This is a genomic window from Epilithonimonas tenax DSM 16811, from assembly GCF_000428485.1.
Taxonomy (GTDB): Bacteria; Bacteroidota; Bacteroidia; order Flavobacteriales; family Weeksellaceae; genus Epilithonimonas; species Epilithonimonas tenax.
Map to the genome: position 1 here is coordinate 57672 of NZ_AUAA01000003.1, position 115343 is coordinate 173014.

Sequence of the window (115343 nt, forward strand, 5' to 3'; positions counted from 1 at the left end):
AAGTCTATCGGCAACTATGAAAAAGCCGGCTTTGACCGGATAGAAAGTGCACCGCCGAAGGAAAATCCCGATCATATTTTCGGATTAATGCCCATTATCAGATCCGACCAATATGATACGCTGGAAATAATCAAATGTCTGGTTGACAATTCTGAATACGAAGAATATAAGGCTGATTATGGCAAAAGCATCATTTGTGCAACTGCAAGAATAGATGGCTGGAGCGTGGGAATAGTTGCCAACCAAAGAAAACTGGTGAAAAGCGGAAAAGGCGAGATGCAGTTTGGAGGCGTGATCTATTCTGACTCTGCTGATAAAGCAACCCGATTTATCGCCAATTGTAATCAGAGAAAAATACCGTTGGTCTTCTTGCAAGACGTGACAGGTTTTATGGTGGGTTCCAAATCTGAACAAGGAGGCATCATCAAAGATGGCGCAAAAATGGTAAATGCAGTAGCCAACTCCGTGGTTCCGAAATTCACAGTGATTACTGGCAATTCTTATGGCGCAGGAAATTATGCGATGTGCGGAAAAGCATATGATCCGCGACTGATTGTCGCCTGGCCTTGGGCAGAACTCGCTGTAATGGGCGGTTCGCAGGCGGGAAAAGTGCTTCTTCAGATACAGGAATCTGCTCTTAAAAAACAAGGGAAAGAGATCACAGAAGAAGATAGAAAAGAACTCCTGGACAGAATCTTGAAAGATTACACCAGACAAACCCAACCAACTTATGCGGCGGCAAGACTGTGGACAGATGCGATCATCAATCCTGTGGATACCAGAAAATGGATCAGTATGGGAATAGAAGCAGCGAATCATTCTCCGATCACAGAAAAATTCAATCTGGGTGTGATACAGGTGTAAAATTTATATTACTTTTGTAAAAACACGAACAGATGAAAAAATTTTTGACTCTGGCTGCCGGATTTCTGGCAACCATTGCTTTTGCGCAATGTACTATTGCCGGAAACACTTCAATGAATGTTAATGAATCAGGCTTTTTCTCAGTAGATCCCAAAGCACAGTGTGAAGAATGTTACTTTTGGAAATCATCAGTTGAGAAAAATCTTAAAATTGACTTGGAAAATAAAACTCAACAAATAACCGTCAAAGCGACTGGCGTTGGAAAAACTACACTTTCGGTCTCAGTCTTGACCAATCAAGGACCATTGCAATGTGAGCAAGTAATCAATGTCGTAGATCCAAAACAAACTATTGCAGAACATAACTGTGGAATACTGATTGATGATTTTAAGGATGTAAAAGTTACAGAAACAATCATTTCATTTTTTCCAAACGAAAATTCAAACGATTATCTTTACAGATGGACAGTGACTTACGCAAATGGAGAGAGCCAAGAATCTACGGAGAAAATCCCTCAGTTCTTTTTCTCTGACATCAATTACATCAAGATGGTAAAATTAAAAATCACAAGCAAAAGTCCAATATGCTCAATTACCCTTACCAAAAAGTTTGAACAAACTTATTGGAAACACAGCAGGCAACAGCTAGGCAAAATGGAACAAAAAGCTTATTACCAAGGAAACTACAGTGATTATACAAAAAGTGATCAAGGCCGCAATAACCCGAAATGATAATCCGTTATTTTTTCTTCCAAAATTAAACTTCCTCTTTTGGAAGTTTTTTTATGCCATTAAGTCAACACAAATTTAAACAAAATTAAAATATTATTTAACTTTATTAAAATAATTATTACATTTGTAAAACAAAATTAAAGAAATGAAACTTCCGATCATATGTCCGAGCTGCGATCATACATTGAATGTGAGCCAAATGAAATGTCCGTCTTGTGAGACACAGGTGAACGGAAACTATGAGCTGCCTGTTCTTCTGAAACTGAGCCGGGATGATCAGGACTTCATCCTCAACTTTTTCCTTTCCAGCGGCAGCATCAAGGAAATGGCGAAACAGGCAGAACTCTCCTACCCAACAATGAGGAACAAGATGGATGATCTTATACAAAAAGTAAAAAAACTTCAAAACTAAAAACGATGAACTGGAAAACTATTTTGAATCCGTTTGAGAAATTTGATGAGAAGTATGTTCTTTTGTGGGTATTATATTTTTCATCATTAATATTTTTGCCTGCAACTTTACGAGAATGGTAAACGACAGCGTCTTCCATCTTTCATTGTTGGAAGAGAATGAGACGATCTGGGATATTGTTAGAATCAATTTTCTAAGTTATATTTTCGCCATCTCCGTTTTGTTTGTTCTTGCAAAATTCATCAATAGCAAAACGCGTATCATCGACATCATAAATACTGTTTTGATATCGGCAATTCCACTTATCATCATAGCAGTAGCACGGCGCTGCCTTTTCTAAAAGATGCCACACAAAGGATCACCGAAAGTGCGGGTGATCCAAAACAAATAGACCCGCTAAGTCTCATCGTAGTCACAGTTTTTGGATTTGCAACCCTACCATTGATGATTTATAGTTGCGTCCTCTTTTACAACGGATTCCAGACGGCTACCAACGTGAAAAAATGGCAACAAATAGTACTCTTTGTCATCGTCTCATTTGTGCAAATCATCATAAGTCAAACTATGCTGTAAATACAATTTACCTATATGAAATCGTTGCTAAATTTATAAATATAACACAAATCATTGCAGGCGATTGCATCTGACCTAAACAAAACAATAAAAAATCACATATGAAAACCAAATTATTATTGGTGCTGATTCTATTAGCACAGACTTTCTACGCACAAGATTTAACAGGTTCCTGGAAAGGCGATATCGACCTGGGCGGGATGCAACTGCCTCTCATCCTCCATATTAAAAAAGAAAACAACGCTTACACTTCATCTGCAAGAAGTCCGAAACAAGGCGACAAACTTATCACGGTAGATAAAACCGACTTCACTAATAATGAGCTGATCTTTGAAATGAATGAACTGGGAGCTTCTTATAAAGGCACATATAAATCCGATAATTTTGAAGGGACATTTACCCAAAGAGAACGGTCATTCCCGCTGAATTTTTTTAGAAACAAGGGCGAGCCCGATCCGAAAAATGAGAAAATAAAAGACATCGGAAACCGCGAAATCAACACTGCGAAACTGGATGATTTTTTCAAGTACATCACTCAGCATAAACAGAGCATAGGCAGTATTTCTATCTTCCGAAAAGGGAAGGAAGTTTACAAAAAAGACTTCGGGCAAGAGTAGTTATCTGATGTGAAATGGGATGCTGACACCCGTTATCAGATTGGTTCTATCAGCAAGTTGTTCACAGCGGTAATGCTGATGCAACAAGTAGAAAAAGGAAAACTGAACATCGCTGACGAGCTTTCCAAATATTATCCTGAAGTTCCAAATGCAGACAAAATCACTTTGGAATCTATGCTAAATCACACCAGCGGACTGGGCGATTACGTTGGAGAACACTACCATTGGCTTTTCAAAAAACCGGTTGGAAATAAAGCGATTCTTGACACCATCAAAGCGCAGGGTGTAGAATTTTTACCTGGTGAAAAAACAAGATATTCTAATTCTGGCTATTACCTGTTGAGCAGAATCTTGGAAAAAGTAGCTAAGAAACCTTACAATGTCCTTTTGAAAGAAAATATCACAGGCAAAGCCGGGATGAAAAACACATTTTCTGTGCTTGACCATCCGACAAACGTTTTCAAATCTTATGAGAATAACGGTGGGAACTAGAAAGAAATAGAGGATTTTGATTTCCATAATTGCATCGGTTTGGGTGATATTGTTTCTACAACTTATGATCTTAATCTTTTCATCAATGCATTATTCAGAAATAAATTTGTGAACAAAGAAACACTTGACAGGATGATGCCAAAACCGGGATCAAAATTGGAATTTGGTCTGGGATTGATGGCTGTTCCTTTTTACAACAAGGTTTCTTTTGGTCACGGTGGCGATACGGCTGGCAACCATTCCGTAACGTCCTATAGTGCGAAAGAAGATTATTCTGTTACTATGCTGATCAATGGTGAAGAATAACCTCATAATGCTTTGGCCGTCGGTATCCTTAATATTATTTATGATCAGAATTCTGCCTATCCAAAGTTTGAAAACCACACAGAAAATACCGCTTCTGATGGAAAACTAAAGAAATACACCAGCGATTATAGTTCTTCTGATATTCCTCTTGGGTTGAAAATTTTTGTAAAAGATGACCATCTTTTTGCACAGGGAAAAGGACAGCCGGAGTTTCCGCTGGAACTGGTGGAGAAAGGTCAGTTCAAATTTGAACAAGCTGGGATCAAAATCAATTTCTTTCCGGATAAGAATCAGATGCAGCTTCTGCAAAACGGCAAAACGTATCACTTCACGAAGAATTAAAATAAAAAAACGAGGCTTTTCCCATAGGATCAGCCTCGTTCCGATTAAAAACACAATTATGATGAAATTTATTTTTTGATCGCCTTGATCATCTTATTTTGACCTTCGATGGTTGTTCTTACAAAGTAAATCCCCGACGAAAATTTACCAAGATTGATGCTATTAAAATGATGATTTTGCTCCATCAATTGTCCTGTTACGCTGTAAACTGAGATCTGACTCACGTTTTTGTCAGAAGAAATCGTCAGAACATCTTTGACCGGATTAGGATAATATTGAACAGAGATTTTTTTAGCATCTGTGACACCCAGAAAACTGATGTCCCATCTCGTGCGCCACAATATCTATATCAAAACGTACACCTTCCGGACCGCCCGTTCTTGGTGTGCTGAAAGCTGCTCCTTTGGATTTAGCATCATTATTACCAGACGGATTTCTGCATACATTGCCCACATCTCCAGCACTACCCGTTCCGCCAGCTCTTCCGAAAAGATGACCAATATCATAAGAGTCATTACCAATGACAGATGTAAGCGTGCGCTGTAACTCCAGATTCCAGGCTCCGCCGATCCCTACATTTGCATTAGAATAAGGATCTGTTGCAGGAATGGTGTAAATAAGCTGAGGAAGATCCAACACATTCATATGAATTGCAAAATCTTTTTCGAAGACCCCATTGACTCTTGTCATCGTCGCATTAATGGCAGCAAAGGCCTGAGCTACGCCTCCAAAATACTGGAAATATTCTCCAATGACAGAAATCGCCAATCTGTAAGTTCTGTATTTCTGATCGCTCGCTTTGCTGAAGTCCGTTGCGGAGTTAGAAAAATCAGACCCAGCTGATAATTTATCCAGCTGATTTTGCTTTTGTAGAGATTCGGAAGTGGAGCAGGAAAATGCACGTTCACCTTTCTGGTTTCCTGGTTTAGAGAAAACACCGTAGACTGTTTTTTCTTGGTTTAATGGTTCTATGAATTCATACTGGCCATTTTTGAACATCATAGACTGCAAATCGTATGGCGACACACTGAACCTGACATAGGTTGTAGGATCTCCAACTTTTGTACCTACATAAGAACCCAGCTGATAACGATCTGCTAAGGATTTCTCGACCACCGGCAAACTATAAATTTCAAATTTTTCTATCCGCCCATCTAAAGTTGCAAAATCGATAATGACTGGCTTACTGTTTTTGCCAATAATCTGAGCTGCCGCAAGTTGGACTCTGAAGGTATCAAGATCAAGAGAATAGAAAGTGAGCGCTTTTGTTTCTTTTGTTTGCATACCTGTCATCAGAGCCGGACTCCACTGAGCGAAAGCCAATATCATCCCTGCGCATAACGAAAAAACTATAAAAATGTTCTTCATATTTATTATAAAAATTACAACAATCATCACGAATAAAACGAAGCCTTTCGGTAAGATCAGCCTCGCTTTCATTAAAAAAAATATGATGAATGAAATTTATTTCTTGATCACCTTGGTCATTTCTGTTGTTCCTTCTACGATGGTTTTCACGAAGTAAATACCTGTAGAAAGCTTCGCAAGATTGATGACATTTGTATTGTTTACCTGCCGAATCATTTGACCGCCAACACTATAAACCGAAATATGGCTTACTTTTTTTCCAGAATACACGGTAAGAATATCATTCACAGGATTAGGATAAACCCTGATTTTTATTTTGCTGGCCACCTCACCTACCGCCATCGTAGCTGTAGTAAATTCATCTGCGCCAATATCTGGGGTGGCAGCACTTCTTGCGGCATCATCTATATCAACCGTCACACCTGCTAAAGAAATACCTTTGTTATCAATAGCTGAGTTATCAGATGTTTGAGAAAGATGAAGATCTGCTTTGGAGGTAAAAACGGGAAGCGCTTTCAAAGAATTGACATTACCGCCCAAAATACTCTTAATTCCTGTAAGATCTGTAAATGCTGGTGGACCTCCTGGCGTTTGTCCTAAATTGGGTCCGGAACTGTAATACATATTGTAATCTATATTAGAAAAGTAGGAAGCTACAGGCGGCGCTGCTATCGAATACGCCGGGATTGAACTGTCTGATAAATTGACAACAAAAATATTATTTCTTAGATCAATTGCGCCAGCAGTGGAAACCCCCGAAGTAACACTGAAAGCAATTGGAAGGCCTTTGTTTGTACCGTCATTCTGGGTTTCTGTCAAATACACAGAGTTATTATAAACTTTGTAGCCAGAACCTCCGTTGATCAAAATACCTCCTGTGTAATTTGCTGATGAAGTGTTGGCCGCATAACTTGATATTTTTGAAATGAAGTTATTGGAAACTATTGTATTAGAAGCATTACCAGCACCTAGTATGATAGCTTCGGCGCCATAACCCACTGTCGTTGCTGTTCTTGTTCCTACCAGATTACTGATATCATTTTGACTGATCACCGTACCAGCAGTTACTGAACTGGACCCTAAATTGATCCCCACAGTAGAACCATTGAACCCGTTGCTGAATAAGGTCGATATCTTGTTTCTCAGGATCTTATTAGCTGAAGGCGCGTTACCAAATCCTGCATTGGTGAAAATCTGGATTCCGGTTACACTGCCTCCCGCAGCATTATTGACGCCGATGTTATCAATGATATTGTCACTAACTGTAGTGTTCATTGTTGCTACTGCAAGCCAAATACCTCTTTTGGATTCGTTAACGGTAGTTTCGAAGTTTCCTATTTTGTTACTCGTAACGGATACGCCATCTGTTCCGCCTACATAAATCCCCATAGCCCTGTTACAGTTATCTCCACTTGTGGAAAGGTCGTTTTTTGTAATGACAGAACCAGATCCGTTTCCTATGGCCGACACCGCTAGCAGATAAATCCCATTAAAAGATTTCTGAATAGAGTTATTTTCTATTCTGATATTACTGAAATAACCCGCCATCGCTGCGCCTGCAGTGTTGCTAACTATGATCCCGTAACCAGAAGTTTTGACACCATTGATAATCGTGGTATTTTTTACAGTCACATTGGTCAATGGATTTGCAACGTCTGAAGAACCCATTGCAACCACCTGAGCCCCAGACACATTTCCATTTACAAGACTGAGGTTGCTGCTACCTGTCCCATTATTACTTCCATCGATTGTCATATTGCTTCCCAAGATTCTGAAAACCGGACCTGCTGCAGCGCCGGTGATAGTCGCAGTCACGTTTGGTGCAGGTTTTAATAATAGCGATGTATAGTTTGATGTTCCTGTACTTCTGTTAAGGGTTGCCGTAGCAGTTTCAGAAGTATTTGCCGTGATGATGACATTAATAACCCCCTGATGCGTTCCTGCATTGATGGCGTCAAAAGCTCCTTTTACCGTGGTGTAAGTTGCTGTCTGCGTACCGGAGGTGGCCGTTACATCAACTTGTGCGAAGGCTGTAACACCCAACAGAATGGATAGAATTGATAAATATTTTTTCATTTTAGTTAGTTATATTAGTCGTTAAAATTGGACAGTGAAAAACCTGGCCATCAAAAAGATGGGACCTGAACAATAGCTGGTAAATCACTATGATTTGTTTTTGAAAGTGATTATTTCTTGATGACTTTGGAACTTTCCGTTTTCCCTTCCACATCAGTTTTTATCACATAAACACCCGCAGGCAGTAGACTCATATCAATTGTATCTGTATCCTGAGAGGTTTTCACCAATTGCCCAGCAGCATTATAAACAAAAATGGAGTTCACTTTTTTGCCAGAAGACACCGTCAAAACATCTTTCACAGGATTTGGATAGAACTGGGTTTTGCTGAGAGACACTTCTCCTGTTGCCAAAGCCTCTTTTACTACAATAGAGTAATCTTCCACCTGTCCATTGGTATATGTACCACAAGCTCCAGTTGGCCAGAACATTGCAAAGGTAGAAGGTGAATTAACTTTTAGAATTCTCAGTCTTGTACTGCCTACAACGGCATCAGCAGGCACTTTTATACTAAGTTCTGCAAATTGCGTATCCATACCGGTACTTCCTTTTACAAAACCAATTCTGTAGATTTCGTTTTCGTTATCCAGAATTCCGTTTCTATTCCAATCGATAAAAGCTGTGAAAGTACTGGCCTTGAAAGATCCGTACGTATTACCTTTGACTGTGATCTTGTACTCTTTTCCTCTTTCCAGGTTGGCTACCTTTGAAAGAAAACTTTCATAAGAAGCGGTAGAATTCGGGTCTGTTGTATTGGATATATCTGCAAATGTAACTGAGGTGATAGGCTCTGACGCTGTAGCGGAAACGCCGCAGTAAGAAGAGGTACTAAGATTATTTGGAAGGACTCTTATTTTCGTACTTCCTTTGAGACCACCTCCGGACCAGTCATTATAACTCAACGTCCAATTACCTTCCACAGGCTGAAGAGGAACCAAACCTGCCGGCGCAAAAAGTTTGGAATCACTGTTAAACTCGATAGTCAGTTCTCCGTTTTCATCCGCATACATCTCTTCATCTTTATTCAGCTCCCAGGCACCAGAAGCAGGATTTGCGACATTAATTTTTACCTGACCGTATGGCGTAAGGTTTTTAACCGCAATTCTGGAACCATAATCGAAATCCAGCATTTTAAATTCAGCAGGACTAGCGGTGCCGGTGATTACATTCTTAGGATCTTTGATCACGGTATAATTTCCTGAAGCTGTACCGCCTGAACCATCTACTGCATTTAAAGTATAATATCCTAATGGCGAAACATTTGTCCAGCCATTGAATTGGAATGTCATATTTCCTGTAGCATCTGTCGTAGATGATAAAGATCTAAGACCACCTTGTGGATCAACAGAGGTCAACTTTATTGTTGAGTTAGCGGCAAAACCACTTCCTGTTACTTTTACCCCATAAGCCCAATACCAATATTCTAAAATGCTGTTTTCAGCAGCAGGATGACTTGGCACTGTAGTGTCAATAGAAATAGTCTGTGCAGGTAGTATGGCTGATAAAAGAAGGGATGCAAAAAAGGCGATTTTTAATTTCATATTTTTGATTTTTAATTATAATCAAATGTAACTATGAAATGATTTTAAAGAAAATTATTACTGTTTAGAATCAATGAATTTACACGATTATAAACACGCTTTTACGAACACAATCACCTGAAAACCAATAAATTGAAAAGACAAACAGACCAAACCTAATGTTTTACAGACTTGAGTGTATTTATCTTTTTTAATATATAAAACAAGCTACTAACCGCCAATATAATTATTAAAACAACAAACAAATAGTACATTTTTTGATTATATTGAAATTCATCATTCTGTGTTTCTACATTTTTACGAAGCAGATCCGAGAAAGATTTTTTCTCTACTTCATCATTAGTTAACAGATTTTTTTCCAGCTTTTGGTTGTAAAAATAGTATTGCGGCGCATTATTCTGGTTGAGATAATTTTGACTCAGCGCATCATAAACTTCTGTTAGGAGTCCAACATTTCCCGTATTTCCAATTACTTGTTCTGTACGCCTTAAGACCTCATTCGCTTTGACAAAATCTTTTCTGTTGTCATAAGTAATAGCCAAACCAACTTTTGCATAATTGGAAACTTCCGACATTTTATACCGATCCGATGCCTTGATGACTTCCATGAAAAGAAATTCTGCGGCATCAGCCTTCCCGATATCAATCAGAGAATATCCTTTTTGGATCTTGGTAATATTCTTATTGAGGAGGCTGCTGCGGTCATTGTATTTGTTGTACTCATAGATCGCTTTATCAAAATAAGTGATCGCAAATTCAGGATCAAGATTATCCTTATAAATCAACGCTTTAACAAAATAGATATTGGCACTCATCTGGTCCAAAGATCCATCTTTCAGAAAATTAATGATAGTTTCTGCCCTGTTGAGGTAATTGATTGCTTTTTTATTCAGCTTCAGTATATAATATTGATTTCCGATGAATCCCAAAGTATTGACCATCATGAGGGAATCCTGCGATCTCTGAGAAATATCCAAAGCTTCGAATCCGGCTTTAAGCGCAGCAGAAGATAAATGCTTTACAGAGTAGGCGCTTCCTTTTGCCAGCAGTAACTTACTTTGCAGCTTGTCATCATCGATCTTCGGCTCCAGTTTTTTGACCATGACCAGCGCAGAATCAGGATCAATAAAGGCCATCCTGTCCACTTCCGAAATCTGCTTTTCAAATTTGGGTTCGGACTGAGAGAAACCAAAGATTGCCCATACCAAAAACAAGAGATACAAAACTTTTTTCATATCATCCGTTTTTAAGTTCATCGATAAACTGCGACGGGCTTTTCCCGGTCACATTTTTAAAAATAGTCGTAAATGTCGTGCGTGATGCAAAGCCCGCTTCCTCTGCTAGATAACTGGTTTTATACTGCAGATATTCCGGGTTTTGAGTTAATTTATCAACGATGTAATTGACTCGTAACTCATTAAGATAATTATTAAAATTCTTGCCTTTGTGCTTATTGATGATCTCCGAAAGATACTTGGAATTGGTATTCATCCTTTTTGCCAGAACGACCAAAGAAAGATGAGGATCTCTTACATTGGGGCTTATCTCAAAGGCTTCCAGATTGGCAAGAATTAGATTTTCAGTCTTTTCCGGAATCGTAAACACGTGACTCGCCTGAAAATCTTTTAATTGATCACTTAACTTCTGCTCATATTCTTTAGAAATGTTTTCTTTCTCAAATTCTACCGTTGCAACATGGGCTCTGTTTCTCATGATAAAATAATAAACAAGACTGATTATCAAAGACAAAACGGCCAATACAGCTGATAGAAACAAGATCTTTTTATGAACTTCTTTCTGTTGGTGGATTTTCGAATTTTCTTTTTGATCAATCAGATTTATGATATTAACGCGCGCCTCTTGTTTGTCGGCAATCGTTGATTTTAATAATTTGATATATTCTTTCCTGGATCTGAAACAGTCAGCAGCATCGCTTCCACACTCGTTTTGCGACCAATCTCTGTAGAGCTCTGTATAAAAAACGCCATCCCTGTACTGCGGAAATTGATTTTTTAATTGATAAAGATCCGACGCTGTGAAAGTGCCATTTTTGATTTGGGATCTCAAACCGATCAGTTCTGACAGAAACTGAAAATAAGGAGGCTCAGCATCTTGAGAACTATCCGCTTTGCTATGGTTTAAAACTAAGTTAAAGAACTGCAAACGTGACCTGTAGAAGGCGTCAAGTTTTGTCTCACCATTGGTACTTTTTTTAACTTTCACCAAAGCTTCTTTGTATTTGCCTTGGTGATAGTACTTCAAAATCTCTAGCTCATTTTTCCAGGATGCAACACATTTTTTTTCTTCCTGATTTTTCAATGATGCCGCCAGCTCGTCAATATCAGTCATGACTTCATTGTACTCATCCAGAAAACCAAGTTCCAGATAAAGTTTCCCAATCAGATATTCATTTTTTGTCTTCAGGAAATCGTTGTCAATGTTTACGGAAATCCGGTCGGCTGATATCAGTTTTACAACCGCATCATTGTATCTTCTTTGATTAAAGTAAATTTCGGACTGCAAAAGCAGGGCGTTATAAACATCTTCTGTCGTTCCAAAACTCTGGTTCGACACTATGTATTGTGCTGTCTTGATGGCTTTGTCTGGGTCAGAATACATCAGTGCTTTTATGTCCCTTGTCAGATTTTGTGCATCGTTGACTTGTGCATTTACATGGACTGCAAATACGAGAGACAACAGCAAAGAAAAAATTCTGACCATCATTTTTTGAAAAATCAAAGACAAGGTTTAAAGATAAAAAATTCTTAGCTCAATCCGATTTAAAATATAAAAACCACGATCAATTTTCCAATACTTTCCCAATGATCGTTTTCCGGTGTTGGATTCCCCAATCGGCAAGATTCTCTATCACTTTCTTCAAGGTATAGCCATATGCTGTCAATTCATATTCTACGCTTACGGGTTGCGTTTTCAGTACGGTTCTTTCTACTAACTTATTGATTTCCAAATCCTTCAATTCGCTACTCAGCATTTTGGCAGATATACCTACTATTTCCTTCTGCAGATCAGAAAACCTGAGTTTATCATAGCATAAAGCTGCGATGATATGAATCTTCCAACGACCTTTCAAAACATCCATGGTATCTTGCACGGCCATCATATTGGTCCTACAGCATTTTATTTTCATAAGTATTTTTTTTGAATTTGCTCAAAGTAGTGAGATAGATATCATATGGTAATAAATGATGGACAAAAATTACATAATCACCTGTTTTACAAATCAGTAACTTTTTGGTAATAATAACTTTTTGTAACCTTATTACAAAAGTAAACTTTTCTTAAGTAACTTTGTATTATCAATTTAAAAAAATATAAAAAAATGAGCTTAATAGATGACCTTAACTGGCGTTATGCAACAAAAAAAATGAACGGAGAAACTGTTCCTCAAGATAAAGTAGATTACATTTTGGAAGCTGCGAGGCTTGCACCTTCTTCTTCCGGTTTACAACCTTACAGATTGTTTGTCATTAGCAATAAGGAGTTGCTGGAAAAAATTCAGCCTATTGCCTTTAACCAGATTCAGATTACAGGAGGTTCTCACCTTTTGGTTTGGGCGGCTTGGGACGGCTATTCTCACAACAGCATTTCTGAGGTTTTCGAAAAAACAACCGCAGAAAGAGGAATCCCTAAAGAAGCGATGGACGATTACAAGGCCAGACTTTGGGGAATGTACGAGCCGCTTGGAAATGAGTGGCACGCCACCCACGCTGCAAAACAGGCGTACATCTCTTTCGGCTTAGCCATCGCCGCTGCAGCTGAACAAAAAGTAGACGCAACACCTATGGAAGGTTTTGACAGTAAAGCTCTGGATGAACTTTTGGGCCTCAATGAAAAAGGATTAAAAAGCGTTGTGATTCTACCGTTAGGTTACAGAGACACCAGCGGAGATTGGCTTGTAAATCTGAAAAAATACAGAACACCAAACGAGGAATTCATCACAGAAATCAAATAAATTAAAAAGCGTCCTGATCATTTCAGGACGCTTTTTGTATGCTTTAAGGTTTAAATCTAAGCTCTAATTTCTATTCTAATACCCTAACAGTTTTAAGACATCTTCCGCCCGTTGTTCTTCCCGGAAAAGCTCGTAAGTGAAATTTCCATCTTCATCTTTATCAATCAAAATATGTTTGGGCTGAGGCATGAGACAGTGGTGAACACCACCATAACCGCCAATCGTTTCCTGATAAGCGCCCGTATGGAAAAACCCGATGTACAAAGATTTGGTCTCATTGAAAACTGGCAGATAAATCGCATTCGTATGCTGTTCAGAATTATAGTAATCATCTGAATCACAAGTCAATCCACCTAGAAAAACCCTTTCATAGGAATCTTCCCAACGGTTAAGCGGCAACATAATAAAGTGACGGGAAATAGCCCACGTATCTGGCAAAGTCGTCATAAAAGAAGAGTCGATCATATTCCATTTCTCTCTGTCGTTTTGACGTTTCTGAGAAATAATTTTATAAAGATGACCACCACTTTCGCCTACGGTAAAGCTTCCGAATTCTGTATAAATATTTGGTTCCTCTACACCTTCTTCCTCACAGAATTTCTTGATCTGAGACACAATCTCATTGACCATATACTGGTAATCATAATCAAAATTAAGCGAAGTCTTGATAGGAAAACCACCACCAATATTAAGAGAATCTACTTCCGGTGCAATTTTTTTCAGTCTGGCATAGACTCGGAGACATTTGTACAATTCATTCCAATAATATGCTGTGTCTTTGATTCCGGTATTGATGAAAAAGTGAAGCATTTTCAGCCTCGCATTCGGATGTTCCGCAATTTTCTGGCTGTAATATGGTATGATATCCTTGTATCCGATTCCTAATCTGGAGGTATAAAACTCGAATTTCGGCTCTTCCTCTGCGGCAATCCTGATTCCAATGTCAAAAGTTCTGTCGATGCTTTCCGTCAGCTTATCCAGTTCTCTGTAATTGTCCAAAATCGGCGTGATATTTTCGAAACCGCTGTTGATGAGGTCAGAAATCTTGACCAGATAATCGTCGGTTTTAAAACCATTACATATTACTTCGATATCTTTACTTACTTTTCCTTTGTCATAAAGGGATTTCACGATGTCCATGTCGTAAGCGGAAGAGGTTTCCAGACTGATGTCATTTTTCAAAGCCTCTTCTACAACGAAGGCAAAATGGCTGGACTTCGTACAGTAGCAGTATCTGTAAGATTTTTGGTAATCGTTCTTTTCAAAAGCTTCCTTGAACCAGAATTTTGCTCTTTCTATATTCTGAGAAATTTTTGGGAGATAATTGAACTTCAAAGGGGTTCCGAATTTTTCCACAACTTCCATGAGATTAATATCATGGAATTTCAGCGTATTCTCTTCTACATTGAATTCTTCTGTAGGAAAATAAAGCGTTTGGTCAATTAGTTCAGAATATTTTATTTTCATTTCCGGCTAAAAAAAGTTAATTGTTTTACGGTACAAAAATGATGAAATAAACTGAATTTCTACGTTAATAATTCTATAAAAAACAATGACTTTTTTTAACAAAAAAATCAAAAAACTGACTTTATTACTTTTCATTTAATTTGTCTGTTAAATTAATTAATTTTGTCTTTACTATAAATACAAAATGAGACCAACTATAAATATATATTGCGACGAAAGTTGTCATTTGGAAAATGATGGTGAATCTATTATGTCTTTAGGCGCTGTATATTGCCCTCTTGAAAAAAAAGAAGAAATTTTTGAACGTCTATATAGTTTTAAAGAAAAACACAATTTAATTCCAAAATACAAAAAAAACAAAAAAGAAAATAGAACATATTATGAGCTTAAATGGAATAAAGTCTCAAAATCAAAAATAGAATATTACAAAGATGTAATAAATTATTTTTTTGATAATGATGATTTACAGTTTAGGATTTTGGTGGTTTCAAATAAGGACAAAGTAGATTATGAAACATTCAAACATACGCACGACACCTTTTATTATAAAATGTATTTTGGAATGTTAAAAGCAATATTAAATCCAGAATTTTCACATCATATTTACATCGACATCAAAGACACTAGAAGTAAAGAAAAAGTACATAAGCTAGAAGCTATTCTCAGAAATGACAAATACGATTATTCGAAAGAAATTATAAAAAAAGTTCAACAAGTTCGGTCTCACGAAGTAGAAATATTACAATTAACGGATTTATTAACAGGAGCACTTTCATATGTCAACCGGAAACTTTCTCAAAGCAAGCCTAAAAATGAATTAGTGGAATTAATTAGAAAAAGGTCCAAATATTCACTTACAAAATCTACTCTTTTAAAAGAAGGAAAGTTTAACATTTTTATTTGGGAACCGCAAAAGCCTTATTTTATATGAGTTTGAATTTTCCTGAATTAATTCTGTTTGAAGATTTTAACGGTAACTTCAAATCGTATTTTGATGTTGTCTATAATGTATTTCATTCTAATTTCATAGCCCACCAACCGATTTATAACGGATTAAAAGTTTCTGCACAAAAACACCCAGAAGTTGATGGGATTCATCGAACATTCTATCACATTACTCACGTAGGAGATATTGAAAATGATAGAAGTCCGGACTTCCGAAGAATGGAAAGGATTAGATTTCCAAAATTTTGCATTGATAATTATGCAAACAAGGATTTTTTTATTTGGGAAAAGACCATTGGAAGAGATAACAGAAGTCATATCTTAAATGAAAGTGAACAATATCTAGTCGTACTAAATGAACGAATAGGTTTTTATCTATTCTGGACAGCGTTTTATATTGAAGAGAATCATACTTTGAGAAAAAAAATAAAGGAATACGAAGCCTATTTAAAAGCCAAAACCGCTTAGTTATAACTAAACGGTTTCTAAACTCCTTTAACACTTCTAATTTTTCAATATGGTTACTGAGCTTCTGCAAAGATAAAAATTATTTTACAAAAAAAGTGCTACAATTCTATTTTCCTACAAAAAATAGCAAATCACCCTCTTTATATTTAATTGAAACTTCCTCATTTTCTGCAATATTCCGCGTTCCAATTCTTTCTCCAAGAATCAAATCTTCATTATACAAAGGCCATTTCAATCCTTTGGTTTCAATGTTTTTAGCAATTGGAAACGGCATCAGTGATATCATTTTGTCCTTCACATCAGAAATTGCGAATTCTTTCGTAATAAAATAATATGACGAATAATTATCAAAAAATCTAAGATTCAATTTATCTTTAAAGAAAAAAGCCACGCTCAAGTTTCCCAGAAAATGATCTTGTTCTCCTCCACTTGCGCCGTAAACATCGATATTATCAAAGCCTTTTTCAAAAATTAATTCCAAAGCTTTGTGGAAATCAGTTTTATTCTGGTCGGGCGTTTCGAAAATTTCAAAGCTGTCACGCTGAGGCTCTCGAAGCGTTTCCAAATTAAACGAATCGAAATCTCCTGAAATAAAATCCAGTTTTTCTAATGGAAAATTCAATTCCTTCAAATAATGAAAAGCGCCGTCGGTACAAGCAATCAACTCATAATCTGACAGATTAGGGAATTCTTTTGGCGGTTCACCATTGATGAAAAGCAAGGCTCTATTTTTCACTATCCTTTTTATGTTTCGTCTTGAAGAAAAAGCCTTTTTCAGTTTCCTTAGTCGGTTTAGAAATTGTACAAGAACTTAAAAATACAGCTCCGATTATGATTAAAATTACTTTCTTCATCTAAGTTCTATCATTAGGATTCCAATATTCCTCAGATTCATTATTCAATTTTGAAACATATCTTGCCAACACAAAAAGATAATCCGACAAACGATTCAAATATTTGATTAATTCCGGTCGCACTTCTTCAGATTGATTCAGGAAAACCAAACTGCGTTCTGCGCGTCTGCAAACCGTTCTCGCGACGTGAAGAAAAGTCGATGCTTTTCCACCGCCAGGCAAAATGAAATACTGCAAGGGTTCCACTTTCTCTTCCATCGCATCCATCCAAGTTTCCAATTCTTCGATTTCTTTGTCGGAAATTACGAGTGGTAATCTGGCTTTTCCATTAGCCAAAAATAGTTTATCAATCGGTGTCGAAGCTTCGGAACCTACTGTAAAAAGGTCAAACTGGATTTTTTTGAGTTGATTAATGACATTTTCATCATCAATGTGAGATTTTGCAACGCCAATGTTCGCATTCAGCTCATCGATGTTGCCGTAAGATTCCACTCTTGCACTGGCTTTGGAGATTCTGCTTCCGCCATAAAGTCCGGTTTCGCCTTTGTCGCCGGTTTTTGTATATATCTTCATTTCCTTCTTTTACGAAAGTTTAAAAATAAGATTTTGATTCGAAAATAATGTCATCATTACATTTTATATTTTTCTTAAATTGCTGTAATGAAAAGTGGAAGGCTAAGTTTGTACAAAAGCAGAAATAGGATGGACATTACATCTGATAAATACATATAAATAAAAAAGATGCAGATAAAAAAGCCATTTCAAAAAACCACCAATCTCATTCACATTTATCAGCAGTTGCGACGCTTCATCAAACCCTACCGAATGATGATATTCGTGACTTTGCTCCTGACTTTCATCGGTGCATTATTTGCTCAGGTCAATCCGTTGGTTTTGAAATACACGGTGGACGAAGTGACCAAACTGACGCAACTTCCCGATCCTATGAAAGAAGGAATCCACGTTCTGACTTTAATTTCAATCATCCTTTTAGGAAAAGAATTGGCTAATATCTTTATTCAGTTTGGACAAAAATTTTATGGTGAAAAGATTAGAATCAATGTCAGTTCAGAACTCGCACAGGAAGCCATCAACAAAATATTAACTTACCGAATCGCCTATTATAACGACGAAAACCACGAATCTGGTAAACTTCAAATCCGAATCGACCGAGGAATCGAAAGCCTCACAAAATTGGTTCAGAATTTTTTTATTGATATTCTTCCGCTTTTCTCCACTGCGATTATTGCATTGATTGTGATGTATATGCAGAATATTTATGTCGGATTGGTTTCTACGATGGTCATTCCGATTTATTTTTATGTCACTTCGAGGCAGGCAAAAAAATTAGGAAACGTAAGACGAACACTCAGAAATCAACGTGAACAGAAAACGTCCGGACTCTTAAATTTGATTAATTCTATAATGGTCATCAAAAGTTTTGTCCGAGAAAAATTTGAAGGCAGCAAACAGTACAATCTTCAGATGAAACTGATGGAAAGTCAACTTTACACAAGACGAACCAGTTTTATTTATGACGGTTTGAAGACTTTTATAGAGCAATTTGGTGTCGTTTTGATTATCCTTTTGACGGTTTATCTCGTGCTTGACCAGCAGATGACGATTGGTGCGATTATGCTTCACATTATGTTGTTCAACAATGTTTCTGCGCCTATTCGCCAGCTTCACAGGATTTATGATGATATGAATGACGCCTTTATTTATGCCGAAGGTTATTTTGAAATCCTGAATGCTGACGAAGAAACTGAACCAAACGGAACCATCAACAATATCCCAATCAAAGGAAATTTCGAAATCAAAAATGTGGATTTCACTTATCCAAACGGAATGAAAGCACTTCACAACGTTTCCCTAAAAATCGAAAATGGAAAAACAACTGCGTTGGTTGGACTCAGTGGCGCAGGAAAATCGACGATTATCAATTTACTTTGTAAATTTTATGAACCAGATTCCGGCGAAATCCTTTTGGATGGCAATAATCTGAATGATTTTGATAATGATTATCTGCGTGATGATCTTGGATTGGTGCTTCAAAAGAATCACATTTTCAAAGGAAGCATCGAAGATAATATCCGTTACGGAAATCTCCACGCTACTTTTGACGAAATAAAAGAAGCGGCTACAAAAGCTTATCTCCACGAGCAGATTATGGATTTGCCGGAAGCTTACAACCACGACGCCACACAACTTTCCGGCGGGCAACAACAAAGAATTGCCATCGCCAGATTGTTCCTGAAAAATCCGCCCATTATTTTCCTTGATGAACCAACTGCAAGCCTAGACGCCATCGCCACGGAACAAATTAAAAATTCTCTTGATGCAATAAAACAAGGAAGAACGGTTGTGATAATTTCGCATTCCTTGTCGCAGATTTTGGATTCGGATATGATTTATGTGATGAAAAAAGGCGCAGTTGTGGAAAATGGAACACATGAAGAGCTTTATGAAAAAGACGGAACTTATCGGGAAATCTTCGATGCATCTGCAAGAAGTCTGAATCTTGATAGATTGGTAAAAACTTATAAAGATGAATGAGATTTGTAACGAAAACACTTCAACGGAGTTTATATTGAGCGAAGTCGAAATGCTCAGTGTGACACCGCTAATAATTACTTTTGTCAGTCTGAGGCTCTCGAAGACTCTAAACTGTGTCAGTCTGAGCGGAGTCGAAGACCTTTCAAATAATAGACAATGAATGAAGACCATTACATTAAAAAAATAGACCGCGTCACCTCGATTCTCGTGCAATTGCAAAGCAAGCCCGTTGTCCGGGCGCAAGATTTGGCGGATAAATTCGAAGTCAGCGTACGAACGATTTACAGAGATATAAAAACTTTGGAAAATGCGGGCATTCCGATTTTTGGAGAAGCTGGTTCCGGCTATTCTTTGGTGGATGGCTACAAACTTCCGCCTGTGATGTTTACGAAAGAGGAAGTTCTCAGTTTCATCACAGCAGAAAAACTGATGCAGAATTTTTCGCACGAAAGTCTTGGTTCTCATTACAATTCGGCGATGGAAAAAGTAAAATCTGTCCTTCGAAATTCGGAGAAAAATCTGGTGACCGATATTGAAAATCAAATCAATATCTATTCTTATCAGCCAGAAAAAACGGATTCGATTAAAAATATTATTCCTACCATTCTGGAAAGTATTTCTGAAAAAACACAGCTGAAAATCAATTATGAAAGTGCAAAAAACGAAGCTTCAGAACGAATTATTGAAGCGGTCGGGATTTTTTACGAATTCAATTATTGGTATGTGATGGCGTTTTGTACGATGCGGAAAGATTACCGACAATTCCGTGTGGACCGGATTTTGAAAATTATTAAAACCGAAAATCCTTTTCAACAAGAATATGGAAAAGTCACTGATTACAAGCAAAAATCGAATACAGAAAAAGTTCAGGTCAAGCTTTTGGTCGAGAAAAAAATAATGCCTCACATAATGCATTCGATGAAGTATTATGGCTGGATTGCCGATGAAGAAACGGAAAAAGGAATGCTCATCACCTTCGAAACGAGCTGGATTGATGAGGGTTTTCCACGCTGGTTGATTACCTTTGCGGATGATGCGACGATTCTTGAACCTGAATATCTCAAAGATACGATGGCTAATTTAATTCAAAATATTTCTAATAAACTAACATAAAAAACTCTGCCAAAGTTCCAAACTTTGACAAAGTTAAATTTTTAATCTTTTTACTTTATTCTTGTGTCTTTCTTATCTTTCTCTTTCCCAGAAAAACGGTGGTTCGATTCCCAAAGCTCTCAGGTAAACGTAACCTTGACCACGATGATGGATCTCATTATCCACGAAATAAAGAATATTCTGATAAATCGGAAATTCATATTGTCCAAATAAATTGAAAGTTTCCTGAAAACGTTCTTCAGAAATCTGACTGAAATATTCATTTATTACTTCTGTTTGTTCGTCCCATTTCTGCAAAATTTCTTGTTTTGTAGTTGGATTGAACGCTTCATCAAATTCGCTAATTGTTCCGTCAACAACGGATTTCAAAGCTGGTCCGGCGATAGCAATCATTTCCAGAACCAATTTGGAAAAAGGTCTCATTCCACCGATTGAAAATTCGAATAAATCTTTTTCAGGAAAAGCTTCAATGACTCTTCTAGTCAGATTTCTGTGGCCTTGCCAATGGATTAAAAGTTGTTGTGAGTTGAGGACTGTGGCTGTTGCATTCATAATAGTTTGTTTTATTTGATACAAATGTACAGCGAGGTTGTGACAGGAGTTTGTCAGGAGGGGATTTGATTTTGTTGATTATGAAATATTTTTATTTCAAAGTACCGTTAAAAAATTCATTTAATGCCTGAAATACCTTTTTAACGTCAGCATTCGGAAAAAAACCTGCACTGTTAATACAATTAATTTCTACAATTTTCCAACCAATATCTGTAAGACAAATATCCATAACAAAAGCTTCCGCCACATTGAAAATCGAAATCATTCGCTCAGCAAATTCGATACCTTCTTTTTCGACATTTTCCTCAAAAGGAATATCTTTTAGAATTTTATAATAAACAGCTTCAATTACCTTTCCTCCAACAATCCATAAGCGCGCTTCTTTAATTATATCTCTTGGTATTGAGATTTGAACGAGAGATTTCGAATCTAATAATGGATTGTTAGGATTTTGTAGACTATTTTCCACAAAATTCTCCCACTTTATCTTAGTAAATATACTTCCGGTAAAAAGCTTCGCAAATTTATATGGCTTGATAAATTTTTGTTCCTTGTCTTGCCAATCTAGTATCGCCGAAAGCTCTTTAACTTCTGTGTGATAATTTAATAGATTCTCTTTATAAAATTTTGAATTAATCTCGAATAAATGATTTCCGCCATAAAAAGAACCAAAATTCCAATTTGGGTTTTCCTTACCTAACATTGCAAGTTTAACTGACCCGTAAACAAAAACATCATTTCTATTTTCCGAAATTTCAATTTTTGTAATAGATGAATTCAAATTTATTTTTTCAAATGGAATTTTTAATTCATCCAAAATTGGATAAATTCTATCAAAATCAGGGTCTTTGTGAATATTTGATTGGATTAGTACGTACATTTTATCTTAAGATTGATTAGAGAAAATTCTAAAAGTTATATCTTCTCAAACCTAAAATTCTCTCCAAGATAAGCCTGTCTTACTTCTGGGTCATTTGCCAAATCTTCAGGAATACCTTCTTTCAGAATTTTCCCTTCGAACATAATATACGTTTTGTTGGTAATCGCCAAAGTCTGCTGAACGTTGTGGTCGGTAATCAAAATCCCGATATTTTTCTCTACGAGGGACCTTACAATCTTCTGAATATCCTCCACCGCAATCGGGTCAACACCAGCAAAGGGCTCATCCAAAAGGATAAAATTCGGACTTGTCGCCAAGCAACGTGCAATTTCCGTACGACGTCTTTCACCTCCGGAAAGCAAATCGCCACGGTTTTTACGAACGTGTTCCAGGTGGAATTCCTCAATCAGTTCGTCGCATTTTTTCTGCTGTTCTTTTTTGGAAAGCTTCGTCAATTGCAAAACGCCCAGAATATTATCTTCCACAGACAGCTTCCGGAAAACCGACGCTTCCTGAGCCAGATAACCAATGCCTTTCTGAGCACGCCTGTACATTGCATCCTTCGTAATATTTTGATTATCAAGAAAAACGTTCCCTAAAGTCGGTTTCACCAATCCAACAATCATATAAAAAGACGTTGTTTTCCCCGCTCCATTGGGTCCCAAAAGTCCGACGATTTCGCCCTGCTTAACTTCCAATGAGACGCCTTTCACCACTTTTTTTGGTCCGTATTCCTTGATTAAATTTTCTCCTCGTAAAATCATAAAACAAAGATATAGAAATTTTTATCTTCTGATGACAACAATTTTGGGCGTGCCCCTCACCAGCGCTGAGGCCACCGCTCGGGTCGGGCTTTCCGTTACAAGTCCTCACTCGTTGCCTCGCTCCGGGCTTTCCACTGCACCCGAGGCTTTAGCCGAACTGTACGAAGTAAATCCCTCACGCGCTTCGCCTCGATTCAACATTCAACATTTTTACATTGTACATTTTACATTGTACATTATACATTCTACGTTTAACATTGTACATTTGTGAAAAATTTCCAAAAATGCTGATAGAAAGCCTTCAAAACGAAAAAATCAAAAGACTGACCAGACTTCTCACCAAAAATCAGGAAAGAAGAAAAGCCGGCGTTTTCATCGTAGAAGGACAACAGGAAAACGAGCGTGCCTTGGAATTCGGAAATCTGCCGGAAGAATATTACATCTGCGAAGATATCTTCAAAGGGAAATTGCCTTCAACAAAAATCCATTACGTTTCGGAAAAATTGTACGAGAAAATCGCTTATCGAGGTACAACAGAAGGAATTATTGGGATTTACAAATTGGAACAAAGGACTTTAGAAGATTTCAAACCTAAAAAAGATTCAGCAATCATCATTTTAGAAAGTGTTGAGAAACCAGGAAATCTGGGTGCTATTTTGAGAAGTTGCGAAGCTTTCGGTATCAACGCCTTGATTGTCACCGACCCAAAGACAGATTTTTACAATCCCAATGTGATCCGCTCAAGTGTTGGGTGTCTTTTTGGAATGAATATTTTCCAAGCATCCAATGACGAAACTATGGAATTTCTGAAAATCAACCACTATCAGATCTTCACCACTTTTATGAGCGAGGATGCAAAAAACATTCAGGAGAAAAATTTGAAAAGTAAATCGGCCGTTTTATTCGGAACAGAGCATTCCGGTTTGAGTGATTTTTGGAAACAGAAAGGAGAAAACGTTTTAATTCCAATGGCAGGAACCATTGACTCTCTAAACTTGAGCAATGCAGCAGCAATTACATGTTACGAAATCCTGAGGCAGAAATTGGCGCAATAAAAAAAACCGTCTCTCGAAAGAAACGGTTTTAAATTCTTAACAGGGTTAAGATTATTTTTTAGCAGCAGCAGAATCAACTTTAGCAGCAGCTCCTTCTACTTTAGCAGCAGCAGAATCAACTTTTACAGCAGCAGAATCAACTTTAGCAGCAGCAGAATCAACTGTCAAAGCAGCAGAATCAACAGCAGTAGAATCAGCAGAAGTAGTTTCTACGTTTTCAGTTTTTTTACAAGCAACAAGAGTTACAGCAGCGATAGCAGCTACGAATAATGACTTTTTCATAATAATTACATTTAAATTGTTAGTTAATAGATATGTTCTCCTTTGAACGGTGCAAAACTACATCAATAAATAAATTTTGTATTTGAATATTAATTGTAATATATTTGTAAAATACGATTTACAAATTAATAATACTGTAAATCAGCAAATTAAGCATAAATAGAATTTTGACCGACATAGAATTTTTATATTTCCAAAACTTAAAAAGAGCTGTTCAGGAAAAATACCTTGAATCTCATTCTCCGTCATTTGATGATATTTCAAAATGGCGCGGTATTGATATCATTTATTTTCAGGAAGACCTTAGACAAAAAGCAAAAGGAAATATCAGCGAAAAAACGTTTTATACCTATTTCAAAAACAATGCGCACGAAAAGATCCCGCGAATCGATATGCTCAATATCCTTTCTGTCTATGTGGGATTCAATTCCTGGTCCGAGTTCCGCAAGAAAAATCCCATAGCAGAGGAGAAAAAAACCGTTGTAACACCCGATATTTCTGTGCCGAATGATGTATTTCCTGTACAGGCAACAGCATTAATAGAGCCCAAAAAACAGCGCATACATGTTGAAAACCAGCCATCTACTGCCACAGAAAAACCCAAATCTACCAATAACCAACATATTTTCTTAAAAAAATATCTATGGTTGGGCATTTCATTGTTACTGTTTGCAACCGTTCTTGTCTTGGTGTTTTATGACAACCTATTCTATAAGAAATATACGTACGCTTTCACAGATGCAGACAGAAATTCCTCTATCAAAGGAGAATTAGATGTCAAAATCATTCGGGAAAATGAATCTCCCATCCTCTTCAAAGTAAAACCAAACTCGCCATTTGTTTACGAAACCAAAAGCAAGAAGCTTAAAATGGTGATTTCCTCGCCATTTTACAAAACGGATGTCGTTACGAGAGATCTCACAAACGCGCCCGAATCAGAAAATATAGAACTGAAACCAAACGACTACGCGATACAACTTTTCTACTATTCCAAATCGATCAAGGATTTCAAGAAAAAAACCTATCAGCTCAACCGTTTGATCAGTGACAAAGCCCTTATTTATCAGGTAGTTGACAGTGATATCTACGGGATAGAAACGATGGATAAGCAAAAATACATCTCGCTGGTTACGCTTCCGACAACTTCTCTTGAGAATTTGGAAGTGATTGATTCACAAATGGAAAACGGAAAAATAGTCATGATTAAATTCAGAATTACAGACGATGAAAAATCAAAATAAATTTTACTGGTGGATAACAGCTTTATCTGTAATCATCTCAGCATTTATCTCCTGCAACAAAAAGTATGAAGGACCAGATAACTCGTTGGAAACGATAAGAAATGCGAACAACAAAGTCACTTATACAAAATCCAGTCTGGACAGTGTACAGGCTATCAATCTGATTACCTCGCAAAAAGTACAAGATCTGTTGGATCTTTCTACGCTGTACACCTCCGGAAACAAGGACACGGAAATAGATTCTGTAATCTACACCCAAATGCAGGCACATTTTTTAACAAAGGATTCTAACAATTTAAAGCCTTTGCTAAAAGAGATGGACAGTTTAAAAGTGAGGTTTGCGAAAGTCAATAACTTGAAAACATCAAAATCAATTATTGAAAAAGACACTTTGGACTTCGCCAATTTTGATGTCGAATATTACGATAAGAAAAAGACGTATATCACGACGGTCAATCGCAAGGCGCAATATATGCTGAAAGCTTCGCCGGTGAAATTCCAGAAGGAGTTCAAATTCTACTTCAATAATTTCTACAAACAAGAAACCGACAGTACAAAAACAACAAAACCCGCTCGTTAGCGGGTTTTGTTTTAATCAGATCTGGGATCTAATTATTTTTTGATTTCTTCTTTAACAGCTTTTTCGTCAGCTTTAGCAGAATCAGCAGTAGCTTTTACAGAATCAACAGTTGCAGTAGCAGTAGAGTCGATTGCAGCAACAGCAGAATCAGCAGTAGCGTCAACAGAATCAACAGCAGCAGCTTCTACTTTATCAGTTTTTTTACAAGCTACAAGAGAGATAGCAGCGATAGCAGCTACGAATAATGACTTTTTCATGTTCTTAAAATTTAAATTAATTATTATTATATTATTGTTGTCTTAATTATTGAGTTATAATGACAAGACAAAATTAGCACCGTCTGACAAAAATCATTAAAAAATAGCTTGTAATAAGCTTGTAAAAACAATTTACAAATAGAGCATATTGATTATCAACTGTTTTCATTAAAATCGATCCTTTGATTCGGCGTCAGCAATACATCCATTTGGACATCTTTTTGATAAACATCAGCGATGACTTCGTGTGGAGGAAAAAAGTTTAATCCTATTTTTTTCTTAATCATCAAATTCTCCGAAAAGAATTGGTCATAGAAGCCCTTCCCATAGCCTACCCTATTTCCGGAGGCATCACAATATAACAAAGGTGTCAAAACACAGTCCAGATGCACATCTGACGCGATATTCGACATTGGCTCTTTGATTCCCCAACGATTAACTTCAAACCTAGAATCGGGGAAAATCTCAACAGAAATTATTGTTTCGCCTGTGATTTTCGGGACAAAAACCCTGATTTCCTTTTCAAAAAAATAGTCAATGAAAATCTGAGTATGGATTTCATTAAACCTTTCTATCGACAAAAAAACATTAACTTTTTGATTTTCAATAGGATTAAATTGTAAAATAAAATTTTTAAGCAATTTATCTGATAAAAATATGACCTCATCTTGCGATAAGGCCATTCTTTTTGCTTGATAAATCGTTCGTAGTTCTTTTTTTGTGAGACTTAAAATCATATTAAAAACCTCTTTAATCTTCAAGAATTTTATACAACTTGTCAGATAATCTCACTCTGAAGGGAAGCTCAAAAGTAATTTGGTCTTCAGCTTTTGCAGTTTCAACAGAATGTCCATCAACAAACATTTCATTAATAACAATCTCTTTCTCTCCAGTTGTTGGCCCGGAAATTAAAACTTTATCATTAACCGAAAGTTCATTTGAAAGTAAAAACTGAGCAATTCTTGACTTGGTATAATAATGTTCAGCCTTTCCAATAAGGGTTTTCTTGACTTTTATCTTCTGACGAATATCTCTTGCTTTCGCCAAAGGTTTATCTGTCAACTCACCAGAATTTTTAAACTTCAGAGCTTCTGACTTCCCTTTTCGGAAAACTTTATTGCCAACTTGCAATCCTTTTCTTAATTCTAATTGCGTTTCCAAAGGCAAATGAATGGTTTCCAGACATTCTGAAGAACAGGTATTTTCCATCACAGCTTTACAGTCATCACATTGGATAAACAACAAGTGACAAGCATCATTCGCACAATTGGTATGATTGTCACAAGGTTTGCCACACTGGTGGCATTGCGCAATGATATCGTCTGTAATTCGCTCGCCCAATCTGTGGTCAAACACAAAATTCTTCCCTACGAATTTACTTTTAACACCTTCATCTTTTACCTGACGCGCATACTCAATGATTCCGCCCTCCAATTGGTAAACATTTTTAAAACCTTGGTGTTTAAAATAGGCACTCGCCTTCTCACAACGGATTCCGCCAGTACAATACATCAAAAGGTTTTTATCTTCTTTATAATCCTGCAATTGCGCATTGATAATCGGTAAACTTTCCCGGAAATTTTCCACATCTGGCGTAATCGCTCCTTCAAAATGACCGACTTCACTTTCATAATGATTCCTGAAATCCACCACAATTGTATCTGGATTTGCCAACAAGTCATTGAATTCCTGCGCTTTCAGATGGATTCCTTTGTTGGTCACATCAAAAGTTTCGTCATTCAAACCATCCGCAACAATCTTGTTTCGAACTTTAATGGTCAACTTCAAAAACGAGTGATTATCCTGCTCCACAGCCACATTCAAGCGGATGCCTTTCATAAAATCATAAGCTTCCAAAGTTTCGCGGAAAGCCTCAAATTGATCTGCAGGAACACTCATCTGAGCGTTGATTCCTTCGTGCGCCACATAGATTCGCCCGAGCGCATCCAAGGCGTTCCAGGCTATAAACAAGTCGTCGCGAAATTTCTTGGGATTTTCAATTTTGGCATACGCATAGAAAGACAATGTAAGGCGTTCCTTACCAGCTTCATCAATAAGTCTGGCTCTTTCTTCTGCGCTTAAGGTGTTGTACAGTTGCATGCTATAAACGTTTTAAGTGAGAACAATAATGGCGCAAAGATAAGAAATTTGGACAACAGTTTTCGGTTGACAGTTATCAGTATTTGGGCGTGCCCCTCGCCAACACCAATGGCCACCGCTCGGGTCGGGCTATCCGTTACAATCTTTTTTGTGGAAGACGTTTCTCCAATCGATTGAAACTTTTCCCATCCACAAAAAAGGATTTCCACTACTATCCCTCACGCATGACGATTCTTCGTTAATACCATTTTTCTTTATTATATTTACAACTCTAAAATCTTAAAAATGAAGAAAGTTTTCTTATCTGTTGTTCTGATGACAGCAGTTTTCTCACAAAACACATTTGCTCAAGAAATTACACTCGATAAAATCTACTCTGGCTATTACCGCGGCAAAGGAATCGCAGGTATTGCATCCCTAAATGATGGCGAAAACTACGCGACCATAGAGAAAGACGGCATCGCAAAATACAATTACAAAACATCTCAGAAATCCGGAAATATCGTAGACGGGAAATTTGAATCGTATATATTCTCTTCCGATGAATCAAAAATTTTGCTGCAAAAAGAAAGTCAGGACATTTACAGACATTCGTTTTTGGGGAAATTTGATGTGAAGGATTTGAAATCAAATAAAGTAACGCCACTTAACAACGGCAACTGGATCCAGGAACCAAAATTTTCTCCGGACGGGAGCAAAGTCGCTTTCATAGTTGACAATAATTTGTTTTATCAGGATTTGACTGCAGGGAAAATCACGCAAATTACAAACGACGGAAAGAAAAATTCTATTATCAACGGACTTGGCGATTGGGTTTATGAGGAAGAATTTGGTCATGCAGACTATTACCAATGGAACAAAGCGGGCGACGCCATCGTTTTCGTAAAATTCGATGAGTCAAAAGTTCCGGAAATTTACATCCCTATCTACGGACAATCCCTTTACCCAACGGAAATGCGATACAAATATCCGAAAGCCGGCGAAACCAACTCGACGGTTTCTGCGCAGCTTTATCAATTAGTTTCAGGTAAAACCACGCCGCTGAATATCACAGGTGTTGAGAACCACTACATTCCTCAAATCTGGCAGACCAATGATGCAAATGAAATCGTCATCGCCACCAGCAACAGACACCACAGCCAGGTTGATCTCATCAAAGTAGATACAAAATCCGGAAATCTAACCAAATTATTCTCGGAAAAAGATAATGCGTGGATAGAAACCGACAATCTGACTTTGGAATTTTTGGATGACAACTCTTTCCTTTGGGCTTCCGAACGTGATGGTTACAGACAATTGTATTGGTACGACAAATCTGGCAAACTGAAAAAACAAGTCGCAAAAGGCAATTGGGAAATCACGGATTATTACGGTTACAACCCGAAAACCAAAGACGCTTACATCCAGACCACAGAAAAAGGAAGTCTTAATAAAGTAGTTTCCAAACTGAATATCAACTCAGGAAAGACCACTTTGATTTCTTACCCTGAAGGAAATAACTCGGCAAGTTTCAGCAAGACTTTTAATTATTTTATTAATACAAATTCTACCGCAGCTTCTCCTCATAAATATGTATTGAAAGATGCAGACGGCAAAGAGATCAAAGAACTTCAGAATAATAACGAATTACTTTCCAAACTTCAGAAAGACAGCTTTGTCACCAAAGAATTCATCACAATCCCAAATTCTGTGGGTGATCAACTGAACGCATGGATCATCAAACCAAAAAACTTTGACCCGAATAAAAAATACCCTTTATTTATGTTCCAATATTCTGGTCCGGGTTCTCAGCAGGTTTCCAATTCCTGGGATGGCGGCAACGCAATCTGGTTTGAGATGCTGGCGCAGAAAGGTTACGTCGTAGCTTGTGTGGACGGAAGAGGAACAGGTTTCAAAGGTTCAAAATTCAAAAAAGTGATTTACAAACAATTGGGCAAATACGAAATCGAAGACCAAATCACCGCAGCTCAATGGCTGGGAAATCAATCCTATATTGACAAATCCAGAATCGGAATTTTCGGATGGAGTTTTGGCGGTTATATGAGTGCTTTGGCGATGACAAAAGGTGCGGATGTTTTCAAATTGGGAATCGCTGTGGCACCGGTCACCAACTGGCGATATTATGACAGTGTTTACACAGAAAAATTCCTGCAAACACCACAGGAAAACCCAGAAGGTTATGACCAGAACTCACCAACAACTTTTGCAAAACTGTTGAAAGGCAAATTCCTACTGATCCACGGAACTGCTGATGACAACGTACATTTCCAGAACTCGATGGAATTTTCAGAAGCATTAATCCAAAACAAAAAACAATTTGATTTTATGGCTTATCCAGACAAGAATCATGGCATTTTTGGAGGACAAACCAGACCTCAGCTTTATGAGAAAATGACGCATTTTATTTTGGAGAATCTTTAATATCAATTCGGTTAAAATGATGAAATCCTTTCAAATTCATTTTGGAAGGATTTTTTTTACAGGATTAAGAGTTTACTTAAAAATGATGCAAAAATAAAATTTTCAAAACAATTTTCTTTTCCCCAAACCTAAAGGGCGGAAAAACACCTTGGGAATTTTGGCAAAATCACGCCGTTTTAGTGCCTGAGAAATAATTTTGATGACATTAACACAGGGTCTAAGATTCATTTTAAAATCCTATTTTTACAATTCAAGAAAATAAAAACTACAACTTCGAATCTCCAATTAAAATGAAAAAAATCACTATTCTCTTTCTCGTACTGACTTATACCTTGCTGACGTCACAAACAAAAGCCCTCACAGAAGATGGAAGAGAGGTCATCCTTTTGGAAAATAAAACCTGGCGGTTTGTGAATGAAACTGATGAAAGAACATTGGACGTTATAGAAACTAACGAAGCTCCTTTCTCCAAAACCAACACGTCCAGTTTTCTTCTGAGAAGCAAAAAGGTAGATGCCGGAATCTATCTTGATCCTAAAAAATGGAAAACCATTAAAATGGCTGTATTGCCGACAGCAGAATACACGTTTCAAAGCTTGATCAATCCTAATATAATGACTTTGGGATGCCTGATGTCGGAAAATGCGCCAGTACAAACTTTGAAAAACCTTCGGGATCTTATGTTGGCTTCTATCCAGTCAAGAGCAGATTATTTCAAACTGAACAAATCTGAATACCGTACCGTGAACGGCATGAAAGTTTTATTTATCGATTACTCCTTAAACACGTCAGGAATGGATTTTCATTATATCGGAAATTACTATTTGACAGAAGATGGCTATTGCAATTTGGTAGCGTTTACCTACGAAAAGGAATTCGAAAAAAGCAAATCGGAAATGCTGAATTTCATTAATGGTTTGGTAAAAACAGAAAAATCAAAAGTAGTTGAAACGATAGAGTACACATCGCCACCTCCACCGGTGGAAGCAAAGAAAAAATAACAGACCAACCTTTTAAACTACTTAAAAGGTTTTTTTTTATTCATTTTAAAATTATATTTTTACGAGCAAAGAAAATAAAAGTTGTGAAATCGCCTATAGCGGTGGCATACGACTTACCCGAAAAATAAATATCTACGTATGAAAAAGCATCCTAAAGGTCTACCCTATCTATTTTTCACAGAAATGTGGGAACGTTTTGGTTATTATTTGATTTTGGGAATTTTTGTCCTTTATGTTATAGAACCAAACGGCGACAAAGGCGGTCTTGGATTGCCGGACAAGATGGCGGATGATGTTTTCGGAACATATATAGCGCTGACTTATTTGACACCTTTCCTTGGTGGTTTTCTTGCAGAACGTCTTTTAGGTTATATCAAATCTATCTATCTCGGCGGGATATTGATGGCTGCCGGTTATATTGGATTGGGATTATTCAAAGAGCTGCCCTTGTTCTACGGCTCTTTGGGATTGATCATCATCGGGAACGGCTTTTTCAAACCGACGATTTCCACGATTTTAGGAAATCTCTACTCAGAAGAACCTTACAAAAAAAACAAAGATACTGGATATAACATCTTCTATATGGGAATCAATATTGGGGCGTTCATCTGCAACATTATTGCCGCCTATATGAGAAACCGATTTGGCTGGGGCGAAGCTTTCATGGCTGCCGGAATCGGGATGTTGATTGGCTTGGTGATATTCAGTTTTGGACTGAAACATATCCGTCACGCTTGCGAAATGAAAGCAGCAAAAGAAGGCGACAGTAAGATTTCTGACGTTCTCTTAAAAGTATTTTTGCCAGCGTTGATCGTGGGTGCAATTGGCTGGATTCTTCCTGGCAATATATTCGGAAGTGACAGTACAGATGCATTTATCTTTGCCTGCGTGCCGGTGATTTATTTTTACGTTTCACTTTACTTCAAAGCGCATCAGGATGAGAAAAGGTCTATTGGCGCATTGCTGATGATATTTTTGGTTTGTATGTTTTTCTGGGCGATTTTCAAACAGAACGGAACAGCCTTGACACGTTGGGCCAATTATTATACCGACAGAAGTATTCCTGAGAAACTGGTAGAACCAATGCGTGGCATCTATATGCTGGATGGGAAAGACGGAACGACCGGAAAATCATTTGAAGATAAGGAAGTGGCGGTTTACGATGACCAATTCCGTTCTCAGAAAAATGAATCTGGTGAAACGATGAAAGTATCCGGAAAAGATGTCTATTTTAAAAACATCGATCCTGAAGAACGCGCTCAGTTGGCTACAGATCCCAAGCAGGAAGTCTACTTATTCAATACTGAACTTTTCCAATCTGTGAATCCGTTTTGGGTCATTGTGCTCACACCTGTCATCGTGGCATTCTGGGCATTATTCCGAAAACGTGGCAAAGAGCCTACGACGCCAACGAAAATTATGATAGGACTTTTCATCACCGCTTTGTCTTGTCTTGTGATGGTAGGTGCTGTGTTTGCCGGGCAAAACGGCGCCGTTAAAGTATCACCGCTCTGGTTGGTTGCCAGTTATGGCGTTGTGACGATTGGAGAACTTTGCCTTTCGCCGATGGGATTATCTGTGGTTTCAAAATTGTCACCAACAAGATTAACTGCGTTGATGATGGGTGGGTTTTTCCTCGCCAACTCTGTTGGGAACAAGCTTTCCGGAATCCTTGCCAGCACTTGGTACAACTATGAAAATAAAGAATATTACTTCCTTGTGAACTTCGCCCTGCTGATCTTCGCTTTTGTTTTAGGAATTTTTATGTTGAAGTTTTTGAATAAAGTGATGAAGGAGAATGGTGTGGATTAATTTATTCCATTAAATGAAAGAGAGAATAATTCTTGTTTTTGGCATTTTACTTTTTATAATTGTATTATATAATTATTCAAACTTTGACAATAAAGGACTTGCCTACATCTCTGTATTTGTGTGCTTTGCAACAATCTGTTTTTCGATTGCAAAAATAGTCAGTGCAAAAGAAGACAAAGAAAATTATTACTCAGTTGAAAAAGAAATTGATAGATTAGAAAATATTGATGGCATCTTCCAATACAAAAAAGATGGCTTTTACATTAATCGAAAAGAAAATGCCGAATTTATAAAATGGAGTGATATTTTGGAAGTCAATGCTTTTACTATTCCCGTTTTACATAGAACAAAGCATAATGGACTAGAAATCATTACAGAAGCAAAGAACTACGAATTCAATAGTCAGCAAACAGAAGGTTTTGAAAAATTAGGGAATCAACTGTTTGAAAATTTGCCCGATTGGAAACTTGATTCCCCGGCCATTAAGATAAATAATTTTGGACTCAAGAAAACTAATCTAAAAGGAATTGATTTAGTTTTTACTTTGATATTTTCTGAAAAGCCCATCTCGCCGTTCCATCTGCAATGTAGATGATACCGCATTTTTGGTAACCTAGTTTTTCCAGCACTTTTTGCATCGGGATATTGCTTTCATGGGTATCGATTCTGATGTTTGGGAATTGCGAAAAACACCACTCAAAGCAGAATTGTGCAACGCCTCGCGCTTTTCCGCTGGATGCCAATCTGTGGATGACACCGTATTTTTCATCATTCAACCAAGTTCCGTTTTCAATCACTTTATAAGTAGGATCGTCGCCGATGATGAAATCAAATGCCGCAACGATCTCATCATTTTCAAGTATCAAAAAATTAACACCCTTCTCTATACTTTGTAAAATCAAGGCTTTGGAAGGATAACCATTGGTCCATTGGGTGCTGTTTCCACTGTCTCGCATCAGCTGTCTGGCTGTGTCTATACAGTTCATTATTTGATTGATATCTTCCGGATTTGATTTTCTGACGTCCATAATTTTGAGCTAATAGGGTACAATTGTGTTAATCGTCTGCAATTTACCTTTCCCGTTTATGAAAAAAAACTATATTTGTTACCTTTAAGAAAATTTAACAATTAAAATATGGATACAGCGGTACAAGCTAAACAAAAGCACCCGAAAGGTCTTTGGGTTTTATTCGGCACGGAAATGTGGGAGCGTTTTAATTTTTACGGAATGAGAGCATTACTGACGCTCTTTATGGTAAATTCTCTCCTCATTAAAGAGGCAGATGCGGCAATTATTTACGGTGGGTTTTTAGCTTTGTGTTATTTGACGCCACTTTTGGGCGGTTTCATCGCTGATAAATATATTGGAAACAGAAATGCAATTTTGGCAGGTGGAAGTTTGATGGCGATTGGACAATTGTTGCTATTCTTCAGCGCCTCCACATTTTCTACAAACCTAGGCGGTGCAAAAGGACTGATGTGGTTTGCACTTTTCGTCATCATCTTCGGGAACGGATTCTTCAAACCGAATATTTCTTCTATGGTGGGAAGTCTCTATCCAAAACAGGAAAAATCTAAACTTGATTCTGCTTTTACGATTTTCTATATGGGAATCAACATCGGAGCGTTCTTGGGACAATTCATCTGTCCTTATTTGGGAGATGTGAAAGATGCTAGCGGCGTGAGAGATATTTTCGCATTCAAATGGGGTTTCTTAGCCGCTTCTATCGCTATGATGGTAGGAACGGTGACTTTCTTTATCCTTAAAAACAAATATGTTGTAACGCCGGAAGGCCGACCAATTGGTGGTTTACCAAAAAACAACACGAGCGAGGATTTTGAAGAAGGCGAAACACAAACTGCAAAATTCTCTGGACAGAATATGGGAATCGCAGCCTTGTTATTTGTTGCCCTTTTCTTCGTCTTCCGATATATTTTGGTCAGCGAATTTGGTTTTAGCTCTGTGGGAATGGGACAGTTGATCAAAGGATTAATTTATCCATTCATCTACGCGGCCGGGATTTCATTGGCATTCCTGATTATGAGTTCTGCAGAGAATAAAATAGAGAGACAAAGGATTTGGGTAATCTATATCGTCTCATTCTTTATCATCTTCTTCTGGGCAGCTTTTGAGCAGGCAGGATCATCATTGACATTCATTGCGGATAACCAAACCGACAGAAATATATTTGGCTGGAATATGCCACCATCTATGGTTCAGATTTTCAATGGGTTATTCGTGGTTGCTTTGGCTTTACCATTCAGTTTGCTTTGGGACAAATTGAGAGCACAAGGCAAAGAGCCAGTTTCACCAATGAAACAAGCGATTGGTTTGGCATTGATTGCTTTATCTTATTTCATCATCGCTTACAACGTCAAAGATCTTGGAAACACAGGACTGTTGGCTATCAAATGGCTGATGTTGTTGTATCTGATCCAGACAATGGGTGAACTTTGTTTATCACCTATTGGATTATCTCTGGTTGGAAAATTGGCTCCGAAAAGATTTGCCTCTTTATTATATGGAGTGTTCTTCATTTCTAATGCTGCAGGTTATGCATTGGCTGGTTCACTGGGAGCAATTATTCCTGCAACAGGAGACAAATTTGTAAAAGCTGAAAAACTAGGTGTTAATCTTCAGGACGTTTTGGACAAAAAAGTAACCTTGACACCTCAGCAAGTGGCTTTATTCGAAAAAGAGCAACTGCCAATCGCCAACACCACTTTCGCTGGTGTTGAGATCCACAACCTGTTCGAATTCTTTATGGTATTCGTCGTACTTTGTGGTATTGCAGCAGTAATACTAGCGATCTTATCTCCAAGATTAAAGAAAATGATGCACGGATTGAGTTAAAATCCGAAGAACATAAAAATTTAAAACCACCGAATATTCGGTGGTTTTTTGTTAAATTCGTATCATAAAAATATAAAATGAACCTTAGCCTCGAACAAATACAGAATTTTAAAGGAAAATACCCAAAACAGATTTGGTCACTCTTTTTCTCAGAAATGTGGGAACGATTCTGCTTCTACGGAATGCGCGGAATGCTGGTTTTCTTTATGATTTCTCAATTAAAATTCGGGGACGAACAAGCTAATTTACAGTACGGCGCCACGCAGGCATTCGTTTATGCTTTTACTTTTGTGGGAGGCTTGTTTGCGGATAAAATTCTGGGATTTAGAAAATCTCTTTTTTGGGGCGGTATTTTGATGATTGTTGGCAGTTTGATTCTAGCCACAAATCCACACGACTATTTCTTCCTCGGCATTGCATTCACCGTTGTGGGCACAGGATTTTTCAAACCCAACATTTCCACGATGGTTGGGAAATTATACAAAGCTAATGACACAAGAACAGATGCAGGATTCTCTTTGTTTTACGCAGGAATCAATCTGGGTGCACTACTTGGCGGTTATCTTTGTATTGCAATCGGAAAGGGCGAAATGATGTCCAGCTTAATTCCAGAAGGTAAAAGATGGAATGTGGCTTTCGGCTTGGCAGCAATCGTAATGGTCATCAGCTTGATCAATTTCATTTTCACCCAGAGAAGCCTGGGTCCAATTGGACTTCCTCCTCAAAAAGTAAACGCAGACGGAACATTCTCGCCTTTCGCAAAATGGAATGAATACAGTGTTTATATTCTATCATTAATCTTCGTGCCACTGATTATGACCATGGTTTCCGTACCGCAATACACAGATTACTTTATGTGGACTGTAGGACCATTAACGTTGATTTATCTGTTCTACGAAATGTCAAAAGTAACCGCAACCGAGCGAAAAAAACTTTGGGCAGCATTAATTTTTATTATGTTTTCAATTGTATTCTGGGGAATCTATGAACAATCCGGAGGATCTCTGAGCATTTTTGCAGCAAATAATCTTAACAAAGATTTGTTAGGTTTAGATCCCAATGGTGTCAACAATTCCGGAGGTGCATTTTTTATTTTGCTGATCGCCGTTCCAATCGGATTAGTATGGATATGGCTGAATAAAATGAAATTAGAACCCAACACGATTATCAAATTTGGATTAGGCTTCATCTTCCTCGGATTGGGCTATTATGTCATTTTCGCCACAAAATTTTTCGCCAATCTCCAAGGGATCACTTCTCTTAATATTTTTACAGTGGCGCTTTTTGTGATTACTTTGGGAGAAATGTGCCTGTCGCCAATCGGATTATCGATCATGACAAAACTCTCCACCGAAAAACTTCAGGGAATGATGATGGGAATGTGGTTTCTTGCATCGGCGTACGGGCAGTACGTAGCAGGACAAATTGGCGCAGGACTTGCAAAAGTGAAAACCGGAGCCACCAATTATGATGCCCTTATCACTTACACCGATGGATACAAACAATTGGGATTATATGCAGTTATTGCAGGAGTTGTCCTAATTTTGATATCTCCATTAGTGAAAAAATTAATGCAAGGTGTGCGATAATGATTTAACTAAAATCCTTTTCAACAATCAAAACACAAATGAAAAAAATCTTAATTTTAACAGTCCTCTTTCTGATTCCACTTTCGGGATTTGCACAAGTCCTTTGGATGACACTTCCGCAAGCCATAGAAGCACAGAAGAAAGAGCCCAAAAAGATCCTGATCGATTTCTATGCCAACTGGTGCGCACCGTGCAAGGAAATGGAAAAGTACACCTACAACCATCCGGAAATAGCCAAGATCATCAATGAAAGCTTCTACGCTGTGAAGTTTGAAAGCGACGGAAACGAATCTATCAGCTACGCAGGGCACAGCTTTACAAATCCTGACTTCAAAACCAAAAAAAACAAAAACACACTCCATCAGTTTACGAAATATATGAACATCAATATGATCCCGACGATGGTGTTCCTGGACGAAAGCAGCAATCCCATAACAAGCCTCTCCGGCTTTTTGAAAGCCAAAGAAGTCGAACCTTATTTCACAATGATTGCTTCCGATGAGTACAAAACAATCAAATCCCGACAGGAATGGGAAGGTTATCAGAAGAAGTTTAGGTCCAGGATCAAAGAGTAATCTATTTTGGGCAGCTGTTTCCGCCCTCCGTTCCCGCTTTTTTATTTTTGCAAAAAAAATAAAAAGAGCTCCACTCAGGTCGGGCTGCGACACATTCTATGTACAAAAACACTTTCTTAATTAGATAAAAAACCCGAAATTCGTCGGAACAAATTTTCCTTTCTTGACATTAGAAACTTCCATAGAATTTCTCAAAGGCATCGGCACCGAACGCGCAAAACTCATCAGAAACGTGTTGGGAATAGCGACTGTGGAAGATTTGCTCACGTTTTACCCCATCCGGTACATCGATAAAAGTAAAATCCACAAAATTGGGAATATCGCCAAAGATTCTGAAGCAGACATCCAACTGAAGGGAAAGATTACGGACATCCAAGAAGTGGTTTACAACAAAGGGAAACGATTGTCTGCGAAATTCCGTGATGAGACTGGAACGATGGATCTCGTCTGGTTCCGATATACAAACTGGATGAAAGATGCAATTCCTTTGAATCAGGAGATTTTTATTTTCGGAAAGGTCAATTTCTTCAACGGAAACTTCTCGATGCCACATCCGGAAATTGAAGTTGATGAAAAAAAAGCCCTGTCCGGAACACTTCTACCCGTTTATCCAGGAAGCGAAAAACTGACGAAGCGAGGAATCACGAATAAATTATTTCAAACCGTTATTTTCAACCTGCTGAAAGATTTACCCAATTTGATTCAGGAAAATCTGCCGGATTATTTGATCAAATCGATGACGTTGATTGGACGGCTCAACTCTTATTATTTCATCCATTTTCCTAAAGATTTAAAACAATTTGATGAAGCCAACAGAAGATTAAAGTTTGAAGAAGCTTTCTTTTTCCAGCTCGGATATGGCTTGAAGAAACTTCATCAGAAAACAAAATCCTTCGGAAATCCTTTTCCAATCGTCGGAGAATATTTCACCAATTTCTATGAAAATAATCTCCCGTTTGAACTCACAAATGCGCAAAAACGGGTTCTGAAAGAAATCAGAATCGATATGAAACGGTCGACCCAAATGAACCGATTGCTTCAAGGTGATGTGGGTTCCGGAAAAACGATGGTTGCCTTATTAACAATGTTAATTGCGATGGACAACGGTTTCCAGTCTTGTTTGATGGCGCCGACGGAAATCTTGGCGCAACAGCATTTTAATTCCATCCAAGAATTACTTCAAAATACGAATATCCACGTTCGACTTCTGACAGGGTCGTCCAAAACTTCGGAAAGAAAAATCATTCATGAAGAACTGGAAAACGGACAACTTTCTATCTTGATTGGAACACACGCATTGTTGGAAGACAAAGTGAAATTCCAGAATCTTGGTTTGGCAATCATAGATGAACAGCACAGATTTGGAGTCGCACAGCGGGCAAAACTTTGGGCAAAGAATAACATTCCGCCCCATATTTTGGTAATGACCGCAACGCCCATTCCTCGGACTTTGGCGATGAGTTTCTACTCAGATTTGGATGTTTCTGTGATTGATGAAATGCCAGTCGGAAGAAAAGCAATCATTACCGCGCACAGACGGGAAAAAGACCGACTTTCGGTGTACAATTTCTGCAGAGAAGAGATAGAGAGAGGGCGACAAATCTACTTCGTTTATCCGCTCATCGAAGAATCCGAAACTTTGGATTACAAAAATCTGATGGAAGGCCTAGAAAGCGTAATGAACTTCTTCAAAAGCTACAACGTGACGATGGTACACGGCAGAATGAAGCCTGCGGAAAAAGACGCCAATATGCAATATTTCGCTTCCGGACAGGCACAAATTATGGTTGCAACCACCGTGATAGAAGTTGGCGTGAATGTTCCAAACGCTTCTGTGATGGTGATAGAAAGTTCTGAGAGATTCGGATTGTCACAGCTTCATCAGTTGCGGGGCCGTGTTGGAAGAGGTGCGGAACAGAGCTATTGCATCCTGATGACTGGTGATAAAATGAGCAAGGAAAGCCGAACCAGAATCAAAACGATGGTGGCAACGACGGACGGTTTCAAAATCTCCGAGGTTGATATGGAATTGCGTGGACCTGGCGACATTCTTGGAACTCAGCAAAGTGGTGTTGTGGATTTCAAAAAACTGAGCCTGATAGAGGATTCAGCCATCATCAAAGCTTCAAAACTGGCTGTGGAAAAGATATTGGAACAAGATGCACTTCTGACGCATCCTGATAATCAGATGATGAAACAATATTACATCAAGCAATATAAAGGGAAAAATAAGTGGGCAAAGATCAGTTAGAGTATGAGAATACTGTCCGGTTAAAAAAGACTCATTCAAAAACAAAAGCCATGAGATAATCATCCATCACATAACCATTTCCCACTTCTAATATTTTTTCCTGATAAATTTTGAAGCCTTGTGATTCGTAGAAATTTTTGGCGCTGTTATTTTTATTAACAGTCAGGATCAATCTTTTGTCGCCTGATTTCTCGGTTTCAGTTTTTATAAATTCCAAAGCTTTTTTGCCGAGTCCTTTTCCTTGTGCTTCTTTCAGGAAATAAATGCGGTGAAGTTTGGTTGTTTGCGGTTCGTTATGAAATTCGAAGCCGGCAAATCCTAGAAAAACATTCGCTTCTTCCACCAGATAATATTGATAATTCGGATTTTCGAAATGGCTTTTCAAGGTAGATTCAGAATACATCAGATCCAACATATAATCGATTTGCTCTTGCTGCAAAATATCAGCATAAGCGGATTTCCAGGATTTTTGTGCAAGTTCTTGAATGGTAGGAATATCTTTTTCTGTTGCTTTGATAATCATAAATAATGTTTGATAAGATGAAGTTTTAACACAAAGTCCGCCAAGATTCTTCATCCTGTATTGAAAATATTTTTAGTTTCGCAAAGGCATAAAACTCAGCAAAGACTTAACTGCTAATTTAAAAAATCTCTTTAATAATTTCCAATGATTTTGGTTCGCGGAAATCTGTAAAATGGTAATGAAAATAGACTAAGGCAGAATCCAGGAAATTTTGCTTTTCGGCTCTGCTGAGTTTTAGACTGTATGGATCTTGCGAGGTAATGAGATCTTTCCAAACATAAGAGATTTCTTTACTGAAAAAATGATGTACTTCTCTATCTTCGAAGTTTCCGGTTTCAGGATTCAAAAACGTTTTATCAGAAAACAAGGGCTGTAAACCCTGCTGTTTCAATAGCCTGAAAATAAATATCAAATGCGCCTGAAAATTATCAATTTGCAACTGACTGAGGAAAATTGAAATCTCGGAATAGATGCCAATATTTTGATTTTCATTTCTCAATACCTGATTGAGAAGATCGGAAATGAAAAATAAAATGGCGTTTTTCCTGATATCAGAACTGAAAAGATCTACATTCTTCTGTTCCATTTTCAGAACATTCTGAATGTTTTTTTTCCTATCGGAAGTGTAAAGCAGCAATTCGTTCAGTGGAAAAAGGAATGCTTTTTTCTTACTTTTTGCCGCATAGATTCCTTTGGCAAAAAAACTTTCGAATCCATTTTCTCTGCAAAAACAATGGAGCACGGCGTCGTGATCTCCATATTTTGTATAGGACAATAAGAAAACTTCCTGCGTCATCAAGAATGGATGTTAGAAATGATATTCTAGAAGTTAGATTAGAATTATTTTAATTTACTACCGCAATTTTTGCCGTTGCAGTATCGGTTCCGTCTTCGTTGGTCATCAGGACGTAATAGATTCCGGATGCTACTCTTGTGCCTCTTTGGTTGGCGAGATTCCATTCAAAATAGCCGCCGGTGGCAACGGCAGAATGGACAAGATTACCAGCAGCGTCTGTGATTCTGATATTAGATTTTGCGGCCAAACCTCGTATTCTAACATTGCCTTTGTATTGCGCATAGACTACAGGATTAGGATAAACCAGGACATTTCCAAAGTTGGAGGTCACATCTGTCACATCGCCTTGAAATGACATAATCCCATCTAAGGTGGCAAAGTAAACCTTTCCTGTTTTTTCATCAATCTGGATATCTGTCACATTATCATTGGGCAGGGGGGAATTAGATTTTGTGAAATGATAAATGGTTTTATCACCGTTAGAACTTAGATAAAAGACACCTCCGCCCTCTACGGAAACCCATTTTTGATTTCCTGAATCTACGGTAATTTGTAATATCAAGGCATCCCGAAACAATTCTTCTGCCAAGCCATTTTCTTCAATGACGATATTATCGGTTTGTGGACTATCTTCCAAGATTGCAGATTTGGGGTTTGACAAGATCCTAAGACCTTCCATATTTCCGATCCACAGATCATCATTTTTATCCACTGCAGCGCTCACACATCTTTCTGTTGGCAAATTATTGTTTTTGTTCAAAAATTTGAAGTTATCATCGGATGTTGTTTCTGGGGTATTGTTATAGTTATAAACCAGCATTCCACCGCTGCCAAAAGGTACCGGCACATACAGCACACCTTCTTTAGCAACTGGTTTTTGGTTACTTTGAGTGACGGGTATGTTATTTAAAATAAAATTATCGGACTGTCTGTTAAAATAATAATAACCGATTCCCGTAGGTGTATTTGTAACGGTACAAATGAGGTTGTTTTTTTCATCAAAAACGCAACCTACTGGCCTCAACAAATAGTCGTTCTGCGTGTTTGTCAGATAACTTTTGGATAGCTCATCATTAAGCATTCTATAGATCCCTTTGCTGCCTGAGTGGGCATAGTTTGTAAAGAAAACCTCGGAAGGATTAGAAGGATTGGGAATAACATCTAAAATATTAAAAATAAGGTCTGGATTCTGTAGAAAATAATTAGGATAAGTCCACTTGCTGCCATCGTAATGGTAATAGCCTATTCTGGATGGGATGGGAACCTGGTCATAAGAATCTCTTTTACCAGTAGATACCCAAATCTGACTATTTAAAACGGATAATTTGTAAGAGGTATTGCTGTAAGGACCATCAGGTTTTAAACTATTTTTCTGTTCATTATAGATGCCTGAGTTTATGGTACCAGTCAGAATTTCATTATTATATAATACTGCGGTATTAATATCCTCTCCTGCATTGAAGTTTTTCTGGAATGATCCATTTGTATTATAAACATAGACCTGAGTCTGATCCGTTACAATAATCTTACTCTCTGTAACCCGAACATCTCTAATATTAGAAAAGTTTGTTGGCAGTGTTGCAAAATTATTCCCGGCTCCATATCTTACCTGATTGTTGGTAGAAAAAGCAATGATATTGGAAGCATCTATTTTTTTAAAATCGCCGTTTATTATGGTGGACCAAGTTGTATAAACAGGAAATGTAGGATTGATCGTGTGCGATTTGATGCCTGCGTTTGTTGCGGCATATATTGTGTTATCCTTAAGAACGGCAGCATTTGCTGCCACATAACTACCTCCTGAGACAAAAAATGCTGTATCACCAAATTCTCTACGAGCTATATTAAAAATGGAAACACCATATCCTGCAGATACCACTGCACGATCTCCATTGATGGAGATATGGTTAATTTTCTTACTTCCATTATATCCTGTGGCCAATGGAATATCTACGACCAGAAAAACACCATTTGGCGTGATGACATCCATAGAACCGTTTTGATAACCTACAATACCCGTCTGTGTATCAGCATTGTAATCGAAAGCAGATATTTTGACATCGTGAAGGCCATTGGCTTTAGAAAGTTTCTTAATCTCACCCGTTGATGGATAATAATAAAAAATACCGTTCTCTGTAGCTGCAATCACTCTGTTGCCATCTTCCCGGATAGTGAGAACATTTTTGTAAGAAAACATATCACTCCATTTGCTGGTTGTCTGTGCGAACGACATTAGCCCTATGCAAAACGATATAAAAAATAAAATTTTCTTCATCCTAAACGATTATGTTTTCATCTATTAACTGATTATTCCAAGAAATATTTTTCACGTTTTTATTTTTATCAAAATAAAAATCCAGTCTACCTAATAAAATACCAGCCCAACCTACCTGATTTACAATCACGTTATTGCCGTTTTTATTTTTAAATTTGAGAGGTTCTTTCAGAAAGGTATGGGTATGTCCTCCCAGGATCAAATCTATACCGGATGTTTTTGCAGCCAGATGCTTGTCAGATATTTTATCTGGCTGATCTTGATAATCAAAACCGATATGGGAAAGACAAATTACCAGATCACATTTTTTTTCGTTCCTAAGAAAATCTGCATAATGCTGCGCCATTTCTATTGGATCCTGATAAATGGTTTCGGCATAATTCTTTTTGCCCACCAGTCCGTTTAATTCTATACCAACAGCAAAAATACCGACCTTGATCCCATCTTTGATAAAAATCTTGTAGGCTTCTGTCTTACCGTCCAAAATAGTGTTCTTAAAATCATAGTTGGAACAGATGAAGGGAAAATTCGCATTGGGCAAAACTTTCATAAAGCCCTGCAGACCATTATCGAAATCGTGATTTCCCATAGTGGAGGCGTCATACCTCATCATACTCATCAGCTTAAATTCTAGCTCACCTCCAAAGAAATTAAAATAAGGTGTTCCTTGGAAAATATCGCCAGAGTCCAAAAGCAATACATTTTTCTCTTCGCTTCTAATTTTTTGAATCAATGATGCTCTTCTGGCAAAGCCGCCTTGGTTTGGATTTTTGGTATATGAGGCATCGAAAGGCTCTATTCTGCTATGCTGATCATTGGTATGAAGGACGGTTAATTTGTAGCTCGACTCTTTAGTGATGTGCTCAAGCTGTTCTGCCAGCAAAAGATTGGGAGCCAATGCCAAAGCAAGACTTCCTCCACCTAGATACTTTAGAAATTCTTTTCTTTTCATTACTCCTGTACTTTTTTATTTTTAAAGATCAGCCTTACGTCATTCGGCACCGCTACTTCTGGTTTCTGTTTAAATTTTTCCAGAAAAAGATCACGCATTTTGATTCCTGTGGAAATCATTTCGCCTTTGCCAAAGAAAAACATTTGATCTCCGCCCAATGCCAAATAGTCAGATGTTGCGATGTAATAAGTTTTATTAGCATCTATTGTTTTCCCGTTGATTAATTTTTGCGAAAGTCTTCCGTTTTCGGTTTCAATCGTGAGATGAGAAACTGGATTGTTTTTTTGAGTTTTCAAATAGTAATCAAACAAGCCTTCTGCATCTTTTCCATTTATTTTGATGATCACAATCTCATTTTCAAAAGGCATCACTTCATAGATTTGCTTTGTAAGAATATTACCTTTTGCAATGGTTGTTCTAATACCTCCGATATTGATCACAGCAGCATCTATGGCGGGTATATTATTTTTTCTGGCCCAAACTTCAGCCCCTTCAAAGGTATAGTCTGCCAATAGATTGCCGAGATTACTGTTGTCGCCAGATTTTGTAAGTTCTACATTGGTATAGGAAAGAATGGTATTCATTTTACCTTCCAGCTCCCGCTTATAGGGCTGTATGACATCATCTATTGCCTTGTCTTGCTGTAACTGGTCTGTAATGTAAATGTTTTTTTCGGTATGGACGTTTGTAACATGGAGTGGTGTTCTACATCCCATCAACATCAATCCAATGATCCCGAATCCAAAAAGTTTATTTTTCATCAAAAGAAATATGAATACAAATCTAAGAATTTTACTGTTTTAAAACTAACTTATTAGCACTTAGATCAATCAATAGAAATTAATTTTTCCTGAGGTACAAAATGGTTTCATTCTCAGACAATCCGTAACGCTCATCCTTTTCAAAAATTTTCACAACCACATCAAAACCAGCCGCTTCCAAACGTTTTTGCAGCCCAACAACAGAGTATATTCTCACGTGGTCTTGCTGTCCAAAATGTTCTAATCTCTGAGCTACAGTTTTCATCTCGGCGTTTTCATAAATCTCGCCTTCTTTGAAAGGCGTTTGTACAAAAGCTTTCCCTCCTTTCTTCAAAACCCTGTGCAGCTCTTTCATGGCCACACTGTCTGCGTCGATATGTTCCAGGATGTGGTAACAGAATATGCAGTCAAAAACTTCGTCTCCCAAAGGGATCTTCGTAATATCATATTGATATTCTGAAATAAAATCTGTAGAAAGATCGGTCGGGAAATATTCTATATTTTTAGTTTTCTTCAGTTTTCTGTAAAGTGATCTGGAGGGCGAAAAATCCAACAGGCTTATTTGTTCTTTTTCGGGTAATTCTTTTTTAAACAAAGCAAACAATCTTCTGTCTCTGGGCATGCTTCCACAACTTGGACAGAGTTTTTCGCCGCGTTGGTTCAGAAGAAACCTGCGGAATTGTTGGTCGCAGATCATACACTGATGGCTTTTACCCCAATAAAAAATGTAGACTAATTTTCTGAACAGAAGTTCATTTTTGATCAAAAAATCTTTCGGGAATATTTTTTTTACCTTGTTGTACATGTTACAAAACTAATGATTTCTTTGTTTTTGCTAAAATTAGGTTAAGATTATTTGTTTTTTAGATATTATTAATGCTGAATCCTATATTTTTGTCCGACAAGATCAACTATGAAATCCGAATTACTGAAATCCAATTATTTTTTATACTCTTTGTTTTGTCTGGCCTCTTTATTTTTCGTTTTCAATCCTGCAAAATTCCCCGCTGATGATGGTTTTTTTTATCCTCAAATTGCCTACAATATAGTTCACGGCAAGGGTTCTTACTTCAATGATCTTTATCTTACAAACGGTTACCATCCACTTTGGATGCTTGTCTGTGTTTTGGCAGAATTCATCAATCCTTTTACAAAGCAAGACGTCGTCTTTATCATTTGGATTTGCCAAGTGGCGTTTGTGGTACTGAGTTTCAAAAAACTCGACCTTTTTTTCGCAGACAACATCGTTGGAAAAACAATGGGATTTTTCTGTATCAGTATTTTATTTTTCAGCCTCGGCACGCTGTATCTGATAGAAGCACATCTCAACATTTTTTGTATCTGCTTACTGATCTGGTTTTTAGCAAAACAGAAAACGAATGACTGGCTTTTCGGTCTTTTATTTTCGTTGGTCTTTCTTAGCAGATTGGACAATGTATTTCTTTTGGCATTTTTAGCACTTTATTACTTGATCCAGAGAAAATGGGATTATCGTGTTGTTCTCAAATCTGCCGTTGTTATTCTATGTATTTGTGGCGCTTATTTATTAAGTAATTTGTATTGGTTCGGTAGTGTGGTTCCCATCAGCGGACGTATCAAAAGTTCATTCCCGAACCTTCAACCAAGCATTTCCTTATCGGTTATTTCTCAGTTTTTCTTAGGTATTAATATGATTTGGATCGTTTTTTTAATCGTTATTAAAAACATACAATTCCGTTCTCTCAAATTGTTTTTTGCTTTTGGCTCATTATTTCAGATTCTTTACAACATTGGTTTCCAATCTCAGATTGGACAATGGTATTACGTTGCACAAACGATTGTTTTGATCTTACTCATAGGTGATCTGGTATTTTTGTTAATAAAACACAGAAATCCGGATTATTTCCTATATCCGGCTTTAGCGCTGGGCATCTTGTTATCTTGCGGCATTGGCTATTTCAAAATGAGCAGTAATTTTAGCCTTCAGTTCACTTTGATGGATGAGAATTCAAAAATATCAGGCAGAAGTCAAGATGAAGTGAAAGTGTTTGCGGAGCATATCAAAAATACATTACCACCGAACGCCAGAATATTCTCCTATGATTTCCCTGGAAAATTTGCCTTTTACTCGGATATGAATGTGATTCCCGCGGATGGTTTGGTTGCCAACAAATCATTTTTCGATGACATTGCCCTCCTCCCTTTTGATAAGTTTTTAGAGAAAAACAACATCAGATATATCAATTTGCCATCTGCATTTATCAGAAATGATGATTATAGTTTCATTGGTATTTTTGTCAAAGTCCGGAACGAAAAACCCACCTATTTCATCAAAAACGCTATGACAAAAAAAATTGAAGATACTCTGAATCTTGAAAATGATACCATCCTAAAGTCGTACAGCAATCCCATCAAAACCTGGCAGAAAGACTACGATTCTGTCAGCATTTACCAACACATCTATTGATCAATCAAAAATTCGGATTACAGACAGCAAAAATTCATTTAAAATAAATTAAATTTGGGAAAATTAAATTTCAAATAAAAATGGGTCAGTTAAAAGGCGTAGGTGTGGCTTTGGTAACACCTTTCAATGAAGATCTTTCTGTAGATTTTGATTCTCTTACCAAATTAATCGATTATAACATAGACAACGGGACCAGTTTTTTGGTTGTCTTGGGTACTACAGCCGAGGCTGCAACGCTTTCCAAGGAGGAAAAGGACAAGGTCATTGCCCATATCACAAAGATCAACAACAACAGACTGCCGTTGGTTTTGGGAATTGGCGGAAACAACACAGCGGAAGTTAAGCAACAGATTCTGGACACAGATCTTTCGGATTTCGAAGCGGTATTGTCTGTGTCTCCGTATTACAACAAGCCGAATCAGGAAGGATTATACCAACATTATAAAGCTTTGGCAGAGACTGGCGCAAAAATCATCATTTACAATGTTCCGGGAAGAACCGGCCAGAATGTAGAAGCTGCGACCACCTTGCGTCTGGCAAATGAATTCCCAAATCTTTTTATGGTGAAAGAAGCGGCACCCAATATCCTGCAGTACTTTGACATTCTGAGACAGAAACCAGATCACTTTTCCCTCATGTCTGGTGATGACGAATATACCTTACCCGTAACTTTGGCAGGTGGTGATGGCGTGATCTCCGTCATAGCACAAGCATATCCTAAAGAATTTTCTACAATGGTCAAGTTTGCCCTCAGCCGAGAAGTTGATGAAGCGTACAAGATCCACAACGCGCTGGTAGAAATCACTAGACTGATCTTTGCCGAAGGTAATCCTTGTGGCGTCAAGACCATTTTGGCAGAAAAGGGTATTATTAAAAACTACCTCAGACTTCCACTTGTAAAAGCTTCTGAAGGCTTACAGGAAAAAATAAGAGCAGAAATGCAAATACTCTCGTAAAAAAAACAAAAACGGCTCAGACTTTTCTGAACCGTTTTTATTTTTTCATACATTCAATTTGATCTTGTAAACATCGGATCCATTCCTGACGATGCCTTCCTCAAAAAAACCACCATTCTGGGGAATCAGTTCTATGAAATCAAACACTTGACAATCGTTTGGCAATCCTGCAAAAACCAAAGTAAACCAGTACTCCTGCCCACGAGGAACATCAGTCCATTTGGGAAACAAACTGATATTTTCAAAATGAATCAGCTTGGAAATATGTTCAGAGCGTCTATCGACCAGATAAGTAGATGACCAAATCCTGATCTTTTCTTCTAAAAAATCTTGCGATTTGTAGCAGCAATGCAGGATCACCTGCTTCTCCTCTATCATGTCAGAATGCAGTTGTTGAAGAATTTCTTCTGATATTTTTGGTTTTACGACTGTCTCGCTCATTCTATTTTTTTTGATAACAAATGTTGAACTCCTTTGCTCATTTTCCGGCTTTTACCTTCATCTTCAAAACCACAATCGAGGTACAGGTCATAAGCTCTTTTATTATTAAAATTAACCGCCAAGACCATTTCAGAACACTTCGGGAAATGATGCTTGATAAAATCAGAAAGCCCAGTCATTGCGGTTTTGCCTATGCCCTGCCCTTGATAATCAGGATTAATGGATAAAGACCTCACTAAAACCGAATTTTCATTCGGCGTAAAATCCAGTTTGTCTGATCCAAAATCCAACACAAAAAACCCAACGGCTTTGTCATGATAAACAATAGTGACTGGGAATTTGTCGCCCGTATCTTTTTCTTTGATCACTTCTAAAGTCGCCTCGGGCATCGCTGTAAATTGACTTTGCAACTCGTCCAAAGCGTAACGCGTAAGATCGCCGAAATCTTCGGTTTTATAAAAAGATAGAGTGACCATTAATATGCCAGTTCTAATTTTTCTTTAGAATAATTTCTGATCTCGGTGATCAATTCTGGATGTTCCGCAAGTTTTTTGCCATAGCTTGGAATCATTTCCACCAATTTATCTTTCCAATCTGTTTTCAGTTTATCTGCAAAACAGTTCTCCAGAACCATAATCATGGCAAACGCAGATGTACTCGCACCAGGAGAGGCACCAAGAAGTGAGGCGATATTTTTGTCTTTGTTCACCACGACTTCTGTCCCAAATTCCAATCTTCCACCTTCAAAACGGTCCCTTTTGATGATTTGAACTCTCTGTCCAGCTTGTTTCAGTTCCCAGTCTTTTTCCTGAGCATCTGTCACAAAGTCTCTCAGGTGAGACATTCTCTGAGATTTGCTCATCGTCACCTGCTGTATCAAATACCTTGTCAAAGGCATATTATGCCACCAAACACCGAATAACGAACGGATATTTTTAAAGTTTACACTTTCCGGAAGATCCAGATAACTGCCCTCTCTCAGAAACTTGGTAGAGAATCCTGCAAATGGACCAAACAGCAGGGCTTTTTGACCATCAATAATTCTAAGATCCAGATGAGGAACAGACATCGGCGGCGCACCAACTGTGGCCTGCGTGTACACTTTTGCATGGTGTTTTGCAACCAATTCCTGATTTGTAGAAACCAGCCACTGTCCACTAATCGGGAATCCACCGTAACCCTTGCTCTCCTCAATACCAGAACTGTCCAATAATGGTAATGCATAACCACCGGCTCCTATGAATACAAAATCCGCATTCACGGTCTGCTTATGAAGGTTTTTCCTGTCATTCACTTCAAGATTCCAACTTCCATGGCCGTCTGCTTCTATTTCCTTTACTTCGTGGTAAGTGAAAACTTCTACAGATTCGGTTTTATGAAGGTGTTCTATGAGTTTGACGGTCAATTTCCCAAAATCAACATCGGTTCCCAGATCCATTTTTGTGGCTGCTAATTGATCGCTGGCCATTCTTTTTTGCATCATCAACGGGATCCACTCTGTCAGTTTTTTATGATCATCGGAAAATTCCATACCCTCGAAAAGAGGCGACTGCAGCAACGCTTCGTGTCTCTTTTTAAGATAGGTTACATCTTTTCCCCCGAAAACGAAACTCATATGCGGACAGGAATTGATGAATTCTTTTGGATGATCAATAATTCCTTTGTTGATCAGATAAGACCAAAATTGTTTTGAAACCTCGAACTGTTCTGCAATATATTCTGCTTTTTTGATATCGATCTTCCCTTCTTTCTCTGGCGTATAATTGAGTTCACAAAAAGCAGAATGTCCTGTTCCTGCATTGTTCCACGCGGATGAACTTTCTTTGGCCACTTTTTCCAGTCTTTCGAAAATAACGATCTCTAGTTTTGGATCGAATTCATGAAGCATTGTAGCGAGCGTGGCGCTCATAATACCACCACCAATGAGTGCAACATCATATTTTGGTTTCGGATTCATTATATTAAATTTTTCGAGTACAAAAATACTGATAAAACTGTTTTTAGTTGCTTTTTCGTTTCATAAAAAAACTTACCATTTGTTAAGAAATATCAAATCGGTCTATAAAATCTTTTCTGAAATTTTAAATCATTAATTTTGCACTGCCTTTGGAAAATCGAAGCAAATAGAATGAAAGCTTTAAAAACACTCAATCCATATTTTTGGAAACACCGCGTCCTATTATGTTGGGGATTTCTTTTCATTATTCTCAGTAATTTTTTTGCCATATATAAGATCCAGTACATCGGAGAAACCATTAATATCATTGATAAAAATTACGGTGGGCTGAAGCTGTCAGAAAAACTAAGCCTCTTAGAAAACATCCAAAATAATTGGAGCTATTTCAGAATGATCTTCATCAATTCTGGTATTCTGATTGGCTGCTCTCTCCTTTCTGGTTTTTTCACTTTTATGATGAGGCAGACTATCATTGTTGCTTCCCGAAGAATCGAATATGAACTGAAAAATAAGATTTTTACCCATTATGAAGAACTGTCTGTAACAGACTACAAAAAAACAACCATTGGAGACCTTATGAACCGCCTGAGCGAGGATGTGGTTGCCATCAGGATGTATCTTGGTCCCGGTGTGATGTACGTTATTAATCTTATTATTTTACTGCTCATCACCAGCGTCTATATGTTTATGACCGATATCCAGATGACACTTTGGACGCTCGTTCCGCTGCCTGTTCTTTCTTTTGGGATTTATAAGGTAAGTGATATCATCAATAAAAAATCCAAAGTGATGCAGAAAAGCCAGTCTGGTATTTCAACCTTCGTGCAGGACAGCTTTTCCGGAATCCGTGTGGTAAAATTCTTCAGCAAAGAAAAATACATCGAGAAAAACTATGGTATCAAAGTCAAAGATTATCAGGACAAAGCACTGGATCTCGCCAGAACAGAAGCCTACTTTTTCACCATCATCCTTTTTGTCGTCGGATTACTGAATGTCGCCATTCTTTACATTGGCGGACAAAAATATATTGCGGGCGAAATGAGCGTGGGAACCATTGCAGACTTCTTTATGTACATCAATATGCTGATTTTCCCATTCTCTATGCTGGGCTGGGTCACCTCTGTCAATCAAAGAGCTGAGGCTAGTATGCAGCGTGTGAATGAGTTTATGGATATGAAATCTGACATCGTGAATACCAACCACGAAACGTATCCAATCAACGGCGCTATCGAGTTCCGTAACGTCAGTTACACCTATCCAAATACGGGAATCAAAGCGGTTGAGAATTTAAGTTTCAAAGTCGAGGCAGGAAAATCTCTAGCGATCATGGGAAAAACAGGAAGTGGAAAATCAACCATTGCACAATTGATTTGTAGATTAATAGATCCGGACGAAGGTGAAATATTGGTGGACGGAAAAAATCTGAAAACCCATAATCTAAAACTTTACCGAGATCAATTAGGCTACACACCACAGGAAAGTTACCTTTTCTCTGATACGATTGAGAACAATATCGGCTTCGCTATCAACCAGCCAAACCTAAGTTTGGTCGTAGAAATGGCGAAAAAAGCAGATGTTCATAAAAACATTGAAGAATTCAAAGAGCAGTATGAAACGATGGTGGGTGAACGCGGCGTGATGCTCTCTGGTGGGCAGAAACAGAGGATTTGCATAGCCAGAGCAATGATAAAGCAACCCAATATCCTGATCTTTGATGACTGCCTGTCTGCCCTGGATACAGAAACTGAAGAGAATATACTTCAGAATATAGACAAAGACCTCAAATCCACCACTTCAATCATCATAACCCACAGAGAATCAAGCGCAAAAAGAGCTGACAAAATCCTATATTTGAATTAATTCCATTAATAATTGTTAATAAACTTATCAAATATTTAAGAAAAACACCCATTTTCAAGGTTTTTTTAACAAAACATTTTGAATTTCAGAGAATTCTGTTATATTTGTTAATACAGATTTCTAAAAAAATATTGAACGATGAGTGAATTTAAGGAACGACATGAGAATGAGATTTTCACTAAAGTGTTGAAAGCAGGCAGAAGAACGTATTTCTTTGATGTGCGGGAAACCAAAGCAGGTGATTACTATTTGACCATTACCGAAAGTAAAAAGAATTTTGGGGAAAATGGAGAAGCAACTTTTGAAAAACACAAGATTTATCTTTATAAAGAAGACTTCAAAAGTTTCCAGGAATTATTTAACGACTCTACAGACTTTATCATCCAACAAAAAGGAGAAGATGTAATCTCTGAAAGACACGAAAAAGACTTCAAATCAAAATCTTACACAATAGAATCCGACGAGGAGGTCTAAAGTTACAAGATCAAAACCAAACGCATTTGTCCAGATGCGTTTTTTTTGTTTGGTTTATAAAAATAAAGAAGCATCTCATAACTGAGATGCTTCTTCTAATTTGGGGTGAATGAGGGGTCTCGAACCCCCGACCTCCGGAACCACAATCCGGCGCTCTAACCAACTGAGCTACAATCACCGTTTTTGCGTGTGCAAATATAGCATTTTATCGTTTAATCACAAATTATTCCATCAAAATTTTTCATTGCCATTAATTTTTCTGTTGTAAAGCCTTCTGCAAACGCAACGCCAGAAAGCCTACCTAGATCCTGAGCTCTGTAAGTGAGGCTCTCCAGAAAATCTTTTGTTGCGATAGGAGTTACAGGTTCATTAGATTCTGGATTGTAGAATTGGGTCTTATATGCCATACAAGCATTTATTTTTTGATCAAGAAACCCCGTAATATCGATCACAAATTCTGGCACTACATTTTTCCATTGGATGTAATGGAAAATATGTTTGGGTCTCCAGACTTGCTGTTGCTGCTTGTTGTCAAAAGTTTCAATCTTTTGCAGCCCCGCTAAGAAACATGCATCTGAAACTAATTTGGCCGCCTTTGCGTGGTCAGGATGCCGGTCATCTATTGCATTTGCAAGGACAATCTCTGGTCTGTATTTTCTTATTTTTTCAACAATTTTGAGTTGGTATTCTTCTGAGTTATGTAGGAAGCCATCTTTCAATTTTAGATTTTCTCTGGCACTGATTCCTAAGATCTGCGCTGCATTATGGGCTTCTTCCGCTCTGGTGACAGCAGTTCCTCTAGTGCCTAATTCTCCTTCCGTCAAATCAATAACACAAACTGTTTTCCCTTCAGAAATTAATTTGATAATTGTTCCTCCACATCCCAATTCTACATCGTCAGGATGTGCGCCAATGGCAAGAATATCACATTTCATAGACTGCTTTATTTATTTTTAATAGTTATACGGAATCGCTGCTTAACGCAACCTCATATTCAAAATAGGTACACAAAAGTACTAAAAACAAAACTTCCCAATCTTACGAATTGGGAAGTTTCAGTTGATCTATTTCTAGATTATTGATTAAGTGTCTTTTGCAACGCGAGAGCATCTTCATAACTTGGATTAAGCGCCAATGATTTAGCAACATTCGTTTTCGCTTTTTCTTTATCACTGTCTTTTGCAATAAAAGCAATTGCAAAATACGCGTAAGACATTGTTTCCTTATTAGCTTCCTGATCTGCAGCTGACTTAGCCATCAAGGTATCAATATACTTTTGGTACGCAGAAGCCGCTAACTCTTGGCTACCTGCTTGCTGATAAGCATAACCCTGACTGTAATAAGCCGGCTCCCAAGTTGGAAGCAAAGTGATCATCTTCTGCCAAGTTAGGATCGCACCATTCCAGTTTTTTATATCCTGGTACGCCTGTGCCAATTTGTAGATGGCATCTGTATCCTGAGCATTGGCTGCCACTTTGGATTTCAACGCTTCAATTTCCGGTGATGTTCCGGCTGCATCAGCAGAAATACCTGCCAGTCCTCCTTTGATTTTCGCTAGCTCTTCGTCCCAGTTTAGTGTTTCGTCTTTTGCTGTTTTAGCAAATGCCACCTTTTGCTTAGCAATAGCTTCCAACTCCGCTTTTTTAGCTGTGTCTTTTTCGTCTTTCGCTAAACCAGCAGCAATCAAACCTTGCAAACCTTCGTCAGAAGCCTGCACTCTGGATTTATCTGCTTGAGATAAGAAAGTGTCCATACTTTGTTTAGCTTCTATATATTTTCCTTCTCCATACAAGATATATGCTCTCAACTTGTGTTTGATAGGATCTGTCACTTTATCAAATACAGAATCTAATGTTATTTTTGCATTGGCATAATCTTCATTAGAGAAATATAGTTTTGCAATTTCCAACTGGGTATAAGGATCTTCATCTGCATACTTGGTATAATTGATCAAATTCTGAGTAGCCTCTGCATTTTTTTGATACTTGATATTGAATCCTGCCAAAGCTTTATAAGCCGGCGCATAAGTTGGATCTACGGCAATGGCTTTGTCAATGTTTGTTTTTGCCTGTTGCCATTGTTGTGCTGCAATCCAAAGCGTTCCTTTTCTTGTATAAACAGACGCTTTATTCTTAGCAACCGATTCTGCTCTGTCGTAAGCCGTCATTGCATTTCCCGGATCCTTTTTGATTCTGTACGCATCACCCAAAGAGTAATAATAATTGGCAGGAACACCAGCTTTTTGCGATTTTTCGATTGCTTTATTCAAGAAACCAATCGCAAGGTCAGGCGAACTGTTTTTTTCAAACAAAGTCAACGCTTCTCCAGCTCTGAAAAGCACTTCTGCATCTTTTTCCCTGGAATCTTTTACAATCTGCTGAATGTCTGCAATCGCAGACTTATCACCTTTACCCAGTTTGATAGATGCCAAGCCCAACTTGTTCAAATAACTCTTGGGATCAACAGCCAACCCTTTGTTAAAGCTTTCTTGTGCCAAATCAAAGTTAGGGTCAAACTGTGTTAAATATGTATTTCCTAAATAAAAATGATGACTAGCTTCCTTAGGATTTTGATTAATTAATTCCGTATAATTTTGTTTTGCCTTAGCATATTTCTGACTATCAACCAAGTTGATACCATCCTGTACAGATTGTGCAAAGCTTAAAGTTGTAAAAAAGCTTACCGCAGCTGTAACAACAATTTTTTTTGATAAATTCATTTTATTCTCTTTTTTCATTTTTTTTCGTAACTGATAAATTTTTGTGTTATCGACAATATTCAGACCAAATTAAAAAATTATATTTGATTCTTCTGTTAAAAATATATTAAAACTTAACTTACCTCATTTGAACCTCTCTGTTGAAAATGTTATAGGGCTGTAATCCTTCTTTTTCCACGATGATCTGACCCAGCTGCTGACAGGAAAATCGTATGAATGCATTTCCTAAACCGTAATAGGACTCATTCGTAATAAAGTAAAGGACTCTTGTAAATGGATAGGTCATCTTCTTCAAATGATCACCGGAAACGTCGTATGCCTTATTACCCTTGATGATCTTCAGTACTTTCAATTCATTTCTGAGTTTTTCAGCTTCTTTACCAAAAGGCCTGCTGATGGTATTGTAACTAATGACGCCAATTTTATCTGGAAAGTTTTTAAGTTGATCTGCTACATTTTCATTTCCATTAATGATAGAAAACTTCAGATCAGATGGTTTTTTTTGAAATTTCTGAGCCACAAAATTCAAATTGCTAGAGTTGATGCCATCAAAAATGAGTCTTTTTTTATCGGACTTCAATTCTGATAAAATATCTTCCATAGAAATAGATTCTAGTGGGGAATCTTTTGGTACCACAAAAAGAACAGCATCGGCCGCAAACTTTGCTGGTTTCCAAGGCAAATCGATGCGCTGGTCGTAAGCAAGTTTCTCTTTATCCGATAATTCTCTGGACATTACGACAACTCGTGTTTTTTTGTTTAGTAGATCTAGTAAGCCCAGATCTTCTTTCTTTTCCACAACAGTTATTTTTGTTTTGGGATTAAGGGCGGTATATCTCTCTGCCAAAGCATCTGTAACACTCTTGAAAGAGCCGTCTGTTTCTATCGTTATTTCGCCTTTATTTGGCAAATCCAGTTCTCTGGTATTATCTTTTGAACAAGAACACATCATCGCAAAACTTGCTACGACTACACAAAATACTTTTTTCATTCTAATCATTATTTTTGAATGCAAGGATTGCTCTTACAAATCTAAAAATACCATAGACAACTAACAATCCACCCAAAGGATAGGCGATATTAGAATTTATAATCAACAGGTATCTATAAGAAATAATAAATACTCCAAATGCGATATAGAGGAAACCCACTACCAAAGAAAGCCATTTTAACATATAACAAATTTAATAAAAAAAAGAGAAGTTATGAAAACTTCTCTTTTTTATAATACAGTATCATGTGAATCTTTATTGGAAATTCATTGTAACTGGTAATCTAAATCTAGATCTTACTGGTTGTCCGTTGTTTTTACCTGGAGCCCACTTTATCTTCATTCCTTTTACGGTAGCTTCAGCTTCCTTATTAAAGTCAGAATTAGGTCCATTGGCTTTGATCTGAGTTAGAGATCCATCTCTCTCAACAACGAAAGTAATTTCGGTTTTAAGAGTTCCTTCTCCCTCTAGACTTCCAGAATCAAAACTATCCGAAAATTTCTGTCTAAATTTATTAATACCTCCAGGATACTCAGCAGATTGCTCAACTGACTCATAAACCTCATTAGTCACTTTTACCTCAGCCGTTACTACTTTACCTGTTCCCGGTGGTGGTGGTGGCGGTGTATAAGTTGGTGTTTTAACACCCTCCTGATTGTTCAATCCAGTCGTCGTTTCCAACTGTTTTGTAATTGGCGGCGGCGGCGTTTCAATCTTAGGAGCTCTTTTTGGTTCTGGTACAACATTCTGAATAACCTCTTGCTTTTCCTCTTCTTTGGGAGGAGGTGGTGGTGGTGGTTCTTCTTCCTTCGGCTGTTCCAAAATCGGCTGATCTGGAAGAATCTCCATCAATTTTGCATCTACCTCTACAGCATCTTTTGCATTCATTTGTTGAATCTTAAGATAAATAAGGGGCGAAACTGCAAGAAGAATAAAAAAAGCGGTACCAATTATAAAAGATTTTGTAAGCACTTTAGGGTATGTAGTCCTAAGGTCATAAGCACCGTATTCTTTATTTCTTTTTTCAAATACAATCTCGTTAAGAGACGGATTGTAATTTAAATTTTCTTCTGCCATTTTATTTTTTTAAAAAATGATATTGTAAATTAAGAAAACTATTGTTCTCCTACTTTCTTTTTATAGATTGCCAATTCCCAAGGCTTCACATCGGTAACACCATATTGTTCGCTTTTGGTAATTGCCATCTCATCAAGAATATCTACAAAATTTTTATATACTGCGTCGTCTGTTGGCTTGATAATTACTGTAAACTTAGTCTTATCAAACGCATTAGCTTTTGCTTGCTCTATTACTTTAGTAATACCTTCTCTGTCAAAATTGGTTTCAAAAAGTGTCTGATCAGTAAGACCTGCTTGATCTTGCTGATGATAAAAAATTCTGTTGTCTTTACCAATAATAAGAGAAATTGAATTACTCAATTTAATTTCAGTATCTGGTTGTTTTTGATCTTTCTTCGGTTTTGCCGGAAGACCAAGATCCATCACGTTTGGTTTACTAAATGTTGTGGTAAACATAAAGAACATCAACATCAAGAAATTCAAATCAACCATTGGTGTCATATCTACACGGGGATTCTGCTTTTTCGAGCGGACCTTGCCGCCTTTCCCGCTATCCTCTTTTACTTGTACTTCTGCCATTTCTTATGATTTAATTTCCAGGTTTCCCTTCTTGTGATGTGATCAACCAAAATTTAAGAAAATCAATATCTCTTAAACCTTCAAACAAAGTTTTCACTTTTGGATACTTCGTAGTCACGTCCCCTTTGATCGCTAATTTATAATTAGGGTTTACGGCTAAACTCTGTTGTACCCAGTCTATCAACTGTTTGTTTGTACTGTCCATTGGGATGCCTTCTTTGGATTTAAAATCTTTCTGTTTATCTTCAGAAAGCCCTAAATATCCTTTCAATTGTCCCATAGGCACTCCTACCGCCTGTATTTTGGCAAATGCTGCTTTTTCCGGATTTGTAAAAGTCATACCATATTTTTGACCCATTTTATCCAAAAGCTCTATTCTTTCTGTTCCGTTTTCTACCGGTTGGAAATAAAATAAGCCATCTTTTGTAGCATTTATCGTCATAAGACTTGCATCAGGGAGTATTTTCTCTGATATAGATGAAGGCGGTTTTATTTGCTCCACGTCAGGCTTTTTGAACTGAGTGGTCATAATGAAGAATGTAAGAAGTAAGAATGTAACATCACACATTGCTGTCATATCCAAAGCCACTCCATGTCTTTTTGGTTTAATTCTCGCCATTATTTATTAATGTCTTTGTTAACTATTTTTATGAATTTGAAAATGTATAATGTACATTTTCGTTTGTTATGCCAGTTGTTTCTTAGTGAAACTCAGCAAAAGACTGTTGGATGCTCATAGAGATCTCATCGATCTTGTAAGTCAACCCATCAATTTTAGATGTGAAATAGTTATAAAGGATAATCGCAATTGCAGAAGTACCAATACCTAAAGCTGTATTCATCAAGGCTTCTGAGATACCGATTGATAATGCAGCAGCATCTGGTGTTCCACCTGCTTCCCCTAATGCCTGGAATGAACGGATCATACCTAGTACAGTTCCCAACAATGCTACCAATGTTGCAACAGTTCCTAATGTAGAAAGAATGTTCATATTCTTCTCCAACATTGGCATTTCTAAAGTTGTAGCCTCCTCGATCGCTTTGTTAAGGCCAGCCATTTTTTGTTCTTTGTTCAAAGTTGTATCGTGAGCTAACGCTTTGTAAGTCGTAAGACCTTCTTTTACAACATTCCCGATAGAACCTTGCTGTCTGTCGCACTCTTCAAGAGCCTCATCTACTTTGTTGGTGTTCAATAAACTTCTGATCTTAAGAACAAAGTTATCAACGTTTCCGCTACCTGCAGCTTTACTTAAAACGAAAGCACGCTCAATTGCGAAAACAATCACGATGATCATAAAAGTAATCAAAACAGGAACAAGAACTCCTCCCATGTAGATAACTCCTAAACCGTGTGGATGTAACTCAGTACCTTTGATATCAGAAAATGCTACTGAAGCAGATCCTGCGATACGTGGATCATCCTGAAAATTAGATGGATTACCTAATACAAATAAAAAGATAGCAATACCAATTGCGAATAAAATTGGAATAATTACCGCAGGATTAAGACCTCCTTTTTTTCTAGCAACTACTTGCTCGTCTGTGTTTGAAACATTCATTTCCATATTAAAACTAAATTATAATTGTTAAATTTTATTTTGTAAAATAAAGTCAAATTATTTAAAAATGCAAACTAAATAATGTTACTTTTTGTTTTTTTTATCAACGCCCTATCAAGTCTATTAAGGTATCATTAAAATTAAACATATATTTTATGAATTTATTATCAATATTTCGAAACATTCTAAAATAATACCAAAAAATGCGAATTATTTTTATGTTTAGAAATTCAATAATATCATTTACAATATACAATAATTTTTTGTTAAACTCTAAGCACCCGCTCTTTCATTGCTTACTTATGACACAATATTGATGATTTTCTTTGGGACAAAGATGAAATTTTTCACCGTTTTTCCATCCAAGTACCTTTTTGTATCCTCATTTTCCAAAATAATTTTCTCAACTTCTTGCTTTCCTAATTCAGAAGCCAATTTTATTTTGAATTTCATCTTTCCGTTAAAACTTACTGGGTAATCTATCTCATCTTCTAAAAGATAAGCTTCCTCGAGCACTGGGAACTTCTCGAATTCTATAGACGAATTATTTCCAAGCAAATTCCATACCTCTTCACAGATATGCGGCGCATACGGTGAAATAATTATAGCAAGAGGTTCCAAGATTGCCTTTTTGTTGCATTTCAACTTCTGCAACTCATTCACAGCGATCATAAAGGAAGACACCGAAGTGTTGAAAGAAAAGTTCTCAATATCAAAAAGCACTTTCTTGATTAATGTATGAAGAATCTTGTATTCCTCTTTTGTAGGCTCATCATCAGAAACTTCAAACGTATCACCGTTGAAATACAAGTTCCAGAATTTTTTCAGGAACCCGTAAACGCCGCTAAGACCTTGCGTGTTCCAAGGTTTGGATTGTTCTAATGGACCAAGGAACATTTCGTACAATCTTAAACCGTCTGCGCCATATTCATTACAAATATCATCTGGGTTGACGACATTGTATTTTGACTTGGACATTTTTTCTACTTCACGATTTGTGATGTACTTTCCGGCTTCCAAAATAAATTCTGCATCCGCATAATCTGGTCTCCAAGCTTTGAAAGCTTCGGTATCCAATTCGTCTGTAGTTCCTTTTAATAATGAAACATCCACGTGAATCGCCTGAGTTTTGTGTTCATCTATTAAATTTTTTGAAACAAATTGATTAGTTCCATCAATTCTGTAAACAAACGCACTCATCCCCAAAATCATCCCTTGATTAATCAACTTTTGGAAAGGCTCATTTTGCTCAATATAACCTCTGTCTTTCAAGAACATATTCCAAAAACGGGAATATAACAAATGTCCTGTTGCGTGCTCGCTTCCGCCGATGTACAAATCAACTTGTCCCCAATAATCAGTCAGTTCTTTTTTAGCAAAAACCGCATCATTGTTCGGGTCCATATATCTTAGGAAATACCAAGAACTTCCTGCCCAACCTGGCATTGTGGATAATTCTAATGGGAAAACAGTTTTATCATCAATCAAATCTGTATCAACCACTTTCTGGTTCGCTTCGTCCCAGGCAAATGTTTTCGCATTGCCTAATGGTGGGTCGCCGTCTTCTGTAGGTAGATATTTTTCAACCTCGGGAAGTTCCAACGGTAAAGCGGAATTGGGTAAAGTGTACGGCATTCCGTCCTTGTAATAGATAGGAACCGGCTCGCCCCAATATCTTTGTCTGGAGAAAATCGCATCACGCTGTCTGTAATTCGTTGTTCCGTGACCAATTCCTCGGTTTTCGATTTCAGTAATTATTTTCGATTTCGCCTCCTTATAATGAAGACCGTTCAAGAAATCAGAATTCACACAAACCGAATCTTTAGAATCGTAAGCTTCTTCCTGAACATCTACATCAGATTCTACAACCTTGATGATGTCCAAATTAAATTTCTTCGCAAATCTATGGTCGCGCTCGTCGTGCGCAGGAACAGCCATCACAGCGCCAGTTCCGTAACCCATCAACACATAATCCGAAATGTAAACCGGAATATTTTTCCCAGTAAACGGATTGATGGCATAACTTCCCGTGAAAGCACCACTCACGTTTTTCACGTCGGCCATTCTATCACGTTCTGTTTTTTTGGAAGTTTCTTCTATGTAATGATCAACCTCAGTTTTTTGTTCTGGAGTTGTTAAATTTTGTACCAAAGGATTTTCCGGCGCCAAAACCATAAAGGTTGCTCCGAAAATTGTGTCTGGTCTTGTAGTAAAAACTTCAATCGTTTCTCCATTTTCAGTTGCGAATCTTACCTGCGCGCCCTGAGATTTCCCAATCCAATATTCCTGAGCATCTTTCAAAGGCTGAGGCCAGTCCAAAGTTTTCAAACCTTGCAACAATCTTTCTGAGTATGCAGAAATCCTCATACTCCACTGCATCATTTTCTTTTGAAAAACAGGATAACCACCTCTCTCGGATTTGCCGTCTTTGATTTCGTCGTTGGCCAAAACTGTCCCCAATGCAGGACACCAGTTCACGGTCGTTTCCGCACGGAAAGCCAAACGGTAATTTAATAATACCTCTTCTTTCTTAATATCAGAATAATTTTTCCATTCTTCAGAAGTGAAATTTAATTCTTCATTTTGATTGGCATCTAATTCTTCCGTTCCTTTTCCCTCAAAATGTTTGATTAAGGTTTCGATAGATTCTGCCTTGTCCGTATCTTTATTGTACCACGAATGAAACAACTGGATAAAAATCCACTGCGTCCATTGATAATAAGAAGCATCCGAAGTTCTCACTTCCCGGCTCCAGTCAAAAGAGAAACCGATTTTCCTTAATTGCTCCTCGTATCTCGTGATATTTTGCTCCGTTGTAATGGCAGGATGCGTTCCGGTTTGGATTGCATATTGCTCAGCAGGAAGTCCAAAACTGTCATAACCCACAGGATGCAACACATTGAAACCCTGATGTCTTTTGAATCTCGCATAGATATCCGACGCAATGTATCCCAGCGGATGACCCACGTGAAGTCCCGCTCCGGAAGGATACGGAAACATATCGAGGACGTAGAATTTCGGTTTATCGGTTGAGTCGGAAGTCTTGTAAGTTTGGTTGTCTTCCCAGTATTTCTGCCACTTTTTTTCTATCTGCTGATGGTCGTAAAACATTCTATAAAGTAAGAATTAGTAATGAATAATTTTTTTAAGAGTCACAAAGTTAAGATTTTGAAATAAATAGACAATTTTAAATTTTCGAGTTCACATTTCAACATTTATAATTATTTGGGCGCCTTTATCCGTCCTCCGTTCCCGCTTTTTTCTTTTTTCCCAATCCTTTCCCAACGCAAAAAAAATAAAAAGAGCTCTACTCAGGCCGGGGCGCAGATTCCAGCTCCGAATCAACATTTGTCATTAAAAAGGAAGTGACGCACAAAAAAGACAGAAGTCTTTGACTCCGCTCAGACTGACAATTAAAAAAACACAGTTAGTATTAGAGATGTCACACTGAGCGGAGTCGAAGTGTTTTCATTGTAAAAAAGTCTATTATCTCAAAGTCTATTATCTGAAAAATCATTATCTTAAAGTCTATATCTTTATCTTTGTCAAAAATCGCAAGTGCCAGAAATCTCAATCATCACACCGAGCTACAATTCTTCAAAATATTTGGGTGAAACCATCGCTTCTGTCCTCAATCAAACTTTTCCGGATTGGGAATGGCTCATTACCGATGATTGCTCAACCGACAATTCTATAGAAATTCTGGAAAAGCAAAATGACCCAAGAATCAAAGTTTTCAAGGCTGAGAAAAACGGGGGCGCAGGACACGCAAGAAATATTTCCCTTGAAAACGCAACAGGAAGATTCATCACTTTTTTGGACGCAGACGACTTTTGGGAACCGAATTTCCTCGAAGAAATGATCAACTTTATGAAATCTGAAAATACAGAATTGGCCTACTCCACTTATTCCCGTTGCGACGAAAATCTGAATCCTACAATTGGCGATTTCGAAGCAGACACGATTGTGAATTTTAATAATCTTCTAAAAACTTGTCGATTATCTTTGTTAGCTTCGATGTATGATTCCAAACGAGTGGGGAAATTCTATTTTCCCGAAGGCACCAAACGCGAAGACCACGTGATGTGGCTGGAACTTTTGAAGAAAATCCCACAAGGAAAACCCTTAAAAAAAACCTTATCAAAATACCGAATGCTGGCCAACAGCGTTTCCAGAAATAAGATGAACATTATGAAAGACCAATATTTGGTGTACAAAGATTATATGAAATTTTCGACTTTGAAATCGTTGTATTACACGGCGAATTGGGCTTTCAACGGTTTTATCAAATATTCTAAAATCTTCAATTAATGGAATATTCAAAAGAATTCAAGCAGGCTTTGAGTGAGTTTTCTCCAGCGGAAAAAGACAAATTGATTTTCCGACTGTTGAAGAAAGATAAATTGCTTTCCAAAAAACTTTATTTCGAATTGATTGACCTTGAAAACGTTGATGACAAACGTGATGCGATGGAAGAAAACATCCGTGAGAAAGTTTCTTTGGCTTCAAAATACATTGCGAACCAGAAATATTTCCTCGTTCTCATCAGAAAAATAAGTGCCGAAATCACTGAACACGTAAAAATAACGACCGACAAATTCGGTGATGTTTCGTTGAATTTATTTCTAATTAACGAAATCTTAGAATACAACGAGAAACTTGCGACACAAAGATTTGACAGCGTTTACAAGCTTTACATTTATCTCATCAATAAAATCTTCAAAGCCCTGACTTTGACCAAAAAACTGGATGAAGATTACTGGCTGGAAATCGATGAATTTTTGGAAAACCTCAATGAAAAAATCGATAGCAATATCTATTTCCAGAAACTTTGCACAAACAATGGCTTAGATTTCAATTGGCTGAAATGCGAAAACATTCCCGACCATTTCGAATTGATTGTGAAAGGAATTAAGAGTGAAGGGTTTTTGAGGTAGATTAATCTAAATCCATATTTTCTTTGAAGTCTTTGGAAAATTTGAAACCTTTCGTTTTCAAGAATTCTATTAATTCAAAATTCCCTTGGAATCCATATATTATAACAATCTCGCTTTTATTATTAAATACAAAATTCCACATTTTAGGATTGTAGTTATATTCATACTTTGCCAAGTTAAAGACCTCGTAAGGCATCCTTTTAAAAATGCCATTAAAATTGTGAGCAAATTCATTTTCATAAACTATTGTCTTGAAATCTTTTACTTTAAAAACACTTTTATAAGGATATCCGCTCAGTAAATCGATAGAAGTAAAATGAATTGATAATAGTTTGCTATTCTTAAATTCTTCAGAATTCAACATTCCAACAGCTAATATGCCTTTTGTTCTTTTAATAAATTTACCATCTTTCATTCTATACTCCACAAAACTTTCTACAAAATTTTTAATAGTTTTCTTGTCCTGAGAAAAACTCAACACTGAAATTAAAAATAATAAAATAGAAAGTTTGATTTTCATAAACTCAATATTTTCTTCAAAATAATCTCCGTAGAATTTGGCTGAGATTTCACAAAATCGCCGGCATTTTTTGCCATTTCTTTCAAGAAAGAAACTTCACCTTCATTGGTGGTCAAATCTTTTTTCATCACTTCCTCGATGAAAGCTGCTGCGGTTACAAAATCATCAAAATGCTTCCCGCCTTTTGCTGTAACCAAATCATCTGCCTCTGGATTTTTCTGATATTGATTTCCGAAAATGACGGGAACCGAATAAACCGCCGCTTCCAAAATATTATGCAATCCCGCCGAATGAAAACCGCCGCCGACAACCGCCAAATCTGCATAAGAATACAATTTGGAGAGTTTTCCAATGCTATCGATGATTAGAATTTGATAATTCGAAGTTTGAAGCGTTGGAGAATTGGAAAGTGCGCTGTACAGAATTGCGTTTGGAAATAATTTCAGCAAATGCGGAATGCGATGCAAGTCGTGCGGCACAATGGCGAACTTGGTTTCGGGGAGTTTTTTGACCAAAAGCTGGGCAACGTCCTCTTCGGTTTGCCAACTGCTTCCGAAAACGATTAGTTTTTGAATGCCTTTGAAATCTTCAATAAAATCCAAATGATTGTCCCTGTCCAAAAATTGTTTCACGCGGTCAAATCTCGTGTCGCCGGAAACGGAGGAATTAATTAAGCCAACATTTTTTGCCAAGGCAGAAGATTTGATGGTCTGATGAAAAAACCAATCGATGTTGTTTTTCAGTTGTTTGACGAACCATTTTCCGTAATTTTCAAAGAAGATTTGATGTTCATAAAACAATGCGGAGATCACATAAATTTTTGTTCCTCTATTTTTCAGTTCACTTAAAAGATTGTACCAATAGTCATATTTTACCGTAAAGAAGATCTGACAATCAAAGCTGTAAACAAAGTCCTGAACGTCTTTCTTTTTATCGAAAGGCAAATAACAAATTGCATCTGCCAAGTGTTTTTTCTTCCTCACATTTTCGTAACCTGAAGGTGAAAAGAATGTGATTAAAACTTTATAATCTTGGAACTGTTCTTTCAGTTTTTCCAAGACTGGCAAACCTTGCTCGTATTCGCCTAAGCTGGAAGCGTGCATCCACAAGACTTTATCTTTGGGAGAAAAAGCATTTCTTACGATTTCCAAAGATTGTTTTCTGCCTCGGATTCCTTTTTGGGTTTTGGAATTGATGAGTGCAAAGACCTGCATCCCAAAAATCATCAGGCGGACGAAAAGATTGTATAGCGATGTCATCTTTTATTTTTCTACGGCAAATCTAAGGATTCTGACAGACTTTTAGAAAACAGAGAGGAGATAAAATACTAATTTTGCTTTCCACTTCGGATGCTGCAATTGTGAAAAGCAAAATTAAAAACAAGTGTTATCTGGCGCAGCATCTGCAGCCCGACTTGAACGGAGCTCTTTTTGCTATTGCAATTATTGAAAGCTTCTGCTGATAAGCCCAGATCGGCTGCAATAGCAAAAAAGCGGGAGTGGAAGGCGGACAAGCTGCCATAAAAAATGGAATAAAACGATTTCGACGAATGAAAATTACCTGCCTTAATTTTTCAAATATCAGAAAGTTGAAAATTATTGTAAAAAAGTTTTCAAATACTTGTGGAGCAAAATAAAAGCTGTATATTTGCAATCTGAAAATTTAACAGTAATTACGAACTAAATATATTAGTGATGAGTAAAAGAACATTCCAACCATCTGAGAGAAAAAGAAGAAACAAACACGGTTTCCGTGAAAGAATGTCTACACCAAACGGAAGACGAGTGTTGGCAGCTAGAAGAGCGAAAGGCAGAAAGAGTTTAACTGTTAGTGCATCTCGCGCTAAGAGATAATTTTCTTAAAATTATTATATACATAAAGTGTCTGGACATTGTTTCAGACATTTTTTGTTGTTAAAATTTCCCAAAAATAGAAGCATTACAAGATGTTTTTATTATTTTTGAATTGATGATTTGTTTAATCATTTATCAATTATAACTTATCAATTATGCCGCACAGAAACGACCCGGGAGTAGATATTATAGATCTAAGCAACGCTAAGATTGTCCAGAAAAATTTCACAGTCCTGAATGATGTTGACCTTCATATCAAAAAAGGAAAATTCTGCTACCTTATTGGAAAAACAGGCTCCGGAAAGAGTTCTCTTTTGAAAGTGCTTTACGGACAATTGCCTCTGCAGGGCGGAAGCGGACAGGTTGCAGGATTCGATTTGAAAAAACTGAAACAATCGGAAGTCCCTAACCTGAGAAGAAAACTGGGAATTGTTTTCCAGGATTTCCAGCTTTTACCAGACAGAAATATTGAAAAAAATCTTCTATTCGTTTTACAAGCCACTGGCTGGAAAGACAAACTGAAAATGGAAACCAGAATAGATGAAGTTCTCTCTAGCGTGGGGATGAAAACCAAAAAGCACAAAATGCCGCATCAACTTTCCGGAGGCGAGCAACAGCGTGCTGCAATTGCAAGAGCTTTGTTAAACCATCCAGAATTAATCCTTGCAGATGAGCCGACAGGAAATCTTGACCCAGAGACTTCAAACGACATTATGACGCTTCTAAAGAACCTTGCGGAAGAAAACCATTGCGCAGTGGTAATGGCGACGCACGATTATCATATGATCCAGAATTATCCGGGTGAAGCCATCCGTTGCGAGAATGGACAGGTTTCTGTCTTGGATACAGCGGAACTTTTTGAATAAATCGAAGAAGTTAGAGATTAGAATTTAGATGTTAGATTTAATTCTAACCTTTTTAAAATACAGAACCTTTCTGAACTATCAGAGAGGTTTTTTGTTGAAGAGATGGAAGTCTTTTGTAAGTTCGAGATATTCGTCGGAATAAACTCTTGGCGCTTTTTCTATGACGAATTTTTCCACTTTGGTTGCTGATTCTTTAAACGCATATTCTAAAACTAAACGTTTCGGTTCTGAGCTTTTGATACCTTTGATACTCACTTTTCTTTGAAGGAATAAATTATTATTAAAACAAATCTTGGTGAATTCTTTTTCAGAATCAATTGGAATAATGACTGTGAAAAGTCCATTTTCAGAAAGCAACTGACTTGATTTTATTATTAAATCAAGGAAATTCAATTCTAATCTTTGTCTCGCCAGAATATCTTTTTCTGAAGAATTGATTTCAAAATATGGCGGGTTTGAAATAATCAAATCAAACTTTTCTTCGGTTTCAAAGTTTTTAAAATCCTGAAGCTGGCTGTTGATCCTATCAAAAAAAGGAGAATTTGAGAAATTAGTTTGAGAAACAACGACAGCGTCAGAATTAATATCAATGGCTAAAATCTTCGCTTCCGGATTCCTTTGAGCTATCATTAATGAAATAATCCCCGTTCCTGTTCCAACTTCCAAGATATTTTTTGCTTCAGAAACATTCGCCAAAGTACCAAGCAAAACCGCATCTGTTCCCACACGGAAAACATCAGAATTTTGCAAGATATCAAACTGTTGAAATCGGAAAGTTTTCATTAATTATAAATTGGAAGGCATAGAAATGGTGAAAGACGCTCCTTTGTCTTCTTCAGAAACCACAGTGATTGTACCGTTGTAATCCTCAACCATCCGTTTTACCATCGTCAATCCGATTCCCATTCCGCTATTTTTGGATGTGAAATTTGGATCAAAGATCTTGTCTAATTTATCTTGCGAAATCCCTACGCCATTATCTTCCACAGTTATTCGGATTCGTTTTTCAATCTTTTCAAGATCAACATTGATGACTGATTTTCGCCCTTCCGCTTTTGCGTGGCTGGCATTGGTCACCAGATTCGTAATGATCCTGGTAAGGTAATCGCGGTCTATTTTCATGAGAATTTGATCCTGATTGGCGTGTACAAAGATATTTTCATCACTGAAGATCGTGAGTGCATTCCTCACTTCTTTGTTGAGAGAGATTTCCTCGTCGTGTTTATCCGGCAACTGTGCGAATTGTGAAAAGGCACTAGCCACTCTACTGATCACATCGATCTGACCGATGACCACCTCGCTCAGGTTTTTCACCTTACTGTTGATATTCGGATCAGCAGGGTCAAATTTCCTTTCGAAGTTCTGCATCATCAACTTCATAGGTGTCAACGGATTTTTGACCTCGTGCGCCACTTGCTTCGCCATCTCCTGCCAGGCAGATTGTTTTTCGATGTAACTGAGACGCTCACGCTGATCGGCAATCTCTGCGATCATTTTGTTATAGGCTTTCACCAAAGCATTCAGCTCATCATTTTTATAATATTTGATGGGCTTCAAGTTTTTATCAAACAAATTAATCCGGCTAATCATCGAGGTAAATCTGACAATCGCTTCCGTCAGGTTGTTGGAGATGATCCAGCTGAGCCATATACTGAAGATAATGATCAAAATATTAACACCTATAATATAAGCGAAGTAATGCTTAAAAACCTCCATATAAGCACTCTCATTGTGATAATATGGGAAGTAGATATAGGCAATATCCTCCAGCATATTATTTTTCAGAACCATATAAGAAGACACGATGCTCGCCCCTAACTTCTCATCATAAGACTTGTCGTCATACTGCTTACCGTTCTTCCTGATGTCTATCAACACTTTGGAAGGCATCTTCTTTTGCTCCACAAGATGCGGATCTTTATTGGACAGAAGGTAGTTTCCTTCCAGATCATAAATGATAATATCGTGCTTGTTAATATCAGCGATCTCGTAGATCTCATTCTCCAACACGCGCGGAATATCGTAGGTCTGAACCTGAGAATGGCTGAGCGCATAATCCAGAGAGGCGAGCAGCGCTTGTGATTTGTTCTGCATATCTGTTTTGCTCTGCATCTTCGCATTATCCCGCAAGATTACAAAAGACAATGCTGCCGACGTGACAACACTCAAGATACAAATCGTAAGAAACCCAATAAAAACCCTATTCCTCAGCCGGTAGCCTTTGTAATCACTTAATGACATTCTTTTTTTCCATATGTAGTTTTAATTTTATTAACGGACATATGCACTCGCCTATGCTATCAAAATCTCTGTTCTAGATGACTTTTTGGGATTTCAACAGTTTGGCAACGTATTTTCCGATAATATCGAATTCCAGATTCACCACATCGCCCTTTTTGAGGTTTTTCATATTGGTAAACTCCCAAGTGTATGGAATTATCGCTACAGAAAACTTCCCGTCTCCGCTCTCAGCAACCGTTAAGCTGATTCCATTCACTGTAATCGAGCCTTGCGGAACAGTTGTATATTCTGCAGATTCCTCGTAATTGATGGTAATGAAATAACTTCCGTCCTGATTTTCGATATTTTCCACAGTTCCCGTTTTGTCCACATGACCTTGCACGATGTGTCCGTCCAGTCTTCCTTCGAAGCGCAAACACCGTTCCAAGTTGACTTCCGTCCCAACATTCCAAAAATGAAGATTGGTTTTTTCCAGCGTTTCGTTGATGGCCGTCACTTTATAAGTATTCTCCGTAATCTCAACCACCGTGAGGCAACAACCATTATGAGCCAGACTTTGGTCGATTTTCAACTCCTGAGTGAAAGGTCCGCTTAGCGTCACATCGATATTACTTTCGTTTCTGTCAATTTTCTCTACTTTTCCAGTAGCTTCAATAATTCCTGTAAACATTTTCGTTTTGTATTTTTAAATTTTTAGGAGCTTAATCCCGCTTTCCACTATATCTTTTTCGCTTCACGTTTTGTCAGACTGAGGTTCTCGAAGTCCAAGCGAAAAAGGATGCCGTTGCAATCGGGGCTATAGGCTTCGTCTTTCTTAGAAACTATACACTTTTTAAACAATCTTCCTCCCTTTAGGGTTGGGGCAAAGAAAATGGTTTAAAAAAATATTAGCGTCCCTTTCATAAGAAAACCTATCCTAAAAAATTGTAATTTTGTAAATTCTTTATAAATGTCAAAGATAAACAAATGAGCTCCAAACACCATAAAATCAGAGTAGGAATTTCAATTGGCGATTTCAACGGAATCGGTCCCGAGATCATCCTCAAATCTCTGAAAGATAAAACCATCACAGACTTTTTTACGCCCGTCATCTTTGGATCTGGAAAACTTTTCACTTATCAGAAAAATGTGTTTAAACTTCAGACCAATTTCAATTACATCAACGAAGCGAAAGAAGCTCAGGCCGGAAAAATCAATATGGTAAATCTGACCAAGGAGAACAGTACTATAGAATTTGGTATCCCAACAGAAGAATCCACAAAAATGGCCATCGATTCTTTGAATGCTGCGACCGAAGCTTTATTGTCTAAAGAAATCGACGTTCTGGTAACGGCGCCCATCAACAAGGACGAAATGATGAAATATGGTTTCGCTCACGCTGGGCACACCGGATACTTCGAAGAAAAAGCAGGCAAAAAAGGGGTCATGTTTATGGTTAGCGAAGCTCTGAAGGTAGCCGTTTCCACACACCACATTCCGGTTGCCGAGATTGCTACAAACATTACCAAAGAAAACTTAACGAAACAAATCAAGCAACTCGTTGCAACATTGAAAGAAGATTTCTGCGTAGAAAAACCAAAAATCGCCGTTCTTGGACTCAACCCGCATGCTGGCGACGGTGGCGTGATCGGCAAAGAAGAAATCGAAATTATCCAACCTGCCATTCAGGATTTATTCAATGCAGGCATCATGGCTTTCGGTCCTTATCCGGCAGACAGTTTTTTCCAACCGGAGAAATATAAGGCATTCGACGCCGTCTTGGCAATGTACCACGACCAAGGATTGGCACCGTTCAAAACGATTGCCTACGAAGAAGGCGTGAACTACACTGCCGGATTACCTTTTATAAGAACTTCACCAGACCACGGCGTTGCTTACGATATTGCGGGAAAAAATATGGCAGACGAAACATCTTTTTCCGAAGCTATTTTTACAGCCATCAATATTTTTAAAAGCAGAGACGAGTATCAGGAATTGAGAGCGCACCGTCTCCGTCCGAAAGCAACCCACGCTCACAGCGGACCAGACGAGGATTTACCAAAAGAAAGCTAAAACTTTCTTCAAAATTGAAACATTAAAATAAATTTTGGAGGACTAATTTTTTGCAATTCAAGTATTTCCAAAAAATATTTTGTTATTTGAAAAAATTAAATTATTTTTGCAAACCATTTTTATGGACAGATTTAGAAACTACGACATTGCTTTCGTAGGCTTAAAAGCAGGAAAGCACGATTTCAATTACGAAATCACTCAGGCGTTCTTTGATTTATTTGAGACTGAACAGGAGTTTTTCAAGCCCAATATTAATGTCAATGTTCTTTTGGACAAGCACACGACATTTTTGGAATTCATATTCGAAGTTACAGGAACGGTTCAATTGATTTGCGACATTAGCAATGAGGAATTTTCCGAAAACATAGAAAACGATTTGAAAGTTCTTGTAAAATTTGGAGAGGAATACGATGACAGCAACGAAGATGTGATCACGATCAACAGAAAAGACAGCGATTTTAACATCGCGAATCTGATCTACGAAACGGTGGTTTTATCAATCCCAATGAAGAAAGTAGCACCTTCTGTAAAAGATAATGATGAGTATCAAAATCTTTTAGACCAATACAGTCCAAAAATAATCGAGAAAGATGAAGAGGAACAAACCGACCCAAGATGGGAAGCTTTGAAGAAATTAAAAGACAACAATTAAGAAATAACAATATAATTCGGTAAGAATTTTTAAAAAGTACTCACAATGGCACATCCTAAAAGAAGACAGTCGTCTACAAGAAGAGATAAAAGAAGAACACACTACAAAGCTGTAGTTCCTCAATTGGCTAAAGACGCAACGTCTGGCGAAATGCACTTATACCACAGAGCGCACTGGCACGAAGGAAAACTATACTACAGAGGAAAAGTTGTAGTAGAGAAAACTGTAGAAACTATAGAAGAAAATTAAGATTTATCTTTGATAATCTTATACTTAGCATAAAAAACCACTCGGATTTTATTAATTTGGGTGGTTTTTTATTATATTTGGCGTTCAAAACATTTAAAATTTTATGGATATAAAAGACATTCAGAATCTTGTAAGATTTGTAGCAAAAGCAGGAGTTTCCGAAGTGAAATATAAAAATAAAGACTTCGAAATCTACATCAAAACACCACTTGGAGGCGAGCCTGTAAGCTATGTAACACCACAGGTTTCTTATCAAACTCCTTTTTCTGCACCGGCTGCAAGTCCAGTTTCTGCCTCTAACGATCATTCTGAAGCAACAAACGCTTCTGATGACAGCAAATATATTACGATTAAATCCCCAATGATCGGAACTTTCTACAGAAAACCTTCTCCAGATAAAGAAGTTTTCGCAAACGTAGGCGATTCTGTAACAGAAGGGAAAGTAGTTTGCGTGATAGAAGCCATGAAGCTTTTCAACCAGATAGAATCAGAAGTTAGCGGAAAAATCGTGAAAATATTAGTAGAAGATGCTTCTCCTGTAGAATATGATCAACCATTATTTTTAGTTGACCCTTCTTAAGGAATTTTAGATGAAAGATTATAAATTTTAGATGGAAATCGATTCGTTTAAAATTAATTTAAAATTCAAAATTTAAAATTTAAAATTTCTAAAAAGATGTTCAAAAAAATATTGATCGCAAACCGTGGTGAGATCGCAATGCGAATCTTGCGTACGGCTAAGGAAATGGGAATCAAAACGGTAGCTGTTTACTCAACTGCCGATAAAGACAGTCTTCACGTGCGTTTTGCGGACGAAGCAGTTTGCATTGGTCCACCAATGAGTAAAGACTCTTATCTTAAAATCCCCAATATCATTGCTGCTGCAGAAATTACGAATGCAGACGCCATCCATCCTGGTTACGGATTTCTTTCGGAGAACGCCAACTTCTCTAGAATATGTGCTAAAAACGGCATCAAATTCATTGGAGCCACCCCAGAACAGATCGAAAAAATGGGAGACAAAGCCACGGCTAAGGCAACCATGAAAGCAGCCGGAATCCCTTGCGTTCCAGGCTCTGAAGGTTTGATCGATTCTTACGAAGATGCTAAAAAAACCGCAAAAGAAACAGGCTATCCTGTCATGATCAAAGCTACTGCCGGAGGTGGTGGAAAAGGGATGAGAGCGGTTTGGAAAGAAGAAGATCTGAAAGAACATTGGGATTCTGCAATCCAGGAAGCTGTTGCAGCTTTTGGAAACGGCGGAATGTACATGGAAAAACTGATCGAAGAGCCAAGACACATTGAGATCCAGGTTGCCGGAGATCAATTTGGTAAAGCTTGTCACCTTTCGGAAAGAGACTGTTCTATCCAAAGAAGAAATCAAAAACTGATCGAAGAAACGCCTTCTCCTTTTATGACGGATGATCTTCGTGAAAGAATGGGTGCTGCAGCTGTAAAAGCGGCAGAATATATTTCTTACGAAGGGGTTGGAACGATAGAATTTTTGGTAGACAAACACAGGAATTTCTATTTCATGGAAATGAATACGAGAATCCAGGTGGAGCATCCAATTACAGAGCAAGTGGTTGATTTTGACCTGATTCGTGAGCAGATCTTATTAGCTGCAGGAACACCAATCAGCGGAAAAAATTATTATCCAAAAAGACATTCTATCGAGTGTAGAATCAATGCTGAGGATCCTTACGCTGATTTCCGACCATCTCCGGGAAAAATTACGGAACTTAATATTCCTGGTGGAAACGGTGTACGAGTGGACACTCACGTCTATTCTGGCTACACCATTCCTTCCAACTACGATTCTATGATTGCAAAATTAATCGTTACCGCTCAAACCAGAGAAGAATCGATTGCAAAGATGAAACGTGCTTTGGAAGAATTCTATATCGAAGGTGTGAAAACAACGATTGCTTTCCACAGACAATTATTAGAAAATGAAGATTTCTTAGCTGGAAATTACACGACTAAGTTTATGGAAGACTTTGTCATGGACAGAAGTTTTGATAATCATATCTAAAAAACATTACTTATATAGATTAAAATGCCTGACTGTAAAAGTTAGGCATTTTTATTTGCTTCTATTGACATCAAATTTATTATTTTTACAAAAATTAAATTTATGTCAACAGCAGTTCAGGAAAAAAATTCTCAATACTTCATCGACCTCGAAAATCAATATGGCGCACACAATTACCATCCGCTCCCTGTGGTTTTGGATCGTGGCGAAGGCGTTTTTGTCTGGGATGTGGAAGGTAAGAGATATTATGATTTTCTTTCCGCCTACTCTGCTGTGAATCAAGGGCATTCTCATCCAAAAATTGTGGAAGCATTGGTCAATCAGGCTAAAAAATTAGCACTTACGTCGAGAGCTTTCTATAATTCAAATCTTGGAGAATATGAGAAAAAGATCACTACTTTATTTGGTTTTGATAAAGTTCTTCCTATGAATTCTGGCGCAGAAGCTGTAGAAACAGCGGTAAAACTGGCCAGAAAATGGAGTTATGAAGTCAAAGGAATTTCTGAAAATGCAGCAAAAATAGTAGTCTGTGAAAATAACTTCCATGGAAGAACGACGACAATTGTTTCTTTCTCAAATGATCCGGATGCTAATAAAAATTATGGACCTTTCACACCGGGATTTGTTAAAATTCCTTATAATGATCTTGAAGCCTTAGAGGAAACTTTGAAAAATGATGCTCAGAATATTGCAGCATTTTTGGTTGAACCAATCCAAGGTGAAGCTGGTGTTTATGTTCCAGACGAGAATTATTTAAAAACTGCTTCCGAAATTTGTAAAAAATACAATGTGCTTTTTATAGCAGACGAAGTTCAAACCGGGATTGCAAGAACCGGAAGATTAATTGCTTGTCATCACGAAGATGTACAACCTGATATTTTGATTTTAGGAAAAGCCCTTTCTGGTGGGATGTATCCTGTTTCTGCAGTCCTAGCCAATGACGAGATCATGAATGTTATCAAACCTGGCCAGCACGGTTCTACTTTCGGTGGGAATCCCATTGCCTGCGCGGTTGCAATTGCCGCTTTGGATGTGGTTGCCAATGAAAACTTATCCGAAAGATCCGAAGAATTAGGAAAGCTTTTCCGTTCTGAGATCGAAAAAGTAATTGAGAAAACAGACCTAATCACAAAAGTTCGCGGAAAAGGCCTGCTGAATGCGATCTTAATAAACGATACGCCCGACAGCAAAACAGCTTGGAATCTTTGTGTTAAGATGAAAGAAAACGGGCTTCTTGCAAAACCTACTCATGGTAACATCATCAGATTAGCTCCGCCTTTAGTGATTACAGAAGAGCAACTGTTGGATTGTGTGAAAATTATTGAGACAACGGTTTTGGATTTCGAAAAGTAAAAATGCAAGAACTGAAAGAAAAAGTAAGCGGACTCATCATCACTTTTAATGAAGAAAAAAATATTCGGGAAGTTCTTGAATGTTTTGACTTTTGTGATGAGATTATTGTTGTCGATTCTTTCAGCACAGATCAAACTTTAGAAATTGCAAATACATTCCCGAATGTAAAAATCCTTCAGAATACGTTTGAGGATTTCACAAAACAGAGGAATTTAGCTCTAAATACGGCCAAAAATGATTGGGTTTTATTTTTGGACGGTGATGAAAGAATCACGTCTCAGCTACGGGAAGAAATCATTGAAACAGTAAAAAATCCTAATGCAAAAGATGCTTACTATTTTTACAGAACATTCTTTGTAGGAACGAAAAAAATAAATTTTTCCGGAACTCAAAATGATAAAAATTTCCGTTTGTTCAGAAAATCAAAAGCACACTATCTGGAAAACAAAAAGGTTCACGAAACATTAAAAGTCAATGGAACTACCGGAGTTCTGAAACACAAGCTTCTCCATTATTCTTTTGAAAATTACGAATGTTTTAAAAATAAAATGTTGTCTTATGGAAAACTGAAAGGACAGGAACTTCAATTGAAAGGAGAAAAATATTCGGTCATTGTACAATGGAGCAAAGTTATTTTTAAATTTTCCAAAACTTACTTTCTCAAGTTGGGATTCTTAGACGGCATGAACGGCTTGAAAATCAGCTACCTTCAAAGCTTATATGTATATGAAACTCACAAAACTCTGAATTTAAAAGCAACTGATATATTTAAAAACAATTAGAAAAAAATGCCGACTATTGAAGTAGCTACTGGGCTAAAATAGCTTCAGTTTAAAATCATATTTTACGTCTTTACATAAACTGGCTTTTTGTTCTTAAAAAACTTATCAATAAGGTTTTTAAGTTTTTTTTGAGTACTAGATTCCTTCACCTGTATGGGAATTTGAGTAAGATCCTTTTCTTTCACCCGTTCTACTATTTCGCGAAAAGAATAATTTTTCATAAAGATTTCTTTCAGAAAATGGTCAATAATTCTGTTCCATTCATTTTTATTCCCCCAATAATGCCCAACGACTTGATAAGCAGGCTGTAATGCTGAATATTCATTCAGTCCTAAGGAGAAAGCAAACTGCTCTATTAGCCTTCTTGTTACACCATCAGCGCACATTGCATCATTAATTCCTAATGTTAATTCCAAACAATCGAAATGTCTGTTGGAAACCCCAATGAGTCCTGCATTCCACATTGCAGAATTTTCATCTATTTTAATATTATTATAGACTTTTCCATTCATCTGTTTCCACATCAACTTTTCGGTTTTTGTAGATAGACTGGATAGTTTTCCTTCTTCTATATGCATATAATTTTGTCCATTTTTCAAACCATCACGAAGCATATCCATATTCTGATAAAAAAAAGTATCACCATCTAAATATAGAATAGAATCCAAAGGATATTTTTGGGCAACCAACTGAAGTGCTTTAATTTTTACCCGCCAAAAAAATTTATATATTCCTTCCCATTCTATGATAAGATCCCGGCTGATTGGTATTATTTCTATGTTATCTTCAAAAGAGCTGAATAATAATGGATCTTCGGCAACAACGATAATTCTGTCCTCAATGTTTTTACGAGACAAGGCTGTGTACATTGAAAAATAAACTTGCTGGTAGTTATCCAAATTGTTGCCAAATACTAAATATACAATATTCATAAAATTCTTATTTAAAAGCCTTCCGAAGAATGGTAGATTGTGTTCTTATAAGGTCAAATTTAGTGAAAACCTGTAGATCTCAATTTTTTTTCGCTTGATATATTTTTATTAAATTGCAGCATAAAAAATACGGCAAGTATAGCTATCTATAAAAGTCTTTGTTTCGTCTATAAATAAACGATTTTTTAAAAGATAAATTTTTCTCAGCCACATCATTAGCATGAATAATCATCCCCTGATAAGTCTAATCATCCCTTGTTATAATGCCGAACGGTCTTTGAAAAAATGTCTTAATTCTGTTATTCAGCAATCTTATATTAACTTAGAAATTATTATTATTGATGATGGATCTACCGACGGAACGTCAAGAATCTACGAAAAATTCCTAAGCAATGATGAAAGAATAAAAATTTGTAAACAAGACAATGCAGGCGTTTCCAAAGCTAGAAATACAGGCGTAAAAGTAGCAACAGGTGAATACCTTTGTTTTGTAGATTCTGATGATTGGGTAGAACCTGACTATTGTTCGGAGCTATATGATTCACTTGTTAAAGAAAATGCGGATATTTCTATTATAGAGGCTTCTTACGAAGATGAGAACGGAAATGTTGTTTTTAACAAACCTATTTCCGAAGAGATGGTTTTTGACGGAAAAAGAGCTTTAGCCCTTTTATTGGAAGATAATGTCATACAAAGTCACCCTTGGGGTAAATTATACAAACTCTCTTTTTTTAACAATGTCAACTTTCCTGAAAATATAAAATGTTTTGAAGATTATTCAACACTATTCAAGATTTTTGATAAAGCGATAAAAGTTGTAAAATCGAACAAGAAGCTTTATCACTACATACAGCACGAAGATAGTCTTTCACACAATCTGTCTCCTGAAACTGCCTACTATTTCTATTTATCGATCATGGATGTTTTCAAATTTTGGCAAAGCACGACAGAAGTCAAAAAAAACCCAAAGATTACAAAAAACATCGTTCGGAAACTATTAATGGTTCTCAAGCGGATTCTTCGGCAGACCAACAAAGAGGAAATGAAAACTGAAAAGGAAAAAATGCGGCTGTCTTTCAAATCTTTTCTTAAATATCCAATCGCAGATATCGGTTTGGAATACTATTTCTACGTGCGTTTGTATTACTACTATCCAAATTTATACACGAAATTAATTTCAAAATAATGCTATCTATTACGCCTTTTTCGGAAATCTCCCTGAATTGCAATGCAGGTTTCATAATTGAAAGATCTAAGGCAAATCAATTATTTAGGCAAAGCATTACTTTTAAGTCTTGGCACAAATAATAGGAATAGACTAATCATCCATTTAAAAATCCGCCAGGCTACTGGATATTTTTTTATGTGCAAAACTTGCTTTACTCTTTTTGCCCGAGTTTCCTTAGCTAATTCTGCATCTTCTAGGAATGCCGGAAAATATTTGTTAAGCGTTGTCTCCCGTTCTTGTATATAAATAGGCAGGTTTTCCACCTTTGCAGAAATACCTGAAAAATCATAATAACAAATTTTGGTCTCCAAATACTTGTGTGAAACATTGTGAATACAAATCAGGACAATAAAAAACTCCCAATCTGCACAAATTTTATATGCTTCATTATAAAAAAAATAATCGCTGAATAAAGATCTTTTTATGAAGACTGCCTGATGATTAAGACCGCCATCATAAAAGAAACCAAATGTTAAATTTTCCGGCGCCTTTATCGTTTTTCTATAACCTTCATCATTAAAGAAAACAGAATCTCCATATAAAATATCAATATTAGACTCGAATTGATTTTGTATTTTTTCCAGAACATATTCATCATAAAAAAAATCACCACTATTCATAAAGATGATGTACTCTCCAGTAGATTTCCTGATACCTTTGTTCATAGCGTTATAAACTCCAGAATCCTTTTCACTAACCCAATAATCAATTTGGTTATTGCTTTCTATCAGCTCTTTACATCCATCTGTACTCCCTCCATCAATAACCAAAAATTCAAAATCAGACCAAGTCTGCTTTTTTATGGATTCAAAAGTTTTTATCAAACCTTCTTTATTATTGTAATTGATGGTAATGATTGTTAATCTAACTGACATTGTATTTAAATTTTTAGGAAATTGCTTCTTGATACACCTTCAAACATTGTTCTGCAGCATCTTTCCAATTGTATTTTTTAACTTGCTCTAATCCTTTTTTAACAAACTCCTGTCTTAATTCTTTATTATCCAATAGCATTTGGATTTTATCTTTAAGATCTTCTTCTGAATTACTATCAAAATAAATCCCTGCTTCTCCCGCAATTTCTGGAAATGAACCGTGCTTTGTTAAAATAATTGGACAACCAGACGCCATTGCTTCTAAAACAGGAATACCGAACCCTTCATACAATGAGGGGAAAACAAATAACTCAGCATTCTTATAAAAATATCCTAGTTCATTTTCTTTAAAACTCTTCTGAATTATCTGCTTTTCTAGACACAGACTTTTAATCCACTTCATTTCATCATCAATAAACTCCCCTCCACCTGCTGCAACAAGATTTAACTTGGGATTAGCTTTTAGCAAAGGAGTCATCACACTAACCAAAAATCTAAAATTTTTATAATTGGCACGAGATCCCACGTATAAAATATAACTAGCAGGCAAATTAACTTTTACATTGGGCTTAATTTTTATTGAACTACCGTGGTATATAACTTCTATTTTATCAGGCTCGATCTGAGGATAAAATTTGAGAATATCTTTCTTTGTATTGTTAGATACCGCTATTATTTTAGTTGCTTTTTTAATCAATATTGATTTGAATTCAACAACATTATAAGGATCATTCTCAAAATATTGCGGCATCAGCTCATGAATCATATCATAGACCGTAAGAACAAAAGGCTTACCATGAATTTTATCTAAGAAATAAGGATGATAATAGGTTGGCACAAACAAATCATAAGAATTCTCTTCAAAAATCTTATTGAGTAGTTGATCCGATTTTTTCTTTCTCAGCGATCTTGTACTGATTCTAAGTGCAGATAGGATATTGTAAAAGAAGTTAAGAGGTTTGTTATCAATTAATAAATCCGTATTTTTAAGATAAGCATTGTCAGATTGATAGAGTGGCAATACAATTTCTACATTCTTTTTCTTAGAAATAATAGAAAACACTTCCGTGTAATATCTTGATATTCCTCCGTATGTCTGTTGATTAAAAATTTGTGGATCTAATAGTATTTTCATAGATATTCCTTTTCATAAAGTCATAAAATTGCAAAGAAATTAAAAATGTTGTCATAAGAAATATTTTTAATACTATTTTTTTTAAAAAAAATTTAGTTTCAGAAACACTTTTCAGAAAAATTTCTGATGATTTTCTATAAATATTTTTTTGATATTTTTCTCCAATAAATAAAAAAAAAAAAAACAGATGCCTTTTTTAGAATTATTTTTTTCTAGCATTTAATTTTCATTTTTCTCTCGCAAAACCTCAATCAATTGGTTTTTAGTTTCCAATAACTCCTTTAGAAGTTCTTTATTTTCAAGAAAAACATTTTCTATATTCCCAATTTCATTATTAGAAATATGATAGATTTTTGAAGGTTTTCGTTGTAATAATTCGAAATATCAACCTCCACTATTTTAGATATTTCGTTTAAGTGTTTAAAAGAAACGAAATTTACCTATTTCCTTTTAAACATGAAAATATGCTATATAATACTTCCTCTATTGCATTTGGAGATACTATTGGTCCTAATACTGAACTTATAAGACATATCTCAACAGGACAAATATACCTATCACAAGGAAATACTTTTAGATATAGACCAGACATCAATGTTGCAAATAGATATAGGTTTAATTTAAGTGATGTCCGTCATGTTTCCAGTATAAGCAACTATATATTATCCATAACTATTACATTTTAATTATATCAAAGACGATATTGTAAGAGTATTAAGATTAATTTTTAAATATAAAATTACATCGTTAAAAGAAACAATAACATCTAATATTAAAAGAAATTATTTCTTGCATAAAATTATTTGGCAGCTCAAAATCGAGCTGCCTTTTTTTATATTAAATAAAAGTTTACTCTCTATCATACTCATCCTCCAACCTCACAATATCATCTTCTCCAAAGTAAGTTCCTGTCTGTACTTCTATGAAAACAACGGGTTTATCGCTAAGATTCATGATTCTGTGTTTTGCGCCCAACGGGATAAAAATACTTTGTCCGTAAGCTAACGGGATTTCCTCGCCATCCAAAACAATGGTTGCATTGCCTTCTATGATGGTCCATTGTTCCTGTCTTTTGTAATGGAATTGGTAAGACAGTTTCTGTCCTGGGTTTACTTCAATTCTTTTCAATTTGTAATGAGGCTCATCTGCTAATACAAAATATTTGCCCCAAGGTCTTTCTCCTATTTCTAACATCGTTGTTGTTTTAATGAGCAAAAGTACTATTTCAGAAAAGAATTACCAAATTCAAAAGGCAAAATGCTCAGAATTTCTTAATTTTGCACCACAATTTTTTAGTCATGCAATGACTTGTAAAAATCAATTTTAATTATGAAAAAAGTAAGAGTGCGGTTTGCACCCAGCCCAACAGGCGCTTTACATTTAGGCGGTGTCCGAACTGCTTTATATGATTATCTTTTTGCTAAAAATCAAGGCGGCGAGTTCGTTCTCAGAATAGAAGATACAGATACGGCAAGATATGTAGAAGGTGCCGAAGATTATATTATGAATTCTTTGGAATGGTGCGGCATCATCCCAGACGAAAGCCCGAGAGTGGGCGGACCGTATGCGCCTTACAGACAATCCGAAAGAAGAGACATCTACGACAGGTATAAAGAACAGATCTTAACGACAGACTATGCGTATCTCGCTTTTGATACGCCGGAAGAATTGGACGCAATCCGTAAAGACTTCGAAGCCAAAGGTGACGTTTTCTCTTACAATCATCAGACAAGACAACAGCTCAAAAACAGCATTTCTCTTTCTCAGGAAGAAGTTCAGAAATTACGGGATGCCAATGTCCCTTACGTCGTTCGTTTCAAAATGCCGGTTGACAGGATATTGAATCTTCAGGACATCATCAGAGGGAATTTCTCTGTCAATACCAATACTTTGGACGATAAGGTTCTGATCAAAAATGACGGAATGCCCACTTACCATTTCGCTAATGTTGTGGATGATTTTGAAATGAAAATTTCCCACGTGATCCGGGGTGAAGAATGGTTGCCGTCTATGCCATTGCACGTTTTGCTTTACGAAGCCATGAATTGGGAAGCACCGGAATTTGCTCATCTTTCACTAATCCTAAAACCAGAAGGCAAAGGAAAACTAAGCAAAAGAGACGGCGCAAAATTCGGATTTCCCGTTTTTCCGATGAATTTCAAAGATCCGGAAAGTGAGGAGATCTGGAAAGGTTACAAAGAGTCCGGCTATTTCCCGGAAGCTTTTATTAATATGACAGCATTGCTCGGTTGGACACCAGCAAACGACAGAGAAATCGTTTCTATGGACGAGATGATTGCGGAATTTGATCTTCATAAAGTTCATAAAGCGGGCGCAAGATTCGATCCGCAAAAAGCCAAATGGTTCAATCAGGAATATTTGAAGACCAAATCAAACGAAGAGGTTTTAGAATTATTGAAAGAAGTTGAAGAAGTAAAAGCGTTGGATCTTGCTGATAACAAATTATTAAAAATCGTTTCATTGATGAAAGAAAGAGCGACTTTTGTCATTGATATTTACAACGATGGAACATTCTTCTTCGAAGCGCCTACGTCTTACGACGAAAAAGCTCTGAAGAAAGCCTGGAACGATACCACTTCTTCAATCTTGAAAGATTTTTCAGCGAAATTGGAAACTTCGGAATTTGATTCAGAAACTTTGAAGGGAGCGATTCATCATTTTGCAGAAGAGCATTCTTTGGGAATGGGGAAAGTAATGATGCCACTTCGTCTGGCCTTGGTTGGAGAACTGAAAGGACCTGACGTTCCAGACATTATGAACATTATCGGCAAAGAAGAAACTTTAAAAAGAATAGAAAAAGCAATTAGCTCAAATTAATTGTCTTTTTCAAAATCGATTTATAAAAAAAACATTATTTTTGAGGGTTTAATCCAAACAAAACATGGAATATTTAGAATTTGAACAACCTGTAAAGGAATTGATAGATCAATACGAAAAATGTGTGCAACTGGGTACAGAAAGCGGCATTGATGTGGATGAATCCTGCAAAAAGATCAAAACCAAAATAGAAGAAACCAAGACCAAAATATACGGAAATCTGACGCCTTGGCAAAGAGTCCAGTTATCAAGACATCCGGACAGACCGTACACCTTAGATTACATCAATGGTTTGGCAGACGAAGGCAGTTTTGTGGAACTTCACGGTGACAGAAATTTCGGTGACGATCCTGCGATGATTGGCGGAATTGCCAGCATCAGCGGTAATACCGTGATGCTGATCGGAACTCAAAAAGGAAGAACGACCAAAGAACGCCAACACAGACGTTTCGGAATGTCGAATCCTGAAGGTTACAGAAAGGCCTTACGACTAATGAAATTGGCCGAGAAATTCAGCATTCCTGTGGTGACTTTGATTGATACGCCAGGCGCTTATCCTGGTCTTGAAGCAGAGGAGCGCGGACAAGGCGAAGCGATTGCCAGAAACATCTTCGAGATGTGCTCTCTTAAAGTGCCAATCATCACCGTCATCATAGGTGAAGGTGCTAGTGGTGGCGCATTAGGAATTGGCGTTGGAAACAAAGTCTACATGATGGAGAACACCTGGTATTCTGTGATCTCACCAGAAAACTGTTCTGCAATCCTTTGGAGAAGTTGGGAATACAAAGAAACTGCAGCAACAACAATGAAACTGACAGCAGATGATATGCTGAAGCAGGAATTGATTGACGGCATCATTCCAGAACCATTAGGAGGCGCACATTACGATGCTGCAACCACTTATGAAAATGTAAAGAAAGTGCTTTTAAAAGACATTAAAACACTATCCAAGCAAGCTCCAGAAAAGTTAGTAAACGACCGTCAGGAAAAATTCATTGCGATGGGAGAATTCAAAGGGTAAGATGCAGCTGATGGCTTTTAGCTTTTGGCTTAAGTCCTTTAAATCTAATAGAATGCAACCCTTTCAGAGTTTAAAAACTTTGAAAGGGTTTTTTATTTGTTTAAGTTTTAGCTGAATGGCATATATTGAGTTCATAAACAACAGTTCATCCCATTTTGTTATTAAATTACTGTAAAAGATTGAACACCTATGGGAGTTCTAATTCTGTATTGTTCATTTCTATTAGACAGATATTACGCCAACGGCGTATTTTCTTTGATGGAAATTCAAAGGTAAAATGGTTTCAATCTTGCGAAGCTGCAGCCCGACTTGAGTGGAGCTCTTTTTTGGATGGGGAAAAGCGCTGGCAAAAAAAGCGGGAACGGAAGGCGGAAAAGCTGCCCAAATTAGTACACGTACCAATGCCTTGAGATATAATCACAAAAAAAGCGGTTTCAAAAATTTGAAACCGCTTTTCTATTTTAGAGAAAATCTTTTGATTATTCCGCATCGAAATCAGCATCTGCATCTGCAGAAACTTTTTCGCCTTCTTCTTTAGATTTTTCTTTGTCTGCTTTTCTTTGAGATAAACCTTCTTTGATAGATTCTGAAACTACGCTCAACAACATATCAATAGATTTGGAAGCATCATCATTTCCTGGGATTACGAAATCCACTTTTCTTGGATCTGAATTGGTATCTACGATACCGAAAACTGGGATACCCAATTTTTTTGCTTCTGTTACCGCGATGTGCTCTCTCATAATATCAACTACGAAAATAGCTGAAGGAAGACGAACCATGTCTGAGATAGAACCTAAGTTTTTCTCAAGATTTGCTCTTTGACGATCAACTTGTAGTCTCTCTTTTTTAGATAAAGTTTCGAAAGTACCATCTTTCTTCATTTTATCGATAGAGTTCATTTTCTTAACTGCTTTTCTGATAGTTACAAAGTTTGTAAGCATACCACCTGGCCATCTTTCTGTAATATAAGGCATGTTAAGTTCTGCAGCGTGTTTTGCTACTACTTCTTTCGCTTGCTTTTTAGTAGCCACGAAAAGAACTTTTTTACCTGCAGAAGTTAGTTTTTCCAAAGCTACGCAAGCCTCGTCCAATTTAACAGCTGTTTTATGTAAATCTACGATGTGAATACCGTTTTTCTCCATGAAAATGTATGGAGCCATATTTGGATTCCACTTTCTAGTCATGTGACCGAAGTGTACGCCAGCCTCTAAAAGGTCTTTTACATTTGCTTTTGCCATGTTTTCTTGTTTTTTGTTAGTTTACTTTCCGCTTTTCTGCAATCAACTTTACTTTAGATGGGAGTAAAGTTTGGATGCTAAACGTAACGGGCAATATTGCTGTTGGCTTCTTGCAAATGGCAATTGGCTTTCCAGCATTGGATTAAAAAAAATTTTAAGAAATGTTTTAAAGCTACTTGCCAAAAGCCAATAGCCATAAGCTTTCTAACGTTTTGAGAACTGGAATCTCTTTCTTGCTTTTTTCTGACCGAATTTCTTTCTCTCAACCATTCTTGCGTCTCTGGTAAGCAATCCGTGTGGCTTTAGAAGCAAACGGAATTCTTCGTTGATAGCGCATAATGCTCTAGAAACGCCTAGTCTGATAGCCTCAGCTTGTCCAGTAATCCCGCCTCCGAAAACATTCACTTTAAGATCATACTGATCAACAGTTTCTGTCAATAAAAATGGCTGATTCACTTTATAAACCAAAACATCCGTACAGAAATAAGTTTTAGCGTCTTTACCGTTGATGCTAATAACGCCAGTTCCTGGCTTAACAAAAACTCTTGCAACAGAAGTTTTTCTTCTTCCGATTTTGTGTACTGTAGACATATTAATTATTTGAATTCGTTAACATTGATTACTTTAGGCTGCTGAGCTTCATGTTTGTGTTCTGTTCCTTCATATAAATAAAGGTTTTTGAACAAAGCAGAACCTAGTCTGTTTTTAGGAAGCATCCCTTTGATGGATCTTTCCAAAACTTTCAGTTCGTCTTTTTTCTTAAGCTCCTCAGCAGTCATAAACTTCTGACCACCAGGATATCCTGTATGCCAGATGTAAGTTTTATCTGCCCACTTGTTTCCGGAAAGTGTCACTTTCCCAGCGTTCAAAACGATCACATTGTCTCCGCAATCTGCGTGAGGTGTGAAGTTCGTTTTGTGCTTACCTCTCAAAATCTTTGCAACGGTAGAAGCTAATCTTCCCAACGGTTGCCCAGCAGCGTCTACAACAACCCATTCTTTATTTGCTGTAGCCTTGTTTGCCGATACTGTTTTGTAACTTAATGTATTCACAATTTATCGTTTACGATTAAACATAATTTTCCCTTACGGGTGTGCAAAGATAGGAATTATTTTCTGTCTGAAAAATTATCCTCAAAAAAAGATTTTAATTTTCTAATAATTAATGAGTTATTAATTTGCTAATGGTAATTAGCTTTATGATATTGGTCTAAAAACTGAGAACTTATGAAGTACCTATCGATTTAAAATTCTAAAATTAATATTAAATATCACTTCAGCATTTATGTATTAGAATGTAATAATCAATTATTCTTAATAAAAAGCGTTGAATTAACAGCCAATTGCAAAAAGCTAACACTAATAAGCAAATTATAAGTCTGCTTTTTTATATTTTTGAGGAAAATCTATACAATGAGCCACGGAAAACTGAGAGAAGAAAAAGACTGTCTGAATTGCGGACATCTGGTTGAGGAAAAATACTGCCCCAACTGCGGACAGCAAAACACCCAAACCAGACAGCCTTTCCATTACCTCTTCACTCATTTTGTAGAAGACTTCACGCATTACGACGGCCAATTCTGGGGAACACTCAAGAATCTACTCTTAAAACCTGGAAAACTTACGAATACTTATATGGAAGGAAAAAGGCAAAAATTTGTACCGCCTGTGAAGCTGTATATTTTTGTCAGTTTCATTACCTTTTTTCTGTTTGCTTTATTTCCGCCATTTGAGGTCAACTTCCAAGGAAAGGGAACGTCTAAAATATTACCTCAGAAAAACAAAATTACAGAGATCCAGAAAGCAATCAGTGAGGCCAGAGCCAAAGAAAAATTAGATGATGCAGACCGTTTATATATCAGTAAACTAGACGCGGCTCTCAAGGATTCTGCCAAGATTAATGAGATAGAGGGAACATTCGATATGAACAAGTCACTAGATGATGACATAAAAGTCTCGGGATACAACAACCGAAAATCTTTTGATTCTGCCGCTGCAAAAAACCCTTCGTCCTTTGATTTTATCAATGTACCGTTTGCACACAAATATTTTGAACTGAAGGAACAAGGTGTGAAGAAAGGTGATATTTTGAAAAAACTATTTGAAAATTCTTTCCACAATCTTCCAAAAGCCCTGTTTATCTACCTTCCGGTTTTTGCATTCTTTTTGTGGATATTCCATAATAAGAAGAAATGGTGGTATTTTGATCACGGGATTTTCACCCTTCATTATTTTTCTTTCCTTTTACTCAACATTTTAATTTTTTCGTTCCTAAATAAATTAACCGAAGCCATACCTATTGGTGCCATCAATTGGATATTATACTTGGTAATGACAGGGATGGTTCTCTACAGCGGCGTTTATTTCTTTATTGCACACCATAGAGTCTACCACTCGCACGGATTTGTGAGCCTAATAATAGGCTTCATTCTATTCTCGATTAACTTTATTGGATTTTTGTTTTTAGTTTGTGGACTTGCATTAATAAGCTTCCTGATGATCCATTAAACAACAAAAAAAGGCCAGATTTCCTGAGAAGTCTGGCTTTTGTATAAATTTCAAGTATCGACTTGAAAGCAAATTGCCAAAAGCTAAATGCTATCAGCCACTTAATACCTCAACGATTTGCTTTCCCGGAAACTTGCAATCATATAATAAGCTACGAAAACGGTAGAGAACTTGATGATAGAAGAAATTGCCGTTTCGAAATCAAAACGCAGTAATCCTAAAACAACGAGGAAAATAATCCCAATAAAGGAAATCCCCATTTTCTTCGGCAAAGGCCAATCCGGATGGTCCACAAAATAAGCCAGTCCCCAACCAATCCCAAAAGCAGAAGCTACATAAAGTTCTACCCAAAAATCCACCGGACTTCCTGTCAACCGTCTTAGGAAAAAACTAATTAACGTTCCAACTACAAAATACATCAGCGCTTTTACCATTTCAAATCATTTTTGCAAAAGTAAGGATTGTAATATGATAAAGAGAAAACACAAAGGCACAAAGAGGTATTTTTCTTCTTAATGCTTTAAGTCACAAGGAAAATCTTTTGATTTTTTTGTTTTTAATGACGTTAAAACTTTGTGCCTTACAACAAAGCACTTTAATAATAAATCCTTTGTGCCTTTGTGTTATTTTTTTCCTCATTAAAATCTCCTCAACAAAATTTCTTAGATTTGTGTAAACGATATTTTTATGCGCGAGGTTCGGCTCAATTCTATTCTGGATAACGACTTTTACAAAATCACAATGCAAAATGCGGTGGTCAAACTTTTTACCAACGAAATTGTAAAATATGAATTCATCAACCGCGGAAAACACGAGTTTCCCGAAGGTTTTGCAGAAGAACTCAGAAAATCTGTCAATGCGATGGCAGAACTGAAACTCACCAAAGACGAAAAAAAATACCTCAAAGTCACCTGTCCGTATCTCGCTCTACCCTATCTCGATTTTCTGGAAGGTTTTCATTATGATCCGTCTGAAGTAAAAATCGAACAATCCGGCAACGAATTAAAAGTTTCTGTTGAAGGACTTTGGTACAGAACTATTCTTTGGGAAGTTCCTCTTTTGGCGCTCATCAGCGAACTGCATTACGAGATGAATCATATGGAACGGCAGACCAACGAAGCAGTCATTGAAAAAACGGTGGAAAAAGCCTTGCATCTTACAGAACTTGGTGTTCCGTTTGCAGAATTTGGTACTAGAAGACGGCATTCTTACAAAGTCCACAGATTGGTAATGGACGCTTTGATTCAGGATAAAACATCCACTTTTACAGGAACCTCCAACGTTCACCTCGCTATGCTTTATAAAGTAAAACCCATAGGAACCCACGCCCACGAGTGGTTTATGTTCCACGCGGCAGAATTTGGTTTCAAAATGGCCAATTCTATCGCATTGGAAAATTGGGTAGATGTTTACCGTGGTGATCTCGGCGTTGCGCTTTCCGACACTTACACGACGGAAGTTTTCTTCCAGCAGTTTGATAAAAAATTTGCGAAGTTGTTTGACGGCGTCCGTCACGACAGCGGCGACCCTTTGGAATTTGCAGACAAAACCATTGCCCATTATCAGAAACAGGGCATCAATCCACTTTTCAAATACATCATTTTTTCAGACGGACTGAATCTTGAAAAAGTGGAAGAAATCACCAATTACTGCAAAGGTAGAATCGGGATTTCTTTCGGCATAGGAACCAACCTGACGAATGATGTAGGCCTCAAACCAATGAACATCGTCATGAAACTCATCAGTGTGAAAGCCATTAATAATGAATGGATCCCAACCGTTAAACTCTCCGACGAAAAAGGAAAATACACCGGCGACCCAAAAATGATTGAGTTGGCGAAGGAGTTTTTGAGGATCAAGTAATAATAGCAACCTCCACATTTAAAAATGGGAATACAATTAATGTTGTGTTCCCATTTTTTATTTGCGCTATCACTTCATCATAAAAATGTTAATTTTATTTAAAATTAATTCCTGTATCGAAAAAAAAAATTAAATTTACAACAAGTGAAAGTTTAAAATTTCAATGTCGGAAATATGAGTAAAAATCCTTTTGGCATCAATTTTATGACTTAAAAAAACACATAATAAATTATTTATACTATGAGAAAAACAATTAAAATCGCTGCTCTTGCCTTGATGGTCTCTATGACAGCTGTTTCTTGTAAAAAGAAAGTCTCTGATGCAGATTTGACATCACAGGCAACAACAGTAATGACTTCTTATCCCGGAACTTCCGTTGAAGTGAAAGAAGGAAAAGCGCACCTAAGCGGTGTTTTCGCGACGGAAGCTGACAAACAGGCCGCTATCGATGCATTGAAAAAAGTAGAAGGTGTGAAAGATGTTCACGACATGGCAACTGTAGCTCCTTTGGTAACAGCGCCAACTGTGGAAGTAAACGCTGTAGACGCGATGGTTCTAAGCAAAGTAAATACCGCACTGAAAGACATCCCAGGTGTAAAAGCTGAAGATATGGGCGGAATGCTTACCCTTACAGGAACGACTACTGCTGCCAACGCCAGAAAAGTAAAAGAGTCTGTAGATGCTTTGAAAATTGGTAAATACGATAACAAAATAACAGTCAAATAATCATGAGCTTACAAGATAAATACGCAAGTGTAGTTTCTGCAGCTCAGTCTGCCGGACTTTCTGGCCTTTCTGTTCAGGAGCAGGATGGGGTTTTATACATCACAGGAAAAGCAACAAGCAGTGCTTCTAAAGATTCTGTTTGGAATGCTCTTGGCGCCATTGATCCTTCATACACAGCAACCGACATCAATGTGGACGTTCAGGTTTCAGGATTGGCTGCTGGTGCTACTTTAACTGTAGCGACAGAAGATTCTAATCTTAACATCCGTCAGGAACCTTCTACAGACGCGGCCGTTGTTGGTAAAGCGGCAAAAGGCGAGACAGTAACTTTGGTTGAGCAATCTTCTGACGACTGGTGGAAAATCAAAACAGCTGACGGCGAAGAAGGCTATGCTTATGCAAGATATTTGAAAGCTTAATTTCAAAAACATTTAAATCATAATAAAACCTCTGATTTTTCAGGGGTTTTATTGTGTTTTTAAGCTTTAAATCGGGCTCCAATTTAATTGGCTTCCATCATCAACTTATCCTCTTTGACTTTGTGCGACTTACATCTGTCAATAACACCAATTCTTCCGCCTTTGTGTTGAGACTACTATTTTTTTGGTTACGAAATTTAAATCAATACAAAACCTCTTTCGTCAAAATACTTTCAATATTATCCGGATAATTGACCTCAATCAAATTCTCCGAATTGATCCAGTTTCTGATTTTTGTCGAATCCAATTTAGTCGAATTCGCAACGCCCATTTCGTGAAGTGCAAATGCATTGCATTCTTGTTCATATTGATTTTCGATTGGGATCACGAATAATTTTTTATCCATAAACATGGCTTCCGCAGGCGTTTCGAAGCCCGCGTTGCAGAGGATTCCTTCGCAGGATTCAAATAATTCAAGATATTTTTTCTCATCAATCGGGAAAATCTCGACATTGTTGAACTTCTGAACTTGTTTCGCATATTTGGAAAAAACCTTCCATTGAACATCAATTCTCGTCAGGAAATTGGTAATCACCTCATCCGAAAAACTGGGAAGATAAACCAAATAATGACCTTGATTTGTTGGATTCAGATTTCGGATTTTTTGTCTGATGACCGGCTTTTTGATATGCGAATTGTAATTTTCAAAATGAAAACCGATTTTCTTTTTGCAAGGCACGTAACTATGCAAAATCAAACTTCCCAGCCAATCCTTTTTCTCAGGTTTCGGCGTTTCCTTAAAGGTCAAAGAAGCCTGGTGACTGAGTTCCACAATTGGCAGATTTTTCAATTTTGCTGCCCAACCTGTCAAGGGTTCAAAATCATTGATAATCAGATCATAAGTCGACAAATCTAAATCTTTAATAACCTTCGCCGCTTTGCAGAAATTGTTTTCAAGAAACGTCTTTTTGTACGACAATCCACCCGTTTTGTTATAAAGCAAAGACACGCCTTTGAAACGGAAATCGATATCAAAATCTGACTTCAACTGCGTTTGATGTCCACTTATCAAAGTGTCTACCAGCGCATGTTTTTTGAGAATCGGGATGATTTCCTGAGCTCTGGCGAGATGTCCGTTTCCTGTGCCTTGGAAGGCGTATAATACTTTCATTAATTTGTGTTTTTTATATCATTTGAGTCACGATTTTCATCAGTTCCTCACTGTTTATTTCTTTTAATTCGTCAGGTTCATCGTCAGTTAAAGTGTGTTTTTCATCTTCATAGACAAAGAGTTTCCAGCCGCCGTTTTCGTATTCCAATGCGGAGAGATTTTCCACCCAATCACCAGAATTCAAGTAGGTACATTTTCCTTTCTTTCCAATGACTTCACGGATTTGAGGCTGATGAATGTGTCCGCAAATCACGTAATCGAAATCATTTTCAATCGCCAATTCGGAAGCCGTCAATTCAAAATCACCGATATATTTCACGGCTTTTTTGACATTATTTTTAATCTTTTTCGAAAATGAATATTTCTCTCTTCCCATTTTCTCCAGAAACCAATTTACCAGATTATTGAAGGCAATCAACATATCATAACCTTGTCCGCCCAGTTTTGCAATCCATTTGGAATGCTGAACCGATGCATCAAAAACATCACCGTGAAAGATCCAGGCTTTTTTGTCGCCCAATTTCAAAACGTGTTTGTTGCACAACTTCAATTTTCCCAATTCGAAATCGGTGAAGTTTCGGAACGCTTCATCATGATTGCCTGTGATGTAAAAAACCTCCGATTCTTTGGTCGCAAATGAGATTAATTTCTTGACAACTTTCAAATGTGATTTCGGAAAATATGATTTTTTGAATTGCCAAATGTCTATGATGTCACCATTCAGAATTAAAGTCTTTGGCCGGATAGAATTGAGATAACGCAGTAATTCCTTCGCCTTGCAACCATAGGTTCCAAGATGAACATCGGAAATAATGACTATTTCAACATCACGTTTCATATTTGGATAAAGGGCGATTTCATTCACAATCAGATTTTTACAAAGAACGATTTCTAATTTGAACTGTGCGTGAATGGTATTTTATATTTGATGATGCGAAAACGGAAAAATTTCCTGATTGTCTTAATATTAATTTAAAAAATAAGTGGATATTCTCTCAAAAATATTAGTTTTGTTCAGTTACAATTTACATTGAGTTTTGCGGTGCTGAGATCCAAATACAAAGCACACAAAAATTTTTAAAATTGAAACTGCTTTAGGGTCACAAAGCCGCTTCGCTAAAAAGAGATTTAAATCGCCGTGAACTTTGTGCTCAAAACATTTAAAATTATATAAAAAATTATGAAAGGTCAGAATAAACTGTTTATCGCAATTATCGCCGCATTGATTTTGGGCGTTATTTTAGGAGGAGTCGTTCACACCAATTATCCGGACTACTCGGAAGATTTTGCCAAGAACATCAAGTTGTTGGGAACCGTTTTTATCCGACTGATTCAGATGATCATTGCGCCGTTGGTTTTCTCGACCTTGGTTGTCGGAATTGCAAAAATGGGCGACATCAAGATGGTGGGACGTGTGGGAACGAAGGCGATGCTCTGGTTTATCACCGCATCTTTGGTTTCCCTCTCCATTGGTTTGGTTTTGGTGAATTGGCTGGAACCTGGCCACGTGACACAACTTCCGATCCAGGATGTTTCGTCCGCTTCTGACATTGTAAAAAACAGCAAAGGATTTTCTATGGAAGACTTTGTGACACACATTATTCCGAAAAGTTTATTCGAGGCATTTGCGACCAATGAGGTGCTTCAAATCGTGGTATTCTCTGTCATGTTTGGGATTGCGCTTGCTGCAATGGGCGAAGATTATGCAAAACCGGTTATCAAAGGTTTAGACATCATTGCTCACGCCATTTTAAAAATGGTGGGCTATATTATGTGGGTAGCACCACTAGGCGTTTTCGGAGCAATTTCTGCGGTGGTTGCGACGAATGGTTTTGAGATTTTCAAAGTTTACGCCATCTATTTGCGTGATTTCTTTTTTGCGCTCGGCATTCTTTGGTTAGTATTATTATTAGTTGGTTATATGATTCTAGGCAATCGACTTTTCGAATTGTTGAGAAGAATCAAAGAACCTTTGTTGATTGCATTTTCCACCACAAGTTCTGAAGCTGTTTTCCCAAAATTGGTAGAAGAATTGGAGAGATTTGGCTGCAACAGCAGAATTGTGTCGTTCATTTTGCCTTTGGGCTATTCCTTCAATCTGGACGGAAGTATGATGTATATGACCTTTGCCTCGATTTTCATTGCGCAGATTTACGGCATCGATATGCCTTTGGGACAACAAATCATAATGCTTTTGGTTTTGATGCTTACGAGTAAAGGAATTGCCGGCGTTCCGAGAGCAAGTCTGGTCATCATTGTTGCGGCGTGTGGCATGTTTGATATTCCGGTAGAGGGAATCGCTTTGATTTTGCCAATCGACCATTTCTGCGATATGGGAAGAAGTATGACGAATGTTTTGGGTAATGCTTTAGCAACGTCTGCTGTGAGTAAGTGGGAAGGGCAGTTGGAGAGCTAATGAATGTCAATCTAAGAGAGAAATAAATTTTCAATTGCTTCAAGTATATTACGCTTGATAATTCTAGTTTGTGTGGCAATTATCAATCATAGCATTTTGGATGATTACAACCATCAATTAAATTATTATTTACAGCAATAGTATCATATTTAATCTTCTTAATACTATTATATAGTCACTAGAGTCTTTTACCTGCAATCTTCCGATCAACATATCTCGTTTTATACCCATTTCTGCATACAAGCCCTTTATGAGCTTAACCTCATACGTTTTTCCATTATAATTACCCTTCCATGTTTCTTATATTTTTATCTAAATTTTATAAATCTGATAATGTGATAGGATATTATTTTATCTCAAAACAATTTGTATATATCGCACCTGAATTATAACAATAAGTTCCTTTTGTCAATTTATTTCTTACACCTGACCCTACTTCTTTCAATTTTAACTCTTCATCAAGTACTGTTAACCACTGTTGGATTTTACTTCGTAAAGGAGTTTTTTCTATTACTCTTGAGCTAAAGGGATATATCTCATCGAAATTAAATTTTTCAATTTTAGTTTTTCTTAAAAGAGTGACGGTCATATAATCCCCTGCTGGTGCGAGCGTCACGCTCGTACCCACAAATGAGGACACGAACAAGAAGCTTGCCCAAGCGGAGCACTCAACAACAACGGGAACCGAATGATCACAATTTGACTTTGAAGACTTAATAAAACATTCCACCCCTTCAGGGCTCTTCCTTCGTGGTATATCATTGACATCGGGTTTTACCCGAAGCTACTAACAGTGAGCAACTTCGCAGCTCTCTCAATGGAAGTCATTGAAAGACAAAATCTTGCTTTTATTTTAAAAACTAGATTCGCAGACAAAATCCCATAGCCCTGATGGGAACGGCATCCTTTTTTGGCATTGCGGGGAAAAACTTCAATGAAGATACGGCACGCCAATCGCAATGACAAAAAAGATATAGTGGACAGCAGGTTCCCGGCTCCAAAAAATTTAATTAGAAATTAGAAGTGAGATTTTAGAGGTTAGAATTTTCAGAATTTTTAGCTGACAAACTAATCAGCTGACAACTGACCAACTCCACACAACCTGCCAAAAATCATCAACATAGACAAAATCACAAACCGTATTGATTCTAAATTAATTTTAAAATCCGTAAATTTGCTGGATTAAGAATCAAAATTTTTATGCTGACGAAATCAAAGGTTCAGGATTTCCTGAAAGAGATAGAAGTAGAAGATCTGGTGAATAATTTCCAGGTGATGGGCGACGATATTTATATTGATATGACAGCTCATTCTCCGGCAATGCACGAGAAAAAGAAACTGGAAGTAGCTATGAAGCAAGCTTTTGCTTCACAATTTGGGGAACAAGTGAATCTTAAATTGAAGATCACTTCTCCGGAACTGCCTGCAACGCCTGTGAATGAGATCAAAGGAAAACAGATCAACGGCATACAAAATATTATTGCCATCGCTTCCGGAAAAGGTGGCGTTGGAAAATCTACTGTTGCTGCCAATCTTGCGGTGACGTTGGCAACAATGGGTTTCAAAGTTGGATTGCTGGATGCGGATATCTATGGCCCGTCTGTACCAACAATGATGGACACCGATGGTCAAAAACCAATTTCTATAGAAGTCAATGGCAGAAACCTGATGAAACCTATTGAGAATTACGGTGTAAAAATGCTGTCAATTGGATATTTCTCAGGTGCTAATCAAGCAGTTGTCTGGAGAGGACCAATGGCTTCGAAAGCATTGAATCAAATGATTCGTGATGCGGATTGGGGCGAATTGGATTTCCTCTTGATTGACCTTCCTCCGGGAACCGGTGATATCCACCTTTCTATCATCCAGGAAGTTCCGGTGACTGGCGCTGTGATTGTGAGTACGCCTCAACACGTTGCTTTGGCGGATGTGAGAAAAGGCATTGCGATGTTCAATATGGAAAGTATCAATATTCCGGTTTTGGGACTGATAGAAAATATGGCTTATTTTACGCCGGATGAATTACCGGAGAATAAATATTATATCTTTGGCAAGCAAGGTGCTCAGTTTATGGCAGAAGATCTAGGAATTCCTGTTTTGGGAGAGATTCCTTTGATCCAAAGCATCAGAGAAGCGGGCGACGTCGGGAGACCAGCTGCGCTTCAGGAAGATTCTAAAATCTCTGAGATCTATGTGAAAACAGCTCAGAATATGATAGAAAGCCTGGTAGAAAGAAACAAAAGCCTGCCACCAACCGAAGCCGTAAAAATCACAACCATGGCCGGTTGTTCGCCTAAGAAAAAATAAAATAAAATGGATAATACAAATCAAATCCAGGAAGAACTGGTAACCAAGGTGATGAATGCTTTGGACAGCATTCGTCCTTTCCTGCAAAAAGACGGCGGTGATATTGAATTGGTAGATGTTCAGGAGAAGAAAGTGTTTGTAAAACTTTTGGGTAGCTGTTCCAGCTGTGGCATCAGCAGTTCTACGATGAAACTGGGTGTTGAAACTACCATAAAGCAGCACGCTCCGGAGATCGAAGAAGTCGTCAGCGTTTAAAAATAAAAAATCCCGATTCATTTTTTGATTCGGGATTTTTTTTATTCTACTATTTCAGCATCCTGAATTTCTGGACGTCCTTTTCTTAATTGACTTTCCCAAAGCAGGAATTTATCCACTTCCTTCATCAACATTGGAATTGCCAATGCCAGAATTGCCAAATCATCCAAAGCTCCTACAATGGGAACAAAATCCGGAATGATATCTATGGGCGAAATCACGTAGATCAAAGCCAATGCTGGAATCAGTACGTCTGTGAATTTCATTTTATACTCACCTCTGTACCATAATTTGAACATCCTGACAACAGAAGGGATCTTTTGGAGAAAACCTTTGTGTTTGATTGCTTCCTGAGCCAGTTTAAATTTTGAATATTTCATTGTGTGTTTGTTTTTTATTTTTCGACTAATCAAATTTCGCAAATTCTATTCCAATCACTTCATAGAAAATCGTAATATTTTGTTAATTAATCACTAAGTCAATCGGTCTGTCAGCTTTGCAAATTGTTTTTCTGCACTTTTCCCTTCGTACAGAATATCATAAACGGCATTGATGATGGGAAGCTTCAGCTTTTTCTCCTCACAGATAGAATAGATCCCTTTCGTCGCGTAATAGCCTTCTGCAACCATACTCATGGACTGGATTGCCGATTTTACGGTGTAACCTTTTCCAATCAGGTTTCCAAGATTTCTGTTTCTTGAGAATAAGGAATAAGCCGTTACAATCAAATCGCCGAGATATGCGCTGTCATTTACATCTCTTTTTTCCGGGTAGATAGCTTCCAAGAAGGTTTCCATCTCGCGGATTGCATTGGAAACATACACCGCAATGAAGTTGTCACCGTAGCCTAAACCGCTGGCAATACCCGCTCCTATGGCGTAGATATTTTTCAAAATTGCAGAATACTCGTTACCCAGAATATCACAGCTTGTATTCACTTTTATATAACAGGAAGACAGAATGCTTTGCAAAACCTCGGCATCCTCTTTTTGCGCAACGGCCACGGTAAGATAAGACAAACGTTCCATCGCGACCTCTTCTGCGTGGCAAGGACCTGCAATTACTGCTTGATTCTTGAAGCCTATTTTGAACTGGTCTTTCAGGTAATGCGCCACGATATCATTATGCTTCGGAACGATACCTTTGATCGCGGAACAGAATAATTTGTCCTGGTATTCGCAGGTCATTTTTTCCATAGATTCTGCCAAATAAATGGAAGGAACCGCCAGAATAATGACATCACTATTGGACACCAACTCATTGATATCTGTTGTGATCTGTAATTTTTTCAGGTTGAAGGAAACCGTTGTCAAATAAGTGGGATTATGACCACGTTGTTCTATGGCTCCTTTCACGAATTCATTCCGTACGCACCAGTTCACAGTTTTACAGTTTTCCGCCAGCATTTTGACAATGGCTGTTGCAAAACTCCCACTCCCTAAAACGCCTACACGTACATTTTTAGATGATTTAGTCAATTTCTTGCTCATACTTTTTCTGCATTTTCATTTGTAAATATCTATTACTTTCTAAGATTACAAATCTAATGCAATTTGTGAATTTACCTAAATCTAATTTGCGATTTACAATAATTTAAGAGTAATTAACTTTTGTTGGGTTAATTGCCCATAATGATGATTACGATTAATGAGAATAAAAATTTCCTATTTTTGCAGTCCATTTTAAAAACTTCAATTAATGGTTAATTTCCTAAAATCGAAAAAGAAAAAGAATATAGTCCTTATTTTACTTTTAATGGCCTGCTTTGTTCAGGCAATGATCATCGCGAAGTTATACAATAGCGCAAACGATAAAGTCTATCAAGTCAATCTTGTCAAGATCAATAATGAGAAAGACAGCATCGATCATCTTCAGCTTAAAACAGACCTTGCGATCGTAGATCAAAGCATCAGAAGCATCGACGGATTTCTGAAATCAAAAAACATCTCTGACCTTAGAATTGAAAATCTGGCCAAAGACAGCCTTCAAAACGAGGTTTATCTTGCAAAAGTGAGTAATCGCTACAGCCAGTATCTGATTGATCTTGAACAAAAATTGCAACAGGTCCCACTTGGAATCCCGAGTGACGGCTACATCTCCTCCAACTTCGGCATCAGAAAAAACCCCATTCCTCCAAAAGCTGAAGCGTCAAAACTAGCGGCCCAAACTAATGTTGCTGAGGAAAAAGACAGCTTAGGAAATGTGATTAAAAGGCAAGCGATCGTCAAAGAAGATCAAAACGCTTCCAGCAATGCGCCTGCGGAGAAAGACCAGATGCAGTTTCATAAAGGTCTCGACATTGCCGTTGCTTATGGAAGTCCTGTTAAATGTGCAGCAGCCGGAAAAGTTGTTTTCGCTGGTGTAAAAGGCGGTTACGGAAATTGTGTCATCGTGGAACACGGCAATGGATTAGCAACACTTTATGGTCATCTTTCTGAGGTCTTGGTTGAGGCTAATGACAGAGTCAAAGTGGGGCAGATCATCGCAAAATCTGGCAATACAGGAAGATCGACTGGACCTCATCTTCATTATGAAGTTCATAAGAACAATCAACCAATCAATCCGAGGTTATTTTTGAATTTTTAAGAATATTATTATTCATATGCTTCGAGAGCCTCAGCAGAACAACGCTGGTATTATTTGCAATTGAACATTTAAAGAGTTCTATAAATTAAGCATAAAAAAAGCGATCCAAAATCTGGATCGCTTTTTAAATTATAATTAAGCATTAGATATTTTTATGTATATCAAATTAAAAAGTTCTTTGAACCTTTATTAAATGAAACGAAATATGTTAATAGTGATGGCTCAATAAATAATAATGGTGTAGAAAAATTACTTTTTGAAACTTTAAAGAATATGGGACTAGCTGGTAAAATAAATTTACAAAGAATCGAAAGTAGTGCATCTGTCCAAATAATAATCTTGATAGTAATAATGAACCAATCGCAGTACCTTCCACGGATAATAGTTCAGGGAGTGTTGGTATACCACCACCAACCACAGGAGATTATGTTGCCAATGCACATAACCATAATTCTGGTGGAGCAGCTGTGCCATCGCCAGCAGATATTTATAATGCAATAGGCAATGCAGTTAAATATAATACCTTTACAGGTTGTTATATCTTTTCAACCAATGGTAATGTATATGCAATAGCAGTTAATGACAGGCAAACCACTATTGCTTTCCTTGCTTCTTATCCGGCATCTGCAAATGTGACAGCTAACGGGCAAGACTTCACTCGTGCTTCAGAAGTTGGACAAAAATATAATGATATAAAAAATTACTTTACAACGGGCAAATGCCCTACTTATTCCAGCACGAGCCAGAATGATGGTATGGAATCTGCTACGGCTTTCATATTAGATAAATATAATTCCGGAATGAGCCTGGCCAAGTTGGATGCGAATGGTGTTTTCAAAACCCTGAACCCTAAAAGTTTTGATTATGTAATTCCTGCAAGCGGTGGTCAGCATACTACGGCTTACAAAACAGAAAATTGTCCTTAACCTATAGAAACAACAAAATGAAAACAAAGATCTTATATTTTATACTGATTAGTTTTTCCCTTAGCTGCACAGCACAGCGAAAAACAGAAAGAATACCAATGAAGGACTATCCCCAATTCTATAATAAAACAGTTAACAATCTGAATAAGGTTATTAAAAGCAAAACTGATTTCTATGGAAAACCACTATCAGATTTTTTAAATGAATTGAAAAGAAATCATATAGACGTAAAATCCTATGATACCACGCTTAATACATATTTAAAACTTAATTTTAATGATGATTATGATACTTCTGTAGAGTCCGGGAGAAAAGGATATAGTCAGCCTTACATCATCATAAATATCAGAAGTCCATATTTTAATTACCAAGAAGCTATGAAAATTTTAGATAAAAATCATTGGTATTGGGGAGAAGAAGAAGAGAATTTTTACAAAAATATAATTGTAGATACAATAGAGTTTTGGGATGTGGATGGTTTACAGAATCGTCAGGTAAAAGCAAGGTAGATGATAAAATAACAAAAGCCCCGGCAATGGGGCTTTATGTTTTGATAATTTCATAGATTATCTATAGCAAGATTATACGATAGCGCAGAGATTTAAAACATATCTCGCAACTAATAATTCTTTGGTAATCTCAGAATGCCAATATGGGGATTAATTTCTTTATGGATAATCCCGGGGCTACGTGGGAGCAGTTTTTGAATCAAGTGCCAAAAACGCCGTGTGATAAGATTAATAAAGTTGGTAAGAACAATAAAACAAAAGATCTCTTTGGAATTTTACATCCAAAAGTGAATTCGACAAAGGAATTTGGTTACATATTAACGGAAAGTGGTGGTTCTATTTATGAAACTTATATAGAGGGGAACACGGGAGAACACAGCATCAATTTTTCTGTAAACACGCCAATTGATGGTTTTATCCATTCTCACTACATTGGTTTATTATCCGTATTTTCCGTGTCTGATATGTTTGCGCTGGCGCAATTGTATAAAAACGGAAAAATAAAAGATATGGACTCATTTGTAATTGGGGTAGTAACTGACCCTGCAAAATTTGGAGCTTTTGCGAACAAACTTTTTTCAGGAAATCAAATTGATGAAGATATGTTAAGAAATTATGAAGCTATTTATGAATTTGTTTATAAAATAAAAACTAATAATACAGCATCTGTAAATGAAAATGCTTTTGTTGGTTATTTAAAAACAGCTGATACGGGTTTAAAAATGCTTAAAGGTGATGCATCATTCGGTAATTGGCAGCTTTTAAATAAAGATTCAAATGGTAATGTAGTGCCACAAAACTGTCCTTAAATAATTAAAATTAATTTTATGAAAAATAATATATTAAAAATTAGCTTTACGATTATAGTTTTATTGATGACTTTCAACTGTAATGCGCAAAACTATCCACAAAATGGTGACAATATACAAAACAGCAACTTAGATAAATTTGTAGGAACTTGGATATGGGCAAATGAGACAGAAAGTTTGGTGTTGATTTTTAAAAAAGAAAATATTAAACTCCCTATTGGAAACAATATAAGAGCAGACGCTTTATATGGCTTTCATCAGTATAAAAAAAATAATGTTGTAATAGAGACCTCTACTCAGTTTTCAAATACAATTTATACTGATAAAAAAAGTACGTTGTTTGCTTTAGGAGATAAAGATAATCCTAATAATTTGGGAGTGGGAATAGGTCATTTATCTAAAAATAAGAGTGTTAGATCTGAAATAGAGTACATAGACACAACCCATATTAAATTAGTGAAATTGGAAAATTATGAGGGAATACGAATAAATGTTCCTGGACAACCTCCTTATGATTCATCTATTACTTTACCTCAGAATATTGTATTGGTAAAACAATAATTAAAAAAAGCCTCAGCAATGGGGCTTTATGTTGTGAAAATAGGTAAATTATCTGCACCAAAATAATAACATTGCGCAAAGATTTAAAACATATCTCGCATCTAATAATTCTTTGGTAAAATCTAAATTTGCCATTTGGGGTATTAATTTCTTTATGGATAATCCTGATAGGACTTGGGAGCAGTTTTATAACTGGTTTATAAAAGATACTCCAACTGGGCTTTTTCAACAGATAATTTTAGAAAATCCAGTAACTATTTTAAATTATGAATTTTTGAACTCTCCTAATTTTAAAATGAGACGATTGGATCAAATCAAATATCCTAAATTCACACAAATGGTAAAAGGATTGAAGGCTTATGCAGAAAGTAATTCTCAATTATTAGATAAATTAGTGGAAATATCAGGAATGTCTAAAACTCAAGTTCTTGATAAACTGACTTTTGGACAAGGCCCCCAAATTGAATTAATACCTGGACTAATGCAATTTATGATGGAAAACCTGTTTATGGAAAATTCAAACATAATACGCCGAATACTCTAAATATAAACGAAAATTATGTATTGGGGTTACAGCAGGCATCACTACCTTCTACGATTGAGGCGACCAATTTTCTTCTTGCTGTTACGGTGCTTCATGAGTTTGTACATTATGGAAATTATTTGACTGGATTTAATCCTGCAGGTGATGAAGCCGGAAATTTATTTGAAAATTCAGTTTATGGAGTTGTTATTACAAAATACAATGCTTATGAATATATTATTTCACTTAACAAAAAATAAAAGTTGGATCATAACAATGTATCTTTCACTAATGTGTTTATGTTGTCAAGAGCAGAATAATATTAATAAAAATCTTGAACAAGCCTTTAAAGAATATGGATATCAAGACAAGGCCATTATTTATCGCGAAAAAAACAATCAAAATATTGCAAATTCAAATAAATATATCTTTTTAACTGCGAAAGAATTGTTAAAAAAACTTGATGAAAATTTTTTTATTATAAGCGTGTCAGAAAATAAAAGCACTATGAATATAAAGATGTATTCTTTCAAAGAGGGAAAAGGTATGTTTTGTCATTTCGAAAATAATATTTTAAAATCGACAGAAATTGAAAATATTAAAATTGGAGAATCAAAACCTTATTATGTATATTATGAAATTATCAAACGTAAGCATCCAAAATATATGAATTGGGATTTGTTTCCTATTCCTAAAGATAGTTTGAAATGAGATTAGTTCTTAAATAAAACTATTAAAATGAAATGTTTGATACAATTAATAACTCAAACGGAACAATAACAAATATTCAATTTACAGATTTATAATATGGGATCAATAAGTGAATTTAGTCCTTCTTTGTTTTTACTACAAATAATTAGCTTTTTAGTTTTAATTCTTATTCTATATATGGTTTATAGAATTTTTAAAAGACTAAAATAATAAAGAATCAAGATACCACAGATTTGCAATCCGTTCTTTGTTGAAATTAAATAAAAAATCGATCCAAAATTTTTGGATCGATTTTTATTTATAATTAAGAATTAATTATTTTTTCAATTCTTCAAGAAACTCGTCGTGAGAGATCACAGTTTCTTTTCTCTTAGATTTTTCTAGGATCACATCTTTCAGTTTTGCCATTGCCACTTCAGAAGAGATTTGTCTTACCTGGTTTTCGTCTTTCAACATTTCTGCTGCATATTTCTGAACCTCATCATCACCTAAATGGTGAATTCCGTAGATTGCTAATTGGTTTCTTACCAATTGCTCAGCTTGTCCAAGAACCTCGGCGTAGTCCAACTTAATATCGTTATCGTTCATCAATTTTCCTTCCAGGATTTGACCTTTGATAATGTTTTTCTCGTTTTCAAGGATTTCTTTTGCCTGCTCTTCAGTCGTGATATTCTGGTTGGAGAACAACAACCATTTGATCAAGAAAGCTTCTGGTAATTTGATTTCTTCTTTCTCATTAACCTGCTGAAGGATATTGTTGACGAAATGAACATCTGCATTTTGCTGGAAATATTCGTCCAATTCAGTTTTCACTCTTGCTTTTAGTTCTTCTTCAGTGGTAATAACGTCTTTTCCATAAACTTTGTCAAACAATTCCTGATCAAGTGCAGCCAATTTCAATCCGTAGATATCTTTTACTGCTACTTCCACCTCGTTGTGGTGAAGGTGTTCTGCATCCTCTTTAGAAAACCCTAGTTGAGTCGCCAATTCTTCTTTGGCCTGAAGATCTTCTTTAGACACTTTTACAGATTCATCTTTTTTCAATTTTTTCACCAACTCGTAGGCTTCTTTTTGTTCTTTAGAAACAGTAACGTTTTTTGGAGCGTGATTATGCTCACCTTCTGCACCTTCTTCTACAACTTGGGAAATTTCCAAAGCGACGTAAGACTCTTTACCGATTTTATCTTCCGGTAATCTTTCTGCAAAACGCTTTTGCATGTTCTCAACACTGGTCGAGATTTCTTTCTCAGAAGCTTCTACTTTATAATGAGGCGCTTCATAGTTCGCAAGATCCACCGTAAATTCTGGCTCATATCCAACTTCGAAAGCTACAGATAAAGATTCTGCATTGTGATTGAAATCGTTCACTGGCTGAGGAACCGGTTGGCCAACCAATCTTAGTTTGTTATCGTTAACATAACCGTTCAACGCTTCAGAAACTTGTTTGTTGATCTCTTCGAAAGCGATACCAGCTTCATATTGTTTTTTCACCATACTCAATGGCACTTTTCCTTTTCTGAATCCAGGAACCTGTGCATTTTTTGCATAGTTGAGTAGTTGCTTTTCAACTTTTTCTTTATAATCAGATTTTTCCAATGTTACCGTAAGCAATGCACTTACATCGTCATGGTTTGTAGCTGTAACGTTCATTAATTGAAATTTTTAGGTTGCAAAAGTAGTCAAATTATAAAGAAACTCAAAATTAAATACAGTGGTATTACTTATAAAAAAATCATAAAAAACCTGCCTTCATTATTTGAAAGCAGGTTCGGAATTTATTTGTGGTATCTATTGATTAATTAATAAGACCAAAAGTAACTTCAGCATCAGTTTCGCCTCCGCTGACACTTCCCCACGCAGTGCCGTTTTGCGATTCGCTTGCGGAGGCAGGTTCGTGAATTAATGTTAATTTCAATAAGGGCGAAGAAGCGTTGACCACTTTTACAACATCCCATTTTGTGATCAAACCTACTTTTCCTAAAGCGCCAGTAGAGGAACTTGTATCCAATCTGGTCAAGTTAACAGTAGATTTTGGAAAATCAAAAATTAGGAAATGCTCATCCTTTGCATCTTTGATCTCTTGGGTAACATCTTCATTTCCATTTTTGAAAATAGTGGTTACTTCGTAAGACTTACCGTCTGTCAACTGGATCACCGGAGAAGCGGACCCAATAATATAATTGTAAGATTGCGTTGTGCCCGCAGTAATATCTTTGACATTAAGAACGATATTTGTGAGTTCTTCCTGCGGCAGATCATCTGCCGCAACATCCTCATCTCGCTGGCAAGAAATCACATTGAAGATTAAAAATAACGCGGCTAAAACACTTACTAGTCTATTGAACTTATTTTTCATTGTTTAAAATTTTTAATAATTGATTGTTTGTTTTAAAATCACTTTCGCAACCCAAAGGGTGCAATTTTTATGGGATTTTTAGAATTTGTATCTGAAATTCAGGATAAAATTTCTGCCCATATCGTTGGCAAAAAGCCGCATCCGGTTCAGATAATCTCTGTATGATAGATTGAATACATTATTAACCGTCAAGCCTGCCGAAAAGTTTTTCCCGATATCAATTCCTGCTTGCACATTCCAGATAGCATAGGTTTGCGGCGGTGTACTGATGTCTACAATGGTCGTCACTTCCTCTCCTGCCACATAGTCTGTAAATTCCAGATTATGAACAGGATAACGCTTCTGATCTATCAAAATCTGATTCTCGATATTCAGATAAAATCCGTTCCACTTTTGTTGATGAAACTGCAGCGCATTTGAAAAATTCATCGGCATCATCAGAATCAAAGGTTCGTCGTGGGTTTCGTCCTGTCCACGGACATAGGCGCCTCTGCCTCTGTATGAGAAATGATCTGAAATACCAAGATGAATATCCACATCCAAACCACCCATTTTGGCATCGATCTGCTGATAGACCCAAACCGGAAAAGTTCCTGCTTGCGTGAGCTGCAAAGTACCATCTGGAATCTGATTGATAAAATTTTTGGTGATAAAATAATAGGGATTGACCGAGATCTCCAGACCTTTCAAGATATCAAACTTCGCATCTGCCACGATATTGAACTGATGACCTTCTTCGTTTTTGATAGCCATATTTCCCTTCTCAATAATCGCTGCAGAATGATGCAAGCCGTCTGAAAACAACTCCGCTATATTGGGCGTTCTGCCAACTTTCGCATAATTCAGTTTTAGATTAAAATTGTTGGACGGATGGTATTCCAAACCGGCGTTATAAGATAGATTATGGTAAGTCAGCTTAGGTCTTGTTAAAACCCGGTTGGCATTGGTCCTTACATAAAATTCCGGATAGGCCTCCGCATACAACTTCTCCCAATCGCTTTTGTCATACCATTTGGTTACATCATAATAATTGTGATCATATCGGATTCCGGCTTCGGCATTCAGTTCCGGAGTTATTTTGTATTTGAAAACAGAATAGATCCCAGCCGAATATTTGTCATAATTAGGAATCAACCTTCTGGCTTGCGTTGCCGGGTCAGAATAATTGTTCTGAAAACTGGCATCGATACCGGTTTCCAAAGACCATTTTTCTCTTTCCAAAAGATCATTAATATTGAGCTGATGCGTCATCAAAGCCAGATCCAAGGATGGGATTTTGCTGAGATCGCCTCGTCTCAAATCAAATTCCTGACGGTGGTTATACTGGAAACTGTAGGTTACAGATACTTTCCCGATATTCTCAAAACGGTTGAACGCAGAAACTTTTGCTAGATGGTGCTGTATCAATTGTCTTGGATTATCGATTTCGTAACTGAAATTACCTGAATAGAACGGCACCTGCGCATTCATCGCTTCAAAGTAATCGCGCGGCGTAGTTACGTGCGAATCCCTCAATATCCCAAGATTCTGATCCGTCAAATAATAATCAAAGGAAAAACCATTCTTAAAGGTGTTTTTTTGCACTGTAAAATTAAAAGAAGAAAAATCCGAGCCGGTGTTTTTCAGATTGTACGCCCGCGCGCTTTGATCTCCTGTTTTTCTGATGCTACCGCCTGCTTTTACAGCCCAGCCATTTTTCCAGATCTTGGCCAGATTGACATCCACGCCCAAGCCTCTCCCATTTGAGATTCCGGAAAGATTGACTGCGCCTTTCAAAGTATCTTTTTTGGGGAAGATCTCCGGCTCCAGCACTACAACCCCCCCAATGGCATCACTTCCGTATCGTAAAGCGGACGCACCTTTGATGACATCTATGTGTTGAAAATTATTGACATCAATATTAGGAGCATGTTCTATCCCCCACTCCTGCTCCTGCATTCTCACGCCGTTATTGATGATAGAAATCCGGCTTCCGTAAAGTCCGTGGATAATAGGTTTTACGATATTGTTACCGGTTTTCAAACCGCTGACTCCTGAGATATTTTTGAGGAGATTACCGAGGTTTTCGGTGGAGTTTCTTTCTATTTCAGTTTTATCGAGGGTTTTGACAACCATCGTTCCGTTGTTTTTATGACTGCCATGAAGCGTCACTGTTTCTATCTGGTTCACGTGATGCTCAAGATTGATGGTCAGGTGAAGATCTTTCCCAACTGTGAGCGTCTCCGCATAATTGTCACAATCTGGATGAGAAGCGCTCAACGTATATTTTCCTGCAGCAACGTTCTTGATCCGGAAGGTTCCAGACTTATCTGTTTTGGCGGTATATGCTCCGAAAGATACAACCACATTTTGCAAAGGTGTTTTGTCGTGGAAATCTTGCACCATGCCTTCCACAGCATATTTCTGAGCAGAAACTGAGGCCAATCCAAAACAGATCAGCAGCAGACTAATCATATATTTCATCTGTAAATGCTTATTAATTTTAGGGTCAGATGCAATCGCCTAAACCAAATTAGTTTTGTACAAACTTTTGTTAATAGGGATTTCATACTATTTTTTTATGTAAAATGTATAATGTCAAAAGTACCGTGTACTTCTGCGAAATTTTGGAATTAAATACTGATGGTTATTCAGAATGCACATAGTTGCTAAGCAGCCCGAGCTGAACGGAGCTCATTTTTTTTCGTCTTTTTCTGACGATAAAAAATAGCGGGAGTGGAGCGCGGAAAAGCTGCCCTAAAAAATGCATCATAACGCTGTCGACCAATGTCAAATAGCTGCTCAAATAAATTTCAGACTAAATTAATTCCTGGATATTTTCTCAAAACCTTGATAAAAATTGAGGAAAATAAAAGTTATGAAATAGCGGGTGGACCGCGAAGTTGAAAGGTAAATCTGGTCGCTGACCATATTTTTTCCTGTACAGAAAAAGTTTGTTTTGTGTCGTGTGTGTGGTTTGCAAAATGGAAAGAAAACTGTTCCGGAATCAAAGAATTGCCTGTTGCCAAAAAATGACAGGCAAGACAGTCGCCGGATTGACCTGTGGAAATATCAGACGAAATGGTTTTTTCTGTCTTTTTGAAACCGGAGTCTTTGAAGAAAGATTCGCCTGCGTGATTGTGCAATTGCGCAGAAAACAAAGCCACAAAAAGATACATCCCGGTAAAAAATACCGAAATGAAATTCTTGAAAGTTTTGTTTTTTACGATCAACATTGTTGCAAAGGTAGAAATTTTTTAAGACTGAGGAATATTATGTTAAATCAAAAGTGGTACTTATTTCTCTTCCTCGAAATATAATCTGTAATATTTCCCTTTATCATCCTGCCCGGTTTCCAGCATCTGCCTGTCTCCGTGGATGTAGATGTGGAAATTTTTATCCAGCTTGATGATGGATTTGAAATGGCGCTGCTGCTTCTTAACCGCTTGGGTATTAATGGGAAAATCTTCTGAGATCGAGATCTGCATATCCTGCTCATAGTCTGATTTGAAGTTGGAAAAACTTTCTATAACGCTCTCGTCTTCCAGAACTTCTTTTACAAAATCGTCGTATTTGAACTCTTCTTTTTCTTTAAAAAAATTAATTGATTTATTAAGAAAATCTGCCTGGTCCGCTTTGGAAACTTCAAATTCCTGAGGCAGTTGCTGCGTGATAAAATCTTTGTAAACGGACAAAGTCTCCTGTGTGTGGAAATATTCGTTATCGCGTTGTTTTACCTTCAGGAAGTCCTCAAACCAATAATAGATATCGCCGTTTTTGTTGTTATCAACCACGGATAAAACGTAGCCGCTTTCTTTGTCGCTGTTATAGATCAAAGCCGCTTTATCGATTTTTGACAGGCTGATGCCGAAGTCTCTTTCGATGTCAAAAGATTCGTCTTGGGGATTAATTTTAAGGAAACCTTCTCGTTTTTCAGTTTTGAAAATCCCGATAGAATCTATTTTCTTGTTATCGCCGTCCGCAGATTCTATGGTGTCGCCTTCAAAGTAAACGATGAACAGTTCACCACCCTGAACTCTTGGGTTTTCCGCTGCGTCATAAAGATGTTTCGCGATGTTTTCGGATTCCCATTGGAATTTGGCTTTGTCTTCAAAAATCTCGGAAACAGAGCTGTAAACCGGATTGTTCACCAGATAGGAATCGCTGTAAAAATGAAATTGCTCTTCTGATTTGAAGGCATTCATAAAGTAATTCCCTAGTAATTCCTTCATATCCTCTTCCAGCTGTAACTCCTGCTGAGAAAGCATCAGAGCTTCCTGATTGATCTTATTCCCGACTCTGTGAACTGTGATTTTTGAAAACATTTTTTGTTGTTTGAGTTTGCAAAGATAGGTTTTGAATTATTTTTTAGGAAAAAAATCAAAGTAAAAAACAAATAATTATCTTCAACCTCTAATACTTTTGTTTTATAAATATTATCTAACACTGCATCACTATAAGGACTTTTGATTGCCTCCTTAAAAAGATAAGGAATAGTATGGCTGAAATCCACCCAACTTTCATTGTGCGCAAAATTAGTAATAGTTCTAAATTCTCTTTGTGATTGAAGAATTTGTTTAAAAATTGGATGTGAATTTTTTAAAAATTTATTCTCCAAATCAGATCCCAGATTCCCCAGATAATTCTTCTTTTGAATATCCAATCTAGGATAAATAAGATGTAATTTTTTGAAAACATTTCTATAGTTAAATTTGCTTTTAAAATCTTGTGCAACATCAAATTGATATTCAAATGCCTTCGACTCATCAATTACAGACAAACCAATATCTTCAAGAAGTTTCTCTAAAAAAAGAGGAGATTTAGTAGGTAAACCTCTTGTGAGAATATTATTTTGAACAGCTAAACTTTTAGGAATTTGATTGTAGTCGATTGTAAAATCTCGATTAGTTTTGATTGAAAAATTAGAAATTGTTTCAAGTAAACCTTTTAACTTTAATATTTCTACATTATTTGTTGTCTCCAAGAATATGCTTTCTTCCGGAAACTCATTCTTGAATATACTGGAAATACCATCTCCAATGTAACCTGCTTGTGAAAATTTTATTGGCATTACTTAGTGCTTTTCTTTCTAATGATTTATATAAGTAAGTCTTAGGCTTATTCAAAGCAGTTTCTTTAGATTTAATGACTTCTGCTTCATCACGATGTACAAAATGATTGCTCAAAATTCCCTTCACTTTTTCGATGCCGATGCTGATGATTTCTTCATCATTGGTAGAACAGTGTTGCCCCAGAAGATATTCCAACACATAAGAAGGCACTACAGCGTTGCCTTTCAGAAATTTCGTGAGGTCTTTTCTTACCACTTTACCTTCAAAATGGGAAATTATTTTTTGGTCTAATGCTTTCATTTGTTCATTTGTTTAATCGAAACTATCTATCTCTTCCAGCAGGTTGATTTTTAGTAAATCATTTGATAAGGAATTCAATTTATCCTCTTTATCATACACTTTCACGTATCCTATTTTCGTTTTTGAACCTTTGGAACTCAATTCCATTCTTACTTCAAAACTTCTTTCTGCCGGCAATTCGCTGGTTAAATTTAGTATAACTTCTTCTTCGTTTGAAATAATTTGATTGTCAATATCATAAATAGCAACTCGCAAAATTCGGGATTTATAATCAGTGCCAATTGGTTCTACCTGCAAGAAATTTAACTTAAAAAAACTGGTAGAAACAGATTTTATAGTATCTATTCTTTTGAAATTTACTTTTTTAGCCAAATTCCTACGGTTCCTGTACAATTGAAGTACGGGTACAATTACTTCCTGCAAAGCACCGCCACCGTGCACAAACTGTTTCCCGATATTTCCTTTTTTTCTAAACCTGTTGATGGCTTTTGGAAGAATCACCTGCACTTCTGAAACGATATTAGTAGTGGCGGATAGAGGAAATTGATACGTATCTGCATAATCATTTGTATCTGTAGTAAGACAAAAACGGGTATGATCTTTTAAGGTATTCTTCAAAACAGGCAATTGTTGCGATGTGGCATCAGAAATCTTTTTATAGTTGAATAAGAAACCGTGATCTGCAGTCACCAAAACATTGTAAATATTGAAGTTACCGTACAATTTTCTAATTAATGTTTTCAACTGGGTGATGCATTGTTCAGCCGATTCAAATGTATAATATTCTGAACCTTGCTTGTCGCCAATAGCATCCATCCAGTTGTGGTACACGTAAACGGTATGTTTATCTCTCAAATAATTTCTGCCTTCTTCTGTATTGAATTTTGAAAAAGTAGCATAATCTATCACGCCAGAATTACTTTCTGCCAGTTTTAAAATCTGCTCCCGATTGGTACTTACTGTTTTGATTTCAGCAATACTGTAATCTATATTTTCATCTGTAATAATGGCTCCGATAGTTTTATTAGGCAATAGGTTGCTCATTCCCAAATTGGTGTAAGATGGGATAGATGCCAACATCGCCGAACAAGTAATGTTATTATCTGATTCTACTTTCAATTCGTTCATCAATTCTATGCCCAGCTCGTAGCGGAATGCATCGGAAATAATGACCACTTTTTTATTGGTAATTGGTGCTACGAAGTCGTTGTAAAAATTGAATTGTTTGGCGGTGGTTAGTTTATCAAAATCAAAA

Annotated in this window: 118 protein-coding genes and 1 tRNA gene (2 of these 119 cut by a window edge); 57 read left to right on the plus strand and 62 right to left on the minus strand. The window is 37.0% G+C overall.

Annotated features, from left to right (window positions below; all coding sequences use genetic code 11):
* The 8 genes from F564_RS0102125 to F564_RS19800 all read left to right on the plus strand — a co-directional run.
* Nucleotides 1-864, plus strand: partial view of an acyl-CoA carboxylase subunit beta gene (locus F564_RS0102125; protein WP_028121150.1) — the 3' portion only. Its footprint begins 765 nt before the window's first position; only the last 864 of its 1629 coding nucleotides appear in the window; the start codon falls outside the window, past its left edge; it ends in the stop codon at nt 862-864.
* A gap of 32 nt (nt 865-896) precedes the next feature.
* Nucleotides 897-1595 carry a hypothetical protein gene (locus F564_RS0102130; RefSeq protein WP_028121151.1) on the plus strand — a complete coding sequence of 233 codons (699 nt, stop codon included), beginning with the start codon at nt 897-899 and terminating at the stop codon, nt 1593-1595.
* A 145-nt stretch (nt 1596-1740) separates the two neighbouring features.
* Entirely contained in the window at nt 1741-2007 is a 267-nt protein-coding gene (locus tag F564_RS0102135; RefSeq protein ID WP_028121152.1) for a DUF2089 family protein, read from the plus strand.
* Between the two features lie 64 nt (nt 2008-2071).
* A complete protein-coding gene (locus F564_RS0102140; protein WP_161625924.1) occupies nt 2072-2347 on the plus strand; it encodes a hypothetical protein in 276 nt (91 codons plus the stop codon).
* A 334-nt stretch (nt 2348-2681) separates the two neighbouring features.
* Nucleotides 2682-3197, plus strand: coding sequence for a hypothetical protein (locus F564_RS20090; RefSeq protein ID WP_076605639.1), 516 nt, complete (start codon nt 2682-2684; stop codon nt 3195-3197).
* Between the two features lie 9 nt (nt 3198-3206).
* Nucleotides 3207-3689, plus strand: a complete 483-nt coding sequence (locus tag F564_RS20095) for a serine hydrolase domain-containing protein (protein WP_076605640.1) — start codon at nt 3207-3209, stop codon at nt 3687-3689.
* A gap of 39 nt (nt 3690-3728) precedes the next feature.
* The gene (locus F564_RS20100; protein ID WP_076605641.1) at nt 3729-3995 is read left to right on the plus strand and encodes a serine hydrolase domain-containing protein; all 267 of its coding nucleotides are present in this window, start codon (nt 3729-3731) and stop codon (nt 3993-3995) included.
* A gap of 12 nt (nt 3996-4007) precedes the next feature.
* Nucleotides 4008-4337: a hypothetical protein gene (locus F564_RS19800; RefSeq protein WP_051259531.1), complete on the plus strand. Its 330-nt coding sequence runs from the start codon at nt 4008-4010 to the stop codon at nt 4335-4337.
* A 68-nt stretch (nt 4338-4405) separates the two neighbouring features.
* Here the strand turns inward: F564_RS19800 and F564_RS0102150 are convergent, their stop codons facing one another.
* From F564_RS0102150 to F564_RS0102180, 7 genes are all read right to left on the minus strand, one after another.
* The gene (locus tag F564_RS0102150) at nt 4406-4678 is read right to left on the minus strand and encodes a T9SS type A sorting domain-containing protein (RefSeq protein ID WP_028121154.1); all 273 of its coding nucleotides are present in this window, start codon (nt 4676-4678) and stop codon (nt 4406-4408) included.
* Nucleotides 4629-5705: a reprolysin-like metallopeptidase gene (locus tag F564_RS0102155; protein WP_154656782.1), complete on the minus strand. Its 1077-nt coding sequence runs from the start codon at nt 5703-5705 to the stop codon at nt 4629-4631. Before F564_RS0102155 ends, F564_RS0102150 begins: the two co-directional genes overlap by 50 nt.
* A 96-nt stretch (nt 5706-5801) precedes the next feature.
* Nucleotides 5802-7781, minus strand: coding sequence for a beta strand repeat-containing protein (locus tag F564_RS0102160; RefSeq protein WP_028121156.1), 1980 nt, complete (start codon nt 7779-7781; stop codon nt 5802-5804).
* 110 nt (nt 7782-7891) lie between these two features.
* Nucleotides 7892-9322, minus strand: a complete 1431-nt coding sequence (locus F564_RS0102165) for a GEVED domain-containing protein (protein ID WP_028121157.1) — start codon at nt 9320-9322, stop codon at nt 7892-7894.
* Between the two features lie 155 nt (nt 9323-9477).
* Nucleotides 9478-10557, minus strand: coding sequence for a tetratricopeptide repeat protein (locus tag F564_RS0102170; protein WP_154656783.1), 1080 nt, complete (start codon nt 10555-10557; stop codon nt 9478-9480).
* Between the two features lies 1 nt (nt 10558).
* Nucleotides 10559-12046, minus strand: a complete 1488-nt coding sequence (locus F564_RS19805; protein ID WP_028121159.1) for a helix-turn-helix domain-containing protein — start codon at nt 12044-12046, stop codon at nt 10559-10561.
* Nucleotides 12047-12122: 76 nt separating this feature from the next.
* Nucleotides 12123-12470: a winged helix-turn-helix transcriptional regulator gene (locus F564_RS0102180; protein WP_028121160.1), complete on the minus strand. Its 348-nt coding sequence runs from the start codon at nt 12468-12470 to the stop codon at nt 12123-12125.
* Nucleotides 12471-12662: 192 nt separating this feature from the next.
* Between F564_RS0102180 and F564_RS0102185 the strand changes: the two genes are divergently transcribed.
* Nucleotides 12663-13295 (plus strand): NAD(P)H-dependent oxidoreductase, encoded by a 633-nt coding sequence (locus tag F564_RS0102185; protein WP_028121161.1) that lies wholly within the window; start codon nt 12663-12665, stop codon nt 13293-13295.
* Nucleotides 13296-13370: 75 nt separating this feature from the next.
* On the opposite strand, the gene F564_RS0102190 is transcribed toward F564_RS0102185, so the two are convergent.
* The gene (locus F564_RS0102190; protein ID WP_028121162.1) at nt 13371-14762 is read right to left on the minus strand and encodes a type III PLP-dependent enzyme domain-containing protein; all 1392 of its coding nucleotides are present in this window, start codon (nt 14760-14762) and stop codon (nt 13371-13373) included.
* Between the two features lie 184 nt (nt 14763-14946).
* On the opposite strand from F564_RS0102190, the gene F564_RS0102195 reads away from it, so the two are divergent.
* Together F564_RS0102195 and F564_RS0102200 are read left to right on the plus strand one after the other, a co-directional pair.
* Nucleotides 14947-15693, plus strand: coding sequence for a DUF3800 domain-containing protein (locus tag F564_RS0102195; RefSeq protein ID WP_028121163.1), 747 nt, complete (start codon nt 14947-14949; stop codon nt 15691-15693).
* Nucleotides 15690-16175, plus strand: a complete 486-nt coding sequence (locus F564_RS0102200; RefSeq protein WP_028121164.1) for a hypothetical protein — start codon at nt 15690-15692, stop codon at nt 16173-16175. The genes F564_RS0102195 and F564_RS0102200 overlap by 4 nt, the downstream gene beginning before the upstream one ends.
* 106 nt (nt 16176-16281) lie before the next feature.
* On the opposite strand, the gene F564_RS0102205 is transcribed toward F564_RS0102200, so the two are convergent.
* Together F564_RS0102205 and F564_RS0102215 are read right to left on the minus strand one after the other, a co-directional pair.
* A complete protein-coding gene (locus F564_RS0102205) occupies nt 16282-16911 on the minus strand; it encodes a thiamine diphosphokinase (RefSeq protein ID WP_028121165.1) in 630 nt (209 codons plus the stop codon).
* 118 nt (nt 16912-17029) lie between these two features.
* Nucleotides 17030-17602 (minus strand): cob(I)yrinic acid a,c-diamide adenosyltransferase, encoded by a 573-nt coding sequence (locus F564_RS0102215; protein ID WP_028121166.1) that lies wholly within the window; start codon nt 17600-17602, stop codon nt 17030-17032.
* Between the two features lie 255 nt (nt 17603-17857).
* On the opposite strand from F564_RS0102215, the gene F564_RS0102220 reads away from it, so the two are divergent.
* Together F564_RS0102220 and F564_RS0102225 are read left to right on the plus strand one after the other, a co-directional pair.
* The gene (locus F564_RS0102220; RefSeq protein ID WP_051259543.1) at nt 17858-19585 is read left to right on the plus strand and encodes an ABC transporter ATP-binding protein; all 1728 of its coding nucleotides are present in this window, start codon (nt 17858-17860) and stop codon (nt 19583-19585) included.
* Nucleotides 19586-19741: 156 nt separating this feature from the next.
* Nucleotides 19742-20698 (plus strand): helix-turn-helix transcriptional regulator, encoded by a 957-nt coding sequence (locus tag F564_RS0102225; protein WP_028121168.1) that lies wholly within the window; start codon nt 19742-19744, stop codon nt 20696-20698.
* Between the two features lie 72 nt (nt 20699-20770).
* On the opposite strand, the gene F564_RS0102230 is transcribed toward F564_RS0102225, so the two are convergent.
* The 3 genes from F564_RS0102230 to lptB all read right to left on the minus strand — a co-directional run bounded on the left by F564_RS0102230 (nt 20771) and on the right by lptB (nt 22894).
* Nucleotides 20771-21250: a DinB family protein gene (locus F564_RS0102230; RefSeq protein ID WP_028121169.1), complete on the minus strand. Its 480-nt coding sequence runs from the start codon at nt 21248-21250 to the stop codon at nt 20771-20773.
* A gap of 91 nt (nt 21251-21341) precedes the next feature.
* Nucleotides 21342-22130, minus strand: a complete 789-nt coding sequence (locus F564_RS0102235) for an ATP-grasp domain-containing protein (RefSeq protein ID WP_028121170.1) — start codon at nt 22128-22130, stop codon at nt 21342-21344.
* 35 nt (nt 22131-22165) lie between these two features.
* Nucleotides 22166-22894: an LPS export ABC transporter ATP-binding protein gene (gene lptB, locus F564_RS0102240; RefSeq protein WP_028121171.1), complete on the minus strand. Its 729-nt coding sequence runs from the start codon at nt 22892-22894 to the stop codon at nt 22166-22168.
* A gap of 284 nt (nt 22895-23178) precedes the next feature.
* Between lptB and F564_RS0102245 the strand changes: the two genes are divergently transcribed.
* Nucleotides 23179-23949, plus strand: a complete 771-nt coding sequence (locus F564_RS0102245) for a TrmH family RNA methyltransferase (protein ID WP_028121172.1) — start codon at nt 23179-23181, stop codon at nt 23947-23949.
* Nucleotides 23950-24000: 51 nt separating this feature from the next.
* Here F564_RS0102245 and F564_RS0102250 read toward each other — a convergent pair whose 3' ends face one another.
* Nucleotides 24001-24231: a PG1828 family lipoprotein gene (locus tag F564_RS0102250; protein WP_028121173.1), complete on the minus strand. Its 231-nt coding sequence runs from the start codon at nt 24229-24231 to the stop codon at nt 24001-24003.
* Nucleotides 24232-24398: 167 nt separating this feature from the next.
* Between F564_RS0102250 and F564_RS0102255 the strand changes: the two genes are divergently transcribed.
* Nucleotides 24399-25472 (plus strand): hypothetical protein, encoded by a 1074-nt coding sequence (locus F564_RS0102255; protein ID WP_028121174.1) that lies wholly within the window; start codon nt 24399-24401, stop codon nt 25470-25472.
* Nucleotides 25456-26052 (plus strand): hypothetical protein, encoded by a 597-nt coding sequence (locus tag F564_RS0102260; RefSeq protein ID WP_028121175.1) that lies wholly within the window; start codon nt 25456-25458, stop codon nt 26050-26052. The genes F564_RS0102255 and F564_RS0102260 overlap by 17 nt, the downstream gene beginning before the upstream one ends.
* A gap of 32 nt (nt 26053-26084) precedes the next feature.
* Here F564_RS0102260 and F564_RS0102265 read toward each other — a convergent pair whose 3' ends face one another.
* From F564_RS0102265 to trhO, 3 genes are all read right to left on the minus strand, one after another.
* Nucleotides 26085-26309 carry a hypothetical protein gene (locus tag F564_RS0102265; protein WP_028121176.1) on the minus strand — a complete coding sequence of 75 codons (225 nt, stop codon included), beginning with the start codon at nt 26307-26309 and terminating at the stop codon, nt 26085-26087.
* 155 nt (nt 26310-26464) lie between these two features.
* The gene (locus tag F564_RS0102270; protein ID WP_034980524.1) at nt 26465-27046 is read right to left on the minus strand and encodes a 5-formyltetrahydrofolate cyclo-ligase; all 582 of its coding nucleotides are present in this window, start codon (nt 27044-27046) and stop codon (nt 26465-26467) included.
* A 13-nt stretch (nt 27047-27059) separates the two neighbouring features.
* The gene (gene trhO, locus F564_RS0102275; RefSeq protein ID WP_028121178.1) at nt 27060-28409 is read right to left on the minus strand and encodes an oxygen-dependent tRNA uridine(34) hydroxylase TrhO; all 1350 of its coding nucleotides are present in this window, start codon (nt 28407-28409) and stop codon (nt 27060-27062) included.
* A gap of 285 nt (nt 28410-28694) precedes the next feature.
* Between trhO and F564_RS0102280 the strand changes: the two genes are divergently transcribed.
* The 4 genes from F564_RS0102280 (at nt 28695) to F564_RS18570 (ending at nt 34238) form a co-directional block, all read left to right on the plus strand.
* Complete coding sequence (locus F564_RS0102280) at nt 28695-30830, plus strand: S9 family peptidase (protein WP_028121179.1); 2136 nt, start codon at nt 28695-28697, stop codon at nt 30828-30830.
* 290 nt (nt 30831-31120) lie between these two features.
* The gene (locus F564_RS0102285; protein WP_028121180.1) at nt 31121-31831 is read left to right on the plus strand and encodes a hypothetical protein; all 711 of its coding nucleotides are present in this window, start codon (nt 31121-31123) and stop codon (nt 31829-31831) included.
* Between the two features lie 138 nt (nt 31832-31969).
* Nucleotides 31970-33643: a peptide MFS transporter gene (locus tag F564_RS0102290; protein WP_028121181.1), complete on the plus strand. Its 1674-nt coding sequence runs from the start codon at nt 31970-31972 to the stop codon at nt 33641-33643.
* Between the two features lie 13 nt (nt 33644-33656).
* On the plus strand, nt 33657-34238 hold the full coding sequence (locus F564_RS18570) for a hypothetical protein (RefSeq protein ID WP_076605642.1): 582 nt from the start codon (nt 33657-33659) through the stop codon (nt 34236-34238).
* On the opposite strand, the gene F564_RS0102300 is transcribed toward F564_RS18570, so the two are convergent.
* The gene (locus tag F564_RS0102300; RefSeq protein ID WP_034980525.1) at nt 34183-34671 is read right to left on the minus strand and encodes a GNAT family N-acetyltransferase; all 489 of its coding nucleotides are present in this window, start codon (nt 34669-34671) and stop codon (nt 34183-34185) included. The two genes, F564_RS18570 and F564_RS0102300, sit on opposite strands and share 56 nt — an antisense overlap.
* Before the next feature lie 108 nt (nt 34672-34779).
* Here F564_RS0102300 and F564_RS0102305 point away from each other — a divergent pair, with 108 nt between their 5' ends.
* The 4 genes from F564_RS0102305 (at nt 34780) to recG (ending at nt 40913) form a co-directional block, all read left to right on the plus strand.
* Nucleotides 34780-36498, plus strand: coding sequence for a peptide MFS transporter (locus F564_RS0102305; RefSeq protein ID WP_028121183.1), 1719 nt, complete (start codon nt 34780-34782; stop codon nt 36496-36498).
* A 77-nt stretch (nt 36499-36575) separates the two neighbouring features.
* Nucleotides 36576-38087 carry a peptide MFS transporter gene (locus F564_RS0102310; protein WP_028121184.1) on the plus strand — a complete coding sequence of 504 codons (1512 nt, stop codon included), beginning with the start codon at nt 36576-36578 and terminating at the stop codon, nt 38085-38087.
* A gap of 38 nt (nt 38088-38125) precedes the next feature.
* Nucleotides 38126-38662, plus strand: coding sequence for a thioredoxin family protein (locus F564_RS0102315; protein ID WP_028121185.1), 537 nt, complete (start codon nt 38126-38128; stop codon nt 38660-38662).
* A gap of 163 nt (nt 38663-38825) precedes the next feature.
* Nucleotides 38826-40913, plus strand: a complete 2088-nt coding sequence (recG, locus tag F564_RS0102320; RefSeq protein WP_028121186.1) for an ATP-dependent DNA helicase RecG — start codon at nt 38826-38828, stop codon at nt 40911-40913.
* Nucleotides 40914-40944: 31 nt separating this feature from the next.
* Here recG and F564_RS18575 read toward each other — a convergent pair whose 3' ends face one another.
* From F564_RS18575 to F564_RS0102350, 6 genes are all read right to left on the minus strand, one after another.
* Nucleotides 40945-41436, minus strand: coding sequence for a GNAT family N-acetyltransferase (locus tag F564_RS18575; protein ID WP_028121187.1), 492 nt, complete (start codon nt 41434-41436; stop codon nt 40945-40947).
* A gap of 118 nt (nt 41437-41554) precedes the next feature.
* A complete protein-coding gene (gene recO / locus F564_RS0102330) occupies nt 41555-42232 on the minus strand; it encodes a DNA repair protein RecO (protein ID WP_051259533.1) in 678 nt (225 codons plus the stop codon).
* A gap of 49 nt (nt 42233-42281) precedes the next feature.
* Nucleotides 42282-44507 carry a type IX secretion system anionic LPS delivery protein PorZ gene (gene porZ / locus F564_RS0102335; protein WP_028121189.1) on the minus strand — a complete coding sequence of 742 codons (2226 nt, stop codon included), beginning with the start codon at nt 44505-44507 and terminating at the stop codon, nt 42282-42284.
* A gap of 1 nt (nt 44508) precedes the next feature.
* A complete protein-coding gene (locus F564_RS0102340; protein WP_028121190.1) occupies nt 44509-45459 on the minus strand; it encodes a bifunctional metallophosphatase/5'-nucleotidase in 951 nt (316 codons plus the stop codon).
* Nucleotides 45459-46220: a 5'-nucleotidase C-terminal domain-containing protein gene (locus F564_RS0102345; protein WP_028121191.1), complete on the minus strand. Its 762-nt coding sequence runs from the start codon at nt 46218-46220 to the stop codon at nt 45459-45461. Before F564_RS0102345 ends, F564_RS0102340 begins: the two co-directional genes overlap by 1 nt.
* A 79-nt stretch (nt 46221-46299) precedes the next feature.
* Nucleotides 46300-46917 (minus strand): class I SAM-dependent methyltransferase, encoded by a 618-nt coding sequence (locus tag F564_RS0102350; protein WP_228373836.1) that lies wholly within the window; start codon nt 46915-46917, stop codon nt 46300-46302.
* Between the two features lie 216 nt (nt 46918-47133).
* Between F564_RS0102350 and F564_RS0102355 the strand changes: the two genes are divergently transcribed.
* Entirely contained in the window at nt 47134-48666 is a 1533-nt protein-coding gene (locus tag F564_RS0102355) for a hypothetical protein (RefSeq protein WP_028121193.1), read from the plus strand.
* 80 nt (nt 48667-48746) lie between these two features.
* Entirely contained in the window at nt 48747-49622 is an 876-nt protein-coding gene (gene dapA, locus F564_RS0102360; RefSeq protein ID WP_028121194.1) for a 4-hydroxy-tetrahydrodipicolinate synthase, read from the plus strand.
* A 45-nt stretch (nt 49623-49667) separates the two neighbouring features.
* Here the strand turns inward: dapA and F564_RS0102365 are convergent, their stop codons facing one another.
* From F564_RS0102365 to mqo, 3 genes are read right to left on the minus strand one after another with little or no spacing between them, the layout of a single operon-like run.
* Nucleotides 49668-50063, minus strand: coding sequence for a hypothetical protein (locus tag F564_RS0102365; protein ID WP_028121195.1), 396 nt, complete (start codon nt 50061-50063; stop codon nt 49668-49670).
* Nucleotides 50060-50539, minus strand: a complete 480-nt coding sequence (locus F564_RS0102370; protein WP_028121196.1) for a GNAT family N-acetyltransferase — start codon at nt 50537-50539, stop codon at nt 50060-50062. Before F564_RS0102370 ends, F564_RS0102365 begins: the two co-directional genes overlap by 4 nt.
* Entirely contained in the window at nt 50539-52047 is a 1509-nt protein-coding gene (mqo, locus tag F564_RS0102375) for a malate dehydrogenase (quinone) (protein ID WP_228373840.1), read from the minus strand. The genes F564_RS0102370 and mqo overlap by 1 nt, the downstream gene beginning before the upstream one ends.
* Before the next feature lie 144 nt (nt 52048-52191).
* Between mqo and F564_RS0102380 the strand changes: the two genes are divergently transcribed.
* Together F564_RS0102380 and F564_RS0102385 are read left to right on the plus strand one after the other, a co-directional pair.
* Nucleotides 52192-53880, plus strand: a complete 1689-nt coding sequence (locus F564_RS0102380) for an ABC transporter ATP-binding protein (RefSeq protein WP_028121198.1) — start codon at nt 52192-52194, stop codon at nt 53878-53880.
* Nucleotides 53881-54018: 138 nt separating this feature from the next.
* Complete coding sequence (locus F564_RS0102385; RefSeq protein ID WP_028121199.1) at nt 54019-54354, plus strand: DUF3276 family protein; 336 nt, start codon at nt 54019-54021, stop codon at nt 54352-54354.
* A gap of 101 nt (nt 54355-54455) precedes the next feature.
* Here the strand turns inward: F564_RS0102385 and F564_RS0102390 are convergent.
* The 9 genes from F564_RS0102390 to leuS all read right to left on the minus strand — a co-directional run bounded on the left by F564_RS0102390 (nt 54456) and on the right by leuS (nt 64393).
* A tRNA-His gene (locus F564_RS0102390) sits at nt 54456-54532 on the minus strand.
* A 34-nt stretch (nt 54533-54566) separates the two neighbouring features.
* The gene (gene bshB1, locus F564_RS0102395) at nt 54567-55289 is read right to left on the minus strand and encodes a bacillithiol biosynthesis deacetylase BshB1 (protein ID WP_028121200.1); all 723 of its coding nucleotides are present in this window, start codon (nt 55287-55289) and stop codon (nt 54567-54569) included.
* A gap of 140 nt (nt 55290-55429) precedes the next feature.
* Entirely contained in the window at nt 55430-57073 is a 1644-nt protein-coding gene (locus tag F564_RS0102400; RefSeq protein WP_034980543.1) for a tetratricopeptide repeat protein, read from the minus strand.
* Nucleotides 57074-57191: 118 nt separating this feature from the next.
* The gene (locus F564_RS0102405) at nt 57192-58064 is read right to left on the minus strand and encodes a PstS family phosphate ABC transporter substrate-binding protein (RefSeq protein WP_028121202.1); all 873 of its coding nucleotides are present in this window, start codon (nt 58062-58064) and stop codon (nt 57192-57194) included.
* A gap of 256 nt (nt 58065-58320) precedes the next feature.
* Nucleotides 58321-59142, minus strand: coding sequence for an energy transducer TonB (locus tag F564_RS0102415; RefSeq protein ID WP_028121204.1), 822 nt, complete (start codon nt 59140-59142; stop codon nt 58321-58323).
* A gap of 38 nt (nt 59143-59180) precedes the next feature.
* On the minus strand, nt 59181-59723 hold the full coding sequence (locus F564_RS0102420) for an ExbD/TolR family protein (protein WP_028121205.1): 543 nt from the start codon (nt 59721-59723) through the stop codon (nt 59181-59183).
* A 10-nt stretch (nt 59724-59733) separates the two neighbouring features.
* Nucleotides 59734-60342, minus strand: coding sequence for an ExbD/TolR family protein (locus F564_RS0102425; RefSeq protein ID WP_028121206.1), 609 nt, complete (start codon nt 60340-60342; stop codon nt 59734-59736).
* An 82-nt stretch (nt 60343-60424) separates the two neighbouring features.
* Nucleotides 60425-61288, minus strand: a complete 864-nt coding sequence (locus F564_RS0102430; RefSeq protein WP_028121207.1) for a MotA/TolQ/ExbB proton channel family protein — start codon at nt 61286-61288, stop codon at nt 60425-60427.
* Between the two features lie 294 nt (nt 61289-61582).
* Entirely contained in the window at nt 61583-64393 is a 2811-nt protein-coding gene (gene leuS / locus F564_RS0102435) for a leucine--tRNA ligase (protein WP_028121208.1), read from the minus strand.
* A 447-nt stretch (nt 64394-64840) separates the two neighbouring features.
* On the opposite strand from leuS, the gene F564_RS0102450 reads away from it, so the two are divergent.
* On the plus strand, nt 64841-65593 hold the full coding sequence (locus tag F564_RS0102450; RefSeq protein WP_028121209.1) for a glycosyltransferase family 2 protein: 753 nt from the start codon (nt 64841-64843) through the stop codon (nt 65591-65593).
* Nucleotides 65593-66219 carry a hypothetical protein gene (locus F564_RS0102455; protein WP_028121210.1) on the plus strand — a complete coding sequence of 209 codons (627 nt, stop codon included), beginning with the start codon at nt 65593-65595 and terminating at the stop codon, nt 66217-66219. Before F564_RS0102450 ends, F564_RS0102455 begins: the two co-directional genes overlap by 1 nt.
* Before the next feature lies 1 nt (nt 66220).
* Here the strand turns inward: F564_RS0102455 and F564_RS0102460 are convergent, their stop codons facing one another.
* A complete protein-coding gene (locus F564_RS0102460; RefSeq protein ID WP_028121211.1) occupies nt 66221-66739 on the minus strand; it encodes a hypothetical protein in 519 nt (172 codons plus the stop codon).
* Nucleotides 66736-67998, minus strand: a complete 1263-nt coding sequence (locus tag F564_RS0102465) for a 3-deoxy-D-manno-octulosonic acid transferase (RefSeq protein WP_028121212.1) — start codon at nt 67996-67998, stop codon at nt 66736-66738. Before F564_RS0102465 ends, F564_RS0102460 begins: the two co-directional genes overlap by 4 nt.
* Nucleotides 67999-68433: 435 nt before the next feature.
* Here F564_RS0102465 and rpmH point away from each other — a divergent pair, with 435 nt between their 5' ends.
* Together rpmH and F564_RS0102475 are read left to right on the plus strand one after the other, a co-directional pair.
* Nucleotides 68434-68592: a 50S ribosomal protein L34 gene (gene rpmH, locus F564_RS20105; RefSeq protein WP_007843334.1), complete on the plus strand. Its 159-nt coding sequence runs from the start codon at nt 68434-68436 to the stop codon at nt 68590-68592.
* Between the two features lie 155 nt (nt 68593-68747).
* Entirely contained in the window at nt 68748-69458 is a 711-nt protein-coding gene (locus F564_RS0102475; protein WP_028121213.1) for a cell division ATP-binding protein FtsE, read from the plus strand.
* A 78-nt stretch (nt 69459-69536) separates the two neighbouring features.
* Here F564_RS0102475 and F564_RS20850 read toward each other — a convergent pair whose 3' ends face one another.
* From F564_RS20850 to F564_RS0102490, 3 genes are all read right to left on the minus strand, one after another.
* Nucleotides 69537-70241: a tRNA1(Val) (adenine(37)-N6)-methyltransferase gene (locus F564_RS20850; protein ID WP_028121214.1), complete on the minus strand. Its 705-nt coding sequence runs from the start codon at nt 70239-70241 to the stop codon at nt 69537-69539.
* A gap of 3 nt (nt 70242-70244) precedes the next feature.
* Nucleotides 70245-71699 (minus strand): sensor histidine kinase, encoded by a 1455-nt coding sequence (locus F564_RS0102485; protein ID WP_028121215.1) that lies wholly within the window; start codon nt 71697-71699, stop codon nt 70245-70247.
* A gap of 73 nt (nt 71700-71772) precedes the next feature.
* Entirely contained in the window at nt 71773-72369 is a 597-nt protein-coding gene (locus tag F564_RS0102490; protein ID WP_028121216.1) for a riboflavin synthase, read from the minus strand.
* A gap of 296 nt (nt 72370-72665) precedes the next feature.
* Between F564_RS0102490 and pdxA the strand changes: the two genes are divergently transcribed.
* The 7 genes from pdxA (at nt 72666) to F564_RS18580 (ending at nt 78822) form a co-directional block, all read left to right on the plus strand.
* Nucleotides 72666-73751, plus strand: a complete 1086-nt coding sequence (pdxA, locus tag F564_RS0102495) for a 4-hydroxythreonine-4-phosphate dehydrogenase PdxA (protein WP_028121217.1) — start codon at nt 72666-72668, stop codon at nt 73749-73751.
* 121 nt (nt 73752-73872) lie between these two features.
* The gene (locus F564_RS0102500; RefSeq protein ID WP_028121218.1) at nt 73873-74403 is read left to right on the plus strand and encodes a YceD family protein; all 531 of its coding nucleotides are present in this window, start codon (nt 73873-73875) and stop codon (nt 74401-74403) included.
* Between the two features lie 45 nt (nt 74404-74448).
* Nucleotides 74449-74652: a 50S ribosomal protein L32 gene (gene rpmF / locus F564_RS0102505; protein WP_028121219.1), complete on the plus strand. Its 204-nt coding sequence runs from the start codon at nt 74449-74451 to the stop codon at nt 74650-74652.
* Nucleotides 74653-74755: 103 nt separating this feature from the next.
* Nucleotides 74756-75232: an acetyl-CoA carboxylase biotin carboxyl carrier protein gene (accB, locus tag F564_RS0102510; protein ID WP_028121220.1), complete on the plus strand. Its 477-nt coding sequence runs from the start codon at nt 74756-74758 to the stop codon at nt 75230-75232.
* A 96-nt stretch (nt 75233-75328) separates the two neighbouring features.
* A complete protein-coding gene (accC, locus tag F564_RS0102515; protein WP_028121221.1) occupies nt 75329-76687 on the plus strand; it encodes an acetyl-CoA carboxylase biotin carboxylase subunit in 1359 nt (452 codons plus the stop codon).
* Nucleotides 76688-76789: 102 nt separating this feature from the next.
* On the plus strand, nt 76790-78040 hold the full coding sequence (rocD, locus tag F564_RS0102520; protein ID WP_028121222.1) for an ornithine--oxo-acid transaminase: 1251 nt from the start codon (nt 76790-76792) through the stop codon (nt 78038-78040).
* A 2-nt stretch (nt 78041-78042) separates the two neighbouring features.
* Nucleotides 78043-78822 carry a glycosyltransferase family 2 protein gene (locus tag F564_RS18580; RefSeq protein WP_051259534.1) on the plus strand — a complete coding sequence of 260 codons (780 nt, stop codon included), beginning with the start codon at nt 78043-78045 and terminating at the stop codon, nt 78820-78822.
* A 62-nt stretch (nt 78823-78884) separates the two neighbouring features.
* On the opposite strand, the gene F564_RS0102530 is transcribed toward F564_RS18580, so the two are convergent.
* On the minus strand, nt 78885-79754 hold the full coding sequence (locus tag F564_RS0102530; protein WP_028121223.1) for a hypothetical protein: 870 nt from the start codon (nt 79752-79754) through the stop codon (nt 78885-78887).
* Nucleotides 79755-79974: 220 nt separating this feature from the next.
* Between F564_RS0102530 and F564_RS18585 the strand changes: the two genes are divergently transcribed.
* Nucleotides 79975-80940: a glycosyltransferase family 2 protein gene (locus F564_RS18585; RefSeq protein WP_051259535.1), complete on the plus strand. Its 966-nt coding sequence runs from the start codon at nt 79975-79977 to the stop codon at nt 80938-80940.
* Nucleotides 80941-81020: 80 nt separating this feature from the next.
* On the opposite strand, the gene F564_RS0102540 is transcribed toward F564_RS18585, so the two are convergent.
* The 3 genes from F564_RS0102540 to F564_RS0102555 all read right to left on the minus strand — a co-directional run bounded on the left by F564_RS0102540 (nt 81021) and on the right by F564_RS0102555 (nt 84186).
* On the minus strand, nt 81021-81857 hold the full coding sequence (locus tag F564_RS0102540) for a glycosyltransferase family 2 protein (protein ID WP_028121224.1): 837 nt from the start codon (nt 81855-81857) through the stop codon (nt 81021-81023).
* A gap of 13 nt (nt 81858-81870) precedes the next feature.
* The gene (locus F564_RS0102545; RefSeq protein WP_028121225.1) at nt 81871-82992 is read right to left on the minus strand and encodes a glycosyltransferase family 4 protein; all 1122 of its coding nucleotides are present in this window, start codon (nt 82990-82992) and stop codon (nt 81871-81873) included.
* An 849-nt stretch (nt 82993-83841) separates the two neighbouring features.
* Entirely contained in the window at nt 83842-84186 is a 345-nt protein-coding gene (locus tag F564_RS0102555) for a phosphomannose isomerase type II C-terminal cupin domain (RefSeq protein WP_028121226.1), read from the minus strand.
* 135 nt (nt 84187-84321) lie between these two features.
* Between F564_RS0102555 and gltX the strand changes: the two genes are divergently transcribed.
* Both gltX and F564_RS0102565 read left to right on the plus strand, forming a co-directional pair.
* A complete protein-coding gene (gene gltX, locus F564_RS0102560) occupies nt 84322-85830 on the plus strand; it encodes a glutamate--tRNA ligase (protein WP_028121227.1) in 1509 nt (502 codons plus the stop codon).
* Between the two features lie 64 nt (nt 85831-85894).
* Nucleotides 85895-86851, plus strand: a complete 957-nt coding sequence (locus F564_RS0102565; RefSeq protein ID WP_028121228.1) for an acetyl-CoA carboxylase carboxyltransferase subunit alpha — start codon at nt 85895-85897, stop codon at nt 86849-86851.
* A 479-nt stretch (nt 86852-87330) separates the two neighbouring features.
* Here F564_RS0102565 and rpsB read toward each other — a convergent pair whose 3' ends face one another.
* The 3 genes from rpsB to rplM form a co-directional block, all read right to left on the minus strand.
* Entirely contained in the window at nt 87331-88092 is a 762-nt protein-coding gene (gene rpsB, locus F564_RS0102575; protein WP_028121230.1) for a 30S ribosomal protein S2, read from the minus strand.
* Nucleotides 88093-88296: 204 nt separating this feature from the next.
* Nucleotides 88297-88683, minus strand: coding sequence for a 30S ribosomal protein S9 (gene rpsI / locus F564_RS0102580; protein WP_028121231.1), 387 nt, complete (start codon nt 88681-88683; stop codon nt 88297-88299).
* 5 nt (nt 88684-88688) lie between these two features.
* Nucleotides 88689-89144, minus strand: coding sequence for a 50S ribosomal protein L13 (gene rplM, locus F564_RS0102585; RefSeq protein ID WP_028121232.1), 456 nt, complete (start codon nt 89142-89144; stop codon nt 88689-88691).
* Between the two features lie 360 nt (nt 89145-89504).
* On the opposite strand from rplM, the gene F564_RS0102590 reads away from it, so the two are divergent.
* Nucleotides 89505-90599 (plus strand): DUF3667 domain-containing protein, encoded by a 1095-nt coding sequence (locus F564_RS0102590; protein WP_028121233.1) that lies wholly within the window; start codon nt 89505-89507, stop codon nt 90597-90599.
* A 101-nt stretch (nt 90600-90700) separates the two neighbouring features.
* Here F564_RS0102590 and F564_RS0102595 read toward each other — a convergent pair whose 3' ends face one another.
* The gene (locus F564_RS0102595; protein WP_028121234.1) at nt 90701-91033 is read right to left on the minus strand and encodes a hypothetical protein; all 333 of its coding nucleotides are present in this window, start codon (nt 91031-91033) and stop codon (nt 90701-90703) included.
* A 253-nt stretch (nt 91034-91286) separates the two neighbouring features.
* Here F564_RS0102595 and pncB point away from each other — a divergent pair, with 253 nt between their 5' ends.
* The 3 genes from pncB (at nt 91287) to F564_RS0102610 (ending at nt 93607) form a co-directional block, all read left to right on the plus strand.
* Nucleotides 91287-92462, plus strand: coding sequence for a nicotinate phosphoribosyltransferase (gene pncB, locus F564_RS0102600; protein ID WP_028121235.1), 1176 nt, complete (start codon nt 91287-91289; stop codon nt 92460-92462).
* Nucleotides 92463-92702: 240 nt separating this feature from the next.
* Nucleotides 92703-93188 carry a BON domain-containing protein gene (locus tag F564_RS0102605; protein ID WP_028121236.1) on the plus strand — a complete coding sequence of 162 codons (486 nt, stop codon included), beginning with the start codon at nt 92703-92705 and terminating at the stop codon, nt 93186-93188.
* A 2-nt stretch (nt 93189-93190) separates the two neighbouring features.
* The gene (locus F564_RS0102610; protein ID WP_028121237.1) at nt 93191-93607 is read left to right on the plus strand and encodes an SH3 domain-containing protein; all 417 of its coding nucleotides are present in this window, start codon (nt 93191-93193) and stop codon (nt 93605-93607) included.
* 202 nt (nt 93608-93809) lie between these two features.
* On the opposite strand, the gene F564_RS0102615 is transcribed toward F564_RS0102610, so the two are convergent.
* Together F564_RS0102615 and F564_RS0102620 are read right to left on the minus strand one after the other, a co-directional pair.
* Nucleotides 93810-94778 carry a glycosyltransferase family protein gene (locus F564_RS0102615; protein ID WP_028121238.1) on the minus strand — a complete coding sequence of 323 codons (969 nt, stop codon included), beginning with the start codon at nt 94776-94778 and terminating at the stop codon, nt 93810-93812.
* A 13-nt stretch (nt 94779-94791) separates the two neighbouring features.
* Complete coding sequence (locus F564_RS0102620) at nt 94792-95616, minus strand: UDP-2,3-diacylglucosamine diphosphatase (RefSeq protein WP_028121239.1); 825 nt, start codon at nt 95614-95616, stop codon at nt 94792-94794.
* 342 nt (nt 95617-95958) lie between these two features.
* On the opposite strand from F564_RS0102620, the gene F564_RS0102625 reads away from it, so the two are divergent.
* Entirely contained in the window at nt 95959-97194 is a 1236-nt protein-coding gene (locus F564_RS0102625; RefSeq protein WP_028121240.1) for a dicarboxylate/amino acid:cation symporter, read from the plus strand.
* Between the two features lie 346 nt (nt 97195-97540).
* Here F564_RS0102625 and F564_RS0102630 read toward each other — a convergent pair whose 3' ends face one another.
* Nucleotides 97541-97783: a hypothetical protein gene (locus tag F564_RS0102630; protein ID WP_154656784.1), complete on the minus strand. Its 243-nt coding sequence runs from the start codon at nt 97781-97783 to the stop codon at nt 97541-97543.
* Between the two features lie 611 nt (nt 97784-98394).
* Here F564_RS0102630 and F564_RS0102635 point away from each other — a divergent pair.
* Both F564_RS0102635 and F564_RS0102640 read left to right on the plus strand, forming a co-directional pair.
* Nucleotides 98395-99501 (plus strand): Mrp/NBP35 family ATP-binding protein, encoded by a 1107-nt coding sequence (locus tag F564_RS0102635; protein WP_028121242.1) that lies wholly within the window; start codon nt 98395-98397, stop codon nt 99499-99501.
* A gap of 6 nt (nt 99502-99507) precedes the next feature.
* Nucleotides 99508-99756 carry a NifU family protein gene (locus F564_RS0102640; protein ID WP_028121243.1) on the plus strand — a complete coding sequence of 83 codons (249 nt, stop codon included), beginning with the start codon at nt 99508-99510 and terminating at the stop codon, nt 99754-99756.
* A gap of 41 nt (nt 99757-99797) precedes the next feature.
* Here the strand turns inward: F564_RS0102640 and F564_RS0102645 are convergent, their stop codons facing one another.
* Together F564_RS0102645 and F564_RS0102650 are read right to left on the minus strand one after the other, a co-directional pair.
* The gene (locus F564_RS0102645) at nt 99798-100136 is read right to left on the minus strand and encodes a YkvA family protein (RefSeq protein ID WP_051259536.1); all 339 of its coding nucleotides are present in this window, start codon (nt 100134-100136) and stop codon (nt 99798-99800) included.
* A gap of 93 nt (nt 100137-100229) precedes the next feature.
* Complete coding sequence (locus tag F564_RS0102650; RefSeq protein WP_028121245.1) at nt 100230-101246, minus strand: NAD(P)H-dependent glycerol-3-phosphate dehydrogenase; 1017 nt, start codon at nt 101244-101246, stop codon at nt 100230-100232.
* A gap of 208 nt (nt 101247-101454) precedes the next feature.
* Here F564_RS0102650 and F564_RS0102655 point away from each other — a divergent pair, with 208 nt between their 5' ends.
* From F564_RS0102655 to F564_RS0102685, 8 genes are all read left to right on the plus strand, one after another.
* The gene (locus F564_RS0102655; protein ID WP_028121246.1) at nt 101455-102342 is read left to right on the plus strand and encodes a M23 family metallopeptidase; all 888 of its coding nucleotides are present in this window, start codon (nt 101455-101457) and stop codon (nt 102340-102342) included.
* A 467-nt stretch (nt 102343-102809) separates the two neighbouring features.
* Nucleotides 102810-103268, plus strand: coding sequence for a hypothetical protein (locus F564_RS0102660; RefSeq protein ID WP_028121247.1), 459 nt, complete (start codon nt 102810-102812; stop codon nt 103266-103268).
* A gap of 17 nt (nt 103269-103285) precedes the next feature.
* A complete protein-coding gene (locus tag F564_RS0102665; protein ID WP_028121248.1) occupies nt 103286-103777 on the plus strand; it encodes a hypothetical protein in 492 nt (163 codons plus the stop codon).
* 143 nt (nt 103778-103920) lie between these two features.
* Entirely contained in the window at nt 103921-104586 is a 666-nt protein-coding gene (locus tag F564_RS0102670) for a hypothetical protein (protein WP_028121249.1), read from the plus strand.
* Nucleotides 104587-104604: 18 nt separating this feature from the next.
* A complete protein-coding gene (locus tag F564_RS0102675; protein WP_154656785.1) occupies nt 104605-105147 on the plus strand; it encodes a DUF6705 family protein in 543 nt (180 codons plus the stop codon).
* A gap of 112 nt (nt 105148-105259) precedes the next feature.
* Nucleotides 105260-105691, plus strand: a complete 432-nt coding sequence (locus F564_RS0102680; RefSeq protein ID WP_154656786.1) for a hypothetical protein — start codon at nt 105260-105262, stop codon at nt 105689-105691.
* Between the two features lie 20 nt (nt 105692-105711).
* The gene (locus tag F564_RS20510) at nt 105712-105930 is read left to right on the plus strand and encodes a hypothetical protein (RefSeq protein WP_228373838.1); all 219 of its coding nucleotides are present in this window, start codon (nt 105712-105714) and stop codon (nt 105928-105930) included.
* A complete protein-coding gene (locus F564_RS0102685; RefSeq protein ID WP_154656788.1) occupies nt 105899-106381 on the plus strand; it encodes a hypothetical protein in 483 nt (160 codons plus the stop codon). The genes F564_RS20510 and F564_RS0102685 overlap by 32 nt, the downstream gene beginning before the upstream one ends.
* A gap of 315 nt (nt 106382-106696) precedes the next feature.
* Here F564_RS0102685 and F564_RS0102690 read toward each other — a convergent pair whose 3' ends face one another.
* The 8 genes from F564_RS0102690 to pglZ form a co-directional block, all read right to left on the minus strand.
* On the minus strand, nt 106697-108031 hold the full coding sequence (locus F564_RS0102690; protein WP_028121253.1) for a trigger factor: 1335 nt from the start codon (nt 108029-108031) through the stop codon (nt 106697-106699).
* Between the two features lie 145 nt (nt 108032-108176).
* The gene (locus tag F564_RS0102695; RefSeq protein WP_028121254.1) at nt 108177-108737 is read right to left on the minus strand and encodes a hypothetical protein; all 561 of its coding nucleotides are present in this window, start codon (nt 108735-108737) and stop codon (nt 108177-108179) included.
* A gap of 78 nt (nt 108738-108815) precedes the next feature.
* A complete protein-coding gene (locus F564_RS0102700) occupies nt 108816-111200 on the minus strand; it encodes a TonB-dependent receptor (RefSeq protein WP_051259537.1) in 2385 nt (794 codons plus the stop codon).
* A 392-nt stretch (nt 111201-111592) separates the two neighbouring features.
* Entirely contained in the window at nt 111593-111952 is a 360-nt protein-coding gene (locus tag F564_RS0102705) for a hypothetical protein (protein WP_028121256.1), read from the minus strand.
* Nucleotides 111953-112012: 60 nt separating this feature from the next.
* Nucleotides 112013-113041 (minus strand): nucleoid-associated protein, encoded by a 1029-nt coding sequence (locus tag F564_RS0102710; RefSeq protein ID WP_028121257.1) that lies wholly within the window; start codon nt 113039-113041, stop codon nt 112013-112015.
* Complete coding sequence (locus tag F564_RS0102715) at nt 112984-113787, minus strand: hypothetical protein (protein WP_028121258.1); 804 nt, start codon at nt 113785-113787, stop codon at nt 112984-112986. Before F564_RS0102715 ends, F564_RS0102710 begins: the two co-directional genes overlap by 58 nt.
* Entirely contained in the window at nt 113723-114088 is a 366-nt protein-coding gene (locus F564_RS20385) for an anti-phage BREX system Lon protease BrxL (protein ID WP_028121259.1), read from the minus strand. The genes F564_RS0102715 and F564_RS20385 overlap by 65 nt, the downstream gene beginning before the upstream one ends.
* 12 nt (nt 114089-114100) lie before the next feature.
* Nucleotides 114101-115343 carry the end of a BREX-1 system phosphatase PglZ type A gene (gene pglZ, locus F564_RS0102725; RefSeq protein WP_028121260.1) on the minus strand. It continues 1304 nt past the right edge of the window, so the window shows 1243 of its 2547 coding nt (coding positions 1305-2547); its start codon lies off the right edge, out of view — the gene reads right to left on this strand; the stop codon is at nt 114101-114103.

Coding starts and splice junctions, on each gene's coding strand:
- F564_RS0102130 (WP_028121151.1), top strand. CDS start 897: ATGAAAAAATTTTTGACTCTGGCTGCCGGATTTCTGGCAACCATTGCT.
- F564_RS0102135 (WP_028121152.1), top strand. CDS start 1,741: ATGAAACTTCCGATCATATGTCCGAGCTGCGATCATACATTGAATGTG.
- F564_RS20090 (WP_076605639.1), top strand. CDS start 2,682: ATGAAAACCAAATTATTATTGGTGCTGATTCTATTAGCACAGACTTTC.
- F564_RS0102155 (WP_154656782.1), bottom strand. CDS start 5,705: ATGAAGAACATTTTTATAGTTTTTTCGTTATGCGCAGGGATGATATTG.
- F564_RS0102160 (WP_028121156.1), bottom strand. CDS start 7,781: ATGAAAAAATATTTATCAATTCTATCCATTCTGTTGGGTGTTACAGCC.
- F564_RS0102165 (WP_028121157.1), bottom strand. CDS start 9,322: ATGAAATTAAAAATCGCCTTTTTTGCATCCCTTCTTTTATCAGCCATA.
- F564_RS0102170 (WP_154656783.1), bottom strand. CDS start 10,557: ATGAAAAAAGTTTTGTATCTCTTGTTTTTGGTATGGGCAATCTTTGGT.
- F564_RS19805 (WP_028121159.1), bottom strand. CDS start 12,046: ATGATGGTCAGAATTTTTTCTTTGCTGTTGTCTCTCGTATTTGCAGTC.
- F564_RS0102180 (WP_028121160.1), bottom strand. CDS start 12,470: ATGAAAATAAAATGCTGTAGGACCAATATGATGGCCGTGCAAGATACC.
- F564_RS0102185 (WP_028121161.1), top strand. CDS start 12,663: ATGAGCTTAATAGATGACCTTAACTGGCGTTATGCAACAAAAAAAATG.
- F564_RS0102190 (WP_028121162.1), bottom strand. CDS start 14,762: ATGAAAATAAAATATTCTGAACTAATTGACCAAACGCTTTATTTTCCT.
- F564_RS0102195 (WP_028121163.1), top strand. CDS start 14,947: ATGAGACCAACTATAAATATATATTGCGACGAAAGTTGTCATTTGGAA.
- F564_RS0102200 (WP_028121164.1), top strand. CDS start 15,690: ATGAGTTTGAATTTTCCTGAATTAATTCTGTTTGAAGATTTTAACGGT.
- F564_RS0102215 (WP_028121166.1), bottom strand. CDS start 17,602: ATGAAGATATATACAAAAACCGGCGACAAAGGCGAAACCGGACTTTAT.
- F564_RS0102220 (WP_051259543.1), top strand. CDS start 17,858: ATGATATTCGTGACTTTGCTCCTGACTTTCATCGGTGCATTATTTGCT.
- F564_RS0102225 (WP_028121168.1), top strand. CDS start 19,742: ATGAATGAAGACCATTACATTAAAAAAATAGACCGCGTCACCTCGATT.
- F564_RS0102230 (WP_028121169.1), bottom strand. CDS start 21,250: ATGAATGCAACAGCCACAGTCCTCAACTCACAACAACTTTTAATCCAT.
- F564_RS0102235 (WP_028121170.1), bottom strand. CDS start 22,130: ATGTACGTACTAATCCAATCAAATATTCACAAAGACCCTGATTTTGAT.
- lptB (WP_028121171.1), bottom strand. CDS start 22,894: ATGATTTTACGAGGAGAAAATTTAATCAAGGAATACGGACCAAAAAAA.
- F564_RS0102245 (WP_028121172.1), top strand. CDS start 23,179: ATGCTGATAGAAAGCCTTCAAAACGAAAAAATCAAAAGACTGACCAGA.
- F564_RS0102250 (WP_028121173.1), bottom strand. CDS start 24,231: ATGAAAAAGTCATTATTCGTAGCTGCTATCGCTGCTGTAACTCTTGTT.
- F564_RS0102260 (WP_028121175.1), top strand. CDS start 25,456: ATGAAAAATCAAAATAAATTTTACTGGTGGATAACAGCTTTATCTGTA.
- F564_RS0102265 (WP_028121176.1), bottom strand. CDS start 26,309: ATGAAAAAGTCATTATTCGTAGCTGCTATCGCTGCTATCTCTCTTGTA.
- F564_RS0102270 (WP_034980524.1), bottom strand. CDS start 27,046: ATGATTTTAAGTCTCACAAAAAAAGAACTACGAACGATTTATCAAGCA.
- trhO (WP_028121178.1), bottom strand. CDS start 28,409: ATGCAACTGTACAACACCTTAAGCGCAGAAGAAAGAGCCAGACTTATT.
- F564_RS0102280 (WP_028121179.1), top strand. CDS start 28,695: ATGAAGAAAGTTTTCTTATCTGTTGTTCTGATGACAGCAGTTTTCTCA.
- F564_RS0102285 (WP_028121180.1), top strand. CDS start 31,121: ATGAAAAAAATCACTATTCTCTTTCTCGTACTGACTTATACCTTGCTG.
- F564_RS0102290 (WP_028121181.1), top strand. CDS start 31,970: ATGAAAAAGCATCCTAAAGGTCTACCCTATCTATTTTTCACAGAAATG.
- F564_RS18570 (WP_076605642.1), top strand. CDS start 33,657: ATGAAAGAGAGAATAATTCTTGTTTTTGGCATTTTACTTTTTATAATT.
- F564_RS0102300 (WP_034980525.1), bottom strand. CDS start 34,671: ATGGACGTCAGAAAATCAAATCCGGAAGATATCAATCAAATAATGAAC.
- F564_RS0102305 (WP_028121183.1), top strand. CDS start 34,780: ATGGATACAGCGGTACAAGCTAAACAAAAGCACCCGAAAGGTCTTTGG.
- F564_RS0102310 (WP_028121184.1), top strand. CDS start 36,576: ATGAACCTTAGCCTCGAACAAATACAGAATTTTAAAGGAAAATACCCA.
- F564_RS0102315 (WP_028121185.1), top strand. CDS start 38,126: ATGAAAAAAATCTTAATTTTAACAGTCCTCTTTCTGATTCCACTTTCG.
- F564_RS18575 (WP_028121187.1), bottom strand. CDS start 41,436: ATGATTATCAAAGCAACAGAAAAAGATATTCCTACCATTCAAGAACTT.
- recO (WP_051259533.1), bottom strand. CDS start 42,232: ATGACGCAGGAAGTTTTCTTATTGTCCTATACAAAATATGGAGATCAC.
- porZ (WP_028121189.1), bottom strand. CDS start 44,507: ATGAAGAAAATTTTATTTTTTATATCGTTTTGCATAGGGCTAATGTCG.
- F564_RS0102340 (WP_028121190.1), bottom strand. CDS start 45,459: ATGAAAAGAAAAGAATTTCTAAAGTATCTAGGTGGAGGAAGTCTTGCT.
- F564_RS0102345 (WP_028121191.1), bottom strand. CDS start 46,220: ATGAAAAATAAACTTTTTGGATTCGGGATCATTGGATTGATGTTGATG.
- F564_RS0102350 (WP_228373836.1), bottom strand. CDS start 46,917: ATGATCTGCGACCAACAATTCCGCAGGTTTCTTCTGAACCAACGCGGC.
- F564_RS0102355 (WP_028121193.1), top strand. CDS start 47,134: ATGAAATCCGAATTACTGAAATCCAATTATTTTTTATACTCTTTGTTT.
- dapA (WP_028121194.1), top strand. CDS start 48,747: ATGGGTCAGTTAAAAGGCGTAGGTGTGGCTTTGGTAACACCTTTCAAT.
- F564_RS0102365 (WP_028121195.1), bottom strand. CDS start 50,063: ATGAGCGAGACAGTCGTAAAACCAAAAATATCAGAAGAAATTCTTCAA.
- F564_RS0102370 (WP_028121196.1), bottom strand. CDS start 50,539: ATGGTCACTCTATCTTTTTATAAAACCGAAGATTTCGGCGATCTTACG.
- F564_RS0102380 (WP_028121198.1), top strand. CDS start 52,192: ATGAAAGCTTTAAAAACACTCAATCCATATTTTTGGAAACACCGCGTC.
- F564_RS0102385 (WP_028121199.1), top strand. CDS start 54,019: ATGAGTGAATTTAAGGAACGACATGAGAATGAGATTTTCACTAAAGTG.
- bshB1 (WP_028121200.1), bottom strand. CDS start 55,289: ATGAAATGTGATATTCTTGCCATTGGCGCACATCCTGACGATGTAGAA.
- F564_RS0102400 (WP_034980543.1), bottom strand. CDS start 57,073: ATGAATTTATCAAAAAAAATTGTTGTTACAGCTGCGGTAAGCTTTTTT.
- F564_RS0102405 (WP_028121202.1), bottom strand. CDS start 58,064: ATGAAAAAAGTATTTTGTGTAGTCGTAGCAAGTTTTGCGATGATGTGT.
- F564_RS0102415 (WP_028121204.1), bottom strand. CDS start 59,142: ATGGCAGAAGAAAATTTAAATTACAATCCGTCTCTTAACGAGATTGTA.
- F564_RS0102420 (WP_028121205.1), bottom strand. CDS start 59,723: ATGGCAGAAGTACAAGTAAAAGAGGATAGCGGGAAAGGCGGCAAGGTC.
- F564_RS0102425 (WP_028121206.1), bottom strand. CDS start 60,342: ATGGCGAGAATTAAACCAAAAAGACATGGAGTGGCTTTGGATATGACA.
- F564_RS0102430 (WP_028121207.1), bottom strand. CDS start 61,288: ATGGAAATGAATGTTTCAAACACAGACGAGCAAGTAGTTGCTAGAAAA.
- leuS (WP_028121208.1), bottom strand. CDS start 64,393: ATGTTTTACGACCATCAGCAGATAGAAAAAAAGTGGCAGAAATACTGG.
- F564_RS0102455 (WP_028121210.1), top strand. CDS start 65,593: ATGGAATATTCAAAAGAATTCAAGCAGGCTTTGAGTGAGTTTTCTCCA.
- F564_RS0102460 (WP_028121211.1), bottom strand. CDS start 66,739: ATGAAAATCAAACTTTCTATTTTATTATTTTTAATTTCAGTGTTGAGT.
- F564_RS0102465 (WP_028121212.1), bottom strand. CDS start 67,998: ATGACATCGCTATACAATCTTTTCGTCCGCCTGATGATTTTTGGGATG.
- rpmH (WP_007843334.1), top strand. CDS start 68,434: ATGAGTAAAAGAACATTCCAACCATCTGAGAGAAAAAGAAGAAACAAA.
- F564_RS0102475 (WP_028121213.1), top strand. CDS start 68,748: ATGCCGCACAGAAACGACCCGGGAGTAGATATTATAGATCTAAGCAAC.
- F564_RS20850 (WP_028121214.1), bottom strand. CDS start 70,241: ATGAAAACTTTCCGATTTCAACAGTTTGATATCTTGCAAAATTCTGAT.
- F564_RS0102485 (WP_028121215.1), bottom strand. CDS start 71,699: ATGTCATTAAGTGATTACAAAGGCTACCGGCTGAGGAATAGGGTTTTT.
- F564_RS0102490 (WP_028121216.1), bottom strand. CDS start 72,369: ATGTTTACAGGAATTATTGAAGCTACTGGAAAAGTAGAGAAAATTGAC.
- pdxA (WP_028121217.1), top strand. CDS start 72,666: ATGAGCTCCAAACACCATAAAATCAGAGTAGGAATTTCAATTGGCGAT.
- F564_RS0102500 (WP_028121218.1), top strand. CDS start 73,873: ATGGACAGATTTAGAAACTACGACATTGCTTTCGTAGGCTTAAAAGCA.
- rpmF (WP_028121219.1), top strand. CDS start 74,449: ATGGCACATCCTAAAAGAAGACAGTCGTCTACAAGAAGAGATAAAAGA.
- accB (WP_028121220.1), top strand. CDS start 74,756: ATGGATATAAAAGACATTCAGAATCTTGTAAGATTTGTAGCAAAAGCA.
- accC (WP_028121221.1), top strand. CDS start 75,329: ATGTTCAAAAAAATATTGATCGCAAACCGTGGTGAGATCGCAATGCGA.
- rocD (WP_028121222.1), top strand. CDS start 76,790: ATGTCAACAGCAGTTCAGGAAAAAAATTCTCAATACTTCATCGACCTC.
- F564_RS18580 (WP_051259534.1), top strand. CDS start 78,043: ATGCAAGAACTGAAAGAAAAAGTAAGCGGACTCATCATCACTTTTAAT.
- F564_RS0102530 (WP_028121223.1), bottom strand. CDS start 79,754: ATGAATATTGTATATTTAGTATTTGGCAACAATTTGGATAACTACCAG.
- F564_RS18585 (WP_051259535.1), top strand. CDS start 79,975: ATGAATAATCATCCCCTGATAAGTCTAATCATCCCTTGTTATAATGCC.
- F564_RS0102540 (WP_028121224.1), bottom strand. CDS start 81,857: ATGTCAGTTAGATTAACAATCATTACCATCAATTACAATAATAAAGAA.
- F564_RS0102545 (WP_028121225.1), bottom strand. CDS start 82,992: ATGAAAATACTATTAGATCCACAAATTTTTAATCAACAGACATACGGA.
- F564_RS0102555 (WP_028121226.1), bottom strand. CDS start 84,186: ATGTTAGAAATAGGAGAAAGACCTTGGGGCAAATATTTTGTATTAGCA.
- gltX (WP_028121227.1), top strand. CDS start 84,322: ATGAAAAAAGTAAGAGTGCGGTTTGCACCCAGCCCAACAGGCGCTTTA.
- F564_RS0102565 (WP_028121228.1), top strand. CDS start 85,895: ATGGAATATTTAGAATTTGAACAACCTGTAAAGGAATTGATAGATCAA.
- rpsB (WP_028121230.1), bottom strand. CDS start 88,092: ATGGCAAAAGCAAATGTAAAAGACCTTTTAGAGGCTGGCGTACACTTC.
- rpsI (WP_028121231.1), bottom strand. CDS start 88,683: ATGTCTACAGTACACAAAATCGGAAGAAGAAAAACTTCTGTTGCAAGA.
- F564_RS0102590 (WP_028121233.1), top strand. CDS start 89,505: ATGAGCCACGGAAAACTGAGAGAAGAAAAAGACTGTCTGAATTGCGGA.
- F564_RS0102595 (WP_028121234.1), bottom strand. CDS start 91,033: ATGGTAAAAGCGCTGATGTATTTTGTAGTTGGAACGTTAATTAGTTTT.
- pncB (WP_028121235.1), top strand. CDS start 91,287: ATGCGCGAGGTTCGGCTCAATTCTATTCTGGATAACGACTTTTACAAA.
- F564_RS0102605 (WP_028121236.1), top strand. CDS start 92,703: ATGAGAAAAACAATTAAAATCGCTGCTCTTGCCTTGATGGTCTCTATG.
- F564_RS0102610 (WP_028121237.1), top strand. CDS start 93,191: ATGAGCTTACAAGATAAATACGCAAGTGTAGTTTCTGCAGCTCAGTCT.
- F564_RS0102615 (WP_028121238.1), bottom strand. CDS start 94,778: ATGAAAGTATTATACGCCTTCCAAGGCACAGGAAACGGACATCTCGCC.
- F564_RS0102620 (WP_028121239.1), bottom strand. CDS start 95,616: ATGAAACGTGATGTTGAAATAGTCATTATTTCCGATGTTCATCTTGGA.
- F564_RS0102625 (WP_028121240.1), top strand. CDS start 95,959: ATGAAAGGTCAGAATAAACTGTTTATCGCAATTATCGCCGCATTGATT.
- F564_RS0102630 (WP_154656784.1), bottom strand. CDS start 97,783: ATGACCGTCACTCTTTTAAGAAAAACTAAAATTGAAAAATTTAATTTC.
- F564_RS0102635 (WP_028121242.1), top strand. CDS start 98,395: ATGCTGACGAAATCAAAGGTTCAGGATTTCCTGAAAGAGATAGAAGTA.
- F564_RS0102640 (WP_028121243.1), top strand. CDS start 99,508: ATGGATAATACAAATCAAATCCAGGAAGAACTGGTAACCAAGGTGATG.
- F564_RS0102645 (WP_051259536.1), bottom strand. CDS start 100,136: ATGAAATATTCAAAATTTAAACTGGCTCAGGAAGCAATCAAACACAAA.
- F564_RS0102650 (WP_028121245.1), bottom strand. CDS start 101,246: ATGAGCAAGAAATTGACTAAATCATCTAAAAATGTACGTGTAGGCGTT.
- F564_RS0102655 (WP_028121246.1), top strand. CDS start 101,455: ATGGTTAATTTCCTAAAATCGAAAAAGAAAAAGAATATAGTCCTTATT.
- F564_RS0102665 (WP_028121248.1), top strand. CDS start 103,286: ATGAAAACAAAGATCTTATATTTTATACTGATTAGTTTTTCCCTTAGC.
- F564_RS0102670 (WP_028121249.1), top strand. CDS start 103,921: ATGGGGATTAATTTCTTTATGGATAATCCCGGGGCTACGTGGGAGCAG.
- F564_RS0102675 (WP_154656785.1), top strand. CDS start 104,605: ATGAAAAATAATATATTAAAAATTAGCTTTACGATTATAGTTTTATTG.
- F564_RS0102685 (WP_154656788.1), top strand. CDS start 105,899: ATGAATATATTATTTCACTTAACAAAAAATAAAAGTTGGATCATAACA.
- F564_RS0102690 (WP_028121253.1), bottom strand. CDS start 108,031: ATGAACGTTACAGCTACAAACCATGACGATGTAAGTGCATTGCTTACG.
- F564_RS0102695 (WP_028121254.1), bottom strand. CDS start 108,737: ATGAAAAATAAGTTCAATAGACTAGTAAGTGTTTTAGCCGCGTTATTT.
- F564_RS0102700 (WP_051259537.1), bottom strand. CDS start 111,200: ATGAAATATATGATTAGTCTGCTGCTGATCTGTTTTGGATTGGCCTCA.
- F564_RS0102705 (WP_028121256.1), bottom strand. CDS start 111,952: ATGTTGATCGTAAAAAACAAAACTTTCAAGAATTTCATTTCGGTATTT.
- F564_RS0102710 (WP_028121257.1), bottom strand. CDS start 113,041: ATGTTTTCAAAAATCACAGTTCACAGAGTCGGGAATAAGATCAATCAG.
- F564_RS0102715 (WP_028121258.1), bottom strand. CDS start 113,787: ATGCCAATAAAATTTTCACAAGCAGGTTACATTGGAGATGGTATTTCC.
- F564_RS20385 (WP_028121259.1), bottom strand. CDS start 114,088: ATGAAAGCATTAGACCAAAAAATAATTTCCCATTTTGAAGGTAAAGTG.